104 protein-coding genes, 1 tRNA gene, 1 pseudogene and 1 riboswitch (2 of these 107 only partly in view) are annotated in these 113,215 nt (G+C 65.1%); of the genes and pseudogenes, 50 read left to right on the top strand and 56 right to left on the bottom strand.

The window, feature by feature from the left end:
• Together putA and FJV43_RS23745 are read left to right on the top strand one after the other, a co-directional pair.
• A protein-coding gene (putA, locus tag FJV43_RS23750; protein ID WP_239621532.1) for a bifunctional proline dehydrogenase/L-glutamate gamma-semialdehyde dehydrogenase PutA crosses the window boundary here: on the top strand, positions 1–1,481 show its 3' end. 1,519 nt of this gene lie to the left of the window's left edge; the window shows 1,481 of its 3,000 coding nt (coding positions 1,520–3,000); the start codon falls outside the window, past its left edge; it ends in the stop codon at positions 1,479–1,481.
• 317 nt (positions 1,482–1,798) lie between these two features.
• A complete protein-coding gene (locus FJV43_RS23745) occupies positions 1,799–3,004 on the top strand; it encodes a CoA transferase (RefSeq protein WP_239621531.1) in 1,206 nt (401 codons plus the stop codon).
• 15 nt (positions 3,005–3,019) lie between these two features.
• On the opposite strand, the gene FJV43_RS23740 is transcribed toward FJV43_RS23745, so the two are convergent.
• Complete coding sequence (locus tag FJV43_RS23740; RefSeq protein ID WP_239621530.1) at positions 3,020–3,628, bottom strand: TetR family transcriptional regulator; 609 nt, start codon at positions 3,626–3,628, stop codon at positions 3,020–3,022.
• A 90-nt stretch (positions 3,629–3,718) separates the two neighbouring features.
• Between FJV43_RS23740 and FJV43_RS23735 the strand changes: the two genes are divergently transcribed.
• Positions 3,719–4,366: a glutathione S-transferase family protein gene (locus tag FJV43_RS23735; RefSeq protein WP_239621529.1), complete on the top strand. Its 648-nt coding sequence runs from the start codon at positions 3,719–3,721 to the stop codon at positions 4,364–4,366.
• Between the two features lie 125 nt (positions 4,367–4,491).
• Here the strand turns inward: FJV43_RS23735 and FJV43_RS23730 are convergent, their stop codons facing one another.
• The 6 genes from FJV43_RS23730 to FJV43_RS23705 form a co-directional block, all read right to left on the bottom strand.
• A complete protein-coding gene (locus FJV43_RS23730) occupies positions 4,492–4,656 on the bottom strand; it encodes a hypothetical protein (protein ID WP_165935865.1) in 165 nt (54 codons plus the stop codon).
• A gap of 24 nt (positions 4,657–4,680) precedes the next feature.
• Positions 4,681–6,231: a hypothetical protein gene (locus FJV43_RS23725; RefSeq protein ID WP_239621528.1), complete on the bottom strand. Its 1,551-nt coding sequence runs from the start codon at positions 6,229–6,231 to the stop codon at positions 4,681–4,683.
• A 92-nt stretch (positions 6,232–6,323) separates the two neighbouring features.
• The gene (locus FJV43_RS23720; RefSeq protein ID WP_239629567.1) at positions 6,324–7,286 is read right to left on the bottom strand and encodes a hypothetical protein; all 963 of its coding nucleotides are present in this window, start codon (positions 7,284–7,286) and stop codon (positions 6,324–6,326) included.
• 325 nt (positions 7,287–7,611) lie between these two features.
• Positions 7,612–8,109 (bottom strand): TPM domain-containing protein, encoded by a 498-nt coding sequence (locus tag FJV43_RS23715; RefSeq protein WP_239621527.1) that lies wholly within the window; start codon positions 8,107–8,109, stop codon positions 7,612–7,614.
• Between the two features lie 5 nt (positions 8,110–8,114).
• Positions 8,115–9,029, bottom strand: coding sequence for a YgcG family protein (locus tag FJV43_RS23710; protein ID WP_239621526.1), 915 nt, complete (start codon positions 9,027–9,029; stop codon positions 8,115–8,117).
• Positions 9,030–9,159: 130 nt separating this feature from the next.
• Complete coding sequence (locus FJV43_RS23705) at positions 9,160–9,768, bottom strand: LemA family protein (RefSeq protein WP_061028633.1); 609 nt, start codon at positions 9,766–9,768, stop codon at positions 9,160–9,162.
• Between the two features lie 270 nt (positions 9,769–10,038).
• Here FJV43_RS23705 and FJV43_RS23700 point away from each other — a divergent pair, with 270 nt between their 5' ends.
• From FJV43_RS23700 to FJV43_RS23690, 3 genes are read left to right on the top strand one after another with little or no spacing between them, the layout of a single operon-like run.
• Positions 10,039–10,893, top strand: coding sequence for an enoyl-CoA hydratase (locus tag FJV43_RS23700; RefSeq protein ID WP_239621525.1), 855 nt, complete (start codon positions 10,039–10,041; stop codon positions 10,891–10,893).
• A 5-nt stretch (positions 10,894–10,898) separates the two neighbouring features.
• Positions 10,899–12,047 carry an acyl-CoA dehydrogenase gene (locus tag FJV43_RS23695; RefSeq protein WP_239621524.1) on the top strand — a complete coding sequence of 383 codons (1,149 nt, stop codon included), beginning with the start codon at positions 10,899–10,901 and terminating at the stop codon, positions 12,045–12,047.
• Between the two features lie 15 nt (positions 12,048–12,062).
• Positions 12,063–13,259 (top strand): acyl-CoA dehydrogenase family protein, encoded by a 1,197-nt coding sequence (locus FJV43_RS23690; protein WP_239621523.1) that lies wholly within the window; start codon positions 12,063–12,065, stop codon positions 13,257–13,259.
• 104 nt (positions 13,260–13,363) lie between these two features.
• On the opposite strand, the gene FJV43_RS23685 is transcribed toward FJV43_RS23690, so the two are convergent.
• The 3 genes from FJV43_RS23685 to FJV43_RS23675 all read right to left on the bottom strand — a co-directional run bounded on the left by FJV43_RS23685 (position 13,364) and on the right by FJV43_RS23675 (position 17,952).
• Complete coding sequence (locus FJV43_RS23685; RefSeq protein WP_239621522.1) at positions 13,364–15,688, bottom strand: xanthine dehydrogenase family protein molybdopterin-binding subunit; 2,325 nt, start codon at positions 15,686–15,688, stop codon at positions 13,364–13,366.
• A 125-nt stretch (positions 15,689–15,813) separates the two neighbouring features.
• On the bottom strand, positions 15,814–16,905 hold the full coding sequence (locus tag FJV43_RS23680) for a trypsin-like peptidase domain-containing protein (protein ID WP_239629565.1): 1,092 nt from the start codon (positions 16,903–16,905) through the stop codon (positions 15,814–15,816).
• Positions 16,906–17,076: 171 nt separating this feature from the next.
• Positions 17,077–17,952: a dihydrodipicolinate synthase family protein gene (locus FJV43_RS23675; RefSeq protein WP_239621521.1), complete on the bottom strand. Its 876-nt coding sequence runs from the start codon at positions 17,950–17,952 to the stop codon at positions 17,077–17,079.
• 174 nt (positions 17,953–18,126) lie between these two features.
• Between FJV43_RS23675 and FJV43_RS23670 the strand changes: the two genes are divergently transcribed.
• Positions 18,127–19,263 carry a diguanylate cyclase gene (locus tag FJV43_RS23670; RefSeq protein ID WP_239621520.1) on the top strand — a complete coding sequence of 379 codons (1,137 nt, stop codon included), beginning with the start codon at positions 18,127–18,129 and terminating at the stop codon, positions 19,261–19,263.
• Positions 19,264–19,278: 15 nt separating this feature from the next.
• Here the strand turns inward: FJV43_RS23670 and FJV43_RS23665 are convergent, their stop codons facing one another.
• Positions 19,279–20,244, bottom strand: coding sequence for a VOC family protein (locus FJV43_RS23665; protein WP_239621519.1), 966 nt, complete (start codon positions 20,242–20,244; stop codon positions 19,279–19,281).
• A gap of 183 nt (positions 20,245–20,427) precedes the next feature.
• Here FJV43_RS23665 and FJV43_RS23660 point away from each other — a divergent pair, with 183 nt between their 5' ends.
• Positions 20,428–21,294: a S1C family serine protease gene (locus FJV43_RS23660; protein WP_239621518.1), complete on the top strand. Its 867-nt coding sequence runs from the start codon at positions 20,428–20,430 to the stop codon at positions 21,292–21,294.
• A complete protein-coding gene (locus FJV43_RS23655) occupies positions 21,291–21,662 on the top strand; it encodes a helix-turn-helix transcriptional regulator (RefSeq protein ID WP_239621517.1) in 372 nt (123 codons plus the stop codon). Before FJV43_RS23660 ends, FJV43_RS23655 begins: the two co-directional genes overlap by 4 nt.
• A gap of 12 nt (positions 21,663–21,674) precedes the next feature.
• Here the strand turns inward: FJV43_RS23655 and FJV43_RS23650 are convergent, their stop codons facing one another.
• The 4 genes from FJV43_RS23650 to FJV43_RS23635 all read right to left on the bottom strand — a co-directional run bounded on the left by FJV43_RS23650 (position 21,675) and on the right by FJV43_RS23635 (position 26,537).
• Entirely contained in the window at positions 21,675–22,751 is a 1,077-nt protein-coding gene (locus FJV43_RS23650; protein ID WP_239621516.1) for a HAMP domain-containing sensor histidine kinase, read from the bottom strand.
• On the bottom strand, positions 22,738–23,430 hold the full coding sequence (locus FJV43_RS23645; RefSeq protein ID WP_239621515.1) for a response regulator transcription factor: 693 nt from the start codon (positions 23,428–23,430) through the stop codon (positions 22,738–22,740). Before FJV43_RS23645 ends, FJV43_RS23650 begins: the two co-directional genes overlap by 14 nt.
• 100 nt (positions 23,431–23,530) lie before the next feature.
• Positions 23,531–24,007, bottom strand: a complete 477-nt coding sequence (locus FJV43_RS23640) for a hypothetical protein (protein WP_239621514.1) — start codon at positions 24,005–24,007, stop codon at positions 23,531–23,533.
• Between the two features lie 193 nt (positions 24,008–24,200).
• Positions 24,201–26,537 carry a Tex family protein gene (locus FJV43_RS23635; protein WP_239621513.1) on the bottom strand — a complete coding sequence of 779 codons (2,337 nt, stop codon included), beginning with the start codon at positions 26,535–26,537 and terminating at the stop codon, positions 24,201–24,203.
• A 282-nt stretch (positions 26,538–26,819) separates the two neighbouring features.
• On the opposite strand from FJV43_RS23635, the gene FJV43_RS23630 reads away from it, so the two are divergent.
• Positions 26,820–27,932, top strand: a complete 1,113-nt coding sequence (locus FJV43_RS23630; protein ID WP_239621512.1) for a ring-opening amidohydrolase — start codon at positions 26,820–26,822, stop codon at positions 27,930–27,932.
• A 130-nt stretch (positions 27,933–28,062) separates the two neighbouring features.
• Complete coding sequence (locus tag FJV43_RS23625; protein WP_239621511.1) at positions 28,063–29,532, top strand: amidase; 1,470 nt, start codon at positions 28,063–28,065, stop codon at positions 29,530–29,532.
• A gap of 40 nt (positions 29,533–29,572) precedes the next feature.
• Here FJV43_RS23625 and FJV43_RS23620 read toward each other — a convergent pair whose 3' ends face one another.
• On the bottom strand, positions 29,573–29,893 hold the full coding sequence (locus tag FJV43_RS23620; RefSeq protein ID WP_028179329.1) for a hypothetical protein: 321 nt from the start codon (positions 29,891–29,893) through the stop codon (positions 29,573–29,575).
• 134 nt (positions 29,894–30,027) lie between these two features.
• Between FJV43_RS23620 and FJV43_RS23615 the strand changes: the two genes are divergently transcribed.
• Positions 30,028–30,936 carry a PaaI family thioesterase gene (locus FJV43_RS23615; protein WP_239621510.1) on the top strand — a complete coding sequence of 303 codons (909 nt, stop codon included), beginning with the start codon at positions 30,028–30,030 and terminating at the stop codon, positions 30,934–30,936.
• Positions 30,937–31,003: 67 nt separating this feature from the next.
• On the top strand, positions 31,004–31,369 hold the full coding sequence (locus tag FJV43_RS23610; RefSeq protein WP_239621509.1) for a hypothetical protein: 366 nt from the start codon (positions 31,004–31,006) through the stop codon (positions 31,367–31,369).
• A 65-nt stretch (positions 31,370–31,434) separates the two neighbouring features.
• Here FJV43_RS23610 and poxB read toward each other — a convergent pair whose 3' ends face one another.
• From poxB to FJV43_RS23595, 3 genes are all read right to left on the bottom strand, one after another.
• Positions 31,435–33,171, bottom strand: coding sequence for a ubiquinone-dependent pyruvate dehydrogenase (poxB, locus tag FJV43_RS23605; protein WP_239621508.1), 1,737 nt, complete (start codon positions 33,169–33,171; stop codon positions 31,435–31,437).
• 107 nt (positions 33,172–33,278) lie between these two features.
• Complete coding sequence (locus FJV43_RS23600) at positions 33,279–33,911, bottom strand: 2-dehydro-3-deoxy-6-phosphogalactonate aldolase (protein ID WP_239621507.1); 633 nt, start codon at positions 33,909–33,911, stop codon at positions 33,279–33,281.
• Position 33,912: 1 nt separating this feature from the next.
• Positions 33,913–34,839 (bottom strand): 2-dehydro-3-deoxygalactonokinase, encoded by a 927-nt coding sequence (locus tag FJV43_RS23595; protein WP_239621506.1) that lies wholly within the window; start codon positions 34,837–34,839, stop codon positions 33,913–33,915.
• Positions 34,840–35,056: 217 nt separating this feature from the next.
• Here FJV43_RS23595 and FJV43_RS23590 point away from each other — a divergent pair, with 217 nt between their 5' ends.
• Both FJV43_RS23590 and FJV43_RS23585 read left to right on the top strand, forming a co-directional pair.
• Positions 35,057–36,154, top strand: a complete 1,098-nt coding sequence (locus FJV43_RS23590; protein WP_028178458.1) for an LLM class flavin-dependent oxidoreductase — start codon at positions 35,057–35,059, stop codon at positions 36,152–36,154.
• 57 nt (positions 36,155–36,211) lie between these two features.
• The gene (locus FJV43_RS23585; RefSeq protein WP_239621505.1) at positions 36,212–36,766 is read left to right on the top strand and encodes a flavin reductase family protein; all 555 of its coding nucleotides are present in this window, start codon (positions 36,212–36,214) and stop codon (positions 36,764–36,766) included.
• 31 nt (positions 36,767–36,797) lie between these two features.
• On the opposite strand, the gene FJV43_RS23580 is transcribed toward FJV43_RS23585, so the two are convergent.
• The 7 genes from FJV43_RS23580 to FJV43_RS23550 all read right to left on the bottom strand — a co-directional run bounded on the left by FJV43_RS23580 (position 36,798) and on the right by FJV43_RS23550 (position 48,093).
• Positions 36,798–38,222 (bottom strand): FAD-binding protein, encoded by a 1,425-nt coding sequence (locus tag FJV43_RS23580; RefSeq protein WP_239621504.1) that lies wholly within the window; start codon positions 38,220–38,222, stop codon positions 36,798–36,800.
• 129 nt (positions 38,223–38,351) lie between these two features.
• Positions 38,352–39,239 (bottom strand): LysR family transcriptional regulator, encoded by an 888-nt coding sequence (locus tag FJV43_RS23575; RefSeq protein ID WP_239621503.1) that lies wholly within the window; start codon positions 39,237–39,239, stop codon positions 38,352–38,354.
• 131 nt (positions 39,240–39,370) lie between these two features.
• On the bottom strand, positions 39,371–41,230 hold the full coding sequence (locus tag FJV43_RS23570; RefSeq protein WP_239621502.1) for a sigma-54-dependent Fis family transcriptional regulator: 1,860 nt from the start codon (positions 41,228–41,230) through the stop codon (positions 39,371–39,373).
• A gap of 246 nt (positions 41,231–41,476) precedes the next feature.
• Complete coding sequence (locus FJV43_RS23565; protein WP_239621501.1) at positions 41,477–44,782, bottom strand: carboxyl transferase domain-containing protein; 3,306 nt, start codon at positions 44,780–44,782, stop codon at positions 41,477–41,479.
• A gap of 12 nt (positions 44,783–44,794) precedes the next feature.
• Positions 44,795–46,516, bottom strand: a complete 1,722-nt coding sequence (locus FJV43_RS23560) for an AMP-binding protein (protein WP_239621500.1) — start codon at positions 46,514–46,516, stop codon at positions 44,795–44,797.
• Between the two features lie 148 nt (positions 46,517–46,664).
• Entirely contained in the window at positions 46,665–47,321 is a 657-nt protein-coding gene (locus FJV43_RS23555) for an aspartate/glutamate racemase family protein (protein WP_239621499.1), read from the bottom strand.
• Between the two features lies 1 nt (position 47,322).
• On the bottom strand, positions 47,323–48,093 hold the full coding sequence (locus tag FJV43_RS23550) for a GntR family transcriptional regulator (protein ID WP_239621498.1): 771 nt from the start codon (positions 48,091–48,093) through the stop codon (positions 47,323–47,325).
• Between the two features lie 212 nt (positions 48,094–48,305).
• Between FJV43_RS23550 and FJV43_RS23545 the strand changes: the two genes are divergently transcribed.
• From FJV43_RS23545 to FJV43_RS23510, 8 genes are all read left to right on the top strand, one after another.
• On the top strand, positions 48,306–49,415 hold the full coding sequence (locus FJV43_RS23545; RefSeq protein ID WP_239621497.1) for an ABC transporter ATP-binding protein: 1,110 nt from the start codon (positions 48,306–48,308) through the stop codon (positions 49,413–49,415).
• A 1-nt stretch (position 49,416) separates the two neighbouring features.
• Positions 49,417–50,466, top strand: coding sequence for an ABC transporter substrate-binding protein (locus FJV43_RS23540; protein WP_239621496.1), 1,050 nt, complete (start codon positions 49,417–49,419; stop codon positions 50,464–50,466).
• Positions 50,467–51,324: an ABC transporter permease gene (locus FJV43_RS23535; protein ID WP_239621495.1), complete on the top strand. Its 858-nt coding sequence runs from the start codon at positions 50,467–50,469 to the stop codon at positions 51,322–51,324.
• Positions 51,314–52,123 (top strand): ABC transporter permease, encoded by an 810-nt coding sequence (locus tag FJV43_RS23530; protein ID WP_239621494.1) that lies wholly within the window; start codon positions 51,314–51,316, stop codon positions 52,121–52,123. The genes FJV43_RS23535 and FJV43_RS23530 overlap by 11 nt, the downstream gene beginning before the upstream one ends.
• A gap of 2 nt (positions 52,124–52,125) precedes the next feature.
• Positions 52,126–53,025, top strand: coding sequence for a polysaccharide deacetylase family protein (locus tag FJV43_RS23525; RefSeq protein WP_239621493.1), 900 nt, complete (start codon positions 52,126–52,128; stop codon positions 53,023–53,025).
• Between the two features lie 317 nt (positions 53,026–53,342).
• Positions 53,343–53,843 carry a hypothetical protein gene (locus tag FJV43_RS23520; protein ID WP_239621492.1) on the top strand — a complete coding sequence of 167 codons (501 nt, stop codon included), beginning with the start codon at positions 53,343–53,345 and terminating at the stop codon, positions 53,841–53,843.
• A 15-nt stretch (positions 53,844–53,858) separates the two neighbouring features.
• A complete protein-coding gene (locus FJV43_RS23515) occupies positions 53,859–54,329 on the top strand; it encodes a hypothetical protein (RefSeq protein ID WP_239621484.1) in 471 nt (156 codons plus the stop codon).
• 281 nt (positions 54,330–54,610) lie between these two features.
• Entirely contained in the window at positions 54,611–54,760 is a 150-nt protein-coding gene (locus FJV43_RS23510; protein WP_239621482.1) for a hypothetical protein, read from the top strand.
• 47 nt (positions 54,761–54,807) lie between these two features.
• Here the strand turns inward: FJV43_RS23510 and FJV43_RS23505 are convergent, their stop codons facing one another.
• Both FJV43_RS23505 and FJV43_RS23500 read right to left on the bottom strand, forming a co-directional pair.
• Complete coding sequence (locus FJV43_RS23505; protein ID WP_239621480.1) at positions 54,808–55,737, bottom strand: GTP-binding protein; 930 nt, start codon at positions 55,735–55,737, stop codon at positions 54,808–54,810.
• 3 nt (positions 55,738–55,740) lie between these two features.
• Positions 55,741–57,231 carry an amidohydrolase family protein gene (locus FJV43_RS23500; RefSeq protein WP_239621479.1) on the bottom strand — a complete coding sequence of 497 codons (1,491 nt, stop codon included), beginning with the start codon at positions 57,229–57,231 and terminating at the stop codon, positions 55,741–55,743.
• Between the two features lie 947 nt (positions 57,232–58,178).
• Positions 58,179–58,374: riboswitch (cobalamin riboswitch) on the top strand.
• Positions 58,375–58,480: 106 nt separating this feature from the next.
• On the opposite strand from FJV43_RS23500, the gene FJV43_RS23495 reads away from it, so the two are divergent.
• From FJV43_RS23495 to FJV43_RS23475, 5 genes are all read left to right on the top strand, one after another.
• A complete protein-coding gene (locus tag FJV43_RS23495; RefSeq protein WP_239621477.1) occupies positions 58,481–60,757 on the top strand; it encodes a TonB-dependent siderophore receptor in 2,277 nt (758 codons plus the stop codon).
• A gap of 2 nt (positions 60,758–60,759) precedes the next feature.
• Positions 60,760–62,205 (top strand): PepSY domain-containing protein, encoded by a 1,446-nt coding sequence (locus tag FJV43_RS23490; RefSeq protein WP_239621475.1) that lies wholly within the window; start codon positions 60,760–60,762, stop codon positions 62,203–62,205.
• 193 nt (positions 62,206–62,398) lie between these two features.
• Entirely contained in the window at positions 62,399–63,424 is a 1,026-nt protein-coding gene (locus FJV43_RS23485) for an alpha/beta hydrolase (RefSeq protein ID WP_239621474.1), read from the top strand.
• Positions 63,425–64,303: 879 nt separating this feature from the next.
• Positions 64,304–65,023: a response regulator gene (locus FJV43_RS23480; protein ID WP_131869289.1), complete on the top strand. Its 720-nt coding sequence runs from the start codon at positions 64,304–64,306 to the stop codon at positions 65,021–65,023.
• A complete protein-coding gene (locus tag FJV43_RS23475) occupies positions 65,020–66,528 on the top strand; it encodes a HAMP domain-containing sensor histidine kinase (protein WP_239621472.1) in 1,509 nt (502 codons plus the stop codon). The genes FJV43_RS23480 and FJV43_RS23475 overlap by 4 nt, the downstream gene beginning before the upstream one ends.
• A 243-nt stretch (positions 66,529–66,771) precedes the next feature.
• Here FJV43_RS23475 and FJV43_RS37185 read toward each other — a convergent pair whose 3' ends face one another.
• Entirely contained in the window at positions 66,772–70,830 is a 4,059-nt protein-coding gene (locus FJV43_RS37185) for an autotransporter domain-containing protein (protein ID WP_256456213.1), read from the bottom strand.
• A gap of 654 nt (positions 70,831–71,484) precedes the next feature.
• Positions 71,485–72,180 (bottom strand): VIT family protein, encoded by a 696-nt coding sequence (locus FJV43_RS23465; protein ID WP_239621470.1) that lies wholly within the window; start codon positions 72,178–72,180, stop codon positions 71,485–71,487.
• Between the two features lie 276 nt (positions 72,181–72,456).
• Here FJV43_RS23465 and FJV43_RS23460 point away from each other — a divergent pair, with 276 nt between their 5' ends.
• Entirely contained in the window at positions 72,457–73,320 is an 864-nt protein-coding gene (locus FJV43_RS23460; protein WP_239621468.1) for a transglutaminase family protein, read from the top strand.
• 126 nt (positions 73,321–73,446) lie between these two features.
• Here the strand turns inward: FJV43_RS23460 and FJV43_RS23455 are convergent, their stop codons facing one another.
• Positions 73,447–73,629, bottom strand: a complete 183-nt coding sequence (locus tag FJV43_RS23455; protein ID WP_239621466.1) for a hypothetical protein — start codon at positions 73,627–73,629, stop codon at positions 73,447–73,449.
• Between the two features lie 258 nt (positions 73,630–73,887).
• Between FJV43_RS23455 and FJV43_RS23450 the strand changes: the two genes are divergently transcribed.
• The 4 genes from FJV43_RS23450 (at position 73,888) to FJV43_RS23435 (ending at position 75,653) form a co-directional block, all read left to right on the top strand.
• Complete coding sequence (locus tag FJV43_RS23450) at positions 73,888–74,304, top strand: BA14K family protein (RefSeq protein WP_239621464.1); 417 nt, start codon at positions 73,888–73,890, stop codon at positions 74,302–74,304.
• A 192-nt stretch (positions 74,305–74,496) separates the two neighbouring features.
• On the top strand, positions 74,497–74,748 hold the full coding sequence (locus FJV43_RS23445) for a hypothetical protein (protein ID WP_239621463.1): 252 nt from the start codon (positions 74,497–74,499) through the stop codon (positions 74,746–74,748).
• A gap of 188 nt (positions 74,749–74,936) precedes the next feature.
• The gene (locus tag FJV43_RS23440; protein WP_239621461.1) at positions 74,937–75,293 is read left to right on the top strand and encodes a hypothetical protein; all 357 of its coding nucleotides are present in this window, start codon (positions 74,937–74,939) and stop codon (positions 75,291–75,293) included.
• A 159-nt stretch (positions 75,294–75,452) separates the two neighbouring features.
• Complete coding sequence (locus FJV43_RS23435; RefSeq protein ID WP_239621453.1) at positions 75,453–75,653, top strand: CsbD family protein; 201 nt, start codon at positions 75,453–75,455, stop codon at positions 75,651–75,653.
• Between the two features lie 25 nt (positions 75,654–75,678).
• Here FJV43_RS23435 and FJV43_RS23430 read toward each other — a convergent pair.
• Both FJV43_RS23430 and FJV43_RS23425 read right to left on the bottom strand, forming a co-directional pair.
• Positions 75,679–75,753: transfer RNA gene (locus tag FJV43_RS23430), tRNA-Glu, on the bottom strand.
• A gap of 57 nt (positions 75,754–75,810) precedes the next feature.
• Positions 75,811–76,155 (bottom strand): hypothetical protein, encoded by a 345-nt coding sequence (locus tag FJV43_RS23425; protein WP_061880466.1) that lies wholly within the window; start codon positions 76,153–76,155, stop codon positions 75,811–75,813.
• Between FJV43_RS23425 and FJV43_RS23420 the strand changes: the two genes are divergently transcribed.
• Together FJV43_RS23420 and rpoH are read left to right on the top strand one after the other, a co-directional pair.
• Positions 76,154–77,161: an RluA family pseudouridine synthase gene (locus FJV43_RS23420; protein ID WP_239621451.1), complete on the top strand. Its 1,008-nt coding sequence runs from the start codon at positions 76,154–76,156 to the stop codon at positions 77,159–77,161. The two genes, FJV43_RS23425 and FJV43_RS23420, sit on opposite strands and share 2 nt — an antisense overlap.
• 219 nt (positions 77,162–77,380) lie before the next feature.
• On the top strand, positions 77,381–78,280 hold the full coding sequence (gene rpoH / locus FJV43_RS23415) for an RNA polymerase sigma factor RpoH (RefSeq protein WP_061880464.1): 900 nt from the start codon (positions 77,381–77,383) through the stop codon (positions 78,278–78,280).
• Between the two features lie 256 nt (positions 78,281–78,536).
• On the opposite strand, the gene FJV43_RS23410 is transcribed toward rpoH, so the two are convergent.
• The 4 genes from FJV43_RS23410 to FJV43_RS23395 all read right to left on the bottom strand — a co-directional run bounded on the left by FJV43_RS23410 (position 78,537) and on the right by FJV43_RS23395 (position 82,205).
• Positions 78,537–79,163 (bottom strand): N-acetylmuramoyl-L-alanine amidase, encoded by a 627-nt coding sequence (locus FJV43_RS23410; RefSeq protein WP_239621449.1) that lies wholly within the window; start codon positions 79,161–79,163, stop codon positions 78,537–78,539.
• A 136-nt stretch (positions 79,164–79,299) separates the two neighbouring features.
• On the bottom strand, positions 79,300–80,502 hold the full coding sequence (locus tag FJV43_RS23405) for a GGDEF domain-containing protein (protein WP_239621447.1): 1,203 nt from the start codon (positions 80,500–80,502) through the stop codon (positions 79,300–79,302).
• A gap of 660 nt (positions 80,503–81,162) precedes the next feature.
• A complete protein-coding gene (locus FJV43_RS23400; RefSeq protein WP_239621445.1) occupies positions 81,163–81,774 on the bottom strand; it encodes a LysE family translocator in 612 nt (203 codons plus the stop codon).
• Between the two features lie 56 nt (positions 81,775–81,830).
• Positions 81,831–82,205: a response regulator gene (locus FJV43_RS23395; RefSeq protein WP_239621443.1), complete on the bottom strand. Its 375-nt coding sequence runs from the start codon at positions 82,203–82,205 to the stop codon at positions 81,831–81,833.
• A gap of 121 nt (positions 82,206–82,326) precedes the next feature.
• Here FJV43_RS23395 and FJV43_RS23390 point away from each other — a divergent pair, with 121 nt between their 5' ends.
• On the top strand, positions 82,327–83,157 hold the full coding sequence (locus FJV43_RS23390) for an SDR family NAD(P)-dependent oxidoreductase (protein WP_239621441.1): 831 nt from the start codon (positions 82,327–82,329) through the stop codon (positions 83,155–83,157).
• Between the two features lie 182 nt (positions 83,158–83,339).
• Here the strand turns inward: FJV43_RS23390 and FJV43_RS23385 are convergent, their stop codons facing one another.
• Entirely contained in the window at positions 83,340–84,146 is an 807-nt protein-coding gene (locus tag FJV43_RS23385) for a lytic murein transglycosylase (protein ID WP_239621435.1), read from the bottom strand.
• Between the two features lie 158 nt (positions 84,147–84,304).
• On the opposite strand from FJV43_RS23385, the gene FJV43_RS23380 reads away from it, so the two are divergent.
• From FJV43_RS23380 to FJV43_RS23370, 3 genes are all read left to right on the top strand, one after another.
• A complete protein-coding gene (locus FJV43_RS23380) occupies positions 84,305–84,829 on the top strand; it encodes a hypothetical protein (protein WP_239621433.1) in 525 nt (174 codons plus the stop codon).
• Between the two features lie 117 nt (positions 84,830–84,946).
• Complete coding sequence (locus FJV43_RS23375; RefSeq protein ID WP_239629561.1) at positions 84,947–85,285, top strand: hypothetical protein; 339 nt, start codon at positions 84,947–84,949, stop codon at positions 85,283–85,285.
• Between the two features lie 500 nt (positions 85,286–85,785).
• On the top strand, positions 85,786–86,022 hold the full coding sequence (locus FJV43_RS23370) for a hypothetical protein (protein ID WP_239621431.1): 237 nt from the start codon (positions 85,786–85,788) through the stop codon (positions 86,020–86,022).
• Between the two features lie 18 nt (positions 86,023–86,040).
• On the opposite strand, the pseudogene FJV43_RS23365 reads toward FJV43_RS23370, so the two are convergent.
• The 5 genes and pseudogenes from FJV43_RS23365 to dnaG form a co-directional block, all read right to left on the bottom strand.
• Positions 86,041–86,415, bottom strand: a pseudogene (locus FJV43_RS23365) (DCC1-like thiol-disulfide oxidoreductase family protein).
• Positions 86,415–86,999, bottom strand: a complete 585-nt coding sequence (locus FJV43_RS23360) for a HEPN domain-containing protein (RefSeq protein ID WP_239621429.1) — start codon at positions 86,997–86,999, stop codon at positions 86,415–86,417. The pseudogene FJV43_RS23365 and the gene FJV43_RS23360 overlap by 1 nt, the downstream one beginning before the upstream one ends.
• Positions 87,000–87,011: 12 nt before the next feature.
• Positions 87,012–88,193, bottom strand: a complete 1,182-nt coding sequence (locus FJV43_RS23355) for a DUF262 domain-containing protein (RefSeq protein ID WP_239621427.1) — start codon at positions 88,191–88,193, stop codon at positions 87,012–87,014.
• Positions 88,194–88,312: 119 nt separating this feature from the next.
• The gene (gene rpoD / locus FJV43_RS23350) at positions 88,313–90,457 is read right to left on the bottom strand and encodes an RNA polymerase sigma factor RpoD (RefSeq protein WP_239621425.1); all 2,145 of its coding nucleotides are present in this window, start codon (positions 90,455–90,457) and stop codon (positions 88,313–88,315) included.
• 371 nt (positions 90,458–90,828) lie between these two features.
• Positions 90,829–92,850, bottom strand: coding sequence for a DNA primase (gene dnaG / locus FJV43_RS23345; protein WP_239621418.1), 2,022 nt, complete (start codon positions 92,848–92,850; stop codon positions 90,829–90,831).
• Between the two features lie 263 nt (positions 92,851–93,113).
• On the opposite strand from dnaG, the gene FJV43_RS23340 reads away from it, so the two are divergent.
• On the top strand, positions 93,114–93,677 hold the full coding sequence (locus tag FJV43_RS23340) for a chlorite dismutase family protein (RefSeq protein ID WP_239621416.1): 564 nt from the start codon (positions 93,114–93,116) through the stop codon (positions 93,675–93,677).
• A 75-nt stretch (positions 93,678–93,752) separates the two neighbouring features.
• Here the strand turns inward: FJV43_RS23340 and FJV43_RS23335 are convergent, their stop codons facing one another.
• A complete protein-coding gene (locus FJV43_RS23335) occupies positions 93,753–94,151 on the bottom strand; it encodes a gamma-glutamylcyclotransferase family protein (RefSeq protein WP_239621415.1) in 399 nt (132 codons plus the stop codon).
• A 76-nt stretch (positions 94,152–94,227) separates the two neighbouring features.
• On the opposite strand from FJV43_RS23335, the gene FJV43_RS23330 reads away from it, so the two are divergent.
• A complete protein-coding gene (locus FJV43_RS23330; RefSeq protein ID WP_239621413.1) occupies positions 94,228–95,031 on the top strand; it encodes an N-formylglutamate amidohydrolase in 804 nt (267 codons plus the stop codon).
• 3 nt (positions 95,032–95,034) lie between these two features.
• Here the strand turns inward: FJV43_RS23330 and FJV43_RS23325 are convergent, their stop codons facing one another.
• A complete protein-coding gene (locus FJV43_RS23325) occupies positions 95,035–95,655 on the bottom strand; it encodes a LysE family translocator (protein ID WP_239621412.1) in 621 nt (206 codons plus the stop codon).
• Between the two features lie 132 nt (positions 95,656–95,787).
• Here FJV43_RS23325 and FJV43_RS23320 point away from each other — a divergent pair, with 132 nt between their 5' ends.
• The 3 genes from FJV43_RS23320 to FJV43_RS23310 all read left to right on the top strand — a co-directional run bounded on the left by FJV43_RS23320 (position 95,788) and on the right by FJV43_RS23310 (position 98,020).
• Positions 95,788–96,102 carry a helix-turn-helix domain-containing protein gene (locus tag FJV43_RS23320; protein ID WP_239629559.1) on the top strand — a complete coding sequence of 105 codons (315 nt, stop codon included), beginning with the start codon at positions 95,788–95,790 and terminating at the stop codon, positions 96,100–96,102.
• Between the two features lie 27 nt (positions 96,103–96,129).
• Positions 96,130–96,642 (top strand): SRPBCC family protein, encoded by a 513-nt coding sequence (locus tag FJV43_RS23315; RefSeq protein ID WP_239621410.1) that lies wholly within the window; start codon positions 96,130–96,132, stop codon positions 96,640–96,642.
• A 571-nt stretch (positions 96,643–97,213) separates the two neighbouring features.
• Entirely contained in the window at positions 97,214–98,020 is an 807-nt protein-coding gene (locus FJV43_RS23310; RefSeq protein ID WP_239621408.1) for a transglutaminase family protein, read from the top strand.
• A 99-nt stretch (positions 98,021–98,119) separates the two neighbouring features.
• Here FJV43_RS23310 and FJV43_RS23305 read toward each other — a convergent pair whose 3' ends face one another.
• Positions 98,120–98,893 (bottom strand): DUF2189 domain-containing protein, encoded by a 774-nt coding sequence (locus FJV43_RS23305; RefSeq protein WP_239621407.1) that lies wholly within the window; start codon positions 98,891–98,893, stop codon positions 98,120–98,122.
• A gap of 239 nt (positions 98,894–99,132) precedes the next feature.
• Between FJV43_RS23305 and FJV43_RS23300 the strand changes: the two genes are divergently transcribed.
• A complete protein-coding gene (locus tag FJV43_RS23300) occupies positions 99,133–101,364 on the top strand; it encodes an ATP-binding protein (RefSeq protein ID WP_239621406.1) in 2,232 nt (743 codons plus the stop codon).
• Between the two features lies 1 nt (position 101,365).
• Here FJV43_RS23300 and FJV43_RS23295 read toward each other — a convergent pair whose 3' ends face one another.
• The 7 genes from FJV43_RS23295 to FJV43_RS23265 form a co-directional block, all read right to left on the bottom strand.
• Positions 101,366–101,809: a hypothetical protein gene (locus FJV43_RS23295; RefSeq protein WP_239621404.1), complete on the bottom strand. Its 444-nt coding sequence runs from the start codon at positions 101,807–101,809 to the stop codon at positions 101,366–101,368.
• Between the two features lie 2 nt (positions 101,810–101,811).
• Positions 101,812–102,180 (bottom strand): nuclear transport factor 2 family protein, encoded by a 369-nt coding sequence (locus FJV43_RS23290; RefSeq protein WP_239621402.1) that lies wholly within the window; start codon positions 102,178–102,180, stop codon positions 101,812–101,814.
• A gap of 74 nt (positions 102,181–102,254) precedes the next feature.
• Positions 102,255–102,722, bottom strand: coding sequence for a MarR family transcriptional regulator (locus FJV43_RS23285; protein WP_061880439.1), 468 nt, complete (start codon positions 102,720–102,722; stop codon positions 102,255–102,257).
• 9 nt (positions 102,723–102,731) lie between these two features.
• Entirely contained in the window at positions 102,732–104,342 is a 1,611-nt protein-coding gene (locus FJV43_RS23280; RefSeq protein ID WP_239621401.1) for an acyl-CoA synthetase, read from the bottom strand.
• Positions 104,343–104,586: 244 nt separating this feature from the next.
• On the bottom strand, positions 104,587–105,723 hold the full coding sequence (locus FJV43_RS23275; protein ID WP_239621399.1) for an epoxide hydrolase family protein: 1,137 nt from the start codon (positions 105,721–105,723) through the stop codon (positions 104,587–104,589).
• A gap of 128 nt (positions 105,724–105,851) precedes the next feature.
• Entirely contained in the window at positions 105,852–106,307 is a 456-nt protein-coding gene (locus tag FJV43_RS23270; protein ID WP_239621397.1) for a GatB/YqeY domain-containing protein, read from the bottom strand.
• Between the two features lie 33 nt (positions 106,308–106,340).
• Entirely contained in the window at positions 106,341–107,069 is a 729-nt protein-coding gene (locus tag FJV43_RS23265; RefSeq protein WP_239621396.1) for an alpha/beta fold hydrolase, read from the bottom strand.
• Between the two features lie 146 nt (positions 107,070–107,215).
• Here FJV43_RS23265 and carA point away from each other — a divergent pair, with 146 nt between their 5' ends.
• Complete coding sequence (gene carA, locus FJV43_RS23260) at positions 107,216–108,406, top strand: glutamine-hydrolyzing carbamoyl-phosphate synthase small subunit (RefSeq protein ID WP_239621394.1); 1,191 nt, start codon at positions 107,216–107,218, stop codon at positions 108,404–108,406.
• A 46-nt stretch (positions 108,407–108,452) separates the two neighbouring features.
• Here carA and FJV43_RS23255 read toward each other — a convergent pair whose 3' ends face one another.
• Positions 108,453–108,668: a hypothetical protein gene (locus tag FJV43_RS23255; protein WP_028178734.1), complete on the bottom strand. Its 216-nt coding sequence runs from the start codon at positions 108,666–108,668 to the stop codon at positions 108,453–108,455.
• Positions 108,669–108,813: 145 nt separating this feature from the next.
• On the opposite strand from FJV43_RS23255, the gene FJV43_RS23250 reads away from it, so the two are divergent.
• The gene (locus FJV43_RS23250) at positions 108,814–109,335 is read left to right on the top strand and encodes a hypothetical protein (RefSeq protein ID WP_239621393.1); all 522 of its coding nucleotides are present in this window, start codon (positions 108,814–108,816) and stop codon (positions 109,333–109,335) included.
• Positions 109,336–109,461: 126 nt separating this feature from the next.
• Here FJV43_RS23250 and FJV43_RS23245 read toward each other — a convergent pair whose 3' ends face one another.
• Positions 109,462–109,983, bottom strand: coding sequence for a DNA starvation/stationary phase protection protein (locus FJV43_RS23245; protein ID WP_239621392.1), 522 nt, complete (start codon positions 109,981–109,983; stop codon positions 109,462–109,464).
• 114 nt (positions 109,984–110,097) lie between these two features.
• On the opposite strand from FJV43_RS23245, the gene FJV43_RS23240 reads away from it, so the two are divergent.
• Positions 110,098–110,799: a class I SAM-dependent methyltransferase gene (locus FJV43_RS23240; protein ID WP_239621390.1), complete on the top strand. Its 702-nt coding sequence runs from the start codon at positions 110,098–110,100 to the stop codon at positions 110,797–110,799.
• A 234-nt stretch (positions 110,800–111,033) separates the two neighbouring features.
• On the opposite strand, the gene FJV43_RS23235 is transcribed toward FJV43_RS23240, so the two are convergent.
• The gene (locus FJV43_RS23235; protein ID WP_239621389.1) at positions 111,034–111,405 is read right to left on the bottom strand and encodes a helix-turn-helix transcriptional regulator; all 372 of its coding nucleotides are present in this window, start codon (positions 111,403–111,405) and stop codon (positions 111,034–111,036) included.
• Between the two features lie 108 nt (positions 111,406–111,513).
• On the opposite strand from FJV43_RS23235, the gene FJV43_RS23230 reads away from it, so the two are divergent.
• Positions 111,514–112,683 (top strand): MFS transporter, encoded by a 1,170-nt coding sequence (locus tag FJV43_RS23230; protein ID WP_239621387.1) that lies wholly within the window; start codon positions 111,514–111,516, stop codon positions 112,681–112,683.
• Positions 112,684–112,825: 142 nt separating this feature from the next.
• A protein-coding gene (gene carB / locus FJV43_RS23225) for a carbamoyl-phosphate synthase large subunit (protein WP_239621386.1) crosses the window boundary here: on the top strand, positions 112,826–113,215 show its start. 3,075 nt of this gene lie beyond the right edge of the window; 390 of the gene's 3,465 nt are visible here — the first part of the coding sequence; its start codon is at positions 112,826–112,828; its stop codon lies off the right edge, out of view.

Below are 113,215 nucleotides of genomic sequence, written 5' to 3'. Positions count from 1 at the left end.
TCGCGCCGGACCGGCGCAATTCGCGCGGCATCGAATTCGGCGAACGTGCCGCGCTCGAACGGTTGCTGACCGACGTCAGGGCCGAGACGGCCCGCCTCGAGGCGATCGCCGATGCCTCGCCGGATCAGGCCAATGCGGCGGTCGCCGCGGCAGGCGCCGGCTTTGCCGCCTGGAGCCGCACACCGGCAGGTGCGCGCGCGGCGGCGTTGGAGCAGGCCGCGCATCTGCTGGAGAGCCGCGGCGCTCACTTCATCGCGCTGCTGCAAGCCGAGGGCGGCAAGACGCTTGACGACGCGCTATCGGAGCTGCGCGAGGCCGCCGACTTCTGCCGCTACTATGCCGCGCAGGGCCGCAAGCTGTTCGGGGTCGAGGCTGCCATGCCGGGCCCGACCGGCGAGAGCAACACGCTTAGCATGCGCGGCCGCGGCGTGTTCGTCGCGATCTCGCCCTGGAATTTTCCGCTGGCGATCTTCCTGGGACAGGTGACGGCCGCGCTGATGGCCGGCAACAGCGTCGTCGCAAAGCCCGCCGAGCAGACGCCGCGCATCGCGCGCGAGGCCGTGGCCCTGCTGCACGAGGCGGGCATCCCCAAGAGCGCGCTGCACCTCGTCACCGGCGATGGCCGCATCGGGGCCGTGCTGACCGCGCACGCTGACATTGCGGGCGTGGTCTTCACCGGCTCGACCGAGGTGGCACGCTTGATCAACCGGACTCTCGCCGCCAAGGACGGGCCGATCGTGCCGTTGATCGCGGAGACCGGCGGCATCAACGCGATGATCGCGGATGCCACCGCGCTGCCCGAGCAGGTCGCCGACGACGTCGTGACCTCGGCCTTCCGTTCAGCCGGCCAACGCTGCTCGGCGCTGCGGCTCTTGTTCGTGCAGGAGGACGTCGCCGACCGCATGATCGAGATGATCGCTGGTGCCGCGCGCGAGTTGAAGATCGGCGATCCCTCGGACATCGCAACCCATGTCGGTCCGGTGATCGACGAGGAGGCCAAGCAGCGCCTCGACGCGCACATCGCGCGGATGAAGCGCGAGGCGCGGCTGCACTTTGCAGGCCACGCGCCGGACGGCTGCTTCGTCGCGCCGCACATCTTCGAGCTCAGGGAGCCCGGCCAGCTCACCGAGGAGGTGTTTGGCCCGATCCTCCATGTCGTGCGCTATCGCGCCGAGAACCTCGAACGCGTCCTGCAGGCGATCGAGCGCACCGGCTACGGGCTCACCCTCGGCGTCCATTCCCGCATCGACGACACGATCGAGGCGATCATCGACCGCGCCCAGGTCGGCAACATCTACGTTAACCGCAACATGATCGGCGCCGTGGTCGGCGTGCAGCCCTTCGGCGGCAACGGCCTGTCCGGAACCGGCCCGAAGGCCGGCGGCCCGCACTATTTGTCGCGCTTCGCGACCGAGCAGACCGTGACGATCAACACCGCCGCGGCCGGCGGCAATGCTGCGTTGCTTGCGGGTGAGGAGTGAGACGGCGTCCGAGCCCTCTTATCAACGCACGATAGCAGTTCCGTCATCCTGAGGTGCGAGTGACGCGATGCCACGCATCGCGCCGGGAGCCTCGAAGGATGTATGGCCGAGATACAGCCCTTCGAGGGCCGCTGAAGAAGCGGCCGCCTCAGGGTGACGGGGATGAATTCGGGCTACCGGACGCGCGCCGACCACCGCAATGGGCCCTGCGCCGGGCGCCGTTGCATCCCGCGGAAACATCGGTCTAATGCTCCCATGATGAGCCCGCGCCAATTCCAGCGTGCGGGAAACGACAAGAGCGAGGGAGCAACGCCGCGATGGACAAGGGCATTTTTGCGGGGCTGAAGGTTCTGGACTGCGCGAGCTTCATCGCAGCGCCCGCGGCCGCGACCGTGCTGTCGGATTTCGGCGCCGACATCATCAAGATCGAGCCGCCCGGCACCGGAGACCCCTACCGCAATCTGCCGAACCTGCCGGGCTATCCGACCGGAGAACACAATTTCGCCTGGCTACTGGAGGCCCGCAACAAGAAGAGCATCGCGCTCGACCTCTCCAAGAGCGAAGCGCAGGCCGTGCTCTACAAGCTGGTGGCGGAGGCCGACGTCTTCATCACCAACATGCCGCCGCCGGTGCGCGCCAAGCTCGGCATCACCTACGACCATCTCGCCCATCTGAACGACCGGCTGATCTACGCCTCCTTCACCGGCTATGGCGAGAAGGGCGAGGAAGCCAACAAGCCCGGCTTCGACAGCAATGCCTATTGGGCGCGGTCGGGCCTGATGGACCTCGTGCGCGCCGACACCGACACCACCCCGGCGCGTTCGGTCGCCGGCATGGGCGATCATCCCTGCGCCATGGCGTTCTACGGCGCCATCGTCACCGCGCTCTATCAGCGCGAGAAGACCGGCAAGGGCTCGCACGTCGCCTCCAATTTGATGGCGAACGGGGTGTGGGCGGCGAGCGTGCTGGCACAGGCAAAGCTCTGCGGCTCCAAGTTCGGCGAGCGGCGGCCGCGCGAGCGCGCGCTGAACGCGGTCGCCAACCATTATCAGTGCAAGGACGGCCGCTGGCTGATCCTGTCGCTGCTGAGCGAGGAGAAGCAGTTTCCGACGCTGGCCCGCTGCCTCGGACGCGAGGATTTGATCAATGATCCCCGCTTCGCCACCAAGGCCGACCGTCACGCCCGCTCGGTCGAGCTGATCAAGATTCTGGACGACACTTTCGCCACCAGGGATCTCGCCGAATGGCGGCAGATCCTCGACGGCAACGGCCTCGTGTTCGGCGTCGTTGCCATTCTCGACGACATCCCGAACGACAAGCAGATGCTCGACAACGAGGTGCTGGTGCCGTTCGAGAACGACACCATGCTGACCATCAGCAGCCCGATCTGGATCGATGGCGCCAGGAAGGTGCAGCCGCGCAAGCCGCCCGCCGTCGGCGAGCACAGTGACGAGATCTTGCGCGGCGCGGGGTACGACGAGGCGGCGATCAAGCAGCTGCGGTCGAAGGGGGCGGTGGGATAGGCCGGCGCGCCGGCGTTACTTCCGCGCGATCAAGCCGCCCACCAAGTCCAGCAGCTCCGCCTTCGCCTCACGTCGGAAGCCGGCTCTGGGCGTGGCGAGTTGGCGAAAGAGCAAGCCAATCAGCGCCGAGACGAACAACTCGGCGTGGCGGCGTGGGTTTGGTGACTTCGCAGCTTTCAGCGCAAGCTCCGCACTCTGCCGCCACGTGTCAAACCACTCGGCGACCACGGGCCGATAGTGCTCTTGCCTCGCGGCGGCCAGGAAGGCCTCATAGCAGGCGATATGCGTCTCGGCTTCCGTGCTGATCTCGCGGACGTAGAAATCGACCAGCGCGTCGATCCAGGCCTCCACCTCGAACGCCTTGTCCTGAAGGCTGAGAGCCAACGCACGCAGCCTGCCGATTTCGCGCGCCAGAGCGAACTGCAGCGCGGCCTCAATCAGCGCATCACGGGTTCCGAAATGATGCGTGACCGCACCGAGCGAGACCCCGGCCTCGGCCGCGACCGCCCGGTGGGTCACGCCGTCGAGTCCATGTCGCCCGATGATGCGCAGCGTTGCCTGCATCAGGGGGCGCTCGCGCTCGCCCGACTCTGCTTTTGAATCCCTGCTCATCCGGCCCAGCATCCAGCTCTTGACCGATGACAGAACAAATGTTCTGTTATGCGGATCATATGTAATATCGTTGTCCAGGCCCCCGAAGGCAAGGAGCGTTCAATGCCCCGCTACCGCCTCCACTATTTCCCCGAGTCAGGCAACAGCTACAAGCTGGCACTGATGCTGACGCTCTGCGGCGAGACGTTCGAGCCGGTGTGGACCGATTTCGGCGGCGGCGTCACGCGCACGGCGGAGTGGCGCAGCGCCGTGAACGAGATGGGCGAGATTCCCGTGCTCGAGATCGACGGCGCGAAGATGACGCAGACGGCGCCTCTCCTGCTCAAGCTTGCCGATCAGTACGGCCGTTTCGGCGCCGAATCGGACGACGAGAAATTCGAGCTGCTGCGCTGGCTGTTCTGGGACAACCACAAGCTCACCGGCTACATGGCGACCTACCGCTTCATGCGCGCCTTCACCGAGAAAAGCGATCGGCAGGTGCTGAAACATTTTCGCCGGCGGCTCGACGACTTCCTCGGCATCCTCGACGGGCATCTCCAGCACAACGACTTCGCGATCGGGGCGAGGCCAACGGTCGCCGACATCTCGATGATGGCCTATCTGCACTATCCGAGCGACGAGCACGGCTTCGATTTCGCGGCGAGCCATCCCGCCATCCACGCCTGGCTCGGCCGCATGGCCGCGTTGCCCGGCTGGAAGCCGGCCTATGAGCTGCTGCCGGGCAAGCGGATGACGAATTACGCGAAGTGAGAGCGCTAGCGCCAAAGCCTTAGCGCCGTCATGGCCGGGCTTGTCCCGGCCATCCACGATCTTGAGCGTGGATACGAGAACGTGGACGCCCGGGACAAGCCCGGGCATGACGAAAGAGAGCGAAGCTACCGCAGCGACAGCCAGCCGAGCGTGAACAGGATCCCGCCGATGATGACGGCCGCCGCGACAGCCCAGGTGCTGACGCGGACGCTGCCGGTGACCTGCTTGGCTTCCTCATTGCGCGCGATCTCGCGATTGCGCTCCTTGGTGGACTCGCTGGTATCCGTCATGGGTCATCCAAATCGCTTGTTGGTTTAACGCGTCTTGATGAAGCACATGCCGATGCGGCGCGAGGCCGCGGCAGCCTGACAGGCGAGACCGTTAGCACAGCTCCATGACGTAAAACTCCTGTCCGGCGTTCCCGATCCCGCATCCTGCAGGGAACAATGCGCGCCCCAGCCGTCCTGATATTCGGTGCCGGCGAGTTCCCGGCTGCCGCGGGTCTGCGGCCGGCTGGCAAATCCGCGCGAGAAATCAGGCCGTTTGCCGGAGGCGAACGCGGTCAGAATGTCGCGGCGGCGGAGCTGGTCGCCAAAAAAATGCGGCGAAGCCGGCACGATGGCGGAATTGGACGGGTTGTCCGCGAGCCAGTCGACGCCAGGGAAATGGAAGCCGCCGATGCCGCGGGTCTGGTGGCAGCCGGCGCAGGTGACGTCGTTGAGACGGCGCTGGAAACCGGCGACCGAGCGGACGTTCTGCATGTCGGCGCCGCGTGCCGCCGCCTGCTTCAGCGCGCTGACCACGTCACCATCAGTGAAGACGGGATCGCCTTTGCCTTCCGCTTGTCCCTCTCCTTGCATCATGCCGAACTCGGGCTGCAGCGCCGAGGCATCGAGGCCGGCGGGGGTCGGCACCACCGCGGCCCTGGCGAGGAATTTCTCCGGGATCAGCACGGTGCCGCGATCGAACTCGCGAAGATGATCGGGAGCGAGCAGCCAGGCCTTGAAGTCGCGCCGGAGCACATCGTCGGCGAGGATCCTGTCGCGGTCGATCTGGTTCTCCAGCGCCGATTCCTCGAACGTCTTGGTGGCAGCGTCGTACTTGAACACCTTGAGCAGATAGTCGGAGCGGAAATCGTGCAGCGCCGATTTCGGCGCCACCGAGACCTGGATGTTGGTCTCGATGCGGTCGAGCATGGTGTCGTAAGGGGGAATACGACTGCCGATCAACCCTTGCCAGTCGCCGTTGTCGAGCCAGCGCCGGGCGACCTCGGCGCAGGTGACCGGCCTGCCGTTCGCATCCGTCTGGCGCGGATCGCGCGCCTTCATCACGAGGTTGAGCGTCATCGGCAAGCGCGTTGCGGTCTTGCCGCCATCCGGCCTGCCGTCGAAACGCGCGAGACGGTAGATCAGCCGGATCTCGCCGCAGGACTCATCCGACACATAGGCACGGTCCATGCGGTTCACGATCCCGGCCAGCACGAACCGCGTGTCGCGAGATTTCAGGTTGGCGAGGTCGAACAATTGCACGTCGAAGCCCTCGCCGACGCCGATGGTCTCGGTCGGATATGTGGCCTTGTACCGCGCGATGTAGCGGTCGAATTCCGCATCGATCGCCGGCGGAATCCCTTTCAGCTGCGGCAGCGACGCGAACATCAGGTCGGTCGTGAGCGGGACGTCCGCGTTCCGCTCCGGCGAGAGCAGACGCGAGATCGTCAACGTATTGTTCTGGTCGAGCTTGCGCAGGAGATCGGGATCGGTGATCGCGGTGCCGCGCGTCAGCGCAGTGTTCTCCGCCGCGAATAGCGAAACGACGCCGCCCAACAATGCGGCGACAGCAAAGAGAATTCGCAACGCGCGGCTCATGCCTCAGGTAACACCGCGCGGGGACGCCTATTCAAGTAAAAAGGCGCCTCACATGGTGGTGAAGCGCCTTTTCGAAAGTCGATAGCGAACGCTCAGCGCGACACGATCAGGCCCCTGCTGGTGACGACGACCCAGCGGCCGTCCTGACGACGGATCGCATCGACGCGGCCAACGCCGGGGATGGGATCGCCGGGATAGACCTCGTAGAGCCCGTCGCGGCCCTCGATCAGCGCACCGCCATTACTGGCATTGCGCAGCCTCCAGCCTTCGATCGTGGGCAGACGCCCGACCTCGGTCTTGGGCGCGGCAGGCGCCGGTGCCGCTGCGGCGGTCGCAACCTGGGTCGGCGCGATCGAGCCGGTGGTCTCCCTGGCGGGAGCTGCTGCAGCCTGCGGGGTCGCTGCGGGCGGCGTGGCGCGGAGCTTGTCGACGGTCTCGGATAGTTTTGCGATCTTGGCCAGCGGCTCGGCCTGCGCCTTCTCGAGCTTGTCGAGGCGGTCGTTGGTCCGGTTGAACTGGCTGACGCCGGTTTTCGAGCTCTGCTCGACATTGGCCTTCAGCGCGACAAGGTCGGCATCGATCCGGGCGACCGAAGCATCCAGCGCGCTGGTGTCGGCGACCTGTACCGGCGCCTGGGCCGGGGCGGCGAAACGCATCATGCTGGCGGTCGCAAGCGCGCCGCTGATCGCGCCGACGCAGGCGGCGATCGCCACCACCGCGGCCATCGCAGACAAGCGGCGCTTGCCGCCGGTCTCGCGCGGCTCGTCCGCCTTCACATGAGGGGCGAAGTCCTCGCGGTCCCAGGACCGGTCCGAGGGCGCCATGACGATCAGCTTGCCCGGCTTTGGCTCGGGCTTGGGTTCGGCTTTCGCTTCGAATTTCGGCACGTCGATCCGCGGGGGCTCGACTTTGGGAGCATCCGCCTTGACCGGATCCGGCTTGGGCGGCGCCTCGTGGTCGGGGGCGATCGAGGGGGCGTCGATACCGGCGGCAGCTGCGAGGGCCTGCGGCGCTGCGTCGGCAGCACCGGAATCCTGGGCAGCCTGGTCGGGCATTGGTTCGCTCACGGCTCAAATACTCCAGTCTGGATTGACCTTTTGGTAACTTTCATTGCTTGCGAAATCCTTACCTTCGGACCCGCTTACCGAAACTTTAGGAATTGATCCGGGGCCGAATTGGGCCGGGAAAATGGAACCGGCGTGGCGGGTGTGAAACAATTTGTAACCGGGGGAAAATGAACGGCGGCGCAATGCCCGGGCCGTTGCTCTTCGACCTTCGTCGCGCTCGAATCTCAGGGTAACCGCGATGAAGCAAGTGCCCGCCGCCTCCACATCGTCACTACGACGGAGCAGCGGCACCTGCCGCCCACATCACAGTCCGTCACATCACCACCGGCGCATCCGGCAGCTCGTTCGATTGCGGGCCCCGCGGCGGGAAATGCCGCGCCAGCTCGCGCGACACCGCCTCGATGCCGCCGATCACGCCGCGCTCGAACCGGCCCGACCTGAACTCGGCCTCCATTGCGCGGCAGATGCTCTCCCACCCTTCGGCACCGACCTTCGCATCGATGCCGCGATCGGCGACGATCTCGACGTCGCGGTCGGCGAGCAGCAGATAGATCAGGACGCCGTTGTTGTGCGCGGTGTCCCAGATGCGCAAATGCGAGAACACGTCGAGTGCCCGCTCGCGCGCCGGCTGGTTACGGAACAGCGGCGCGCCGTCAAGCGCGCCTTCGACGACGAAGCGGACCTGACCGGAATGAGTCGCCTCGCCGCGCTTGATCGCCTGCTCGATGCGCTCGAGCACGGCTTGCGGGAAGATCTGCTTCGCCCGCCAATGATGCTGCACGAGATGCCTGGCAATGCGCTTGATGCTCATGATCGCTACCAGCTCCCCGAGGCGCCGCCGCCGCCGAAACTGCCCCCGCCGCCGCTGAAGCCGCCGCTACTCGACGATCCGCTGCTCCAGCCGCCTCCCGACGAGCCGCTCGACCAGGAGCCGCCGCGCGAGCGCCCGGTGCCCGGCGCCATCGCCGAAAACAGGTCGGCGACGAAGCCGATGACGACGCCGAGAGCGCCGAGCGCCATGGCGAGTGCGAAGGAGCCGAGAATGAGCCAGGTCAGCGCCGCGATGATGCCGCCGACCGCCAGCGAGCCGAGCAGCCGTCCGAACACGGCCCGGAAGAACCCGCCAACCCCGATCGAGGCGAACAGCGTCACGATGAATAGCGGCGCGAGATCGTCCAGATTGTGGGCGAAGTTGACGCTGCGCGAGGGCGCCGGCAGCGGCTCGCCGTCGATCACCCGGATCATGCGATCGACGCCCTCGGAGATGCCGCCGGCAAAATCGCCGGTCCGGAATTTCGGCGTGATGACCTCGTCGATGATGCGCCTTGACGTGACGTCGGTCAGCGCACCCTCGAGGCCATAGCCGACCTCGATGCGCAAGTGCCGGTCGCTTTTGGCAACGATGAGGATCGCGCCGTCGTCGACCTTCTTGCGGCCGATCTTCCAGGCCTCCGCGACCCGGATCGAGAATTGCTCTATCGTCTCCGGCTGCGTGGTCGGCACGATCAGGACGGCGATCTGACTGCCCTTGCGGTTCTCGAAGTCACGCAGCTTCTGCGACAGCGCGGCGATGTCGCTGCTGGAGAGCGTGCCGGTCTGATCGACGACGCGGCCGGTGAGTTCGGGTACGGCGACGTCGGCGAAGGCGGGGAACGCAAGGGCGAGGAAGAGTGCAATGGCGAGGACAAGCGCGGTGAAGGCCGAATAAGCCCGCCACAACCTCGCTGTCATCGCCCGGCTCGACCGGGCGATCCAGTATTCCAGAGACACCAGCGGACTATGGAGAAGCCGCGGCGTACTGGATTCCCCGCTTTCGCGGGGAATGACAGTGGTGGGTGGGATGCACACGGGGCGAGCGCGCTTACTTCGATGGCGCCGGGGCCGGGTTGAAGTCCACCTTCGGCGCGGTCGAGATCGCCTTCTCGTTCTCGACCGTAAAGTTCGGCTTCTCCTTGTAGCCGAACATCATGGCGGTGAGGTTGCTCGGGAACGAGCGGATGGTGACGTTATAGTCCTGCACCGACTTGATGTAGCGGTTGCGCGCCACCGTGATGCGGTTCTCCGTCCCCTCGAGCTGCGACATCAGGTCCTTGAACAAGGCATCGGACTTCAGCTGCGGATAGTTCTCGGTGACGACCAGCAGTCGCGACAGCGCGCTGGAGAGTTCGCCCTGCGCGGCCTGGAATTTCTGGAAGGCGGCGGGATCGTTCAGCACCTCGGGGGTCGCCTGGATGCTGCCGACCTTGGCCCGGGCGTTGGTGACGCCGAGCAGCACGTCCTTCTCCTGCTGGGCAAAACCCTTCACCGAGTTGACGAGATTGGGCACGAGATCGGCGCGGCGCTGATACTGGTTCACGACCTCGGACCAGGCGGCCTTGATCTGCTCGTCCTCGCTCTGAATCGCATTGTAGCCGCAATTGGTCAGGCTCAGCGAGGCCAGGGCGGCCAGCACGGTCAGGATCTTGCGCATCAAATTTCTCCCGGTGGAATCCTGTGACTCAATATCAGATAGCGATCCCACGGTGCCAGCTTTCCGGCGTCATTGCCGGGGGCGAAGCGAACCATGGTGCGCCATTGCGCACCTGGGAATCTCGCGATTCCGGGTTTGGTCCTTCGAATGATGCCGGAATGTCTACGCTGGACGATTGCACGCCAGCCGGCTGACGCAAGCCTCTTGCCTATCCGAGGCCGACATAGTCAACTCCGGCAAAACAAAAGCGGAAACGCCGGAGGAGACGCCATGTCCTCGTTCGAGACCATCCTCGTGGAGAGGCCGGATCCGGCGATCATCCGGGTCGTGATGAACCGGCCCGAAGCGCGCAATGCGCAGAACCTGCAAATGACCTACGACCTCAATGCCGCTTTCGACGCGGCGGTGCAGGACGATGCGGTCAAGGTGATCATCCTCGCCGGCAATGGGCCGCACTTCTCGTCCGGCCATGACCTGCGCGCGGGCGGCAAGAATGCCGCAGGCGTCGATTTTCCACCGATCGGACATTGGGGCGGTTTCGCCGAAGCCGGCGCCCATGGCCGCTTCGCCCGCGAGCAGGAAATATATCTCCAGATCACCCGGCGCTGGCGCAACCTTGCCAAGCCTGTCATCGCCGAGGTGCATGGCAAGTGCATCGCCGGCGGGCTGATGCTGGCCTGGGCCTGCGACCTCATCATCGCCAGCGACGATGCGCAGTTCTGCGACCCCGTCGTCACCATGGGCGTCTGCGGCGTCGAATGGTTCGTGCACCCCTGGGAGCTCGGCCCGCGCAAGGCCAAGGAATTCCTGTTCACGGCCGACAGCTGGAGTGCGCAGGAGGCGCACCAGCTTGGCATGGTCAACCAGGTCGTGCCGCGCGCGGAATTGTCTTCGCGCGTGCTCGAACTGGCGCGCCGGATCGCGGCAAAACCGTCCTTCGCGCTGAAGCTGACCAAGGAAGCGGTGAATCGTTCGGTCGACGTGATGGGCCAGCCGGCGGCGATCGACCAGGCTTTCGCACTGCACCAGCTCTGCCACGCCCATAATCTCCAGGAGTTCGGCGTGATCGTCGATCCCTCCGGACTGCATCCCTCCGTGCGCAAGCCGCCGGCGGCCGCGGAGTAGACGCGATGGACCTCAATCTGAGTGACGAGCAAAGATTGCTGCGCGAAAGCGCGGACCGCTTCGTGGCCGGGAGCTACGATGCCGATCACCGCCGCAAGATGGCGAACGACCCGCTCGGCTTCAGCCCGTCGGTGTGGAAGCAATTCGCCGAGCTCGGCTGGCTGGCGCTGCCGCTTCCCGAAGAGTTCGGCGGACTCGGCGGTGGCGCGGTCGAGATCGGCATCTTGATGGAAGCCTTCGGTCGCGGGCTGGTGTCGGAGCCCTATGTCGCAACCGCGGTGCTAGGCGCAGCGCTGATCGCGAGATGCGGCACCATCGAGCAGAAACAGGCGAGCCTGCCCAAGGTGGCGGACGGATCACTGAAGCTTGCCTTTGCGCATTCCGAGCGCGCGGCGCGGTTCGATCTTGCCAAGGTCACGACCAGCGCCAACAAGACAGCGCAAGGCTGGCGCCTCGCCGGCAGCAAGGTCGCCGTGCTCGACGGACACGCCGCCGACCAGATCATCGTCTCCGCGCATATCCATGACCATCGGGGACCGTCGGGGCGGATCGGCCTGTTCCTCGTGCAGGCGACGACGCCGGGCCTCGTCATCAGCGACTATCCGCGTCTTGGCGGCGGACGTGCCTGCAACATCGAGCTGTTCGACGTGCATCTGCCGGAAGACGTGCTGCTCGGTGACGGCGGCGATGCTCTACCGGCGATCGAATGGGCCGTCGACCGCGCCATGGCAGCATTGGGTGCGGAAGCCGTCGGCATCATGCAGACGCTGCTGGACACGACGCTGGAATACACCAAGATCCGAAAGCAATTCGGCCGGCCGCTTTCCGCCAACCAGGTGATCCGCCACCGCCTCGCCGACATGGCGATGCAGGTCGACGAGGCCCGCTCGATGGCGCTGCGGGCCGCATTGAAGGTGGATGCTGCGCCGATCGAGCGTGCCCGGGCGGCGTCGGGCGCGAAAGCAAAAATCGGCAGATGCGCGCGCTTCGTCGGCGAGCAGTCGATCCAGCTCCATGGCGGCATGGGCGTCACCGAGGAGCTCGAGGTCGGCGCCTATTTCAAGCGGCTCGTCGCCTTCGACACGCTGTTCGGCGGCAGCGCCCATCACTACGGCCGCCACGCCGAGCTGAGCCGCAGGGCCGTCCCGGCCTGACACAAGGAGCGCATCATGGATCTCTCGTTCGATGCCGAGGAGCGTGCCTTCCAGGACGAGGTGCGCGGCTTCATTGCCAAGAACCTCACCGAGGAGATGAAGCGCGCGACGGCGCTGACGCCGTCGGTGTTCTCCGACCCTGACATCGGCATGGCCTGGCAGCGCGCGTTGCACCGCCAGGGCTGGGGCGCGCCCGGCTGGCCGGTCGAACATGGCGGGCCGGACTGGACGCCGGCACAGCGCTGGATTTTCGAGACCGAATGCGCGCGCGCCGGCGTGCCCAATGTCAACGTGATGGGCGTGAAGATGGTCGGGCCCGTCATCATCGGCTTCGGCAGCCCCGAGCAGAAGAACTTCTACCTGCCTCGCATCCTCTCGGGCGAGGACTATTGGTGCCAGGGCTATTCCGAGCCGGGCTCCGGCTCCGATCTCGCCTCGCTGAAGACCCGCGCGGTGCGCGACGGCGACGACTACATCATCAACGGCACCAAGATCTGGACCACGCATGCCCACCACGCCAACCGCATGTTCGCGCTGGTGCGCACCAGCGACGGCCCGCGACAGCAGGACGGCATCAGCTTCATCCTGATCGACATGAAGAGGCCGGGCATCACCACGCGCCCGATCCTCACCATCGGCGGCGACCACGAGGTCAACCAGGTGTTCTTCGACGACGTGCGCGTGCCGGTCGCCAACCGCGTCGGCGAGGAAGGCAAGGGCTGGACCTACGGCAAATATCTGCTCGAATTCGAGCGCGGCTCGGGGATTGCGTCGGCCAAGCTGCGCGAGGGATTGAAGGCGATCGCCGATCTTGCCGAGTCCGACCTCACGGGCCGCGCGATCGACAGCCCGGATATCGCAACGCGAATCTCCGAAGTCGAGGTCGACATCGACGCGCTGGAAATGACCGAGCTGCGCGTGCTCTCGGCGCTGCAGACCGGGCAGAATCCCGGCGCGGTGTCGTCGATCCTGAAGCTGCGCAATAGCGAGATCCGCCAGGCCGTGACGCGGCTGGGCGCCGACGTGATCGGCCACGACGCGCTCGCCGTCGAGCCGATGCGCCCGCTCTACAAGCTCAACCACGAGCCGGCGACGCCCGAGGAGATGCTGACGGTGATGCCGGAATATCTCAACGGCCGCGCCTACACCATCTTCGGCGGCACGTCGGAGATCCAGCGCGACATCATCGCGAAGATGATGCTGGGGATTTGAGGGGCACAACACGTACCACACGCTCGATGTCGTCCCGGACAAGCGCAGCGCAGATCCGGGACGACGGCGGAGTGTGTGGCAGCAGCCAGCGCGATAACTCGACGCTAACCCGCCGCCTTCGCGTTCCGGATCGCCTGCCAGATCTTCTGCGGCGTCAGCGGCGTGTTCAGCTGGGTGATGCCGAGCTCGGCGAGCGCGTCCATGACGCCGTTGGTGACGCAGGGCGGCCCGCCGATAGCGCCGGATTCGCCGCAGCCCTTGGCACCGAGCGGATTGGTGCGGCAGGGCGCGGAGCCGTCCAGCGTCACCTCGATCGGCGGAACGTCGTCGGCGCGCGGGATGCAGTAGTCCTGGTAGCTCGCGGTGAGGAGCTGGCCGTCGGCATCGTAGGACACGCCTTCGTACAACGCCTGGCCGATGCCCTGCGCCACGCCGCCATGGATCTGCCCCGTCACCAGCATCGGGTTCACGGCGACGCCGACATCGTCGACCGTGGTGTAGCGCACCACCTTGGACACACCGGTCTCGGGGTCGATCTCGACCTCGCAGATATGCGTGCCGTTCGGCCAGCTCGGACCATCGACCTCACCTTCGGAATCGACGCTGAGCCTGGCGCCGTTTTCCTTCTCGGCGAGATCGAACAGGCTGATGCGACGGTCGGTGCCGACCACGGTGAGCATGCCACCCTGATACTCGATGTCCTCGACCGAGGTCTCCAGCACGTTGGCCGCCTTCTCGCGCGCCTTCTGGATCAGATCATTGGAGGAGACCGCGACCGCCGTGCCGCCGACGAACAGCGAGCGCGAGCCGACGCTACCGAAGCCCATGGCGAGATCGGTGTCGCCCTGGACCACGTCGATCTTGTCCATGGGAACGCCGAGCGTGTCGGAGATCATCTGGGTGTAGGTGGTCTGCAGCCCCTGCCCCATCGCCATGGTGCCGGAATGCAGCACGACGCGCCCTTGCGAGGTCGCGTGCAGGCTGACCTTCTCGGTGTGCGCGCGGCCGCCGGTCCACTCGATGTAAGAGGTGAGTCCACGGCCGTAGAGCAGGCCCTTCTTCCTCGCCGCCTTCTTGCGCGCGGCAAAGCCGTCCCAGTCGGCAAGCTTCACGGCCCGATCGAGCATGTGGGCGAAGGCGCCGGAGTCGTAAACCTGGCCCGCCGCATTCGTGTACGGCAGCTGCGCCGGCTTGATGTAATTGGCCTTGCGGATCGCGCGCGGATCCATGCCGATCTTTCGCGCGGCCGCGTCGAACAGACGCTCGACGATGAAGACAGCCTCGGGGCGGCCCGCGCCGCGATAGGCGCCGACCGGGGCAGTGTGCGTCATCACCGACTTCACCTCGAAATGCACCAGCGGCAGATCGTAGACGCCGGTCTGCACGAAGGGCCCGAGCACCAGCGGGATGATGTTCGCCGCACCCGAGGAGTACGCGCCGGTGCAGCCGATCGACTTGACGCGATAGGCCAGCACCTTGCCCTTCTCGTCAAGCGCGAAAGCCGCCGTCGAGGTGAGATCGCGGCCGTGGGTGCCGCCGACGAATTCGTCGGTGCGGTCGCCGCGCCAGCGGATCTTCTTGTTCAGCTTGGTCGCGGCATAGGCGACGATGCCGTCCTCCGGATAGACGTTTGTCTTCTGGCCGAAGCCGCCGCCGATGTCGCCGACCAGCACGCGGACGCTGTCCTTCGGACGCTTCAGCACGGCTTCCGCCAGCACGTCGCGGGTCGAAGCAGGGGTCTGCGACTGCACATGCAGCAGGAGACGGCCGGACTTCTTGTCGATCTCGGCAATGGTCGAACGCGGCTCCATCGCGGAAGGCACGAGGCGCTGGCTGACGAGATCGAGCTCGACGGTGTGCGCGGCCTTGGCGAAGGCCTCGTCGACCTTGGCCGCATCGCCATAGCTCATGGCGCCGACGATGTTGTCGGGCGCCTCCGGCCACACCACGGGCGCCCCGGGCTTCACGGCCTCGACGGGATCGACCACCGCGGGCTGAACGTCGTACTCGACGACGATCGCTTCGGCGGCGCTCTGCGCCTCCACGCGCGATGAAGCCACCACTGCGGCCACGGCCTCGCCAGCGTAGCGCACGATCTCGTGGGCCAGCAGCCGGCGCGGCGGCACGGTCATCGGCTTGCCGTCGGGTCGCTTGAAGATGTTGAGCGTCGGGATGCTGCCGATGTCGTCCTTGACGAGGTCGGCGCCGGTGTAGATTGCGGTGACACCGGGCATTCCGGCCGCGGCGCCGGTGTCGATCGAGACGATCTTCGCGTGGGCGTGCGGCGAGCGCAGCACGTGCAACCACAGCGCGCCGTCCTCCGGCTTGTCGTCGATGAACTGTCCCTTCCCGGTGAGCAGCCTCTGGTCTTCCAAACGCTTGACGGGCTGGCCCGCTCCGAAACGCAAATTGCCGGGAAGAATGTTCATTCCGCTATGTCCTCGAAATCCGGAAAACGACCGCGGCGGTTTTAACCGATTTTGCGGGCCAGACAACCGAGCCGCGGCACAGCTGCAATGCGTGCCGCGCCCCCTTTAGCCGGGCAAATCGCGGGTCAGGAACGCTCGATGTCGATGATGCCCACATTCACGTCACGGGTGTCCGAGCCCCGCTTGACGGTGAGGCGGACGGTCTTCCCGGCGCCGGCCTGCTCGAGCGCATCGGTCAGGTCGGAGAGGCGCCGCACCGGCTTGCCTTCGACAGCGGTGATGATGTCTCCGACCGCTCCAGTCGAAAAATTGACACCGCGGATCCCCGCCCGCTCGGCAGGGCTGCCGGGGGCCGTCCGCACCACGATCACCCCCTCGACGCCAAGCCGGGTCGAAACATCCTCGCCGGCGGCCACGATGCCGATGCCGGGTGTCGGCACGCGACCGTTGCGAATGAGCTCGGGCACAATCCGGTTCACGACATCCACAGGCACCGCGAAGCCAATGCCGGCATTCGAACCGGACGGGGATATGATCGCCGTCGTGACGCCGATCAGCCGGCCGGCAGAGTCCAGCAACGGTCCGCCCGAATTGCCGGGGTTGATCGCGGCATCCGTCTGGATGACGTTGGCAATCTCCCGGCCGCCATGGGTCGGAAGCCTGCGCTTGAGCGCGCTGATAATGCCGCTCGTCATCGATTGATCCAGTCCGAAGGGATTGCCGATCGCGAAGGCGGACTGCCCGACCTTCAGGTCGCTCGAACTGCCGAGAGCCACCGGCGGCGGAAGCTCACGCACGCTGCGGATCCGCAGCACCGCAAGATCGTAATTGGGGGCCGTGCCGACGAGATCGACCTGGGCCACCTCTCCCGAGGCAAAGCGCACGGCGATTTCGCCGCCATTGGCGACGACGTGATTGTTCGTCACGAGATGCCCGTCGCGATCCCAGACGAATCCCGTACCGGACGAGCCGCCCTGGCCTTCCTCACCCATGAGAGGATTGGCCGCGGATTTCACCGCCACCTGGACGACCGAAGGAGACACGCGCTCGAAGATTTCGATGGTCGCCTTCTCGCCATCGGACAGCGGACCGCGCTGCTCGACCGCGCGTGCGGAGGGCGCCGCCCATGGGACAGGGACATGCAGGACTTTTGCGGCGGTGACGGCAAGCAGCAGGGCGGCGAAGGCTGCCGCGGCAATCGCATAGCGACGATTCATCGGTGACCACCGTCTCCAGTGCTGAATACGGCCTTGGGATGCATATGCATGGGGTGACAGATCCGGCTTACGCAGCAACGTCGCAAACGAACGGAAGTTTCCCGGTTGGGCAGGTAAGGGCTTTTCTGGCTCATGCACGGGTGCCGGGGCATATTGCCGCGCGCCAAACAGCTAGGTCAGCTCGCGCAGTGCCATTTCCACGACCTTCCGCGCCTCGGCCGTGAGCGGCGCCTGCGGCGGGACGGGGTCGCCGACGTCGTAGCCCTGGATCGAAAGCCCCGCCTTGATGCAAGCGGCGAGGTTGAAGCGGGCGAAGGCTTCGTTGATGCGCCACAGCCGGCGCTGCAGCGCCATGGCCTCGTCCCAGCGGCCGGCCTTGCAGAGGTCGTACAGCGCGACGCTCTGGCGCGGGATGATGCAGGCCGGGCCCGCCATCCAGCCGCGGCCGCCGATCAGCATCACTGCGGCGGGGATATGAGCCGATGCCGAGAAGACCTGCAAGGCATCACCGCAGCGGTTCATGATCGAGAGCAGCCGGCCGGTGTTGGTCGAAGCATCCTTGATGTAGCCGATGCGCGGATGTTCGGCGAGGCGCGCAATGACGTCGAGGGTGAGATCGGAACGCTGAAATTGCGGATTGGTGTAGATGACGACGGGGATGTCCACGGCATCGGCGATGGCGCGGAAGTAGGATTCGACCTGGGCATCGGCGAGCGGGAAATAGGCTTCCAGGATCGCCAGGATGCCAGCGGCGCCAAGCCGCTCGTAGGCTTTCGCCTGCGCTACCGCATCCGCCGTCGAGGTGGACGCAACGCCTGCGATGACCGGCACGCGGCCCTGCGCAGCCTCGATCGTGGTCTGCACGATCGCCGTGCGTTGCTCGGCGTTGAGATAGGCGAATTCGCCGGTCGAGCCCAGCGGCGTCAGGCCGTGCACGCCGGCGCCGATCAGGTCGTCGCAGAGCTTTGCGAGCACGTTGGTCCGCACCGTGCCGTCGGCATCGATGGGCGAGACGAGATAGGGAAAGACACCGTGGAATTCGGACATGTCAGGTGCATTCGGGACATCAGGCCGCCATGGCGCCCCTCAACCGCTGCTAACACGAGGCAAAATCGCCAGCAAGCCTGTGCATTGACGACTTTTTAAGGACGTTGCGCAGCAACGATCATCTCGTGTCCCTTCCCTACCCCTTATTAGGAACAAGCAGAGATGGTGCCGGCCATGTCTCTGACAATGTTGTCCAGATTCCTGCATCCCGATCCGCGCATCCGGCGCGAACTCGTGGATCTCCTGTACACGTCGCTCCCGCAGGTGTCCGCCATTGGCGTCACGTCGGTGACCGGTGCAGCCGCGCTGACGCTCATGAGCGGCGATACCGGCTATGCCGTAATCTCTGTCTTCATCTTCATCACGGCCGCAGCCCGCATCGCTTCCCTGTTCCGCTACAAGTCGCGCGCCGCGCAATTCTCCGATGCCGACGTGATCCGCTGGGAAGGGCTCTACGGCGCCGGCGCGTCCGCCTTCGGCCTTGCGCTCGGCATGTTGTCTTTCCGCGCGCTCCAGCTCGACGACGGACCCGGCGCCTGGATCGCGTTCGGGCTTTCGATGTCCTTCTGCGTTGGCATGGTCTCGCGCGCTGCGATCCGACCCTGGATCATCCTGACCACCGCCGCGGTGCTGTTGATGCCGACCATCCTGGCCGGCCTGCTCCGCCCCGAGTTCGCCTACAAGCTCGGCGCAATCATGCTGGTGTTCTTCTGGCTCACATTGCGCGAGGCGTCCAAACATCTCAGCGCCGCCTTCGTCGAGCGGCTCGAAGCAAAGCACCGGCTGGCGCGCCAGGCGACCCATGATTTCCTGACGGGACTGCCTAACCGCGCCGCGTTCTTCCAGGCGCTGGCGGAGACGCGCGGAAACTTCGCGATTATCGCCATCGACCTCGACGGCTTCAAGCCGGTCAACGACCGCCACGGCCATCACGTCGGCGACGATCTGTTGCGCCAGGTGGCGGAGCGGCTGTCGGTCTGCATCGGCGGGACCGGACTTGCCGCGCGCTTCGGCGGCGACGAGTTCATGATACTCAAGCCGGTTGCCGGCAGCGAGGACGGCCGCGAGGAAGCACTCGCCCTGGCGCGCCGGGCCATTCTCGATCTTTCGATCCCGTTCCTGCTGACCGACATTCCGGTCCGCATCGGCGCGAGCGCAGGAATTCTCGTCAGCGCCGGCGCTGCAACCGCCGGTGCGACGGCGCAGCTTCTCGAGCAGGTCGACCGCGCCCTCTACGCAGCCAAACGTGCCGGAGGCAGCCGCTGCGCATGGGCGGATGAGGACATCCGCCTCGAACGCGCAGCAGGCTGAAGCTGCCGCCTTCGATCAGGCCTTGAGCAGCCGCACCCGCGTGCCCCATGGATCGATCGCCTCCACACCATTCCCAAGCGCGGTGAGCTGCGCACCGCTCTTGCGCAGGCGTTCCTCCTGTGCGGCGAGAATGTCCTGCTTCGCCGTCACCAGCGAGAACCATGCAAGGCCCGTGGTGGCATCGTCGCGCCGGCCGGCGCCCTGGCTCTGCCAGACATTCATGCCGAGGTGATGGTGATAACGGCCCGACGACAGGAACGCGGCGCCGCTGCGCTTGCGCGTCGGATCAAGGCCGATCGTGCCGTGATAGAAGCTCTCGGCCTGCGCGAGATCGCCGACGCGCAGATGCATGTGGCCGACGCGCAAGCCGTCCGGCGCCCTGGCATAGTCGGCGACGCGTGTATTGGTCAGCGACAGCAGGTCGGGGATGTTGAGCTCGTCGGTCGCCATCTTGACGCTGCCCTCGCTCCATTGCCATTGCGAGGGATCGCGGTCGGCATAGACCTCGATGCCGTTGCCCTCGGGGTCGTCGAGATAGACGGACTCGCTGACGAGGTGATCGGCAAAACCCGACAGCGGCACGCGATGCGAGGCGGCATGCACCAGCCAGCGCGCGAGGTCTTTTCGGGTCGGCATCAGGAAGGCGGTGTGGTAGAGGCCGGCGGCATTGCGCGGCTCGATTTCCGCATCGGGACGGGCCTCCAGCACCAGCAGCGCTATGCCGGCCGTGCCGAGCTTCGCGGCGGTCGCCGAACGCTCCATCACGGCAAGCCCGATCACGTCGCGGTAGTAGTCCGCAACCTTGTCGAGATTCTTCACCCGCAGCGTCACCATGCCGACCCGCATCGGCGTGCGGCTGGCAAAGGTCGGCCCGCCGCCTTGAGGAACGCCCTCGGCGCGCGCCGCGGCTGCAGCCGCCATCGCGAGCGAGGTTGCACCGGCGAGTTGCAGCAGGGTGCGGCGGGTGAGATCGATGGTCATCGGTCAGGGCTCGTTCGAAATGGTTGAGGCCATGCGGCGCAATGTCGGCCGATTGCTACACGTTCCCGTGAGCGGGTCCCAATCACATGTTCGTCGGCCGCGCGGAGGAAAGTCCTGGCCACCCGGCCAGTTTCGCACGCGCCCGCGATATCCCAGATTGAGGACAGCTTACAGGAGCCTGCCATGACCGCCCCTACTCCCCTGTCTTCCCTGTCGTCCGCCCTCGCGGACATGGTGGCGAGCACGGCGCCGTCCGTCGTCTCCGTGCATTCGCACCGCTCCCGCGCCACCGGCTTCGCCTGGAAACCCGGCCTGATCGTCACTGCCGACGAGGCACTGGCGGACGAGGGCGCGGTCGAGATCGGCCTTGCCGACGGAAGCACCGCGGCCGCCACGATCGCCGGCCGCGACCATACGACCGACATCGCGCTGCTGCGCGTCGATGCCGCCGTCGCGCCGGTCAAGTTCGCCGCGACGGTCCCGCCGCTGGGCGCCTTGTCGGTGGTGGTCGCCACCCATCGCGAGACGCCGAGCGCCGCGCTCGGGATGGTGTCGGCATCCGGCAAGAGCTGGCGCTCCTTGCGCGGCGGCGACATCGATGCGCGGATCGAGCTCGACGTCCGTCTGCGCGGCAGCCAGCAGGGCGGCCTCGCGCTCGATGCATCGGGCGAAGCTTTCGGCATGGCCGTGCTCGGACCGCGGCGCGTCCTGGTGATCCCGACGGCCACGATCGAGCGCGTCGCGGCGCAATTGGAGGCGCGCGGCCGCATCGCGCGGGGATATCTCGGCCTCGGGCTCCAGCCGGTGCGGCTCGACGACGGCATCGGCGCCATGGTGATGAACGTCGACAAGGCCGGCCCCTCGGCCGCGGCCGGCATCCGTCAGGGCGACGTGATCGTCGCGGTCAACGACCAGAAGCTGTCCGGCGTGCGGGCGCTGGCGCAGACGCTGGGACCTTCGAGCGTCGGCACGGTGGTCGATGTCGCGGTGCGCCGCGGCGGCGAGCCGGCCAGCTTCAGGGTCACGGTCGCCGAGAGGCCGGAGGCGTGAGCGAGGACAAGACGGCCGAGATCGTGCTCGCGCTGGAGATCGACGACCCCGCCCTCGCCGATCGCCTGACGGCGCTGCTCGGCAGTATCCCCGGGCTTCGTCTCGCTGTTCCCGGCGAGCAGGCAGCCGCAGCGATCGTCGCGCGCGATCCGCGCATCATGCCCGAGGACATCGCGCTGACGCAGCGCGAGCTCGACGTGCTGGCGCTGATGGCGGAAGGTGCCTCGAACAAGGTGATCGCGCGTCAGCTCGGCATCTCCGTGCACACCGTGAAATTCCATGTCGGCTCGCTGCTGGACAAGCTGGATGCCACCGGCCGCACCGATGCGGTGGCGCACGCCGCGCGTCGCGGCGTGATCGAGCTTTGACACCGCCAGGCCTCACGGCACTGACGCCGCCGGGAAGCGGAGCTCGACCGTCAGGCCCGGCGCATTGTCATGCAGCGCAATCTCGGCGCCATGAAGGTGCGCGACCGCGGCGACGAGGCTGAGGCCGAGGCCATTGCCCGGCGTGTAGCGGCTCCGTTCGAGCCGGTAGAAGCGCTTGAAGACGTGATCGCGCTGCTCGGCGGGAATGCCCGGACCGTCGTCGGCGATCGTGATCACCGCAGCGCCATCGGCTCTGCGGCAGGTCACGGTCACCTGCCCGCCCTTACAGCCGTGCTTGATCGCGTTGTCGACGAGATTGGCAATGGCGTCGAACAGCAGGTCGCGGTCGCCCGTGATCGCCGCGTCGCGCTCTCCGGCAAGGCTGAGCTTTGTAGCAACCTGCTCGGCGGCGGCATCGTAGAGCTCGACGACCTCTCCGGCGATCTCGGCGAGATCAAGCGCGCGGAAGGCGCCGGTGCGGGCGCGGGTCTCGATCTCCGAGATCCGGGTGATGGAGGCGAACATGCCGAGCACGGCATCGAGATCGGCGATGGTGTCCCCGATCAGCGCGGAATCGGTCTCGCTGTTGCGCGGGGCGTGATAGGCCTTTTCTAGCCGGCCGCGCATGCGCGTCAGCGGCGTCCGCAGATCATGCGCGACGTTGTCGCTGACCTGCTTGACCTCGCCCATCAGCGTCTCGATGCGGTCGAGCATCTGGTTGAGGTTTTCGGCGACGCGGTCCCACTCGTCGTTGCTGCCGCGCAGGGGGATACGCTGGTCTAGGCCGGAGAGCATGATGGCGCGGCTGGTGGCGTTGATCTGTTCGATCCGTCCGACCGTGCGCCGCGTCACCAGCACGGCCGCGAGCCCGGCGAGCACCAGCAGCAGCATGGCGACCGCGACCATCGCGAGCTCGATCATGCCGGTGAAGCCGTCATGATCGACGGCCGCGCCGAGCCGGCGCTCTACGTAAGCGAGCGTCCCGAAATAGACATAGGCCATGATCGCCGCGACGATCAACCCGAACGCCGCGATCGCGATCAGCGCGAGGCGGAAGGTCGAGGAGCGAAGGGTCTTAGCCAGGAGCACGGAGGCAATATCCGATGCCGCGGATGGTATGGATCAGCGGATAGGCCTGGGCATCGTCGACCTTGCGACGAACGCGCCCCACATAGACGTCAATGATATTGGTCGACGGATCGAAATGCAGGTCCCAGACGTGCTGAAGCAGCATCGCGCGAGATACGACGCGGCCCTCGTTGCGGACGAGATATTCGAGTAGCTGGAATTCGCGCGGCAGCAGCGGAATCTTGCGGCCGCGGCGGCTTGCGCTGCGTGCGATCAGGTCGATCGAAAGATCGCCGACGCGCAGAAGCGTCTCCTTGGCGATGGTCTCGCTGCGGCGGCCGAGTGCTTCGAGCCGCGCCAGCAATTCGGTGAAGGAGAACGGCTTGACGAGATAGTCGTCGCCGCCGGCGCGCAGTCCGCGCACGCGGTCGTCGACCTCGCCGAGCGCGGAGATGATCAGGAACGGCGCGGCGACGCCATCGTCGCGCAACTGGCGCATCACGCTGATGCCGTCGATATCGGGCAGCATGCGGTCGATGGTGATCACGGCATAGTCACGCGCGGCGCCGTGGCTCAGGGCTTCGCGGCCATTGGCTGCGAGGTCGACGTCATAGCCCGAAACCGTCAGCTCCTCGACGAGCTGACCTGCGGTTTCCGGATCGTCCTCGACGACCAGGATGCGACGGTGACCTCCGCTCATGACAAGCTCCGCGCGACGATCGCCACCAGACTATCCCGTTCCGGGGCTGAGCGGAACCGCCCGGTGGCGATCGCGACAATGGTGCGGTACGGCGATGCGACTACCAGTAGTCTCCGCACACATTGACCCACTGCCACCCATAGGGCGTCCAGCTCCTGCTCCAGCAGCCGTCATTGTAGCCGGCGTAGAAATAGGGCGCGCCGAAGACGGCGAAACGACGGAAATGATGGTGATGGAAGCCGCGGTGGCCGTGCCAGCCTGCGCCGGCGAAGCGCGGCCCGATCGCCGCATGCGAGAAACGCGAGCCGCCGAAGGCGGGCCCGCCGACGTGAGCGAAACGTCCGCCGCCCATGCCGCCGAAACCACCGGCGCGCATGCCGCCGCCGAAGCCGCCCGCATGCATCCCGCCGCCACCGAAATGGCCGCCACCGCCAAAGCCGCCATGGCCGCCACCGCCGAGGCCACCACCGCCATGGCCTCCGCCACCGCCGCCGCCACGAGCGAGCACCGGTGAAGCGAGCGCCATCGCGGCGGCGACCGTCACCGCGGTGAAGCCTTTGAGAAGCCTGTTGTTCATCGAAGCATCCTCCTTGCAGTGCGGCGATCACCGCGCCGCACGAGGATGGTCAGATGAAAGGAAGGCACCGGTACCTTCAACTTACAAACACGCCAGATTCTGACGCAGGTGTCAGGAAGGCACCGCTCTCCCCACGACGTGGATAGAGCTTGATCTGATCTCTCCCCGCAATGGACGGGGAGAGATCGACGGCTCACACCCGCTTGCCGCCGCTCTTCTCGGCCGCACGTCGCAGCGCCTCCGCAAGCGCACCGCCGCCGGAAGACTCCTGCTTGCGCGGAGCCGACGAGGTCATGCGGGCGGGATTGCGTGAGCTGTTGTCGCGCTGCATGCCAGGAGCATCCTTCTTCGCGCCGACCTCGTCGTCGAGGCGCAGCGTCAGCGAGATGCGCTTGCGGGCGACCTCGAAGTCCAGCACCTTCACCTTGACGATATCGCCCGGCTTCACCACCTCGCGCGGATCCTTGATATAGGTCTTGGACATCGCCGAGATGTGTACGAGACCGTCCTGATGCACCCCGATGTCGACGAAGGCGCCGAAGGCGGCGACGTTGGTGACGGTGCCCTCGAGGATCATGCCCTTCTTGAGATCCTTGATCTCCTCGACGCCCTCCTTGAAGACCGCGGCCTTGAACGCGGGGCGCGGGTCGCGGCCCGGCTTTTCCAGCTCGCGCAGGATGTCGGTGACGGTCGGCAGGCCAAAGGTCTCGTCGACGAAATCCTTCGGCTTGAGGGTGCGCACGATCTCGCTGCTGCCGATCAGCGCCTTGATATCGCTCTTGGTCGCCGCAAGAATTCGGCGCACCACCGGATAGGCTTCCGGATGCACGCCGGAGGCGTCGAGCGGGTCCTCGCCGCCGAGGATGCGCAAGAAGCCCGCGCACTGCTCGAACGCCTTGGGCCCGAGCCGCGGCACGTCCTTCAGCGCCTTGCGCGACTTGAACGGGCCGTTGGCGTCGCGATGCGCCACGATGCTCTGCGCAAGGCCTGCGCCGACGCCCGACACGCGGGCAAGCAGCGGCGCGGAGGCAGTGTTGACGTCGACGCCGACGGCGTTCACGCAGTCTTCCACCACCGCATCGAGCGATTTTGCGAGCTTGGCCTGGCCGAGGTCGTGCTGATACTGGCCGACGCCGATCGCCTTGGGCTCGATCTTGACGAGCTCGGCCAGCGGGTCCTGGAGCCGCCGCGCGATCGAGACGGCGCCGCGCAGAGTGACGTCGAGGCCGGGCAATTCCTCCGAGGCGAAAGCCGAGGCCGAATAGACCGACGCGCCGGCTTCCGACACGACGATCTTCGTCATCTTCAATTCGGGCAGGCCCTTGACGAGATCCGCGGCGAGCTTGTCGGTCTCGCGCGAGGCGGTGCCGTTGCCGATCGCGATCAGCTCGACACGATGCTTCAGCGCGAGCCTGCCGAGGGTCGCCAGCGACTCGTTCCACTGCCGCTGCGGCTCGTGCGGATAGATCGCGGTGGTGTCGACCACCTTGCCGGTCGCGTCGACGACCGCGACCTTGACGCCGGTGCGGTAGCCGGGATCGAGCCCCATGGTGACGCGGGTGCCTGCTGGGGCGGCCAGCAGGAGGTCGCGCAGGTTCGAGGCGAACACGCGCACGGCCTCGGTCTCGGCCGAATTCCACAGCCGCATGCGCAGGTCGATGTTGAGATGCACCTGGATCTTGGTGCGCCAGGCCCAGCGCACGGTGTCGACCAGCCAGCGGTCGCCGGGTCGCTTGAGGTCGGCGATGCCGAACCGCTTCATGATCTTCAGTTCATAGGCGCTCGGCACGCCCGGCGGCGGCGCCTCCGCCTCGGCCTGGATCTGAAGATCGAGGATCTCTTCCTTCTCGCCACGGAACATCGCGAGAATACGGTGCGATGGCAGCTTGGTCAGCGGCTCGGAGAAATCGAAATAGTCGGCGAACTTCTCGCCCTCGGTCTTCTTGCCGTCGCGCACCTTGGAGGCCATGCGCGCGTTGGTCCACATCTCCTCGCGCAATGCGCCGATGAGGTCGGCGTCCTCGTCGAAGCGCTCGACCAGGATGGCGCGGGCGCCGTCGAGCGCGGCGGCGGCATCCGCAACGCCCTTCTCGGCGTTGACGAAGCCCTCTGCCACGACCTTCGGATCGTTGCCGGGCTCCACCAGCAGCTGATTGGCGAGCGGCTCGAGGCCCGCTTCCTTGGCAACTTCCGCCTTGGTGCGGCGCTTCGGCTTGAACGGGAGATAAATGTCCTCGAGGCGAGCCTTGCTGTCGGCGGCCATGATCGTGGCTTCGAGGGCTGCATCGAGCTTGCCCTGCTCGCGGACCGATTCGAGGATGGCCTTGCGGCGGTCCTCGAGCTCGCGCAGGTAAACCAGACGCTCCTCCAGGGTGCGCAATTGCGCGTCGTCGAGCGCACCGGTCGCTTCCTTGCGGTAGCGGGCGATGAAGGGAACCGTGGCGCCGCCGTCGAGCAGCGTCACCGCCGCCTCGACCTGCTCGGCGCGAACCCCAAGCTCCTGCGCAATTTTGTGGTTGATGTTTGCCACGCGAGATTCCCTCTATCAAAGCACGCGACGCAGGGCGAAAACCACTGGCCGCGGGACGCCGCTTATGGACCAACCGAGGTTGATTCATCAAGGTGGGGCGCGCAACCGTCGACAGAGGATTTTTTCGTCGGATCGATGCGATCTCGCCACATTCGTGGGGACGCGCGGCTTCCCTCTTGCGTCGCGGCAGACCAGGATAGCCGACCCGCCATCCTGCTTGACAGGAGCCGCCGTTCAGCGGCTGTTTGCGCCGCCGGGCCCCTGAACTCCACAAGGACAGTCATGCGTACAACATCGGTCGGCGTCTTCAGAATCGCCACCACGGGCCCCGGCGATGTCTCCGGTCTGATGGCCATGATCGGTTCGGGCACGATCGACCCGCGCGAGATCCTGGCGGTCCTCGGCAAGACCGAGGGCAATGGCGGCGTCAACGATTTCACGCGCGAATACGCCGTCAGCGCCCTGTGCGCGGCGCTGGCACCCCACCTCGACCTGCCGCCGCACGAGGTCGAGCAGCGCATCGCCTTCGTGATGTCCGGCGGCACCGAGGGCGTGCTCAGCCCGCACATCACGGTGTTCACGCGCCGAACCGTCGACGCCCCTCCGGCAGGCCCCTCCGGCAAGCGGCTGAGCATCGGCATGGCGCAGACGCGGGATTTCCTGCCCGAGGAGCTCGGCCGCTCGGCGCAGATCACGGAGACGGCGACCGCCGTGAAGGCCGCCATGGCGGATGCCGGCATCAGCGATCCCGCCGACATCCATTTCGTGCAGATCAAGTGCCCGCTGCTCACCAGCGATCGCGTCGAGGCGGCGGCGGCGCGCGGCTGCAAGACAGCGACGACCAGCGCCTACGCCTCGATGGCCTATTCGCGCGGCGCCTCCGCGCTGGGCGTCGCCGTCGCGCTCGGCGAGATTGCAGCCGATCTCCGCGATGAGGACGTGCTGCGGCGCTATGATCTGTTCTCGTCCGTGGCCTCCACCTCATCAGGCATCGAGCTGATGCACAACGTCGTCATCGTGCTCGGCAACTCGGCGGCATCAGCAAGCGAATTCGAGATCGGTCATGCCGTGATGAGCGACGCCATCGACGCCGCCGCGGTGACCGCGGCGCTGGAAAGCGTCGGACTCCGCATCGCGCCGCCGGCAACGAAGGGCCGCGAGCTCGTCAACATCTTCGCCAAGGCGGAGGCCTCTCCTGATGGCAGCGTGCGCGGCTTTCGCCACACCATGCTGGAAGACACCGACATCAGCTCGACACGCCACGCCCGCGCAGCGGTCGGCGGCCTGATCGCTGGCCTTGCCGGCACCGGGGCGGTCTACGTGTCCGGCGGCGCCGAGCACCAGGGTCCGCCGGGCGGCGGGCCGGTTGCAGCGATTGCACGACTGTCGGATTGATACGACCCGGCATCTTCCGGGGCTTGCGACCTGTCCGCCCCACGCAACCCTGCCCTTCGCGCCGGCTCGGTTGATTCGGACCGTTCCTTGCGAAAGGAAGATAGCCTCTATCCAAGAGGATTTTGACGTCATGACTTTGCCGATGAGCTGGAATGAATGGGCGCAGCACGACGGAGTCGCGCTGGCAGGGCGCGTCCGCAAGGGCGAGCTGACGGCGAAGGAATTGGCGCGGCAGGCCGCGGCGGGCGTTGCCAAGGTCGATCCGGCGCTGTCGGGCGTGGTCGAGCTGTTCGAGGACGTGATCGCCGACCCCGCCAAGGATGGCGCCAACCTCTCCGGCCCGTTCGCCGGCCTGCCCTTCCTGATGAAGGATCTTGGCCCGACCATGAAGGGCCGGCTCCAGGAGATGGGCTCGCTGTTGATGCGCGGCAATCGCGCCAGCGCCGACACGTTCCTGACCGGAAAATTCCGCCAGGCCGGCCTCAACCTGATCGGCCGCACCACGACGCCGGAGTTCGGCGTGTGCAGCTCGGCCGATAATCCCGCCGTCTACGTCACGCGCAATCCCTGGAATACCGACTACACCACCTGCGGCTCGTCCGCAGGCAGCGCCGCGATGGTCGCCGCGGGCGTGGTGCCGATCGCACACGCCACCGACGGCGGCGGCTCGATCCGCATTCCCGCCGGCGTCAACGGCAATATCGGGCTGAAGGTCTCGCGCGGCGTGTTCTCGCTCGCCCCGCACATGTCCGATCTCACCGGCCTCGTCTCGATCCAGGGCTGCCAGTCGCGCTCGGTGCGCGACACCGCCGCCTTCGTCGACCACGCAAGGGGACCCGCGCCCGGCGAGTTCATGCCGTTCTGGACCACGGCGCAGCCCTATTCCGAGATGATCAAGCGCGATCCCGGCAAGCTCCGCATTGCGCTCTCGCACACATGGGGCGATTACACCGCGACGCCGGAGATCGCCGCCGAGCTGGAGAAGGCCGGCCGCTTCCTCGAAGGGCTCGGCCATCATGTCGACTATGCGCTGCCGGAGATCGATTTCCGTGCCGCGTTCGCGGCGCAGACCACCTGCTACATCTCGAATTTCGCGGTAGTGATCTCCAATATGCTCGCTGCGCGCGGGCTGGAAAAGCCGCCGGAAGATCTGATCGAACCCATGAACATTCGCATCTGGGAAGCCGGCCGGCACACGAGCTTCGCCGAGCGGGCGAAGATGCAGGGCGTGTTCAACACGACCTCGCGCGGCTTCGGCGCCTTCTTCGAGCAGTGGGACGTGATCCTGACGCCGATCACGGCGCTGCCGACGCCGAAGGTCGGCACCAAGGAATACCTCACCATCTCCGACAATCCCGACGTGCTCGACTGGTTCGGCAATCTCTGGCGCAACTTCGCCTTCACGCCGCTCGCCAATCTCTGCGGCATGCCGGCGATTTCGATGCCGATGGCAACCCAGGACCACGGCCTGCCGCTCGGCATCCAGGCCATCGCCAAGCAGGCCAATGACGGCCTCTTGCTGCAACTCGCCGCCCAGATCGAGCGCGCGCTCGACGGCAAGTGGAACGGCGGCAGGAAGCCGAAGGTGCATGTGAGCTGACGGGTGCGCGATCGCACCGACATGCGATCGCGCTCCTGCCTCAGTTCTTTACTGTCGGAATTTCCTCCGGGCGCGGCTGCTGCTGGCCCTGCTGGTACATCGCCAGTGCCTTGTCGAGCGCTTCGCGCAGCGCCAGCGCCGCGGCCACGCTGCAACGCAGGTGCGCGGTCTGGACCACGTCGACCCTGACGGCGGCGCCGACCGGCATCAGGAGGTTTGCGGCGAGCTCGATCTGGATCGCGCCGTTGTGGTGACCGAAGCAGGATGCGCCGTCGAAATAGATGATCGGCGCCCGCTCCGAGCTCGAGGTGGAAATCGTGACGGGCCCCTGATTGGTGCCGGGTGTCTCGGGGTCGGTCATGGGCGCTCCTTGCGGGCATTGGACGAACGAAGCGCCCACCATCGTTGCTTTGGCACGCCCTGTCGAGGCCAAACCGCCCCCGGCAGGCGTCCCGGGGTTTTGCGCGGCGCGCGGCACTGGTTTAGAACATCGCCATGTCCACTGTACCTGTCACGCTCCCGTTCGAGGAACTCGCCGAAGCCATCAAGGGCCGCCGCTCCGATTACGGCCACATCAGCGGGCTCCAGCTCGACCGCTTCGCGCCCGCCGAGGCCTGGTCCAGCCTGCCCTACCGGCCCGTCTTCGTCGGCGACACCGAGACCGGCGTGCTGCACGGCGGCGTCGTCACGGCGATGCTGGACGAGAGCTGCGGCATGGCCGTGCAACTCGCGCTCGACGGCACGCGCGCGATCGCAACCCTGGACCTGCGCATCGACTACCAGAAGCCGGCGACGCCGGGCCTCGACATCAAGGCGCATTCGGTCTGCTACCGCACCACACGCTCGATCGCCTTTGTACGCTCCACCGCCTATCAGGAATCCGAGGACGATCCGGTCGCGACCGCGACGGCCTGCTTCATGATCGGCGCCAACCGCACCAACATGCTCGCCGACCGCAGGATGGATTCGCGCAGCATTCCGACGCTGGAGGCGCCGGAGGATCCAAGCGGTCCGTTCGCGAACAGCCCGTTCGCGCGCTGCCTCGGCATTCGCGTCAACGACGACGGCACGCTGACGATGCCGTTCTCGCCGAAGATCATCGGCAATCCGATCCTGCCCGCGATCCATGGCGGCATGACCGGTGCCTTCCTGGAGACCACCGCGATCGTCGGCGTGGCGCGCGAGCTCGGCGCTGCCGCGCCGCCCAAGCCGATCGGCCTCACCGTTAACTATCTGCGCTCCGGCCGTGCCCTCGACACGTTTGCCGACGTCTCGATCGTGAAGCAGGGCCGGCGCATCGTTGCCTTCGAGGCGCGGGCCTGGCAGGACGATGCCACCAAGCCGATCGCCACCGCTTTCGGTCACTTCATGCTGCGCCCGACGCCGGGAAGTGATGAGGAATAAGCGCATTTTGACTTGACGGCTGAAGTTCCGCCCACAACGATAGCGCGTCCCCGCGAGAGGTATTGGATTGCGGCATCCACTCGACATCGTCGCCATGTTCGCCGCGCTCTGGCTGCTGGCATCGATGGTGCTCGACGCGCTGACGCCGAAGGAGCTGACGGCGATCATGATCGCGGTCGCCATCGGTCCCGCCATCGTCATCACCGCCGTGCTCTATTACCTGCGCTGCCCGCGCACGGACTTTGCGGTCATATTCGCAGCGCTGTGGCTGATCTCGGACATTGCGATTGCCTTCGTCTCAGCGAAGGCGCTGCCGCATTTCCTGATCGCGCTCGGCTTTGTGCCGGCGCTGCTGGTCGGCATCGCGCTGCACTGGCAGCGCTTCCAGCGTCGCCATGAGCAGATGCCCGTGCCATCGGTGAAGCGGGGTTGAGGCCCGCGCAGTCCGTGGTTCACCTCGCCCGTTGGGAGAGGTGAACCGAACCGCCTCGGCCGAAATCAGCGCGGCAAGAGATTGGTCTTGGCGAGGTCCAGCACCTCGTCGCCGCGGCCGTTCATCACCGCGCGCAGGACCCAGAGGCTGAAACCCTTGACCTGCTCGGCCGTGATGGTCGGCGGCATCGACAGCTCTTGCTTGGCGGTGACGACGTCGAGCAACGCCGGCCCATTGTGCGCCAGCATCTCCTTCATCGCGCCCGGGAGCTCGCCGGGATCCTCGACGCGTTTCGCGAAGATACCCATCGCGCGCGCCATCGCGGCGAAATCGGGGTTCTCCAGATCGACACCGGTGTCGACGAAGCCCGCCGCCTTCATTTCCAGCGCGACGAAGCCCAGCACGCCGTTGTTGAACACGACGACCTTCACCGGCAGCTTCATCTGCGTCAGCGTGATGAGGTCGCCCATCAGCATGGTGAAGCCGCCGTCGCCGGAGAGCGAGATGACCTGGCGGCCGCGCTGCGCGGCCTGCGCGCCGATCGCCTGCGGCATCGCATTGGCCATCGAGCCGTGCACGAAGGAGCCGATCAGCCGGCGGCGGCCGTTCATGTCGAGATAGCGCGCGGCCCACACGGTCGGCGTGCCGACATCGGCGGTGAATACGGCATCCTCGGACGCATGGTCGCTGATGACCTTGGCGAGATATTGCGGATGGATCGGCTTGCTTCCCGGCGTGCCCCTGGCGAGCGAATCGAGCCCTTCGCGAGCCTTCTTGTAGTGCGCGACAGCATCGTCGAGATGCTTGCGCTGCGTCTTGGTCTCGAGCAGCGGCAGCAGGGCCTCGATGGTGAGCTTGACGTCGCCGACGAGGCCGAGATCGATCTTGCAACGCCGGCCGAGATTTTCCGGGCGGATGTCGATCTGCGCGATCTGGCAATTGGTCGGGAAGAACTGCTTGTAGGGAAAATCGGTGCCGAGCATCACCAGCGCGTCGCAGGCGTGCATGGCGGCATAGCCCGAGGAGAAGCCGATGAATCCGGTCATGCCGACGTCGTAAGGGTTGTCGTACTCGACATGCTCCTTGCCGCCGAGCGCATGCACGATCGGGCTCTTCAGAGCTTCCGCCAGCTGCATCAGCGGCGCATGCGCGCCGGCGCAGCCTCGGCCGCAGAACAGGGTGATGCGCTCGGCGGCGTTCAGGAGGTCCGCCAGCGCCTTCAGCTCATCGGCCTGCGGCACGACCTTCGGCGCCGACAAGGCAAGGCCGCGCGCCGTCGACAGCTCACGCTTCGGAGGACTACGGAAGGCGACGTCGCCGGGCATGGCAACGACGGCAACGCCGCGCAGGCCGACGGCGGCGCGAATCGCGTTCTCCAGCACGTAGGGAAGCTGGCTCGAATCCGAGACAAGCTCGCAATAATGACTGCATTCGCGGAACAGGTTCTGCGGATGGGTCTCCTGGAAGTAGCCGCCGCCGATCTCGGCGGTGGGGATCTGCGCCGCAATCGCCAGCACCGGAACGCGGCTGCGGTGAGCATCGAACAACCCGTTGATCAGATGCAGGTTGCCCGGGCCGCAGGAGCCGGCGCAGACTGCGAGGCTCCCGGTCATCTCCGCTTCGCCGGCCGCTGCAAACGCTGCAACCTCCTCGTGCCGGACGTGGATCCACTCGATGGTGCCGCGACGGCGCAGCGCTTCGGTCAGCGCATTCAGACTGTCGCCGACGATGCCGTAGATGCGCTTGACGCCCGCTTGCTCGAGCGTTGCCACGAAAAGATCGGCTACGTTGTTGATCGCCATGTCGGTCTCCTGCTTCAGCCAGTCGCATCTGTACGATGCGCAAACATCGGTTGCGACACCGCAATCGACAATAAGCTATGACACGATCATAGCTTGTCTGTTCCGGCTCAACTTTTCGCAATCGCCCGATCGTAGGCCGCGATTGTCACCCTCGCGCGAGCTGCGACATCCGCCGCCGTCATGCCGGGCTTGTAGAGGCTGGAGCCGAGCCCGAACGCCGTCACGCCGCCCTTGATGTACTCCGCAAAGTTCTGGTCCGAGACGCCGCCGACGGCGGCGATCATCACGCCGGCCGGCAGCACGGCCCTGATCGCGGCGATGCCGGAGGCGCCGAGCACGCTCGCCGGGAAGAATTTCAGGCTCGACGCACCCGCGCGCGCGGCAAGCAGCGCCTCGGTCGGCGAAAACACGCCGGGCATCGTCACCATGCCGTGCTGATGCGCGCGCGCGAGCACCTCGGCATCGACATTGGGCGAGACCATGAGCTTGCCGCCGACTTCGTCGAGACGATCGACATCTGCCGCGGTCAGCACCGTGCCGGCGCCGATCAGCACGCCGGCCGGCGCCTGCTTCACCGCCATCGCGATGGAGCGGAACGGATCGGGCGAGTTCAAGGGAATCTCGATCGCGGTCATGCCGGCTTCGATCAGCACGCCGACAATGGCCTCGGTCTCCTCGGGCTTGACGCCGCGCAGGATCGCGACCAGCGGCCGCTTCATCGGCGGAAAGGCAACGCTCATCTCAAGAATCCTTCTGTTTCGTCCAGATCGCGGCAGCCGCCATCGACAAACCGCGGCGGACGGCTTGATCCGCATCGACCGGCCTTGCGGTCACCGACAGCGCCTCGAAAGCCAGCCGGTACAACACCGCGAGCCGTCCCGAAGCAATCAGCACGACACCCGCTTGCGGCACGGTGCCGGAGAGCCCTGCCGCCAGTTCGACACCGATCAACGTGCCCGATAGCGTCTCGCGCGCCGCGGCCGGCGTGCCGCCGAAGAGAAGCTGCCGCGATCGCGCGCCGAACAGGAGATTGGCCGCGAAGGCCGGCGCCTCGTACGCGGCCTTCACTGCCGCCCTGAAGCTTGCGACATCCTCGGCGTCGTCTGCGCCGGCGACCGCGAGCGACAGGATCGTCTCGCGCGAGACAGCACTGAACAGCTCGCCGGTCATGAAGGTCGAGAAATGCGCGACCGTGCCGTCCTTCACGCGAACCCATTTCGAATGCGTGCCGGGCATGCAGACCAGCGTCTCTCCCGCAGCATCGAGGCCGAGTGCGCCGAGCAGTTGCGTCTCCTCGCCACGCATGACGTCCGGCGCCTTCGGGTCGCGCTGCGCGATGCCCGGCAGGATCCGGATATCGCGCGCCTCGCCTGGCACACGCACGGCCTGCTTCAGAACGGCAGAGAGCGGAGCCGGCGTGTCGACATAGCCGGCCTCGACCCAGCCGGTGCGGGCACCGGCCATGCCGCAAACGAGCACCGGCAGATGATCCGGTGCCTCGACCGCCGCGAGATGCGATCGCAGCACCGCCGGGAACCCGGCCTTCGCCGCGGCCAGCATGCCCTCGCCGCTGCGGCGCTCGGCCAGCACCTGGCCGGCGCCATCGATCAGCCAGAGCCGGAAGCTGCTGGTGCCCCAGTCCACCGCGACATAAGCGGGTTCGGTCATGTCAGGTCTCGTCCTCGTCTCGCGGCTGAGACGCCGTCTCGCGACAAATGAGACGATGTCTTGCAGGCTCCCGTCGAGATACCGGCTATTGCGCGGGCAAACCAGCGCTTTCTCTTCGATTTGGGGCTCCGCCGCGCTGGCACACCGCTTGCTGAAGGCTGGTCGTTCAACGCCGTCAACGCGCGACAAGACGCGTCAACATCAGATGAGGAAACCCATGGAGATCGGCTATTTCACGATGCCTTCGCATCCGCCGGAGTGCGGGTTGAAGGAAGGACACGATTGGGATCTGCAGGTCCTGCGCTGGCTCGACGAGCTCGGCTATCAGGAAGCCTGGATCGGCGAGCATCACACCGCGCCCTGGGAACCCAATCCCACGCCGGACCTGCTGATCGCGCAGGCGCTGATGCAGACCAAAAAACTTCGCATCGGACCGGGCGGCTTCCTGCTGCCCTATCACCACCCGGCCGAGCTCGCCAACCGCGTCGCCATGCTGGACCATCTCTCCGAGGGCCGGCTCAATTTCGGCGTCGCGGCTTCGGGACTCCCGAGCGACTGGGCGATGTTCAACGTCGACGGCATGAGCGGGCAGAACCGCGACATGACCCGCGAGGCGCTGGAGATCATCCTGAAGATGTGGAGCGATCCCGCGCCCTGGACCTACAAAGGCAAGTTCTGGACGGTCTCCAAGCCGGACACGATGTTCGATTTCCTCAAGCCGCACATCAAGCCGCTGCAGGCGCCGCATCCGCCGATCGGCGTCGCTGGCCTGTCGAAGAACTCGGACACGCTGAAGCTCGCCGGCGAGCGCGGCTTCATCCCGATGAGCCTCAACCTCAACCCAGCCTATGTCGGCAGCCACTGGGACTCGGTCGAGATCGGGGCCGCCAAGACCGGGCGCAAGCCGAACCGGCAGGACTGGCGGCTGGTGCGCGAGGTGTTCGTTGCCGACACCGATGAAGAGGCCTGGAAGCTCTCGACCGGCGACATGATGGGCCGGATGATGGGTGAGTACTTCCTGCCGCTGCTCGGCCATTTCGGCTTCAAGGACTATCTGAAGCACGCGCCCGACGTGCCCGACAGCGATGTCACGGTCGAGTATTGTGCCAAGCGGAACTGGATCGTCGGTTCGCCCGCGACGGTCGCCGAGAAGATCGAGAAGATCTACGACGAGGTCGGCGGCTTCGGCGTGCTCTGCGTGTTCGGCTTCGACTACAAGCACAAGCCGGAAGCCTGGCACCACTCGCTCTCGTTGCTCAAGAACGAGGTGATGCCGCGTCTTGCGCATCTCGGCTCGGCGAAGAAGGCGGCTTGACCGCCTGCGGGTGCGGCGCGATCGTGCCGCACCCGCATTCATTTCGGAGATTTCTGCGTGACGGTCGATGCCAAGGACTTCAAGCAGGCGATGCGCCAATGCGCCGGTGCCGTCGCTTTGGTGACGGTGGGCGCCGAGCACGGCAAGCGCACGGGCCTGACAGTGACCTCGGCCTGCTCGCTGTCGGACACGCCGCCCTCGCTGATCGTCTGCGTCAACCGCAACGCCAGCGCCCACGGGCGCATCCGCGAGGAAGGCGCGTTTGCGATCAACTTCCTGCACGAGGATCATGCGCTCCTCGCGCTCACCTTCAGCGGCCAGAAGGGCGTCAACGGCGACGACCGTTTCGCCTTCGGGCAGTGGAGGCGTGGGGTAACCGGCGCGCCGGTGCTGACGGACGCGGTCGCCGCGTTCGACTGCGTGCTGGCGCAGGAGTTCGAGACCAGCACGCATTCGATCTTCGTGGGCGAGGTGCGTGACGTCTCGCATTCGGCCATGGCGACGCCGCTCGTGTACTTGCGCAGCAACTTCCATACGCCGCGGGAGATGCGCGAGGGCGTGACGATCGGCGACCTCGACGCGCGGCATCTGAGCTGGACGGATTTCTCCTGACGATGCCGTGGCCGATGCCGGATCAGGCGATCTAGAACAGCTCATAGCCCGGAGTGAGATGGCTGCCGGGGTCATGCCTCCCCTTGGCTTCGCGCAAGAGCGACCATCGCACACCGAAATGATCCGCCCAATCGCTGGACGACATCGGCAACGCGCTCACTGGATACAACACCCCACCTGCGCTGCGAATGCGCTCATAGAGCTCGCGGTTTCGCATGACCAGCCGCTCCGCATTCACTCTGTCCGCCGACGCCGGGATACGGATGAGATTGAACGGAAACACAACGCGTTCGTCAGGAAGCCGAAGCAGGGGCGTGCGGCATCCGTCGGTGAACATCGGATAGTAGGTGATGCGCCCGAACGGGCCCAGATCATCGCTGTTCAGCTCGGCAATGACATCGCTCGCGATCTTCACTGCGTTGCTGCCCGGCAGATAGGTCAGGAGCCAGGGATGCGGATTGAGCCATTGGCCATTCGCCCGCAGGATCTTCTCGAGCTTGGCGAATGCGTTCGCGTCCTCGCCGAAAGTCAGATCGGAGACGGTCTCGCGCTTGTCCGCCAGGCCCGCGAGCAAGGCCCCGTCGTCAGGAGGCATCTTGCCGTCGTAGAAGACACCCGCCTCCAGTTGATAGCGCCAGCCACCGGTGCCGTCGGGCACGACAGCCCCCTGCAACTGATCGAAGCGCGCCTCTTCCAGAACGCGCCGCTGATCTGCCGTGAGCGAGGCAAGATCGGGATAGGACAGCTGAAATCGGCGAACCCGCCCGGGTGCGCGCATCAAGCGGAGCGTCGCTCTCACGATGATCGCGCATTGCGCAAGGCCGGCTCGAACCGCATCGAAGAGCTCGGAATGCGAGGTGGGCGAACAGGTGAGTTCCACGCCTTCGCCGGTGACGACGTCGAGTTCCAGGACCTGATCGGTCTGGAGACCGTGCCGGGATGAGGATCCCCCGATGCCCCCGACGGCAAGCGTGCCGCCGACGGACAATTCGAGGTAGTTGGTCAAGACCAGCGGAACGAGCCCTTTGGCCAAAGTCGCGTCCACCACCTTGTGCCAGGTCGCACCGGCATCGACCACGACACGATCCGGCTCGACCCGATGGATCGTGGCCAGCATGCCAAGATCCATCACGATGCCGTCTTCGGCCATGGCCCGGCCGTAGGTTGCGTGACCCTGCCCACGCGCCGCAACCTTCAGCCCCTGGTCTTTTGCCCAGCGCATGATGTCAGCGACCTCGCCGCTTGTCGCAGGCTTGCAGACGGCCCGAGGCCGTCTATCCACGATGTGGCCGAAATCCTGCGCAGCTGCCGCGCGAGATTCTGCGTCGTTCGCGAGCAAGGGCTCGGGCGATTGCGAATCGTGCGCGCCGGACGACTGTCCGGCAAAAGTAGCGGAGGCCAGCGTCGCGGTGACGCCGACGCCCGCATGGAGGAGTGTCCGTCGATTGGGAGTCATGGCGCAGTCCTTCTCGCGGGGCGAAAGTGCCCTTGCGCTTCAAGCTGCGATGGCCCCTGCGCCGGGACAACGGGCGGGGCACGAGATAGACATTCCCGCCAGCCGGTAGAATGAGTTCCCGGACGTCGCTCAAAGCCGCTCGAGCTTCAGCCTCTCCGCCAGGAGATCGACGAAGAGATGCGTCTTGGCCGGCGGTATCGCGCTGGGTGGAAACACTGCACGCACGGGCGTTCGCGGTGCCTCGAAATCCTCGAGCACGATCTCGAGAGTCTCCTGGTCGACGAGATCGCGGATCTGCCAGAACGGACCATATCCGACGCCGATGCCATGACGAGCGGCAGCATGCGCCGCCGTCGTGCTGTCGGTGCGAAAGCGGCCATTCACCTGCACGGTGGTCAAGCGGCCGTCGATCCGAAACCGCCATGCATCGGCTTCGCCCTGGGCCGTCCTGCGCAGGATGCATTGATGATCGGCGAGATCACTGGGCTGACGCGGGCGGCCGTGGCGCTTGAAATAATCGGGCGCGCCGTAGACAACCGTGCGCAACTCTCCCAGCCGCCGAGTCTTGAGCGAGGAGTCCGGCAATTCCCTGATCCGGACGGCGAGATCGAAGCCGTCACCGACGACGTCGACGGGCCGGTCGGACATGTTGACGTCGGCCTCGATCTGCGGAAAGCGCGCCATGAACTCGGCAATGGCCGGCACGACATGGGTGGCCCCGAACAGGATTGGCGCAGCGACCCTGAGCAGTCCGGAGGGCTCGACGCGCCGGTTTGCCGCCTCGAGGCGCGCTTCACTGATTTCGGCAAAGGCTGGCTTGACGCGACAATAGAACGCAAGCCCCGCCTCCGTCGCCACCGACTGCCGCGTGGTCCGCCGCACCAGCTCGACCCCGACGTTACGTTCCAGCGCAGACAGCGCCCGGTTGACCGACTGGAGCGAGCGCCCCAACCGCCGCGCAGCCGCGGTCTGGCTGCCGGCTTCGACGACAGCCAGAAAGACTTCGATCTCCTCCATCGAGCCTCCTCCTCTCTCGCAATTTGCGGCAATGCCCGTTCGCGGCGGCCCATCCGGCGCAGGGCGTTCCTAGCGCCGCCCACGTTCCGAGCCTGTTTCGGCGGAAGTGGGACGTCGCGCCGGGCCAAGGATCAGACGGACTCGATCTTCAATTGCTTGATCTTCCGATACAGCGTCGCGCGGCTGAGCTTCAGGGCGCGAGCCGCTTCGGCGACGCGGCCACCATGCGCGCGCAGGGCGCCTATGATCGTCCCGCGTTCGGCGGCCGCGAGATCGGCCTCCGCCGCCCGTCCACCGAACGGCGGCAGATCGAGATCGGCATCCGTGATGACACCGTCTTCCGCGGTGCAGCCTGCGAGCCGCAGCACGTGGCGGAGCTGGCGCATGTTGCCGGGGAACGGATAGGCCGCGAGCTGCGACCAGGCCTCGTCCGACAGGCGACAATTCGGCGCCTCCTCGCGCGCGATCTGGCGAATGACATCGGCGCGGTCGGCGCGCTCGCGCAGCGCCGGCAGCCGCACCTCGATGCCGCGCAGGCGGAAATAGAGATCGGCGCGGAAGGCGCCCTGCTCCGCCATGCGGCCGAGGTCGCGATGTGTGGCGCTGATCAGGCGGATGTCGACGGCGACAGGCTTGAGCGCGCCCAGCGGCCAGACCTCGCGGTTTTCCAGAACGCGCAGCAGGCGCGTCTGCAAGCCGATCGGCATGTCGCCGATCTCGTCGAGGAACAGCGTGCCGCGATCGGCCTGCACGATCAGGCCCTTCGAACCGTCGCGCCGGGCGCCGGTGAAGGCGCCGGCCTCGTAACCGAACAGTTCGGCGTCGATCAGACTCTCCGGCATCGCCGCGCAATTCAGCGCGACATAGTTGTGACGCGCCCGGTTGCTGGCAGCGTGAATGGCGCGCGCGAACACGTCCTTGCCGACACCGGTCTCGCCATGCAGCAGCACCGGCAGATTGTGATCCCCGATGCGCCTGAGCCGGTTCACGCTCTTGATCAGGCCGGGATCGCGGCCGGCGAGCCGATGCAGCGCATCGAAGCGATCGACTGGCGCATCGCGGCGCGGCGCGAGCGGACGCGCCCTCCTGCGCAGCGGCGGCGCGACATGGCCCTGGCCCAGGGCGCTGCCGTCGGCCCGGCGCAGCCGAACGACATCCTCCGCGCCACCTTCGGCCTGATGGTCGAACTCGATGTAGCGCGACAGATCAATGCCGGAGGCGATCATGCCGTCGGTGAGGCCCAGCAGTGCACGCGCGGAACGGCAGGCGCCGATGATGCGACGGTCGTCGTCATAGGCGATGAGGCCGCTGCCGCCGTCGCCGGGCACGGTGGCGATCCAGGCGTTGTGGAAATGGCCACGGAAGATCGCGCCCTCCATCCGCCGCGTCGCCTCCATGGTCACAGCCAGCGCAAGCTGGTGCGCGGTACGTTCGAGATCCTCCCGGCAGGAAGTGATGTTCACCGCACCTGCGAGACGTCCGGCCTGGTCGAACAGCGGCGCCACGGCACAGGAGAACATGTGCCACTGCGCGCGAAAATGCTCATCGCGATGCACCAGGATCGGCTTTTCCTCCGCGAGCGCGGTCCCCAGCCCATTGGTGCCCTCGAAGGTCTCGGCGAAGTTCGAGCCGGTGTAGATCTTCCAGTCCAGAAACATCTTGGCATCGGCTTCGCCCGGCAGGCGGCTGAACAGCATGGTCGCGTTCGCATCCGCGAGATTGACGCAGTAACCGGCATCGCGCAGCACACGGGCGAGATCGTCGAGCTCGGGCATTGCGAGCCTGATCATCTGCTCCATCGGCTCGGCGGCGTGCCGGATTTCGGCTTCGGTCAGCGTCTGCGGCGGACCCTGGCGGGCCGGATCGAGCTTGTGACTGACCAGGCAGCGTCGCCAGGAACTGGCGATCCGCGACGAGGCATCGACGTCGGCCACGTGATTGGCGACGGACAAGACACGGGCGACATGGTTCGAGGCCGAAAGGCTGGCCATCGCGGACGTCTCCACCCTGTATTATTGTGCAAAGTCTGGCACCACGGGGCGGGATGTCAATCGGGAACCGGGAACGGGAATGGAGGAGGCACACTGCCTCGACGCCGTCGTGGCCGGGCTTCGTCCCGGCCATCCACGTATTGCCGCGACTGCGAAAGAACGTGGATGCCCGGGACAAGCCCGGGCATGACGGTGTCGAAGCAGAATGCCTGGATGCTCAGGCAGAGCCGATTTGCTGCACCGCCCTCACCACGTGTCGATGCACGGCCGCTTCTTTGCCGTTCGCGCTGGCGGCTTCGGCACTGACCGCAGACCGGCCATGATCCAGCGCCGCGTCTCGGCGGGGTCGATGACGTTGTCGATTTCGAACACGGAGGCGATCGAGACCGCCTTGCCGTTGGCATAGAGCTCGGCGACCTTGTTGCGGTAGTAGGTCTCGCGCTCCTCGGGATCGGCGATCGCCTCCATCTCCTTGCGGAAGCCGAGGCGGACATAGCCCTCGAGCCCCATGCCGCCGAACTCGCCGGTCGGCCAGGCCGCGGTGAAGAACGAGGCGTGGAAGCCACCGCCGATCATGGACTGCGCCCCGAGCCCATAGCCCTTGCGCAGCACGATGCCGAACAGCGGCACGGTGAGGCTCGCGCCCGTGACGAACATGCGCGAGACGTGGCGGACGATCGCGGTCTTCTCGGCCTCCGGGCCGACCATGAAGCCGGGCGTGTCACAGAGCGAGACGATCGGCAGATCGAAGGCGTCGCAGAGCTGGAGGAAGCGCGCGGCCTTGTCGCCGGCATCGGCATCGATCGCGCCGCCGAGATGGCGCGGATTGTTGGCGATCAGGCCGAACGGCTTGCCCTCGATGCGGATCAGCGCGGTGATCATGCCGACGCCGTAGTCGCGGCGCAGCTCCAGCACGGAGTCCTTGTCGGCGACGAGGTCGATCACGCTGCGGATATCGTAGACGCGCAGCCGGTTCTCGGGGATGGCGCGGCGGAGCAGGCGCTGGTCGGCCGCTTCCCAAGCCGTAACCGCGCCCTGGAAATAGGACAGGTATTTCTGCGCGACGGACGTCGCTTCCTCCTCGTCCTCGACCAGGACGTCGATGACGCCGTTCGGCGCCTGGAACGAGACCGGGCCGACCTCGGCCGGGTGATAGACGCCGAGCCCGCCGCCCTCGATCATGGCCGGACCGCCCATGCCGATCGAGGCGTTCTTGGTAGCGATGATGACGTCGCAGCAGCCGAGCATCGCGGCATTTCCGGCGAAGCAATAGCCGGAGACCACGCCAACCACCGGCACGAGGCCCGAGAGCCTCGCGAACTGCACGAAGGACGGACCGTCGAGCCCGGTCATGCCGAGCCGGTCGGTATCGCCGGGCCGGCCGCCACCGCCTTCGGCATAGAACACCAGCGGCACGCGCCAGTCTTCCGCCAGCGTCAGCATGCGGTCGATCTTCTTGTGGTTCATGTGGCCCTGCGTGCCCGCGAGCACGGTGTAATCATAGGCCACGACGATGCAGCGACCGCCCTCGGGGCCGAACTTCCCGGCATTCACGGTGGCGACGCCCATGACCAGGCCGTCGGCCGGCGTGTTCTTGATGAGGTCGTCCAGCTTGCGCCGGCGGCGCTGTGCCGCAATCGCAAGGCTGCCGTACTCCATGAACGAGCCGTCGTCGACGAGCTGGGCAACGTTCTCGCGCGCGGTGCGCTGGTTGGTGTTGCGGCGGCGCTCGACCGAGGCCGGACGGTTCTCGTCGAGCGTATTGGCCTGGCGCGCGATCAGCTCGGCGAGATCGGGACGGATGTGGTCGAGATCGACATCGGCTTCCGCCGCCGTGCTGTCAGCCGCAACATCAAGCGGCTCGAGATACAGGATCGGCTCGCCATGCATCAGCGTGGCCCCGTCACCGGCAAGGAGCTTCGTGACCCGGCCGCCCTGCTCGGCCATGACCAGATGCTCCATCTTCATGGACTCGATCACGGCGAGCTGCTGGCCGGGGCGCACGATCTCGCCTTCCTTCACCTGGATGGTGACGATGGTTCCTTGCAGGGGCGCCGCCACCATCACCGCACCTTCAGGCACGGCTTGCGTGACGTGGGACTCCGCGGAGTGCGCGCCGCTTCGCTCGCTCGCCGCGAAGTAGAGCGGCTTTGCCGCGCCTTCGGCCGCCCCGACGAGCTTGCCGATGTTGCGGTCGATGAAATCGGTCGCGAGGCGGTTGATCCTGAAATCGGGATGCGCGAGCACCGCCTGGAGGAAAGCGATGTTGGTGACGACGCCGTCGATCCGGAATTCGCGCAGGGCCCGCGAGGCTTTCGCGACCACGTCATGCCAGGCCTCGCCCGGGGTATGGACGATGACCTTGGCCAGCAGCGAATCGAAGGCGGCGCTGGTCTTGTAGCCGGCATAGCCAAAACTATCGACGCGCACACCTGGGCCCGACGGTGGTTCGAATACGGCAAGCACACCGCCAGTCGGATGGGTCGCCCCCGTCTCGTCCAGCGTCTCCATGTTGACGCGAAGCTGCATGGCATAGCCGCGCGGCTTCGGGATCGATCCCTGCGCAAAGCCGAGCGCGGCCAGCGTGCTGCCCGCAGCGACCGCGAGCTGGGCGCGGACGAGGTCGAGCCCGAGCACCTCTTCGGTCACGGTGTGCTCGACCTGGAGCCGCGGGTTCGCCTCGATGAAGGCAAAGCTGTCCTCGGCGGTGCCGTCGACCAGGAACTCGAAGGTGCCGAGATTGTCGTAAGAAGCCGCCGCCGCAAGCTGCTTCGCCGCTTCGATGATGCGGCCGCGCAAGGCGTCGCTCAGCGAGGGGCTCGGCGCCACCTCGATCAGCTTCTGGTGACGGCGCTGGATGGTGCATTCGCGTTCCCAGAGATGGGAAATAGCGCCGTGACTGTCGCCGATGATCTGCACCTCGATGTGGCGGGCTTGCCGGATCAGCCGCTCGGCATAGACGCCGTCGAAGCCGAACGCCGCCCTGGCCTCGGACTGGCAGCGCGCATAGGCTTCCGCGAGATCGGGCGCGTTCTCCACCACGCGCATGCCGCGACCGCCGCCGCCGGCCATCGCCTTGATCACGATCGCCGCGTTGCTGCCGAGCGACGCGAAAAAGGCCGTGATCTCCTCGAGGCTCGACGGGCCGCTGGTGCCGGCGATGATCGGTACGCCGCAGCGCTTGGCCAGTTGCCGCGCCGCGACCTTGTCGCCAAACAGTTCGAGCGCTGTCGCCTTGGGGCCGACGAAAGTGATCCCTGCGTCGGAGCAGGCCCTTGCGAAGGCCGCGTTCTCGCTGAGAAAGCCATAGCCGGGATGCACGGCATCACAGCCCACCGCCTTGGCCGCCTTCACCACAGCGTCGATGTCGAGATAGGCCCGCGCGCCCCGGCCGGGGATTTCGACCGCCTCGTCCGCAACGCGCACATGCAGCGACAGCGCATCGTCCGCAGGATGGATCGCGACCGTCGCGATGCCGGCATCGGCTGCCGCGCGCGCGATGCGAATGGCAATCTCGCCGCGATTGGCGATCAGGAGCTTCTTGAACGACATGATCTCTCTCACTCAGACAGCAGCAGGCAGGCTTGGATTGAGGTCCTGCTTCTTCACTTTGCCCGTGGCCGTCAGCGGCAGGGCTTCGATGATGCGGATCTCGGGAACCTTGTAGACGGCCATGCGCTCGGCACACCAGCTGCGCAGGTCTTCCGCAGAGACGGTGCCGGCCGCCTCCGGCTTGAGCTGGACAAAGGCAACCGGCACCTGCCCCTTGTCGGGATCGTCGCGGCCGACCACGCCCGAGCCCAGCACCTTCGGATGCTGCCCGAGCAGTGCCTCGATCTCCGGCGGAAACACGCTCATGCCCTTGACCTTCAGCATCTCCTTGCGGCGGCCGAGGAAGTGCAGGAAACCATCCTTGTCGATGGTGCCGATGTCGCCGGTGCGCAACCAGCCATCGATCAGGGACTCCGCGGTCGCCTCAGGCTTGTTCCAGTAGCTCTTGAGCAGCGACGGCGTACGTACGCGGATCTCGCCTTCCGCACCCAGCGGCAACAGCGCACCGGTCTCGAAATCGGTGATCTTGAACTCGGCACCGGGGACCGGCAGCCCGACGAAGATCGGCTGGTTGTTGAGGTCGAAATCGTCGTCCTGGAAGCCGGCCGTGAAGGTGTTGGAGGTATGGGTCTCCGTCATGCCCCAGGCCGCCTCCATCAGGATCGTACCGGTGAGATCCTTCCAGCGCTTGCGATAGTCGGCGTTGAGCTTCTTGACGAAGGAGACCACGCGCACCTGCTTCAAGGACGACAGGTCGAACTCGCTCCAGCGCGGATGGTCCATCAGCTCGACCGCACCGTCGACCGGCATCGCGATGATCGTGACCTTGTACTTGTCGATCGCGGCCATCGCGCCCACGGCATCCCAGCGCGCGAGCAGGACCAGCGTCGCGCCGGAGAACAGCGGGAAGATCAAACCGAAATTCTCGCCCGCGATCCAGAATTCCGGGAAGAACGACAGGAACACGCTGCTCTCGTCCGACAGGACCGAGATGCCGTAATTGGCGGCGGCCGTGTAGACCATGTCGCGATGGGTATGCACGCAGCCCTTGGGCATGCCGGTCGTGCCGCCCGTGTAGTTGAGAGCTGCGACGTCATCGAGGCCGGGCGGCGGCAGCGGCACAGGTGTCGGCAGCGCAGCGAGCGCCGGCAGCAGATCGGTCGCGCCCGGGATCGCGACGCGCGGCGCGCGGATCGAGTCCGGCGCCGGAAATGCCGGCGTTGGCGGCACGACATCGGCAAAGCTGGTGACGATGATCTCGCGCAGCCGCACCTCGCCCCTGACCTGCCCGACGACCGGCATGAGCTGGTCCAACGCGACGATCACTTCGGCCTGGGTATCGTTCAGCTCGTAGGACAGCTCGAACGCGCGCGACAGCGGGCTGACGGGAACGTGGACCGCGCCGAGCTTCAGGATACCGAAAAACACGATGTGGAATTGCGGGCAGTTCGGCAGGAAGACGGCGACGCGGTCGCCCTTGCGCACGCCTTTGGCCAGCAACAACGCCGCAAAGCGGTCGCTCTGCCGGTCGAGGTCAGCGTAGGTGGTGACGTGACCGTAGAAGATCACCGCTGGACGCTCCGGACTCCGCTTCGCCCAGGCGCGCAGATATTCCGTCAGGGGAACTTCACCGTGCAGATAATTCGGCGAGCGCGGCATGCCCTTCGGCCAGGCCTTGTCCCACAACCCGCGCAAGGCGGCGAGATAGTCCTTTTCGTCGAGGCCTGCACTCATGGCGTCTTTCCCGTGCTGCTTTTTCTTGTCGCGAGAGACGCAACGTGCCGTCACGCGACCGCGTTACACGTCGAGCACGGCAGAGTTCATGTCAAGGAAAACAGTTTTCCGCAGCACGGCCGATGCCGCGGCGCGGAAAAACCAGACGTTACGCCCCGACGAGGCGAATGATCCGCCGCACGGCTGACGGGATCGGCGCGATGACGGGCACGGTGAAAATCGGCTGAAGCGCGCCTGCTGCTTCACCGAGCGGACCGCCGCCGATGATCACCGCCTCCGCGCCGTCCTGCGCAATGCAAGCCTCGACCGCGCCGGCCAGAGCGATGCGCAACAGCGATGGATCACGCATCAACACATGCGGATCGCCTTCGGTAAAGCGTGTGCCGGTGTAGTGCGATCGCAATCCCAGCGCGTCCGGCAGCGCATCGATCTTCGCCTTCAGCAGCGGCGTCGTGGTCGCCACGCCGAAGCGTCGGCCGTTCTCCGCGGCCTCCAGCATCGAGGACTCGCCGATGCCGACGGCGGGAAATTTCGTCGTCGCCTTGATCCCGGCAAGACCGGGATCGCCGAATGCCGCGACGATCATGCCGTCGCACTCGCCGCTGCGGGCACGCGCGATCTCCTCGACCTCCGGCGCTGCTGCCTCCAGTTCATCCCCCGAGACGATCATCGTGGGCGCACGCGTTGCCGTGGTACCGGCAATGTCGAAGCCATCCGCGGCTGCAGACTTGGCAATCGCCACCATCATCGCGGTGGTCGCCTCGAGGCTGTTCGGATTGATCAGGAGGATACGGCGGCCGGCCATGCTAGCCGCCAGCCCGCGCCCGCGCGCCGATCTCCTGGAAGATCGCGGTGAGCTCGTCGACCTCGTCCTCGCCTTCCTTCGGCCGGATCCGCTGCTCCATCTCCTCGATGTGATGACGCATGGCATGGACCGCGCCGGCCTTGTCGCGGGCGAGGATCAACGCGCCGATGTCGGGATGGGCATCGGGCGAGCAATCCGGCTCTCCCGGCTGCTCGAAGGTCGCAATCGCCAGCGACGTTCGCAGCATCAGCTCGCGCGACATTTCCAGCAACACGCGGTTGCCGGCGAGCTTGGCGACCAGGATGTGGAACTCGGCCGTCAACGACAACGAGGCCCAGCGGTCATTGCGATCGTGACGCGCCTCGCGCTCCATATGCGCCTTCAGCTCCGCCTTGCCGGCTTTGTCCAGACGGTCCACCGCGGCGCTGACCGCTGCGGTCTCGATGATCCGGCGCGCGGCAAAGATGTCCTGCGCCTCCGCCCAGCTCGGCCGGTACACGAAGGCGCCGCGGTTGGGGATCTGCATCACCACCTTGCGCGAGGCGAGATGGGACAACGCCTGGCGGATGTGAATCCGCGTGGTACCGAAGGCCGCGGCGAGCTTGTCCTCGCCGAGCTTGGCGCCCGGCTTGAGCCGCTTCTGGCTGATCGCGGTCAGGATGCCCTGGACCACCGGATCGTCGTCGATGCTGCGCGGATCCAAGGCCTCCGGCTCCCTGAGTTTCGGCTCGGAGCGCTTCGGCTTGCGCTTGAGGGGACGGGTTCGCTTCATGCGTCGCTTTTACAGGATTCTGGAGTGCTGCCGGAGCCCATTTTTTATACAAACCGGTGACAATACTGTTTACAATATAGTCAATAAATTGGCGCCAATATTTGGCGCCTAAAAACTATCGCAACGCTGGCAAGGCCTTAGCGAACGAGGCCCGCTGGCACGGCGATTGCTAACTCCCCTCGCGCAGGACAACGCGAAGGATGGAGCTGGCGTTGAGCGATGTACGCGGACTCTCGCTGGATTTGAAAGGCATCGGCCACGCCTTCGGCGCGACCGTTGCGCTGGACGACATCGATCTCACCGTTGCAGCCGGTGAGTTGATCGCCCTCCTCGGTCCGTCCGGCTGCGGCAAGACCACGATGCTGCAGATCATCGCGGGCTTCCTGCGCCCGTCCCGGGGCGAGGTGCGCTTCGACGGCGCGCGGGTCGAGCATATTCCGGCCAATCGCCGCCGCATCGGCATGGTGTTTCAGAACTATGCGCTGTTTCCGCATCTGACCGTGTTCGAAAACGTCGCCTACGGCCTGCGGGCGCGCAAGACGGCGAAGGACGTGGTGGCGGCGAAGGTCGAACAGATGCTCGGCCTCGCCCAGATGGCATCGTTCGCGCGAAGGCTGCCCGGAGAGCTCTCCGGCGGACAGCAGCAGCGCGTCGCGCTGGCACGGGCGCTTGCGATCGATCCGGGCCTTGTCCTGCTCGACGAACCGTTCTCGGCGCTCGACAAGAATCTGCGCCTCGACATGCAGATCGAGATCAAGAGCCTGCTGAAGACCTTTGGCGTCACCTCCATCATCGTCACGCACGACCAGGAGGAGGCGCTGTCGATGGCCGACCGCATCGTCGTACTGAACAAGGGACGCATCGAGCAGATCGACAGCCCGGACGCGCTCTACGACCGCCCGGCGAGCCTGTTCATCTCGAGCTTCATCGGCCACACCAATCTCCTGCGCGGCACCGTCACCGACGCCGATCGCGTGCAGCTGGATGCCGGGCCCGAGATCGATCTCGGCCGTTCGGCTCAGCGCAGGCGCGGCACGCCGGTGACGATCTCGGTCCGGCCTGAAAACATCACGTTCGGCGCCGAACGGCCCGGCGCCATCCCCGTCACGATCCGCGCCACCGTGCCGCTCGGCGCCGTCAGCGTCACTGAGGGCGTCACCGCGAGCGGCGAAGCCGTGAAGGTCAGCCAGGCCCGCGCCGCTGGCCTCGCGAAAGCGCAGGCCGGGGAGACGGCCTGGCTCGCGATCTCCGATGTCTCGCGCGTCAGCATTTTCAGCACGCCAATCGACGACGTTTCCAAGCATCAGCAAAGGAGTGTTTGACATGAGCCTATCCCGGAGATCGCTGCTCACCACAGGTTCGGCCGCGCTTGCGGCAGCTGGTCTCGGATGGCCGACATCATCACGCGCGGCCCCCTCGATCGTGGCGACGACCTATCCCGGCAGTTTCGACGAAGCCTTCCGCGCGGTGGTCGGGCCGGCCTTCAAGAAGTCTAGCGACGGCGGTGTCACCTTTACGCCCCTGCTCGGCGTCGACCAGATCGGCAAGATCCAGGCATCGCGCAACACGCCCCCCTTCGACGTCGTGCTGTTCGACGAGGGGCCGCTGATCCCGGCGATCGCGAGCGGCGTGCTGGAGAAATTTCCGGTCGAGCAGTCGAAGTCATATGCCGACATCCCCAGCGTATTCCGCCATCCCGACGGCTACGCCCCTGTCATCACAGCGCAATTGATCGGCATCGCCTACAATCCGAAGAAGATCACGACGCCGCCGACCTCGTGGGAGGATCTCTGGAGACCGGAATACAAGGGCCGCGTCGGCATCACCGGTCTGGGGTCGAGCCTCGGCACCGCCTTCATGGTCGAGATCGCGAAGCTCAATGGCGGTTCCGAGACCAATATCGAGCCGGGCTTCGAGGCCATGAAGAAGCTGCTGCCCAACGTCGGTGCGATCGCGGCGTCGCCCGGCGCGCTGGCTGCGCTGTTCCAGCAGGGTGAGATCGATATCGCCTTCAATTTCTGGAACAACGTGGCGCTGCTCGCCGCCAAGGGCGTCGACATCGCCTTTGCCAAGCCGAAATCCGGCGCAGTCGTGATCCGCACCAGCGCTCAGATCGTCAAGAACAACCAGGATCCGAAGGCGGTGCTGGACTATCTCGACACGGTGATGTCGGTCGAAACGCAGAAAGGCCTCGAGGCGGCGCCCTGGATGATGATGCCGACCAACGGCAAGGTGGCGCTGACCGGCGCCAATCTCACCGTCGCCAAGAGCCTCGACGACCTCATTGCCAACAATGTGCTGCTCGACTGGACCAAGTTCCAGCCGCTGCGCGGCGAATGGATTACCCGCTTCAGCAAGGAGGTGAAGATCTAAATGACGCCGGCAAGCACGACTGCATCACGACAAATGCTGCCGGCGATCCCACTGGCGGCGTTGTTCCTGGCCGCCTTCGTGCTGCCACTGATTGCGCTTGTCGCGATCAGCCTGTTCCGCACACCACAGTTCGCAGAACTGTCGCTGGCGCAATATCTGCGCTTCTTCTCGGACCCGTTCAGCATCAAGGTGCTGACGGACACGCTTTGGCTGGGGACGGAGGTCGCACTGGCGACGCTGATCCTCGCCTACCCCCTCGCACTTGCTTACGCCGCGAGCGGCCAGCTCATGCGTACCTTGATCACGTTCCTGATCATGCTGCCGCTCCTGACCAGCACGGTGGTGCGCACCTTCGCCTGGATCGTTCTCCTCGGCCGCGACGGCATCGTCAACACGACGATGCTGTCGCTCGGGCTGTGGCAGGCCCCGGCTCGCTTGCTCTACACCTGGGAGGGCATGGTTCTGGCGCTGACCCAGATCCAGCTCCCTCTGATGGCGTTGCCTGTCATCAACAGCCTGCTGCGGCTCGACGGCAATCTGACGCGTGCGGCTGAAGGTTTGGGCGCAAGCCGCGCCCGCATCTTCATCACCATCATCCTGCCGCTGACGCTGCCGGGCGCCATCGCCGGCTGGCTGCTCGTCTTCGCTGCCGCTGCGACCGCCTTCATCACCCAGACGCTGGTCGGTGGCGGGCGCATTATCCTGATGCCATCCTATATTTACCAACAGGCGGTCGGTGTGCAGGACTGGCCGTTCTCGGCGGCACTGTCGCTGATTTTCACGCTGGCCGTGACCGGCATCGTCTTTGCCGTCGGCGCGCTGTCGCGCCGCTATGTGCGAGGCGTCGATGCAGCGTAGCCTCATTGATCGCGTCTATTCCGGCATCATGGGTGCCATCACCGGCTTCGGGATGCTGCTGCTGCTGGCACCGACGCTGGTCGTGCTGATCATTTCCTTCACCGGCGGCATCACGCTGAAATTCCCGCCGCCGAGCTGGTCACTGCGCTGGTATGCCGAGCTGCTGCAATCGCAGGAAATCGTCGAGCCCGCGTTGACGAGTCTCAAGGTCGCAGCGGCGGCGACAGTCCTCTCCGCAGTCCTGGGCGGCGCGGCGGCACTCGGACTGGCACGAAGCCGGTTGAAGATCGCACGCGTCCTTGACGCCTTGTTCATGTCACCGATGGTCCTGCCGGCGATGGCCCTCGGCCTGTCGCTGCTGCTGGTTTTCAACCTGCTCGGCATCCGCCTGTCGGCGGCGACGCTGGTGCTCGGCCACACCATCATCTGCGTGCCTTTCGTCATCCGGATGGTCGGCGCCTCGGTGCAGCAGCTCAATCCGGTGCTGATCACCTGCTCGCTCAGCCTGGGTGCCAGCCGCTGGTACACCTTCCGGCGCGTCACGCTGCCGCTGATCCGCCGCGGCATCGTCGCGAGCTGCTTCGTCGCGTTCCTCACCTCCTTCGACAATGTTCCGGTGTCGCTGTTTCTCGCCGATGCGCGCACCGAGGTCCTGCCGATCAAGCTCTGGGCGATCCTCGAAGGCAGCCTCGACGTGCGCGTCGCCGCGGTCTCCGGCGTGATCGTGCTGCTGACCCTCGCCGGCCTCGTCTGCGCCGAGATCTTCGGCGGCGTCAGCCGCCAGATCGGGAGCCGCTGATCATGCCGATCGAACGCGATCTTCGCGGATATGGCCGGGCCCGGCCCGATATCGTCTGGCCCAACGGCGCCCGCGTCGCGGTGTCGCTGGTGGTGAATTTCGAGGAGGGCGCCGAGCTCGCGATCGAGCAAGGCGATGCGGAGACGGAGCATTACGGCGAAGTCGCCTCGACATCGCCGCCGGGCCTGCGCGATCTCGTGCAGGAACAGGTGTTCGACTATGGCATGCGCGCAGGCCTGTGGCGATTCCTCGACGCCTTCACCGAGGCCGGAATCCGTTCCACCTTCATGATGTGCGGCCGCGCCGTCGAGCGTGTGCCGGACCTTGCCCGCGCCGTGGTCGAGGCCGGCCACGAACCGGCGGTGCATGGCTGGCGCTGGCTGCCGCACGCGCTCTATGGGCATGCCGAGACGGAACGCCGTGACATTGAGAAGACGCGCGACGTTATCGCCCGCGCGACCGGTCTCACGCCGGTCGGCTTCATGTCGCGCGGCAGTCAGAGCGCATGGACGCGCGATATCCTGATGGGGCTCGGCTTCGCATACGATTCCAACGCACTCGACGACGATTTGCCCTATTGGAGCCCGTCGCCGCAGGGAGCGATGCTGGTCCTGCCCTATGGCTTCGACACCAACGACATGAAGTTCTTCCACCCGAATGGCTTTGTGCAGCCGGAGGATTTTTCAAACTATGTCAGCGCCGCACTCACCACGCTGGTCGAGGAGGCAGAGCGTGGCCGCTCCGCGATGCTGTCGGTCGGATTCCATCTGCGCATTTGCGGCCGCCCGGCGCGCTTCCGCGCCGTGAAGACCATTCTGGCCGAGCTGGCGCGGCTGGAGGGCCGGGTCTGGGTCACAACACGCGCCGACATCGCGGCGCACTTTCGCAAAGTCGCGCGCTAGGCGGCCCGCACGCCCGCAGCGAGGGTGCTGACGTTGTCCTGCGCAGCTTCTTCGTCAGCCGGCCGCTCGATTGCAGCTTCGAGGCGAGGCAGCCTGGCCCGGTCTCTGCGGCCGCGTCGGTGACGCCGGAGATGTTTTGCCCCGCAATTCCGCAGAAGATCTGCCTGCACGCTCCTTCCGAGATACGAGTGCTTCCAATCTAGAACACCTCGACATCGCCTCTCCGAGCGTTGACTTGGAAGGGTCTCTGGCGGAACGATCGGCGCAGATCATCCGCGCCAGCTCTGCCGCGCGCGCAGCCAAAGGCCAGAGGCTCAATGCATCAATCGACACATACCAGGCCGCTCGATCTTCCTGCGCTGAGCGCAGCGGAGCGGCTCTTCATCTGGGGTTTCAGGGCGAAAGCACGCCGCGGAGGCGCGGTTCCGACCGCGGCCGACATCAAGGAGGTGTACGACCACTTCCGCGTGGGCGACGCCGTGCCCTCGCTGGAGTCCATCATCGAGATCTTCGCCTGCACGGCTCATACGGCCATCGAAGTGCATTGCCCGACTTGTCCACGCATGTCGGACAGCGAGCACGGACTTCTGCGTGCCATCGCCGCTGCGCAGCAGGAACGGATCGAGGTCGCCCGCGAGCAGTTCGAGTGCTGGCTCCCGCCCGTCGGCGCCGATTGGGCGCTTGCGCCGGTCCAGGGGCTTGCAACGATCTTCCGCATGGCCGGTCTCATCCTGCCCGACCGGCACGTGCGGTCTTTCGACCAAGACCGGATGATGGCGATGAAGACCTGGCTGGTCGGTAGCCCCACGCTGCACTGAACGGGAATATTCACGATGCAGGACGCATGCGATTCCCTTGCAGTCCCGGACGCCGGCCGGTCGCAGCTCTGTCCGCTTCAGGCTGCGCTTGCGGCGCCACGAAGCGTCGAAGGCTACGATGACTTCTGCCGCATCGCGCTGTCGCTGTGCCGGTTCATCGGAGCGGCCTACGCCACCGGCGCGTCCGATTGCTGGGAAGCGGCCTATCGCTTCGCGGACGAGGCACCCGGCGTTGCCGACAGCCCGCTGCTGGTCGCACGGGCTGCCGCACTCGTCAGAGTCCTGCGCAGCCGCCGGCCGTGCGAGCTGTGCTTCATGCCGCCATCCTGCCGGCGCCTCTCCAAGGACGAGGCAGAGTTGATGCGGCTGCTGGCGGTCGCACGCCGCAAGCAGCCAGGCGAGCTCGAATCCGTCGTCTGCCAGTTCGTCGGCAATGAGAACGAGATTGCGACCACGCGGGCGGTCAACGCGCTGGCGTTCTGCTGATGCTTTGACGGGTTCCAGTCGCATCTGGAGCGGCCTTGCGCTATCATGTCGCCATGGAGGTGCAGTGCTCGATGCCCTCCATGAAACCTCCAGACGATCCCAGCGCAACCACCGCTGGGATCGTCGTTCTGGATGGCCCCGCACGATCGGGGCGGTCCCCTCTTGAGAATCGTGAAGGCGCAAGCGCTGCGATGGCTGCGCGGTGAAGCATCCGTCATGCGCTTCGACCTGCCAACGCGCGGAGCTTTGCCACCGCATTCTGCAGGATCTGCGGCAGCCCGATGCCGCACCTCACGCGCAGCGGGCGCGAGGCGATCATCCATGCCGGCGCGTTCGACGAGAAGCTGGACGCGACACCCGACCGGCATGTGCACTGGACCTCCCGTGCGGATTGGTATGCGCACGGGGACGCGCTGCCGGTCGAGGATTAAAGGGGCGCACGATTTGAGCCGATACGCGTGCGATCGGGGCGGACGCGCTACTCGCCCGCAACGCACGCTTCCATGATGCCGTCGAGCTCCGCCTTCGAGAGCACGCCAAGCTCGGCGATGAAGACGATCCGCGTCCGTGCCGCGCCCGCTGCGGGCGCTTCGCCCGGTGCGAGCGTAGCGCGGCCGCCGGCGAACTGGAAGACCATCATGCGACCGGGCTGCTCGATGCTCTCGAACAGTCCCTTGGCGCGCGCCAGCTTCGGCGCCAAGCGGTTGATGGCCTGCTGCAAGCGGGGCAGCGAGACCGGCTTGTCCGAGGTCCAGCTCAGCGTCTCGAAGCGCTCCTCTGCCGGTCGCCGCGGGCCCACTTCACGCGGCGCGGGCGGGCGATCGACGTCCGCGGGAAACAGCAACGCGGCAGGAATCTCGCCATGCTGCGCATCGACCACGACGGCGGGAACACGCAGCGCGCGGATGGCCGCGCGCATGCGCGCTCCCGCGCCAGCGTCGGCCAGATCCAGCTTGCTGAGCGCCACGATATCGGCGACGCGCAACTGCGAACGCTGGAGCGCGTCGTCGAGGGCGGCGGGCGGGGCCGTCGCGTCCATCACGCAGAGCACCGTCTCCAGCCGCACCTCGCGCAGGATCACCGGATCCATCAGATTGCGGACGATGTCGGCGGGATCGGCCACGCCGCTGGTCTCGATGACGATATAGTCGGGCCTGGAGTCACGCCGCAGCAGCGTCGAGAGCGTGCGCAGCAGATCGCCCTCGAGCGAGCAGCAGATACAGCCATTGGCAAGGCTGACCACGCCGTCGCTGGCGCCCGCGATCAGCTCCGCATCGATGTTGATCGCGCCGAAATCGTTGACCACGGCGGCGATGCGCCGCCCCTCCGCATGCGCCAGCAGATGGTTGACGACCGTGGTCTTGCCCGCCCCCAAAAAGCCCGTCACCAGGAGAATGGGGACCGGCATGGATCAGCCCTCGACCACGGGGCGGCGCACCGGCTTGCCGGGCCGCGCCGCCACGTCCAGCACGCCGTCGGAAATCAGCACCTGGCCACTGACCACGAGATGCCGCACGCCCTCCGAGGGACGGTTCATCGCGGTGAAAGTCGCCCGATCCGAGAGCTTCTCGTAGTCGAACACGACGATGTCGGCATCCGCGTCTTTCGCGAGCCGGCCCTTGGCGCGCATCGCGGGCGTGCTCTGCGACAGGATCTCCGCCGGGATCAGCGCGCATTTGCGCACGCCTTCCAGCAGCGACACGGTCTTGCGCTCGCGCACCCATTCGCGGATGAATTTCGTGAAGCAGCCGGCCGAGCGCGGATGCGAGGTGGCATCATCCGGCAGCGGCCAGGCATCGCCGGTATAGGTGGTGCCGTCGGACAGCGTCCACGGCATCGCATCGGAGGCGATGGCGCCGCCGGGATACAGCACCGACATGTCGAGCAGGTCGCGGTGATGTGCATTGTTCTCGGTGTCGAGGATGTGCCAGAGCACCAGCGATGACGGCTCCTCGGCCTGCGCCTTGAGCAGTTCCTCGCGATCGTGGAAGCGATAGCCGTCGGTGACGCGCTGCACGGAATCGTAGCCGGTGCCGTTGCGCTCGACGAACTCGGGATCACTGAAGAAGGCGGCGGCCAGCACGGTGGAGCCGGTGCCGTAAGGATAGGCCTCGACCGTGATCGGCAGACCCTGCGCCTGCGCCTTCTCGATCAGCAGGCGGCAGCGCTCGACGTCGGTCTTGCTCGACGAGTTGAAATGGCAGATGTGCATGTGCGCGCCGGTGGCGCCGGCATAGCCGATCAGGCGGATATAGGCTTCCGCCGCGCTCTCGGGGTCGATGCGCGACATGAAGGCGACGTGGGTGAAGGTCGGCACGTCCTTGGCCGCAGCCAGCTGGCAGACCGCCGTCAGCTCCTGCACGCCGGCGCCCGGCGCATAGGCGTTCAGGATGCCGACACCGATGCCGCCCTCGTTCAGGCCGCGGGTGAGGCGCTCGAGAATGCCCGATACCTCCGCATCGGTCGCGACGTTGTCCATCCAGCGCCGATCGCGCATGGCATTGCCGAACGCCTCCAGCGAGCTCTCGGCATTGGAGCCCGTCATCGCGCCGATGCGGGCAAAGGCCCAGTTGGTGGCGGCGCCGTAGTTCAGCACGCGGCCTTTCCGCGCCTGGCGCTCGTACCAGGATGCGACCGGCAGCACGCCGGCCTCGAGATCCAGCGTCGTCGTGACGCCGTCGAACGCCTGCATGCGGTCGGCCGGGACCGACTGGCCATGCGCGTGCAGGTCGATGAAGCCGGGCGCCACCACGAGCCCGGTCGCGTCGATCACCCGCTCGGCGCCGCCGAGGCCCGTGCCGACAGCGGCGATCCTGCCACCCACCACCGCCACGTCACCAACGGCATCCATCCCGCTCGCGGGATCCACCACCCGGCCGCCGCTGATCACCAAACCGCTCATATCGTCACTCCGAAAGCTATTGCCAAAACCTCCAAAGGCCCGGCGGCCGCTTCGGAGGCGAAAGACCGGCCGCATCGCGCACCGTGCCGGCGCGCATAGATGCAGATTTTGGCGGACACGACCACCACCACTGATGCCGATCCTGCATGCTTTCATGTGAGGCCGATCAATGTCGAGAATTATTGGGACCGGAGCGCGACAACGCCGTTGCGTCAATTCGTCGGTCCAATCGACACGCGCTCGCATCCTCGCGGCATGATTTGCCCGAGCTGTGCTTCGCTTCGCACCCTTTCAAGGAAAGGGCGCAGGGAAGGCCGGGCACCGGCTGGCACCCATAAGACCCCTGCGCTGAACGAATGCACACGCAATTGCACAGGGGAGACACAGGGCAGCCGAAACCAGGCCTTCCCTGCGCGATGGTTTGACGGCCTATGCCGCGCTCTCCCCGGAGCCGAATTCCTTCTGGCCTCCGTCACCTCCGCGAAATGCACGCTACCCGCGCCGGTTGACGCGAGTGACGCGTTCGCCGAGGCTTGACCGTAGCAACGACGGCCAGGACCACACGGTTTCGCCGTACGCAGGCGATCCTGCGCCGCCAAGAGGCTTCGCAAGACAATGAGCGCCGTTCGTCTTCGCAGGAAGCGACATGCTCACGAGGTTCATCTCGCCCTGCACGCGCAAGCTCCGCCTTTAACGCCGCCCGCGTCCACCGCAACTCCCAGCCCGCGCTCGAAACGACGTACGACCGCCCCTTAGGTGGGTTGGGATGGGCGAGACATACGACAAATCCGAATTTCGGTAAAGTGGAATATTTTCGCGGGAAGGGATTGACAGGGACCCGGGCTGTTTTGCCCGACGACCATCGAGCGATGCGCGCGTCGGCCTGTCACCGTGCAACGCGCTGACCTGCATCGCGAGACAGCCAGTTGACAGCGCTTTGCAAAAAAACCTAGGGTGACTGCGACGGTTCTCCTTCGGGAGATCAATAGGGAATGCGGTGCGGGGATCCCCCAATGCCGTGGCTGCCCCCGCAACTGTAAGCGGTGAGCCTTCGCCAAACGCCACTGAGCCCACCGGCTTGGGAAGGCGGCGACAGGCAACGACCCGCGAGCCAGGAGACCTGCCGTCAGTCGTGGTCACACGCGAGCACATTGGGCGGGGTGTCCTGGTGAGTGTGGAGCTGCCTTTCTTTTGAGGCGGCGACAAGCTGCGTTCGCGGTGACGTGCCACGTTATCGCGAGTCCTGTTGATGACCTCCCAGACGATTTTCGCGCCACGGCATCGCCGTGTGTTGTTCCTTTCAGTTGCATTCTCCTGCTTCGTTTTGTCGACCGATGGCTGGGCACAGTCCGAAAGGCTAGGCCAAACACTCGACCCTGTGGTGGTGCAATCGCCGGCAAGGCCGCCGAACGCTCGCAGCACCCGCCACAGCAGCGATGCAACACGCGCCGCGCGCTCACGCCAGCAACCAACCATATCGGCCGACGCGCGCGCTCCGGCGGTTAACCCGGCAGGTCCCGTGCTCGCCGCACCGACGCTCAACCTGACCGGTGCAAGCACGGCCGGCAGCCGCCTCGGCCTGACGCGGCTGCAGACGCCGGCCAGTGTGGAGGTGATTTCAGCCGAGACCATCGCCGAACGCGGCCAGCAGAACATCCTGGACGCTGTGACGCAAAATGCGACCGGCTTCACGGCGAGCCCGGCACCTGGCAATGGCGGGGTCTCGTTCAACACCCGCGGCTTTACGGGCCTTGGTTCCGTCATGACGCTGTACGACGGCACGCAGCTCTATATCGGCGCCGGGACGGTGACCTTTCCGTTCGACACATGGTCGACCGAGCGCATCGAAGTGCTGCGCGGCCCTGCGTCGGTGATGTATGGCGCGGGCGCGGTCGGCGGCGCCATCAACATCGTTTCGAAACTGCCGCTGTGGGTTCCTCGCAACCAGGCGGAGGTCTCGCTGGACAGCAACATGACGCGGCGAATCGCCGTGGATAGCGGTGGTCCAGTTAGCAAGGACGTCGCCTATCGGATCACCGCCACCGGCAACATGTCGGACGGATGGGTTGATCGTGACAACACCTCGAACGTCGCGCTTCACGCCGTGGTCCAGATCAGGCAGAACGAAGACGTTACCTGGACGCTGTCTACGGACTACGGTGACCGAAATCCCTCACGCTACTTCGGCACGCCGCTGATCAACGGCATGCTCAATGAATCTCTCCGGTTCAAGAACTACAACGTCAGCGACAGCCACATCCGATACCAGGATAGCTGGAACCAGGCGAAGACCGAATGGCAGGTCGCCGATGGCATCTCGATCCAGAACACGCTGTACTATCTGAACTCCAAGCGGCACTGGAAGGACGTCGAAAGCTACGCCTATAATCCTGCCACCGGCCTCATCAACCGAAGCAGCTATATCGAGATTTTTCACGACCAGCAGCAGGTCGGCAATCGCATGGATGCGAAATTTCGTGGACATGTCTTCGGCATGGCCAACGAGTTCCTGGCAGGCTTTGACGTCAACAGCATCAATTTTACCCATACCAACAACTCTCCCTATGGCGGCTCGTCGTCGGTCAACCCTTACAGCTTCGTTCCAGGGGTATTTAGCAGCCCGAACCCGACAGTTCCCGGTTTCGGCAGCGTGACCAACCAATACGCGTTGTTCGCCGAGAACAGGCTGTCGGTCACCGAGCAACTGTCGTTGATTGCCGGTATCCGACAGGATGAACCGACAATCACTCGGACTGACTACGCCACGCCCACAAACAGCTTCGAAAAATCGTTCTCCTCAACAACCTGGCGCGCCGGCGCGGTCTATGCACCCATCAAGGACCTCGCATTCTATGGCCAGTATGCCACTGCGGTCGATCCGGTCGGAGGGCTGATCTCACTGTCCTCCGCAAACAAGAATTTCGATCTGGCTACCGGCCGACAGATCGAGATTGGCGTCAAGCAATCGTTCTGGGGCGGCCGCGGTGAATGGACTCTGGCCGGCTACGAGATCGTGAAAAATAATCTGCTGGCGCGCGATCCCAACATTCCTTCGCTGACCGTCCAGGTCGGCCAGCAATCATCGCGCGGCGTCGAAGCATCGGTCGGATTCCTGCTCGACTATGGCTGGCGAATCGATGCCAACATCGCGTTCCTGCGCGCGAAGTATGACGACTTCGTGCAATCGGTTGGCGGCGTAGCCGTAAACTATGCCGGCAACGTACCGGTCAACGTGCCGCAGACCGTCTCCAACATCTGGGCGACCTGGGCTTTTGCACCGAACTGGTCAGCCAATGCGGGCGTGCAGATCGTCGGCAAGACCTACGCGGACAATGCCAACACGATGACGCGCCCAGCCTACAACATCGTCAATGCCGGTGTGCAGTGGAAGCCCGATCTCAATACCACCGTGTCGTTCCGCGTCTACAATCTGTTCGATGAAGTCTACACCACGTCGGGCGGTACCACCCAGTGGCTGCTCGGCACGCCGCGCACGGTGCAAGTCGCAGTCAACGTGACGTTCTGAGCGTGGCACGCGCCCTGAAACGCACACTCCGGCGGTGGCTCTATGTCGGCCACCGCTGGGTCGGCATCGTCACCTGCCTGTTCTTCGCCATGTGGTTCATGTCCGGCGTGGTAATGATGTACGTCGCTTCTCCCGGCCTTTCCGACAACGAAAGGCTGGCAGCGCTTCCCGACATTCAATGGGAGAAGGTGGTGCTGTCGCCCGACGACGCGATGAAGGCGGCGGGCGCCACCCGTTATCCGCGCGATCTCCGGCTTTCCATGCTGGCCGACGAGCCGGTGTATCGGATCACCGGCTGGGACGGAAAACGGCAGGCGATCTCCGCGGCCGATGGCCGCGTCGTGACCGGCGTTTCCGAACGGCAGGCCCTCGCGGTCGCGCAACGTCATCCCGCGAGCAGATCGCCGCAACTGGAAGACATCGTCGATCGCGACCAATGGAGCGTCACCGCCCGTTACGATCCGCTGCGACCGCTCTACCTCATCGGGCTCGGCGATGATGCCGGCACCAAGCTCTATGTCTCCTCGCGCTCCGGCGAGATCGTGCTCGACACCAACCACACCGAGCGCGTCTGGAACTGGCTCGGCTCGATCCCGCATTGGATCTATCCGACCGTATTGCGCAAGGACGGGCCGTTGTGGCGGCTGGTGGTGCTTTGGATCTCCGGCATCTGCCTCATCGTTGGTGTCACCGGCGTCTGGATCGGCATCCTGCGCGTACGGCTGAAGCGGCGCTATGCGAGCGGCAGGATCACGCCCTATCGCGGCTGGATGGCGTGGCACCACGTCACTGGCCTGATCGCGGGCGTCTTCGTGCTGACCTGGATGTTCTCCGGTTGGCTTTCACTCAATCCCGGCGAACTTTTTGCAGGCCGCAACACCACGCGGGAGACGCTGCAACGCTACGCCGGCCATGATGCGCCGACCATCGCGACTAGGCTGCCGACGCCGCAATCCGCCGCGGTCGAAGCGCGCTTCGTCTGGCTCGATGGCGGCCCGATGATGATCGCCGCATCGCGTGACGGCACGCAGAGGCTGCTGGATGTGACGTCGGGTCGAATCGCGACACTCCCGCAGGATCGGCTTTGGACGGCCGCAGCGAAATTGCTGCCGCAAGCGCGCCTCGCGGAACGGCTCGTCCTCGACGACTACGATTCCTATTGGTATGCGCATCATCACGACCGCGAGTTGCCGGTGCTGCGCGCTGTGTTTGATGATGACGCGAAAACATGGTTTCACATCAGCCCTGTCACGGGCGACATCATTGGCCGCGTGGACAGCAGCCGTCGCACATATCGCTGGCTGTTCAACGCGCTGCACAGTTTCGATTTCCGCTTGCTGCTGATGCATCGCCCGATCTGGGACATCGTGGTCTGGCTGTTGTCGATCCTTGGCACCATCGTCTCGGTGAGCGGCGTCGTCGTCGGCTGGCGTTATCTGCGCCGTTGAAGCAAACCCACTTCGAATGAGTATGAGAGCGACGCGGTCAGATTGACCGGTCGCCGCAAGTTCCGGACGGCGAACGCTGGCACCGTGATCATGCGACAGACCGCGAAGCGGCTCCGCCGTCTTCTCGCCTGCATTGTCATTCAGGGAGTTGGACGGGGCGGCTTACGGTGGGCAAAGTTCCCGAAGGTTCCGTGTGATCGTCCGATATCTTCTGCAACGCGATTCCCGTCATGCCGTTTCGCGCCGCGTCCTCCTCGGCGGACTGGTGTCGGCCGGGAGTGCCCTTGCGCTCGGTGGATGCGCCGGCCTGGGCGCGGCCGGCGCGCGCTTTGACGCATCGTCCCTCTCCGCCGATCCCACCTTGCTTGTCGCCACCACGCGCAAGCCCGTGAATGGGGCTCGCGCCAAACCGTGGTTCGGTCCGGAGCGCGCGACCAGCATGACGGTCGCGCGGGCCAAGCTGGTGGCGCCCGACGAGAGCCGCCTGTCGCTCGCCTCGGTCGGGCTTGGCGGTTGGCGTCTTGATCGGATCGAACCGGTTCCGGCCGACGCCGGCGACCTCGCCGCGCAGGCCGGCGGAGGCGACGTGCTGATCTATGTGCACGGCTTCAAGCAGACGTTCGAGACGGCGGTGCTGGATGGCGCCTATCTCTCCGATGCGATCAAGTTCCGCGGCCGCACCATGGTATTCGCCTGGCCCTCCAAGGCCGGGCTGTTCGACTACGCCTATGACCGCGACAGCGCGATGTGGTCGCGCGACGATTTCGAGCGCGTGCTCTCTGCGCTGGTGTCGGCGCCGGGGACGGGCCGCGTGCACATCGTTGCGCACAGCATGGGAACCATGCTGACGCTCGAAAGCCTGCGCCAACTCCATGCGCGATACGGCGAGACGGTCACGAGCAAGATCGGCGCGGTGGTGTTTGCCGCCCCCGACATCGACATGGACGTGTTCTCGTCCGCGGTCCAGCGCATCGGTCCGCTGGCGGGCAAGATCACCGTGATCGCCGCGACGAACGACCGCGCACTGGCGCTGTCGGGACAGATCGCAGGTGGAATGACCAGGGTCGGCGCCGCCGAGAAAGCCGCCATCGCGCGGCTCGGCGTGCGCGTGATCGATGCCTCAGCGGAAGGCTGGGGCATCGTCAACCACGATCTGTTCCTGTCGAATGGGGAGGTGCAGCAGGTAATCCGGCGGTCGATCGACGGCACGACGGCGTGAGCAGCGCACTATACTGATTTTCGCCATCACGGCGCTCGTGTCGTTCGCTCCGCAGGAATACGATCATGGGTGCACACGTCTTTTCGGACCGAGAGAACGGCTCTTGTGGGCGCTCCGCCTGGGAACCTGACATGCGGCTCGGGAGGAAAACGGTCGCTGTCCGCCACGAGGCGCGAAATGGCCATGCGGCTCGCACCCTGCGTCAAATCAACGAGCGCGGCCGAAGACGAAGTGTTTCGCAGCACGAGAACGAGCAGGCAGGTGATCCGAAATGCGGCCTTGCGAAGAAGCCGTCCCCTCGTGGCGTCGCCATCATCGTTCCCGACCGTCGAGCCTTTCGGGATTGCCGGAACTGCTTCGTGAGAAACGGCGTCCATCGCGCACATGCAGCGCTCCTGCTCGGTTGAACATGCGCACGATGGAATCCGGTTGTCGCAGAACTTTGCCGACGGCTACCGGGAATTGTCGCGATCTGTCTCAGGCATGCTGCATCGCATAGTTCGCGACAACTTGGCCTCTCTACCTGCCGGCTCCTCTCATCTGCCCTTCATCGACCACGTTGCCTTCAGTGCGGCTTTTCGAGATCGCATCAGATTCCGATCGACATGCGAGCTTGCGACAATTTGCGACAGAAACGGGCTGCCGGGACAAAGTTTTGCGACAGCTTGTGGCCAAGATGTTTCGGCCACGCTTGGAAATCGTTGCAGATGAGGGCAGTTCCCCGGAACCACCCGGCCCCCTCGCGATCGCGATTTGACGCCACGTTCCTTTCAGGGATGCCATCCCGCAAGGATGTGATTTCAGCCGATCGTACGTGGCCGGTACATTCTTGATGGGCTGGCTACTGGAATTCATTTTGATGCGGAACGGAGCAATCGGATGGACTCGGCACCGCACATCGCCGTCGTGGACGACCATCGTGACATCCGCGACCTCGTCGGCAAATACTTGATGCAACATGGCTACCGCATCAGCCTCGCAGAGAGCGCTATCGCACTGCGTCGCTTGCTCGAACGAAGTGCTCCGGACCTGATCGTTCTCGACATCATGATGCCGGGCGAGGACGGATTGTCCCTCTGCCGCCATCTGCGCAGCACCACCGAGCTTCCCGTTATCCTTTTGACTGCCATGGCGGAGGAGACCGATCGCATCGTCGGTCTGGAAGTAGGCGCCGACGACTATCTGTCCAAGCCGTTCAATCCCCGCGAGCTGCTCGCCCGCATCAAGGCGGTGCTTCGGCGAGTGCAAAGCCTGCCGCCGCAAAGAGGTCGGCTGGCGAGCAAGATCGTACGCTTCGACCGATGGACCTTTGACGTCAACCGGCGCGAATTGCTGGGAAACGACGGCGTTGCCGTGCCGCTCAGCACGGCCGAGTTTCGTCTCCTGTGCGCATTTCTCGATCATCCGGGCCTGGTACTCAGCCGCAACCAGCTCCTTGACCTGACGGTCGGCCGAGATGCTGATCCGTTCGACCGGAGCATCGACAATCAGGTCAGCCGCTTGCGGAAGAAGATCGAGGCCGACCCGAAAGTACCAGCCTTGATCAAGACTCACTGGGGTGGCGGATACAGCCTCGTCGCGGAGATCGGGCAACCATGACGAGCTTGTGGACGCGCAGCCTTGCGGCCCGTTTCATCTGCTTCACGCTGCTGTCTCTCGTGCTGTCGCAGGCCATCGTATTCTTCATTTCCTGGGACGAGCACGGGCAGTCGATCCGGAAGGCCGCCAAGGGCGAGATACTCAGCAGGTGTGCCTCGCTGGCCCGGGTCCTGGAAGCGACGCCTCAATCGCTGCAGACCGACATCCTCAATGCCAGCAACACGAGCTCGGCGAGATATTGGATATCGACCAACGGCCTGAAGGATGCTTCGGAGTGGCGAGAGGAGGCATGGGAGCGCCTGGCGCAGCCATTGCCGCGCGTCTCCTTTCCCGGTCACAACGTGCCCGCCGAGGTGAGACCGGACTTCACCCGAAACACAGCCAAGAGCAGCGGCGCCACCTCCTCCCAGTGGGTCGACCTGAAACCGGAAGCCTGGCCACTCTCCCGGCCGGCGAAGTTCCTTTATCTCGATGACACCACCGGCATGGGGCTGGCCGTTCAGTTGGCGAATGGGGCGTGGCTGAACACTGCCTTTGCCAAACCCGCACAAGACGGCTTCTGGACCTCCAAATCCACCCTGGCGCTCGGCCTTTCAGCGTTGTCGTTGTCCATTATCGCCGTGTTTGCCGCACGCGGCATTGCGCAGCCCTTGCGCCGCCTCGCCGTAGCGGCCGAGGCGCTCGGCCGTGGCCAGGAGGTCGTGCCGCTGCCGGAAACCGGCCCCGACGACATCCGACGCACCGCCGAGGCATTCAATCGCATGCAGGCGCGCCTGCATCGTTTCGTCGACGACCGCACCAAAATGCTGGCCGCCATCGGTCATGACCTGCGCACACCTCTGACCTCGCTCCGTTTGCGTGCGGAATTCGTCCGCGACGAGGAGGTCCGCGAGAAGATGCTGTCCACCATTGCCGAAATACAGACGATGACAGAGGCGACCCTCGCATTCGCCCGCGAAGATGCGACCGCGGAGACTACGCGAACCCTGGATCTCACGGCTCTCGTGGAAAGTCTCTGCGACGATCTCGCCGAACTCGGTCATGACGTGTCTTTCTCGAACGGACAGAAGATCGGCTACAGCTGCCGGCCAGACGCACTCCGCCGCGCGTGCCGTAACCTGATTGAGAACGCTATCCGTTATGGCGAGCGGGCGCGCGTTACCCTGGAGCGAGGTGCAGACAACATCGAGATCACCGTCTCGGATGATGGACCCGGCATTCCCGACAGCGCCCGCGAGCAGGTTTTTGCGCCATTCTTCCGGATTGAGAATTCGCGAAATCGCGAAACAGGAGGCGTGGGCCTCGGTCTTTCCATCGCCCGGACCATTGTCCGCCACCACGGCGGAGACATCGTCCTGAAAAACGGGCCGAAGGGATTGCACGCGGTCATCAGCCTGCCGGCGCAGGAGGGCGTGCCGCCTCTCGTCAGCCGCCCGACCACGGCCGCAGCAGCGAAGGACGCTATCAACGATCTCGAACCGGCAGCGCGCGGCATTTCTGCTTGAAACCCGGCCCGCGCCGCTCTCGCCACCGGTAACGCGCCATGCCGTTGCCGGAGCGCGCGACATCGGAGAACTCACCCTCGAAGGTCGCGGCGAGCGAGAGGCGCATGGCAAAAACCAGGCGGAATCGCTGGCGACCGCGATGGATCAAACTGCAACAAAGGCGAGCCAAGTGGAGACGCCCGCCTTGCGGCGGAGGGCCGTTCCCGATGAGTTTGCTCGTTGCCCGCTCATTGTTTGCGAGCGTCACCACGCATACCGAAAGGCACCCTTGCCGGCGTAGCTGCGGGTGACGTTGGAGAACTCACCCTCGAAGGTCGCCACCAGCGAAACGCCGTTGAGCCATTTCACCTCGGCGGATGCGGTGGTGAGCGCCGCGTCGTGCGCCTGCGTCGCACCGCTCACCACGAACGACGCGCCCGGCAGCGCCTGGAAGGTCGCCGCGATCGAGCGCTCCGGATTGAAGTCGTGCGCCCACGCCGCGCGTCCCCGCAGCGTCAGAACCGCATCAACAAGCGCGAACGACCTATCGGCGCGCAAGCCGAGCTCCGACCGCGAGGCCGTGACACTCTTGGCGCCGTAGCTCAATGCAAAGGTATTGGCGCCCGACAGCGCCTGCTCGGCGTAGGCCGGCAGATCGAAGGTGACGAACTGGCTGGCCGCATAGGGCGTCAGGCCCATCCACGGCATCGCGACGCGATAGCCGCCCTCGACGCGGCCCGAATACGCATTGGCGTTGAAGCGCGCCTGCAACTGATCTATCCCGGCGATGGTGACGGTGCGGCTCGTGGTGACATCCTGCCAGCCATAGGCCAGCGCTGCGGAGAGATAGGCCGCACCCATGGTGTGCCGCACGAACGCGCCGGCCTGGAACAGATCGGACCGCCCGGTGCCGCCATTGGCGACGCTGAAATTGGTGCCGCCGCCGGCGAGTGCGAAGCCCGCGACGGTGTTCGGCGAGAACCGGTAGTCGGCACCGACGGCCGTGCCGAACAGGCGGCTGGTCGCGGTGTTCGATCCCGTCGTGGCGTTGCCGTCGGTGGTCTGCGTACCGCCATAGCCCGCAGCCCACACGCTCCAGCCTTGCGTGAGGGGACCTGCCGTCACCGGCGCCTTGCGAAAGATCGCAGCATAGGCATCCCGCTCGGAGGTGGAGCTTTTGCCGCCGGTGGAGGCGTAGGCTGCGGCCGCGGCCGCATCGGCGAACTGCGCAGCGCCGGTCGACGCCGGTACGCCGTCGCTCCGACCGAGCACGAACGGATCGGTCATCGCGCCCATGAATTGAGACATCGCGTTGAAGGTCGTCTGCTGCGATCCGCTGGCGGTTTCGCCGGAGAGCTGGCCGAGCGCGCCGGCGAGCGGAGCGCCGGACAGCCCAAACACCGTGACAAAACCGGGGGGCAGCGTGCCTCCACCATTGAAGAAACCGTTGATGGCATTGGCGACGTTCGACGGATTGGTCGCAAGCTCCTGCCGTGCGCCCAGCGCCGCCTTGAGGCTCAGCAACACATCGGTCGTGCCATAGCTCAGGCTGGCCGTGAAATTGACTGGTAGACCGCTTGTCGTAAGCAGATCGAAGGTGGTGCCGCCGAGCCCACCGGCCGCGGACAGGATCGTATAGTTGCGCGCCATATAGCTGCCGGGGGCGAATACCGCGTTCACCGTGCCGGCAAGCGTGGCCGTTCCGGTGATATTGGTGCGGTCCGCGGCGTTCGGCGAAACCTCGACAGCATAGCTCGCGCCCGTGTCGAAGGTCAGGCTGCCGCTCACCGAAATCGTGCCGATGGAATTGCCGGGCGCCAGCGTGCCGCCACCGGCGATGACTGTCGACGACAAGGTGCCGGTGCCGCCGACAGTCCCTCCTGAATTGACGGTCAGCAGGCTGGACGACGCGATCGAGCCATTCACCGCGAGCGTGCCGCCATCGACCGTCGTCGCGCCGGTATAGGTATTGATGCCGGAGAGGATGGTCGTTCCAGTCCCGTTCTGCCGGAACGCACCGCTGCCGGAAATCACGCCGGGAAGCGTCAAAATATCGGAGCGATCGATCGCGAACACGCCGTTGTCGACGACATCGCCGACGAGCGATCCCGTCGTTCCACCATTGCCGAGCCGCAACGTGCCGTCCGCAATGATGGTGCCGCCGCTATAGGTGTTGGTGCCGGTCAGGACGGTCGTGCCGCTCCCATCCTGCCGAAATGTGCCGCTACCAGAAATCGCGCCGGCGAGCGTCAGGGTATCGGAGCGATCAATCGCGAGCACGCCGTTGTCAACGACATTACCGACCAGCGATCCCGTCGCGCCGCCATTGCCGAGCTGCAACGTGCCGCTCGAGATGATGGTACCGCCGGTATAGGTGTTGGTGCCGGTCAGAACGGTGGCGCCGCTCCCATCCTGCCGAAACGTGCCGCTACCAGAAATCGCGCCGGCGAGCGTCAGGGTATCGGAGCGATCAATCGCGAGCACGCCGTTGTCGACGACATCGCCGACGAGCGATCCCGTCGTCCCGCCATTGCCGAGCTGCAACGTGCCGCTCGAGATGATGGTGCCGCCCGTATAGGTGTTGGCGCCTGAGAGCGTGAGCGCGCCGGTCCCGTCATAGGTCAGGCCGCCGGCGCCGATCGCGATCGTGTTGCTGACGAGAATCGCGCCGGCGCCGCCGAACGTCAGGGTCTGGCCGGCGCCGGTGATCGCCCCGGTCAGCGACAACCGGCCGGCATCGGAATCGATGCGCGCGTCGGATCCCAGCGTAATGGCGCCGGCGAAACTGTTGTTGCCGGACATGTTGCGCAGCGCCCCGCCGTTCGCGACGCCGTCGCCTTTGAGCGTCAATGGCGAATTGCCGATCGACAGGCCGCCCTGGAGCTCGAGCGAAGCACCGCTCTCCACGACAGTGCCGCTGAGACCGCCGAGAAGGTCGGCTCCGTTTGAATTGCCAACCAACAGGGCCCCACCATCGATGGCAAGGGCGCCGCCAGAATTCAAAGTCAGGCTGCTTGGCGCGAACAGCACGGTGCCGGTCGCCGTCGCCGAGCCGAAGGTAAGCGTCGTTCCCGTGCCGCCACCGTAGGTGAAGCCGCCGCCGAGTGTCAGCGTGTTGCCCGCGGCGGCACCGATCGTGGCTGAATTACCAACTGCGATATTGATGTCGTTACCGAACGTGCCGCTGAATTGTGCCGCCAGCGTCGAACCGGCGGTCCCGCCGGTAAACTCTATCGTGCCAGTGCCCAGCCCGCTGGCATTGTTGATGACCGTCGTTCCGCTGACCAGATTCGTGGTGCCGGTGAAACCACCGTTCGAACCGTTCAGCGTCAGCGTCCGCGCGCCGGCGTCGATCGAGAGGGTTCCGGAGCCGACAAGGGCCGTGGTGAAAGGAATACCGAAGGTTGCGTCGACGCCGGCGCTTGCCTGGTCGATGGTCAGGCTGGCGCCGGCTTCGATCTTGACATTGCCGTTGATGAAGGAGCCGGACAGCAGTTGCAGAACGTTCGAGCCGCTGAGAAAGTCAATCGCCGCGCGACCGCCGCCATTGCCGCCGGAGATCGTTCCCGCATTCAGGATCGTGAGATTGCTTCCGACGACGGCGGCCCCGGCCTGGGAAGGATCAAAGCCGCTGGTATCGCCGGCGCTGCCGCCGTAAATGGTGCCGAAATTGTTGAGAACACCGCCGGCGGTGAAAATGGCACCGACACCGCCGTCACCGGCGTAACCACCCCGCGCAAGATCGGCAGGCCCGCCGGCACCACCGGAACCTCCGGAGATCGTCCCGTAATTGGTGAGCGTGAGAAACGTGGTTTCGACAACGCCATAGCCGCCGCTTCCGCCGCCTCCGCCGCCGCCACCGCCAAGCCCGGAGGACGTTGCGACCCCGGCCTGCCCCTGGCCGCCCGCGCCGCCACTGATCGTTGATCCCGCTGACACGGACGTAATGTCGGTGGCACCATTCGTGCCACCGATGCCTCCGGCGCCGCCGGAGGCCGAACCGCTGCCGTCGAGTCCACCAGCCCCGCCCGCGCCGCCGCCGGCGGCACCACCGCCACCACCGCCGCCGCCGAAATCACCGGTGCCACTCTGACCGGCATTGCCCGTTTCGCCGCTATATCCGGTGGCGCCTGATCCGCCGTCGCCGCCGGTCCCGGTCCCGAGGAAGCTTCCGCTTCCTTCAGCGCCGGCGCCGCCCGCCGCGAGCGCCGGACTGGATGGCTCGAGCGCAAGGACAAAAACCACCGAGGACAACGCGGTGCCGCTCAACAAGCCGATGCCCAGTTTCGAACCTCGCCTGACGCCCGCGCGCAACTTTGCCATGAATCCCAACGCCCTCGCGCCCTGCGCGCTTCATGCGATCGATGTCTTCGCCAAGCACTAGCAGGCCGGCCGACCGGGCAATGTGCCGAGCGTCTCAGGTGCAGATTCCGAAGGGTACTGATGCGCGCACGACACATAACTCCAGATTCCGGCCCAACGTCCGACCTCACGTCGGGCCCCCAACATCGTCGCGAGGGAAACGCCCGTGCACGGCTGACGTCGATCATATTGCCACGTGCCATGCTGACGCCGCGGCTGGCGCATCCAGATTCGGCGACGGCGTCATTTCTGCCGAGCGAGCCGAGCACCGCCTGCATCTTGCGACGATCAAGCGCCACATCGCAGCCAATCTCGAGAGCCGCTCGCTCAACGCCCAGGCTCTCGCCGCCTAAGGGGTGAGCCGATCTTCAATGGGACAAGCACGCCGGCTGGAAGGACATTGGGCCAAGAGAAAGAGAAAGCGAGTGGCCTCAAGTGCCGTCATGCAGCCGAGACCGGCGTGACAGCCTGCCGATAGACCCCGTCCCCCGCGTCGGCTGCGTCCATCGACCACCTCTCCGGTCCAAATGGCCAGCACGGAAGGAAACTACGAGGGCGCATGTGCCAGGAAGGCCGAGACACTGCACGACGTGGCGTCGCAAGCGCGACCAGCGCTCACACAACCCTGCCAACAACTGCGCCAATTCCGGCCGTCAGTCCCATCGCGCAGGCCCCCCAAAATGTCACTCGTATGGTTGGCTTCAACAGGCCGGCGCCTCCTGCCTTGGCGCCGATTGCGCCGAGCAGCGACAGGAAGAGCAGCGATCCTGCAGCGACGACCGGGATCAACACATTGGATGGCGAGACCAGGACAAGCGCAAGCGGCGCTGCCGCTCCGGCGGAGAAGGTCGCAGCCGATGCCAACGCTGCCTGCACCGGACGAGCGGTGCTGATCTCCGAAATGCCAAGTTCGTCCCGCGCGTGCGCGCTCAGGGCGTCCTTTGCCATCAATTGCTTCGAAACCTCGCGGGCGAGACCGGCCTCGAGGCCTCGCGCGACGTAGATCTGAGCGAGCTCTTCTCGCTCGAACACCGGGTCGCCTGCCAGTTCGCGCTTCTCACGCGCGAGGTCGGCATGCTCCGTATCGGACTGCGAACTGACTGAAACATATTCGCCAGCCGCCATGGACATGGCTCCGGCAACCAGCCCGGCAATCCCGGTCAAGAGAACATCGCTTCGGGAGACGGCAGCCGACGCCACTCCCAGGATAAGACTTGCGGTCGATATGATCCCATCATTGGCGCCGAGCACGGCCGCTCGCAGCCAGCCGATGCGCGCAACGAGGTGGGTCTCTTTGTGGATGCGACTCATCTGTCCAATACTCTTCCGACCGCCCTTACCTGCCCCGCGGAGGCCGCTTGAAGAGCTCGGCATCACGATCGATGGCTTGATCTCAAGTCTCCGGGACTTGGAGCCTGCCGTCATGATCTAAATCAACGGGATGACGGAGGTCCGTCTAAGCCTCGATCAGGCCGCGCTCATGACAGGACTTGGATCGACATTTGCATGGGCTCGTCAACTCGGCCACACTTCCCGAAGGGGACCGCCGGACAAGGGGCTCGGCCAGAGGCTCGATCGGAGCTTTCGTTGATCACGCTGAAGATTCTTCACACCACGACCTATCGATTCAACGAACACGTGCGCCTGTTGCCGCACCGCATGATGCTTCGTCCGCGCGAAAGCCGCGAGCTTCGTTTGATTTCAAGCAACATCACGGTGACGCCGCCTGCGGCCTTGACCTGGGCCCACGATGTGTTTGGCAATGCAATCGCGACGGCCACGTTTCAGATGACAGCGTCGAACCTGGTGATCGCCAGTGTCGCAGAGCTTCAGCTCGACGCGGTTGCATGGCCGGTGTTCGATATCGCGGCTTCGGCGATATCCTATCCATTCCGCTATTCCGATGACGATTGGACCGATCTCGGCGCCCTCGCTCTCCCCCAGTTCTCGGACACGGCTGGGGTCCTGCGAAGTTGGGCAAGAATGTTCGTTCGAGGAAGTCGGACGGACACGCTGTCGCTGCTCAAGGACCTCAGCGTCGGCGTTTCCGAAGCTGTCCGGTATCAGAGCCGTGAGGACGAGGGCACCCAGACGCCGGTAGAAACCCTGAATCGCGGCTGGGGGTCATGCCGGGATTTCGCGGTGCTCTTCACCGAAGCAGCACGCATGCTCGGGTTCGGAGCCAGAGTCGTCTCCGGCTACCTTCACAATCCAGGACAACAGAGCGTCGGATCGAGCGGCGCGGGTTCAACCCATGCGTGGGCGGAGGTGTTCGTACCGGGAGCCGGCTGGATCGCGTTCGACCCAACTAATCGCAGCCTCGGCGGGTTCAATCTGATCCCGGTCGCGGTGGCGCGCGATATCCGGCAGACGACCCCTGTGTCCGGCAACTTCGTCGGAAGCACCGGCGCCTTCGCCGGGATGTCCGTAGAAGTTCTTGTCACGTCTTAGGCCGACGGGATCTTTGGCGATCGCCGTTGAGCTTCGCATTCCTGACGCGCCTCACGCGCCGGTTCGATCTGCTGCGTGAGCGCCGCATCCTTTCACGCAACACATCGGCGGCGAATTGCCGGTCGGCTATAGCCAATTGATTCCCGCCAGCGGCAACAGCCGTTGAAGGATCGCGGCCAGGCAGACCAGCCCCACCAACAATTTGAGAAGACCCGCCAAACGGGATTCATTGACAAACTTGTCGATGAGCCAGAAACAAATTGCCCCGACGACGCAAATGATCAAGATCCCGATGATGAGTGAAAGCATGGAAGCCCCTTGTTCTGTCGTGGCAGCGACACGCATGCGCCACCGCGGATGAAAGGAGGAGATCAGCGCTCGCTCATGCGTAGGGCGCTGCTTCGCGAATGTCTCCGAAGAGCAAGTTAAGTCTGTCCAATCGATGCACGCTCACGTTGCGCTGGATCAATTCACGTAGGCTTTCCTGGATCATTGTGACGCGTCCCTTCCCGAAGATGGCCGGCTGCGCTGAAGGCAGCCGCTCTGCCAGAACTTAGAGATGCTGTCATGAACAAGACGTCCAAGACTGTGCTTCTTGCGCTCATCGTCGCCACCACACCGTGGGTCGTCGCGCCGGTCACAGCGGCACCGGCAACCTCCGCGCTGATGCTACGCGGCGCGGTGGCGCCATCGGTAGAGACCGTGCAATATCGCCGCGGCTGGCGCGGTGGTTATCGTGGCGGTGTAGGCATTGGAATTGGTGCAGGCATCGCTGGCGCGCTGATCGGCGGGGCAATTGTTGGCGCAACGCAGCCCTACGGCTATTACGGCTACGCTCCCGGCTATTACGGGCCGGCCTATGTCGCTCCGCCACCCTATATTGGTGGCGACGCAGACGGCTATTGCGCGCAACGCTTCAGGTCCTATGACCCGTATTCCGGCACCTATCTCGGCTACGACGGCCTAAGGCATCCCTGCCCGTGAGGAGGGCAACCTAAAATCTCGGCGGCCTGATATTAAGTGGTCATATAGTTCGGCTGCCAACAGGCATTCGCAATCGTCATTGATCCACATCAATCGGTGCGCAAAAAACATATCCGCCATAGCGGGAACGCCTGCCCGCCGCTTCTATTCGTTCATTGTCCGGTTCCGGACGAACTAGAATTGGTGGATTCCATGAAAAGCACCCTATTGGCGACGGTCGCAGTCCTTGCGCTCGCTTCGCCGTTATTCGCGGCCGAGACGGGCAAGACCGTTGGGCAATCGCCCTCATCGTTTTACCTGGCTCAGGATAGCGCGACCATGAGATGTCAGATCGTCGAGAGCCAGCCTGCGACCGACAGCAAGATGAAGGTTGTCGGCGTCGCGCACACGACAAGGACTTCCGCAGAAGCGGCTTTGAAAGCCGACAAGACTTGCGCCAAGTGATCGATCAAGTCGCGGCGCGGGTCTATTGCTTCGCTAGAAGCACGAGACTTTAGACCTGCCACGTGACCTTCAGAGCACTCTGCGTTGAGGCTCTTCGTCAGCAGCTGCAACAAAGGCAATCATCAAGCCGGCCAGTGACACGCAAGCCACTTGCCGCTTGAGATGCTTCAAGTTCGAGAGGTACAGCGATGAATAGGCAGACTAGGACATGCGCGACTGCCGCCGCGCTCTTCGGCGCCGCGATGCTCGGCTCGGTACTTCCTTCAGGGGCAGCTCCGATCTCGCCGAGCGCGCCTCTTCTGACAGAAGGGACGTCCTCGTCCGAAGTGACGGAGGTCGGCTATCGACGCCATTACCGCAGTCGCGGCTATCGGCCTGCTCCCGGGGCGGCCATTGGTCTTGGAGTTCTTGGTGCCGCAGCGGGAGCCGCCGCCTATGGGGCCTACGGCCCCGGCTACTACGGTCCGGGTTACGCGCCGGGCTACGCACCAGGTTACTACGGCGGTCCCTACCCGTATCGCCGCCAATACTACGCCCCCTACTAAGGGCACCTTTAACGCCATTTGGGCGTGGCAAGCTCTGGCGCAGGCCCGCGCCACTGAACGCGCTCTCGAGCGGCCGTCGCTCGAAAACACGATTAACGCTGCGGTTCAGTGACCGCGATGACGCGGCAGCGTATTCAATCTGGAATTTGGAGACACACCATGGACTGGAATCAAATCGAAGGAAACTGGAAGGAGCTCCGAGGCAAGGTGAAGGAGCAATGGGGCAAACTTACCGACGACGATCTCACCGCAATCAACGGCAAACGCGAGCAGCTCGAAGGTCGGCTTCAACAGCGATATGGCTTTGCCAAAGATCAGGTTCGCAAGGACATCGATAGCTGGTTCTCTTCCCTCAAGTAGGTTTCCAACCGAGCCCTTGATATCTTGGCGCTCCCTAGGGGAATCGAACCCCTGTTTCAGCCTTGAGAGGGCCGCGTCCTAACCGCTAGACGAAGGGAGCGTGAGGGCTAGCCAATAACCTCGAAATTTGTCCGCCGCAAGGACCCCGACGGGCCTTTTACGGCTCGTTGGCAAATTTCAGCTTTCCGGCCGGCTTCAGGGTGTGGGCGTCGAAGGTGCGGATCTCGGTGATGCCGCCGACGTCCAGCGTGACCACGAGGCGGTCGCCGGCGACGCCGGTCGAGACGATCCTGGCGCCCTTCGGCAGGGTGGCGATGACGTCGCCCACCGGTTCGGGCGCCCTTCCCTCGGACTTGAAAAGGCGGTAGCCCACCGCGATCAGCACGGCGCAGATCGCCAGCGCCGTGGTCAACCCCGCGATCAGCATCATCCGCCGCACCCGCGCGAACAGCGCGGCCTGCTCGGGGGTCGGTTCGGGAACAGCGGTATCAGACGTCGTCATGGAAAGCTCTGGGTCTGCGCAAAGGTTGGAGGTCGTGGTCGCCGGCGACGAGGGCTCGGCCCGGCTCGACCGCGTGCTGGCGGCGCGCCGGCCGGAGCTGTCGCGATCGAGGCTGAAGGCCCTGATCCTGGCGGGCGCAGTGCACCTGAAGGCCTCCGCGGTCCGCGACCCCGCTTATCACGTCAATCCCGGCGATACGATCATAATCGACGTGCCGGAGGCGGCGCCCGCCGAGCCCAAGGGGGAGGAGATCGCCCTCGATATCGTGTTCGAGGACGACGACATCATCGTCATCAACAAGCCGAAAGGGCTGGTCGTGCATCCGGCGGCAGGCCACGAGACCGGCACCCTGGTGAACGCGCTGATCGCCCATTGCGGCGCCTCGCTGTCGGGCATCGGCGGGGTGCGCCGGCCCGGCATCGTGCACCGGCTCGACAAGGACACGACCGGGCTGATGGTGGTCGCCAAGAACGACCTGGCGCATGCCTCGCTATCGGCCCAATTCGCCGATCACGGCCGCACCGGCGAGATGCGGCGCGGCTACATGGCCTTTGCCTGGGGGGTGCCGAACCGGCATCGCGGCACGGTGGACGCGCCGATCGATCGCCACCCGCATGCGCGCGAGAAGATGGCGGTGCGCCAGGGCGGCCGCGAGGCGGTGACGCATTGGGAGATCCTGGAGAGCTTTGCCGGGCGCGATGGAAAGCCGGTCGCCGCCCTGCTCGCCTGCGAGCTCGAGACCGGCCGCACCCATCAGATCCGCGTCCACCTCGCTCATATCGGCCACCCCCTGATGGGGGATGCCGTCTATGGCCCGCATTTCAAGACCAAGGCCAACCAGCTCGGCCCTGAGGCGCAGGCCGCTTTGGCGACGCTGGGGAGGCAGGCCCTACATGCTTACCTGCTGGTATTGGAGCACCCGAGGACAGGAGAATTACTCCACTGGGAGGCGCCTCTGCCGGAGGATTTGCTTCTCCTCGAACGCGCCCTCAAAGCGGCGCTATGACGCAGGCCGCTTCAGAAAGCCTTTACATTACAAAAAGTTATAGCTGCCACACGGGGACGTGACGTCAGCAATCCTTCCCTTTTCGACCCCCGATGAGGTATATTGCGTCTGCGTTGAAATGACCAACGCGGAACATCGCAGCTACGACCGGCTTTAACACAGCGGTCGTCTGCCTGGCCCGCCGCTATCGGGGGCCTGAACCTTTTTGGAGGGCGCACTATGGCCCGTACCGCTGCTTTGCCGGTCCTCAATGGAGAATCCGGCCTTTCTCGCTACCTCGCCGAGATCCGCAAGTTTCCGATGCTGGAGCCCCAGCAGGAATACATGCTCGCCAAGCGTTGGCGCGAGCATGACGATCGCGACGCGGCGCACCAACTCGTCACCAGCCACCTCCGCCTCGTGGCCAAGATCGCCATGGGCTATCGCGGCTACGGCCTGCCGATCTCCGAGGTCGTCTCGGAAGGCAATGTCGGCCTGATGCAGGCGGTGAAGCGTTTCGAACCCGAGAAGGGGTTCCGTCTCGCCACCTACGCCATGTGGTGGATCAAGGCGTCGATTCAAGAGTACATCCTGCGTTCCTGGTCGCTCGTGAAGATGGGCACCACCGCGAACCAGAAGAAGCTGTTCTTCAACCTGCGCAAGGCGAAGAGCAAGATCAACGCGCTGGACGAGGGCGATCTCCGCCCCGACCAGGTGAAGATGATTGCCAAGCGCCTCGGCGTCACCGATCAGGACGTGATCGACATGAACCGCCGCCTCGGTGGCGACGCGTCGCTCAACGCTCCGATCCGCGACGACGGCGAAGCCGGCGAATGGCAGGACTGGCTGGTCGACAACACGCCCAACCAGGAAGCCATGATGGCGGAGCACGAGGAATATGATCACCGCCGTGACGCGCTGAACGGCGCCATGGGCGTGCTGAACCCGCGCGAACGCCGCATCTTCGAGGCCCGCCGCCTCGCCGATGAGCCGATGACGCTGGAGGACCTTGCCGCCGAATTCGGCGTCTCGCGCGAGCGCGTCCGCCAGATCGAGGTCCGCGCCTTCGAGAAGGTGCAGTCCGCGGTCAAGGGCACGATCGCAAGGCAGGAACAGGCCGCACTGGAAGCCGCGCATTAAGCGGGCTCTCGCCGCGGAGACGGATTGGCGGATCGAAAGAGAGAAAAAGCCGGCGGCAACGCCGGCTTTTTTGTTTGTGTGACGCGCTTTTGTTTGTGTGACGCGCTTGTTCGGCTGGATGGCGCAGGCGGTGCAAGCTCCGCTGTCATTCCGGGGCGCGCGGAGCGCGAGCCCGGAATCCCTGGGTCGCAGAGTTGGCGGATCAATGGATTCCGGGCTCGCGCCAAGAGGCGCGTCCCGGAATGACGGCTGAGACCTACTCCCCCCACTCCCTTGCCATCGTCGCGAGCGAGCAGCCTTCGCAATAGCGGGCGTCCTTGTAGTCGATCCAGTTGTGCGCATAGACGCGGTCGAGCGGGATGTCGTAACGCGCGCGCAGCACCTTCACGAGGATCTTCCACGCCGCGACCTGGGCTTCGGTCGGGCCCGCCGTCACGTCGGGATAATTGCCGGCGAACTCCACGCCGATCGAATTGTCGCGCACCACCTGGCGGTAGGTCGAGCGGTTGTCGATGTATTTGTTGTCGTTGCGGTTGGCGCCGTCGCCATGGGTCGGCACCAGATTCTCGGCGACCGCCCAATAGACCGTGCCGTCGGTCTCGACCCAGACCGTAACGCCGCGCCGTGTCGGGTGCTTCGCCTGCGCTTGCGCGCCGCCGCGCGCCGAGCCCGCCGGTCCCTCGGTCTGGTGCACGATGATGTTGCGCCAGGGCTTTGCGTTGCGGACATCGCCCCACGGCGCCAGCCAGACGATCTTCAAGCCGGGAATGTCGGGCGTGCCGGAGGCGCGCGCGAGCTTTGCGAGCTCGGCATCGGTGGCGGCGGCAGGAGCGATCAGAAGGAGAGCGGCGAAAACGGCCGCGGGCAGGCGAAACATCATCATGCGAGGTCCAATGCGGCCCAAGCCTACAGCATGATGCGAACAAGTGTGCAGCGGTTTTCCGCCAAAGATCATGCTCAAACAAACAAGCCGAAGCGCGATGGCGATTCATCCTGATCGCGTCGCGCCTTGACAGGCTTTACGCGAATTTCCTCAACGCCTCGACCGTCTCCGGCGAAAGCGGCGGGGCGGGATCATGGATCGCGAAATCGTTCTTGCCGTTCTTCTTGGCGGCATAGAGGGCATGGTCGGCATTGGCCATCAGGCGATCCGGGAATTTCCCGATGTCGCGGTCCCACTGCGCGACCCCGATCGAGATCGCGATCGGAATGTCGCTGCCGGTGCAGGTGGCGGCATCCTGACGGCAGACCTCGATCACGCGGCGGGCGATCGCGGCCGCCTCGCGCAAGGACGAGGACGGCAGCACGACGCAGAACTCGTCGCCGCCGGTGCGGGCGAGCATGTCGCCGGGCCGGAGGCGCGTCTGCGCCATCAGGGTGAAGTGCTTCAGGCAGGCATCGCCGGCGGCATGGCCATGGGTGTCGTTGATGGTCTTGAAGCCGTCGAGATCGATCAGCAATAGCGCAAACGGCGCGCCAGAGCGCTCCGAGCGGGCACATTCCTCGGTCAGACGCTGCAGCAGGTGCCGCCGGTTCGCGACGCCGGTGAGATCGTCGAGCAGCGCGAGGTCGGCAACCTCGTTGCGCAAGCGATCGATCGCCATCAGCAGGAAACCGAAATTGAGCGTCATCGACAGGAACAGCAGCACCAGAACCAGGAAGCCATGGACCTGACCGGCGCCCTGCGCCGAGAAGTCGTAGCCGAACAGGTTGCCCGCCGTTCGCACCGCGAACATCCCGATGACGGCGATAATGACGATAGCGGACAGCCGCGCCCCGGGGCTGGCGCGACCTTCAGGCGGCGACAGCAACAAAGGTAACGCCAGCACCAGCGGCACGGCCTGGCCGAGCGTGTAGCTCGCCATGCGCAGCAGCATGTGATCGACGACGAACAGGAACACCACGATGCCGGCGAGGCTCAGCATCGTCGTTGCCGCCATCAGACGCCACGACACCGGCCGGTCGTAGAAGCGCTGGATGCCCATGGCGGCGAGGCAGCAGGCCATGATGATGCCGACGGCGCCGGCCACGGTTGGCACGGCAGAGTCGATGAACAGGCGCAGCAGCGCGGTCGTCGCGCCGGCCGAGCCGACGAAAGCGGATCCCATCCAGAACCGCGCCGCCATGAATTTCGGATAGGAACGCGCTACATAGGCCCAGATTAGCCCGAGCGCGAGAAAGTTGACGATGAACACCGTCCAAAGTGTCGGCACGCTCAGCATGACGGCCGCAGGACGCGCAGCAGCCCGCCCTCTCCGTTTGGCAAAACTCCGTCCATCACCGCCCCCGGGTTCTTGCGGAGGACCATGCGCCCGGCGCGCTTAATGGAGTCTCACCGCAATCGCGTAAACTCGGGCATTGGTTTTGGATTGATGAATCCGCGAACGGATTGCGGCATCGTTAATCAAGCCTTGCCGCGGAGGAGCGGGCTGCGCCGCGGAAGCCCTGTGAGGCGGATTCGCGGCCAAAAATCACCCGAAAATGCATCTGAGCTGTGGATAACGCAATGACGGAGATATGACAGCGCGGGGCAGCCGGCTCCGAATCTGCTGAGTTTGTCATCGAGGATGTTGCGAGGCTGGCCCTCCGCCGAGCATCCCTCGTGTCGCGTTCCACCATTAACCCTTGAGAGGATACTATGGCTAAGAAAGCGAAGAAGGCGGCGAAGAAGAAGGCGAAAAAGGCCAAGAAGGCGAAGAAGAAGTAACGAGGCTTCTGTTTCTTTGCCCGGGTGGAGTCTCGCTCCGCCCGGGCGTCGGGTCGGATCGGGCGGGTTTGAAGGCGGCGGGCGCAAGGCCCGCTTTTTTATTAGGTGGATGTTCGAGGCGCTTTGCCCGGGGAGAAGCCCGGGCATGACCACCTTTCGAGACGTGAAGAAGAACCTACCGCTCCGAAAACGCGAGCCTGGCGCCGAGCGCGGCAAATCCCGCGGCGAAGCTCCGCCGCAGCCAGGCCATGACGCGGGGGCGGGAGATGACGCGCTCGCGCACCGAGGCGGCGCACAGGCCGTAGAGGACGAACACCGCGAACGTCATCGCCATGAAGGCGCCGCTCAATTCCAGCATGCGCGCCAGCACATGGGCCTCGTCCGCCGCAATGAACTGCGGCAGGAAGGCGAGGAAGAAGATCGACAGTTTCGGATTGAGGATGTTGATCAGGAAGCCGGTGACGATGACGCGGCCGCTCGACCGCTCCTTGATCTCGCCGTCAACCGCGAGCGTCCCCGTCTCGCGCAGCGCCTGCCAGGACATATAGAGCAGATAGGCGACGCCGCACCATTTCAGCACGGCGAAGGCGAGCGCGCTGGTGTGGAGCACGGCGGCAAGGCCGAGCATCGCCGCCACCATGTGCGGCACGATGCCGAGCGTGCAGCCGAAGGCGGCCGCCATGCTGGCCCGCGAGCCGCGGGTCAGCGCCGAGGCGAGCGTGTAGAGCACGCCGGTGCCGGGCGATGCGACGACGATGAGCGAGGTGAGCAGGAAGGACAAGGTCATGAGCGGACCTTACCACCGCGGCTCGCGGCGAGAAAGCGAGCCCGCGGGGGGAGCCGTCAGGACAGCTGAGCGATCTCCGCCTCGCGCAGCACGTCGAGCGGCGCCCAGGGTTTGGCCCAGAACTTGGCGCCATCGGGCAAGGGCTGCTTCAAGGGGCGGCCGGAGGTGACGACGACGTCGAGGTTCGGATTGCGGTGCTTGGCGACATGCGCGAGCTCGACGCCGTCCATGCGGCCGGCAAGCTGGACGTCGGTCAGCATCAGACAGAGCGCGCCGGCGCTCTTGTCGAGGACGCGCTCGGCGGCCTCCGCGCTTTCGCACTGGATGACCTGGTAGCCGCTTTCTTCCAGGAGAACGCAAAGCATCTCCCGCTGCATGGCGTCGTCTTCAACGATCAGCGCTGTCGCGCGAAACGGCTCTGCTTGTCCCATCGGCGGCTCCCAATGCATGCCTCCATGACGCATGTTAAAAACCGAGGCCGGCAACGGTTCGGTTTCATTTCAAAAAAAAGTAACTCATAGTTCCACGATCGGGGACTTGACGGGGGAGTTCATGACGACGATTCGGGGGGCGGCCGCCATCACGGGAGCGGCGAGCGGCATCGGCAGGGCGCTGGCCCTCGAGCTGGCGCAGCGCGGCTGCGATCTCGCGCTGGCCGATCGCGACGAGGCCGGATTGAAGGCGCTCGCCGCGGAGATCGGAACAACGCGGAAGGTCAGCGTGCATCGCATCGACGTCGGCGAGCCCGCCGACATCGTGCGGTTCGCGAGCGAGGCGACCACCGCGCATCCCGCCCTCGGCATCGTCGTCAACAATGCCGGCGTGGCGCTCATGGGCTCGTTCGAGGAGATCGACCAGGCGCAGATGAACTGGTTGTTCGACATCAATTTCTGGGGCGTGGTGCACGGCACGCGCGCTTTCCTGCCGCATCTGAAGACGCTGGCAGAGGCGCACATCGTCAATCTCTCCTCGATCTTCGGCATCATCGCGCCGCCGGGGCAAGCGGCCTATGCGGCGGCAAAGTTCGCGGTGCGCGGCTTCTCCGAGAGCCTGCGGCATGAGCTTTCGGCGGCAGGAAGCCCGGTGAAGCTGTCGGTGGTCCATCCCGGCGGCGTCGCCACCGCGATCGCGCGCAACGCGCGCACCGGGGTCGGCGTCACCGACAATGCCCGCCGCGCGCAATCGATCGAGCGGTTCGAGAACGCAGCGAAGACCACGCCGAAGGATGCCGCGCTGCGCATCATCAGGGGCATCGAGAACAACGAGCCGCGCATCCTGATCGGCAACGACGCCCGCTTCATGGACCTGTTGCAGCGCTTCCGCCCGGGAACGTACTGGGCGCCGCTGCAGCGGCGGCTGGAGAAGATGGCGAAGGGGACGTAAGTCAGGGACGTGATGGCGACGCGGCGAGTTCCGCTGACATTCCCCGCGCAGGCGGGGAATCCAGTACGCCGCGGCTCATCGAGTGAACCACGACTGCCTCGGCGTACTGGATCGCCCGGTCAAGCCGGGCGATGGCACCGCGTGTGGTGCGTGAGTGCGCGTTGCTTCTCGAAGTGCTTCCCTCACTGCCCCGCCAGCCGATCGGCGAAATACCCGATCGTCTTGCGATAGACCACCGCCCTGTTCCACTCCCGCATCGCCTCGAAATTCGGCGTGCCTTCATCATAGGGCTGGCCCATCTTGAAGCCGTTGGTGTGCAGGAGGTTCGCGGTCGAGGCGAGCACATCGGGGACGCTGTGGCGGAGATCGACGTGGCCGTCGCCGTCGAAATCGACGCCGTACTTGATGTAGGACGACGGCAGGAACTGGGTCTGGCCGATCTCGCCGGCATAGGCGCCGATGAGGTCGCGCAGCGGCAGGTCGCCGCGCTGCACGATCTTGAGCGCGGCGAGCAGTTCGCCCTGGAACAGGTCGGTGCGGCGGCAATCATGCGCGAGCGTCGCCAGCGTGCGGACCACCGGCAGCTTTCCGGTGTCGCCCTTGCCGAAATCGCTCTCCAGCCCCCAGATCGCGACCAGGATATGGCGGGGCACGCCGAACTGCTGCTCGATGCGGGAGAGCAGCGCAGCGTGACGCTGGAGCATCGCGCGGCCGCCATTGATGCGGCCGGGGCCGACACGGGTCGAGACGTACTGCTCGAAGCTCTTCTTGAAGGTGTAGCGCTGGCGCCGGTCGAAGGCGAGCACGGCAGCGTCCTGGGTCACGCCGCCGAGCGCCGCATTGGTCACGCCCGTCGAGACGCCGGCGGCCTGGGCTTCCTGCGCCATGCTGGCGACGAAACTGTCGAAATCGCCGCCGCAACGGGCGGCCTGCGCCGACCCGCCGGTCAGACAGACGACGACGGCGGCGGCGAGAAGCGGTCTCAGCATGTGCAGCAGTTCCCCAGATTCCTTGCGCGAAGCAGCTGGCGATCATGCCCGGGAACACAGCGAGCGTCAAAGCGCAGGACCTTGAAGCGCAAGGCTTGATCCGCATCAAACCATCTCACGCCGTGCTTTCTAGATTGAGGCAAACAGGAGAACCGCACATGACCGGAATCACCTTGACCGCCGAGCAGATCCGCAATGCCCCCGCCCCGGTGCGGCAATGGATCGAGCAGGAGGTGATCGCCACACTCGGGCTGGCGCCACGGACACCGGAGGCCGCGCCGCCGCCACAGGCGGCCCATCTCGTCGCCTGCAGCGTGGAAGAGATGGCCGGCGTGCTCGAGCACATCCGCGGCGTGCTTCCTGCGGTGAACGTGCTGTTCGAGCTCGGCCGCCCCGGCATCAGCTTCGGCCGTCCCGCGGTGATGACGTTCCGCCTGATGGACATCCTGCATCACACGCGCCTGCAGGACATCGGCCAGGTGATGACGTGCCTTGAGATGATCAACCAGGCGCTGACCGAAGTGAAGAAGGACCCATCGGTTCGGTTCTGCGGCTTCGACAATGAGGGGCACTGCCTGATCGCGCCGCAGACGCAGGTGAGCATCGCAACGCTGTGGCAGACCATGATGGAGCGGCAGCAAGCGGCGCAGGAGTCGGGCAGTCGGATCGCGCCGGCGGCGTGAGGTGGATAGTATCGCCAAGACCACTGCTCGTCATTCCGGGGCGAGAGTTGGCGCTACAATGCCGATGCCTGAGCAACCGTCAGTCACTGCATCAAAGCCAGCATGAAGCGATCATCCATGGCCGACCACCAGCCTCAATCAACCCGCGCCCTCCTCCGCATCCCGCTGTTCCGCCTGCTCGCCATCAACCTCGCGATCGGCGCCTGCGCGGCCGCGCTGCTGGTCGGCGGCCTGCTCTGGCTCAATCCCGGACATCTGCGCGAGCTGATCTTCGCCGACCGTGCGCCCGGCGTGGCGCTTCTCCTGCTGCTCGCCTCCTTCCTCATCACCTTCGGCTCGGCCGCGATGGGCAGCGCGATCATGGCGCAGGGGCGCAAGGAGGACACCGACAAGGGTGGCGGCCACGGGTCGCGACTCGCCCTGCAGGAATTGACGCAGCGCACACACACGCATTGAGATACGCGCCGGGAGGATGGCACCGGCCTTGCTTTGCGATCACAGAGCACGCAAGCGGGAATACGTGCAGGCCAACGCACGTTCCTACAGAGCGCGTTGCTCTCGCAGGGTCGCAACAGCAAGCGAGATGAACAAATGATTTGGCAGCCCAAACCATGTCTCGATGTATGCCCACGTCGCACATCGGAACAAACGCATATCTGATGCGCTCGCTGCGACATCGACACCACCACGATTTGCCTTGCCATCGCAGCGCGCCTTCTATAATCTTCTATTTTAAGTTGTCGCCCTGCCAGCCCCGGGCGACGGTGAGACCAAGATAAACGGCGGGCTTCGGGCCCGCCGTTTATTGGAGGCGAAAGTCTCCCCGAAGGGTCGCAGAAGATCCCTGGCTCCCTCTCCGCATCAGGTCCCTTCACAGCCGCGTCAAGCCTGCCGCGTTCGGTTACGGCGGTGGCGAAGTTATTTGACTGTGGCGCGATGATCGACGACAAGCCGCCATGGCCAAGAAACCCGGAACCAATCCCAAAGGCGAATTCGCCTTCTTCAACGTCGTCTATGAAGACGATTCCCAACGCTCCAATCGCCGCGTGCCCGCCGAACTGCTCGGCGGCCTCGACGGCGACGAACCCGCGCGCGGCTTCATCATGGAGCAGGACCGCGTAATCGCCGAAAAGAGCGGCCGCCCGCCGCTGGAGATCAAGCGGCTCGAGCGGGTCGGGGCGAAGAAGAAGTAGGCGGGCACTGGCAGGCACTCACCACCGTCCGCTCCGCTTGGTCCAGGCAAGCAGCAGATCGGCAAACCGGTCATAGAAGAATCGTGTGAACGGCAGCGGTACGCGATTGCTGAGCAGCGCTGCAAGCCACCCCCTGGCGTCAGTCGCCACAGCACAATCGCGACATCCGCGCCAACGATGAGCCGCCCTGCCTCATCGGGTCGCATGCAGCCGCCGCCTGATGTCGTCCAGCGAGGCGCCAAAGTGCGCCAGCGCGTCCGGCTGCTCGTTGATGTCCTTGAACTCGACCATACCCGCACGCACCAGCGCCAGCAGCTTGTTGCATTGCCAGTCGATACCGGCGGCGCAGACGAGGCAGCGAGTGTTGTACCAGACGGTGAGATTAGCCGGCATTACGCGGCGCCAGAATCCATCTTGGCGTTTTCAGGTAGCCCACCATCGGAACGTAACTTCGCTGAAAAGTCACGCAGCGCCTTTGGGACAAAATCAACAAAGATCATGCCGGAGACGTACAAACCAAATATCTCCTCAGCGGTCTTCTCAAGGAAAAAGCTTCCGTAGTCTTGGTGAACGAGCCTGTTGCGCTCTCGACCGATTTCAATGAAGTCGGCAATTGACTTGGTCAGATTCCGATCCTCACGCAGGAATTTGGCCATATGCGCCTTAAAATCTTCTCCAAACATGTTGAAGAACATGTTTGCATTGCTTGAATTCCAATCAAACCACGTGTGATACTGCCGACTAACAGCTTTATTCTTGACCAAACTAGGAATCATCGTATTCCCGCCAGCAACTTCGGCACAGAACGAAATTACATCGGTCGTGATTCGAAACTCAAAATGGCTTGCTGCGCATAGGAGCAGGGTCTTACGAAAATTCTCGTTCAGCGTATTTCTGAAGGAGACCGCATTGTATTGATCCATCATTCCAACGATAGCAGCGTATTCTCCATAAAGCTTATCGACGATCGTGCCCATCTAGTTGGCTACCTACAATGTACTAATCAGCGATCGCGCCCGCTTGAGACGGGTCGCAACATTAGTAGTACGCGTCGTGCCCTCTAGGGAAGCAGCGACAAACTGCTTATCACGCTCGAGTGCCGAGATCTCGTCGGGATCAATTTCACCTTTTGTCACTCGCCTCTTTTTGAAGGCTGCATCGCAAGTCGCCGTGAAGACCGCTTCGAAAAGCGCGATGTTGAATCGATTGTTTTTCGGATTGATAAATGCATCTCTTGGCAACTCATCCGACGCATCAAGGAAAGAAGTGAATAGTTTGTAGAGGTAGTCGTTCTGCTTATCATCATGCCCCTCAGTCATACGAGAGAATTGATTTAGAAAGCGAACCATTGATGGAGCATATTCATCTCCACTGATAAGCATCGCGAGCCCTCGTAAAAGGATCTCGATATCCTTCATATGCAAATCGGGCTCGGGAGAATTTAGAATCTTACGCCAACGCTCATCTGTGTTTACTCGGTAGAGCATGTCGTAGAATTTCGAATGATACATGCTCGTCCGAATTTCCTGCGGACGAAGATTGATGCCTCCTGTATTCAAACGATTGAATACCTCGTACATCGACGAGTCATCATCAACTGGACTATTCTGCTTTACAATAATGTTGCGTATGGGGCGCAGATCAAATTGCGTCTTGTACTCGCCTAGAGTCGAATAGTTTAGACCGTGAAACTTGTTGGTTTGATTAGGAAGCTTCTCCGAAAGCTTCAGCTTAAAGTCGTCGAAGTATTCATCATTGTGCAAAACTTCGTCTGGAATTCTTCCTTCCTTGTCAAAGATCGCCCGGATTTCAACGCGCTTATCTTTTCGAGGAAACTTTCGCTTGATGAAATAATAGATGGACATCAACCGTTGCTGACCATCAATGACCAGGAAACGATTACGAGCCTGCTCGTACAAGAAGAGCTGAGGGACGGGGATGCCAAGTATGAGCGACTCGATGAGCTTGGATGCCCGCACCTGATCCCAAACAAAGTTGCGCTGAAATCCGGGTATTCGAACCGCGCCCGACTCTATGAAATTGAAAAGCGTAGAGACATTGAAATCATTTGGAGTAGCCGTAATGTCGTATTCGTCGATCTGTAGTTCGTCTTCCTCATCGGCATAGTCTTCGAACCACTCCGCCATCGTTCCTCCGGCAAGCTGCCACAATCATTTGTCGCAACTATAGCGCGCATCGCGGAACGAACAATAGAAAAACGGCGGGCCTTCAGCCCGCCGTTTGCGTTTGAATAGATTGCCCGGGTCAGGCCCGGGCATAACGATCCGAATTAGTTGTCCAGGAACGACCGCAGCTTCCGGCTCCTCGACGGATGCTTCAGCTTGCGCAGCGCCTTCGCTTCGATCTGGCGGATGCGTTCGCGCGTCACCGAGAACTGCTGTCCCACTTCTTCCAGCGTGTGGTCGGTGTTCATGCCGATGCCGAAGCGCATGCGCAGGACGCGTTCTTCGCGCGGCGTCAAGGACGCCAGCACGCGCGTCGTGGTCTCGCGCAGGTTGGACTGGATCGCGGCGTCGATGGGCAGGATCGCGTTCTTGTCCTCGATGAAATCGCCGAGATGCGAATCCTCCTCGTCACCGACGGGCGTCTCCAGCGACAGCGGCTCCTTGGCGATCTTGAGGACCTTGCGGACCTTCTCCAGGGGCATGCCGAGCTTCTCGGCGAGCTCTTCCGGGGTCGGCTCGCGGCCGATCTCGTTGAGCATCTGGCGGGACGTGCGCACGATCTTGTTGATCGTCTCGATCATGTGCACGGGGATGCGGATGGTGCGGGCCTGGTCGGCGATCGAGCGGGTGATCGCCTGCCGGATCCACCACGTCGCGTAGGTCGAGAACTTGTAGCCGCGGCGGTACTCGAACTTGTCGACCGCCTTCATCAGGCCGATGTTGCCTTCCTGGATCAGGTCGAGGAACTGCAGGCCGCGGTTGGTGTACTTCTTGGCGATCGAGATCACGAGACGGAGGTTGGCTTCCACCATCTCCTTCTTGGCCTGACGGGCCTCGCGCTCGCCCTTCTGCACGGAGTGCACGATCTTGCGGAACTCGACGATCTCGAGGCCGGTGAGGGCAGCTAGCTGATGCACCTCGTGGCGAAGGTCCTTGATGCGGTCCTTCTCGTGGTGGACGAAATTCTTCCAGCCTTTTGCGGAAAGTTTCGAGACGCGGTTGAGCCAGCGCGGATCGAGCTCCGAGCCGGTGTAGTTGCGCAAGAAGTCCTCGCGCGCGACGCCGTGGCTGTCGGCAAGGCGCATCAGGCGGCCCTCATGCGAGACGAGGCGCTTGTTGATGTCGTAGAGCTGCTCGACGAGCGAGTCGATGCGGGCCTGGTTGAGGCGCAGCGACTTCACCTCGACGATGATCTCGTCCTTCAGCTTCTTGTACTTGCGCTCCTGGTGCGGCGAGAGCGACTCGTTCTGGAGCTGGTTCTGGATGTCCTGCTCCTGAAGCTTGCGCAGCTTCTTGTAGCTGTCGGCGATCTTGTCGAAGATCTCGACCACCTTCGGCTTGAGCTCGGCCTCGATCGCCGCGAGCGACATCTGGTTCTCGAACTCGTCGTCGTCCATGTCGGCTTCGGCGGCGGCCTCGCCCGGATCCTTCTCCTCGCTCGCCTCGGCGCCAGCGGCGGCAGGCGCGGCACGGAACGGGGTCGGCGCCGGCGGCGCCGCAGGCGGCGCCACATGCGCGGGCGCAGCGGTGGAGACGGCCGCGGCCTCGCCGCCCTCGGCCGAAGCTTCACCGGCCTCGCCGCTCGGACCTGCGATCATCGCGGTGTTCATGCCGCCCTTGGCGTCCGGGCCGGCATAGGTCGCTTCGAGATCGATGATGTCGCGCAGGAAGATCTTGCCTTCGTTGAGCTCGTCGCGCCAGATGATGATGGCCTGGAAGGTCAGCGGGCTTTCGCACAGCCCTGCGATCATCGCCTCGCGGCCGGCCTCGATGCGCTTGGCGATCGCGATTTCGCCTTCGCGGGAGAGCAGCTCGACCGTGCCCATCTCGCGCAGATACATGCGCACCGGATCGTCGGTGCGCTCGCCCGGCTCGCTCTTCTTGACCTCGGTGACGGCCTTCTGGGTGACCTCGACGAGTTCGTTATCGGTCTCGTCGTCGGCCTCGTCCTTCTCCTCCTCGCCTTCGGTGTCGTCGGCTTCGGTGACGTTGATGCCCATGTCCGAGAGCATCGACATGATGTCCTCGATCTGTTCGGGCGAGGTCTGGTCGGACGGCAAGACTTCGTTGAGCTGATCGAAGGTCACGAAGCCGCGCTTCTTGGCCTGCTTGATCATCTTCTTCACGGCGGCGTCGGACAGGTCGAGCAAGGGCGAGGGCGCGTCCTGGGAGTCCTTCTCCGGCGCGTCCGCTGCCTTGTCGTCCTTTTCCTTGTCCTTCGCCTGCAGCGTCTTTGCCTTGGTGGCCATCCATTGCTCCTAAACGCGCTTCATGCGAGACGCCCGCCGCGCCTGCCTGAATTCACTTGAACCTGTTGCTCGACGCTCTCGCTTCGGCAGCTCTCGACACGGAAAGGGCGGCGCACAAACCTCTCGCCACCCCCAACTTTCTCTCGCCGGAATTGCCTAACGCTTCGTCAGCCTCTTTGTCGCGGCGGATGCAGGTGTAGTGCCACAGCGATTGCGCGGATTCATTCCTGACGCGTCTGTTCTGCCTGCGGCCGCCTCTGGGCCAAAGTGCTACAAGACCGTTAAGCCTCGATTAACCCTGTTTCTGCCGCCAAACCTTGGATTTGGCGAGTCTTTTAGCGGTTCCGGCCCCGGCCGTCCGCATGATTCTTTCACACACTCTTCTGAAGCCGGCCCGACAATTCGCCAAAACCCTCAATCAGGGCCTCGGTGCCGTCGACCTCGGCCATCCGGGCCTTGACGTCACGCAGCCACGCCAAATTGGCCTCGCTGGGGTCCTCCCCCAAGGCCAGCTCGGCGTCCTTCAGCTCCCTAAGTAGTGAATGCCATTGCCGATGCAAGACAACGAGCTGGTGCCAGGTCGCAAGAACGTCATCCCGCGCCGCGCCTTCGCGGGCACCCCACACCGCCTGGGTCGTGATGCCGTTCTCAACCCTTTGAAGAGCTTGGGAAAATCCGCCCCGTTCGAGATCGCTGCGCATCTTTTCGGCCAGCTCGCCGGGTTCCGGCAAGTGGTGGTGGTCGTTGGCGAAGGCGGCGATGATGCCGGCCCGGAGCTTATGGGCCTCGGGATGGGCCAGTTCCAGGGCGGCGACCTCCTCGAGGTGCTCATGCAGCAGCCAGGGGTGGTTGATCAGACATTGCAGGATCAGGGCTTCCCGGCGGGACATGGCGCTGCGCTGGCCCTTCATGATCGGGCTTGCCGCCAGCTGGGGGCTCGCCGCCTGGTAGGGACCGGACGGGAGCGGGGTCGGGCCGGGGGCGCCGCGGCGACCGCCGCTAAATCCTTGGCCGCCAAACCCCTGGCCGCCGAATCGATTCGCGCTTCCCCCTGCCCGCGGCTGGAACGGCCGGCCGCCGCCGGAGCGGAAATTGCCCCGGCCGCCAAAGCCGCGCCCACCTTCGGGCGCGAAGGTGCGCTGCAGCCGCTCGACGAACTCGTCGCGATAATAGCGCCGCACCACCTCGTCACGGATGCCGTTCGTGAGCTCCTTGATGCGCGCTTCCAGCGCAGCGCGGCGCTCGGGCGTGGCGAAATTGCCGCCTTCGAGCTCGCGCGACCAGATCATGTCGGCGAGCGGACGGGCAGCTCCGATCACCTCCTCGATCGCGCCGCGCCCGCCGGAGCGCACGAGATCGTCGGGGTCCTGGCCTTCCGGCAGCAGCGCGAAGCGCAGGCTCTTGCCGGGGCTGAGGAACGGCAGCGCGAGGTCGGCGGCACGATAAGCCGCCTTCTGTCCGGCGCGGTCGCCATCGAAGCAGAGGATCGGCTCGTCCGCCATCTTCCAGAGCAGCGCGAGCTGGCTTTCGGTCAGCGCGGTGCCGAGCGGCGCCACCGCACCCGCAAAGCCCGCGGTGACCATGGCGATGACGTCGACATAGCCTTCGACCACGATCAGAGCGCTGCCGTCATGCGTGGCTTTGCGCGCGGTCTGGTGATTGTAGAGATTGTCGCCCTTGTGGAAGAGCGGCGTCTCCGGCGAGTTCAGGTATTTTGCCGGAACGTCCTTCTCCAGCGCGCGTCCGCCGAATGCGATGACGCGGCCGCGCAGATCCGTGATCGGAAACATCACGCGATCGCGGAAGCGGTCGTACGGCACGGGGATGTCGTCACCGCCGATCAACAGGCCGGTCTCGACCATGTCGTCGACGGAGATGCCGAGCTTGCCGAGATGCTCCTTCAGCGCGAAGCGATCGGGCGGGGCATAGCCGAGGCGGAACTGCAATTGCGTCGCCGGCGAGATGGCGCGGTCGGCAAGGTAGCCGCGCGCCTTGGCGCCGAGCCGCGAGGCCAGCGTCTCCGCGAAAAACTTCGCCGCGAGATCCATGACGTCATGCAGCGACTTGCGCCGCTGCTCGTGCCGCGCCGCATCAGGAGTCACCGCCGGCAGCGGCAGGCCCGCCATGTTGGCGAGCCGCTCGACGGCCTCGGCGAACGGCAGGCCGTCGGTCTCCATCACGAAGGTGATGATGTCGCCGTGCTTGCCGGAGGAGAAGTCGTGATAAAAACCCTTCTGGTCGTTGACGTAGAAGGACGGCGTCTTCTCCTGCTGGAACGGCGACAGCCCCTTCCACTCCCGCCCCGCCTTCTTCAGCTTGACGCGCTTGCCCACGACTTCGGAGACCGAAAGCCGGGCACGAAGCTCGTCGAGAAACTGGGGCGTGAAGCGCATGGGCTGTGTCTAGCGCGAAACCGGGTGAGTCGGGCGAAAGATCAGGGATATAGGTGCGGGCTGGCCAGAAGTCAGGTTTGTCGGGCTTATACGCGCTGTTCACAGCCTGCCTTCCTTCCGGTCATTCCGGGGCGCCCGCAGGGCGAACTACGGTGCGCAATTGCGCACCTGAGAATCTCGAGATTCCGGGTTCGATGCTACGCATCGCCCCGGAATGACTGGAAAAGCTTGAATCCGCCCTGGTTCCACGCTTCCATAGCCTCATGTTCAGGACGTTTCGAGGCGGCCACAGCGGGGGCTGGCGCATCACCTCGATTTCGCCAGTGACGGGCGAGCCCCTGCCCTTCGTGCCGGCGCTGTCGGTCACCGACAGCGAGGCCGTGTCGCTGCCGCTGGTGCCCTCGCGCAATGCCTGGCGGCTGGTCGGCGTTGCGAGCAGCCTGCGCTACACCGAGCGGTCCGAGAAGCAGCAGCTCGTCGCCGTGCAGGCCGGCCTCGGCCGCATCGAGGCAACCAGCGCTGCGCTGATTCCGATCCGCAAGTCGCAGGCCTGGTGGGAGCTGACGCAGGAAGAGCGCCGCAGGATCTTCGAGGACAAGTCGCATCACATCGCGAGCAGCCTGCGTTTCCTGCCGGCGATTGCGCGCCAGCTCTATCACTGCCGCGACCTCGGCGGGCCCTTCGACTTTCTCACCTGGTTCGAATTCGCTCCCGCGGACGCCGCACTGTTCGAGGAGCTGGTGGCAATGCTCAGGCAGACCGAGGAGTGGACCTATGTCGAGCGCGAGGTCGACGTGCGCATGGTGAAGGAAGTGCTGTCGGCCTAGAGCAAGATCCGGACCCCAAGGCCGCGTTGGCCGCAAAGCGTGCAGCGGTTCGCCGACAAGATCATGCGCAACATACTAATGCTCGAGGAAGCGGCCCGACTCGATGTGCGGCAGACCGGTGACGGGCCAGTTGTAGACGTAGGTCCAGGCCTTCTCGGTGGCGCCGCCGGCGCGCGTCACATCGACCAACTGGCGCAGATATTCGGTCGGCTCTGGAAACCCCTCGCCGCAGGCTTCGTACATGTCGAGCTCGCGCAGGAGCTCGTCGGGCACGCGCAGGCGGAAGAGCTCGCCATGGACGATGTCCGTCGGCGCGTCGGAGAGCAGCAATCCCGGATAGTGCTTCACCAGGACGAGCCGGCCGCGGCAGGTCGCCTCGCCCAGAAACTCCGCGTGGCCCGCGAGCAGCCGCGCCATCGGATGGTCGAAGCCGCGCATCAGGGTGCCGTAGACGAAGAGGCGATCGGAGCTCATGGTGTTCCAACGTTGCGACGACGGCGCGATACCGTTAATCCGTTTACACACGTTGTTCTTCCATAGGCAAATCAGGATGGCTTTCGACACAGCCGAGGCGACCGACCAACTGCTCGGCGAGGGCGACATTCCGCCCGTGCATGAGGTGAATGCGGCAGGCGCATCTCCCTTCCTGCTCACCGCGGATCATTACGGACGGGTGCTGCCGCGCGCGCTCGGCGATCTCGGCCTCGCGGAAAGCGAGCTTGTCAGGCACATCGCCTGGGACGTCGGCATCGCCGGTGTCGCCGAGCGGCTCGCGCACATGCTGGATGCGCATCTGATCGCGCAGCGCTATTCACGCCTCGTGATCGACTGCAATCGCCCGCCGGGCGCCGCGAGCTCGATCCCTGTGATCTCCGAGGCGACCGTGATCCCCGGCAATGAAAATCTATCGGCTGCCGCCAAGGAGATGCGCCGGCGCGAGATCTTCGATCCCTATCACGGCCGGATCGGCGCGGCGATCGATGCGCGCGGGCGGGCGGGCAAGCCGACGGTGCTGGTGGCGTTGCACAGCTTCACGCCCGTCTATCACGGCGATCCGCGGCCCTGGCACATCGGCACGCTCTATCACCGCGACACCGTGCTGCCGCGGCTGATGCTGCAGCACCTGCGGGGCGAGAGCGGCCTCGTCGTCGGCGACAACCAGCCTTATGCGGTGAGCGACGCCACCGACTACACCATCCCCGTCCACGGCGAGGCGCGCGGGCTGATCAACACCGGCCTCGAAATCCGCCAAGACCTGATCACCGACGAAACCGGCCAGCAGCAATGGGCCGAGCGGCTGGCGCGGATCCTGCGCGAGATCGCAGCAACGCTGCGCGAGGACGGAATGGCGTGATGCTCACTTCGCCCGTGTCAGCGCCAGCCAGATGCCGCCGCCGATCATGAAGCCGCCGGAGACGCGCGACATCATCCGCGTGCGGCGCGCCGAGAAGAATTTTCGGGCGCGCCCGGCGGCGATGGCGTAGAGCGCATCGGTCATCACCGCCGTCACCATGAAGGTGGCGCCCAGCAGCGCGACTTGCGGAAAGTGCGGCTGGTTCATGTCCATGAACTGCGGAATGAAGGCGCCGAAGAACACCAGCACCTTGGGGTTCGACAGCAGCACCAGGAATCCCTGCAGGAAGAAGCCGCCGCGCGGCGGCGGTGGCGGCGCCTCGAGATCGACGCCCTCGACCGGCGCCCAGATCAGCCTGATGCCGAGCCAGATCAGATAGGCGGCGCCGGCAAAGCGCACCCAGTCGAACCAATAGCCCATGGTTGCCATCAGCGAGGTCAGGCCGACCGCGACGATGCCGATCACGATGGCAAGGCCCGCTTGCGCGCCGGCAACGTTGGTGAGCGCCGCGCGCGTGCCGTGGCGCAGGCCGTTGGCGATGACGAGCGTGACGATCGGCCCCGGCAGCAGCGCCAGCGCAATACAGGCGGCGACGAAGGCGAGATAGGCTTGCATGGACATCATGGGAGGACTCGCTGCGGTTTGCGCGCATTAATGCATGGCGGAGGCGGGAACGGAAGCTTGCTCGCAGCCGATCAGGCGCGCCAAGAACGGCATCTTGACATGCAACTATTCGGTTGCCTATCATGCGCAACCATGGATGAAGTCTTCAGAGCGCTCGCCGATGGGTCGCGACGGTCGCTGCTGGACAGGCTTCACGCCAGGAACGGCCAGACACTGAACGAACTCTGCGAGGGCTTCGCGATGACGCGTCAGGCCGTTGCCAAGCACCTTGTCATTCTGGAGAAGGCCAATCTGGTCACGACCATCAGACATGGCCGCGAGAAGCTGCACTACCTCAACCCCGTGCCCATCCATCAGATCGGCGAACGCTGGATCAAGAAATTCGAACGCGGCAAGCTCGCTGCGCTCGGCGAATTGAAACGTCAATTGGAGAAGCGCGAGGAATAGGCCTGCTCAACAAAGGATTGATGCGCGATGGATCTCGACCAGTTCAAGCCGCTCACCGTCTACACAATCTACATCGCCTCGACGCCGGAGAAGGTGTGGCAGGCCCTGACGTCGGCAGAGTTCAGCCGGGAGTACTTTTCCGGGTTCGCGGTGGAGATGGAGCCCAGGCTCGGCGGCACGTTCATCGTGCGCGCGCCGGACGGATCGGAGCACATCTCGGGCAAAGTCTTCGAATACGATCCGCCCAAGAGGCTGACGGTGACCTGGAACGTCAACTGGCCCGGCCTCGTCGAGAAACTCGGCACCACGCTCGTCACCTACGAGATCGAGCCCGCCGGCGAGGCCGTCCGCCTCACCCTGAGCCAGCGTCATGATCGTCAACTCAGCGAAGACATCCTCTCAGGCGGCCGCACCGGTTGGCCCGCGATCCTGTCGGGGCTGAAGAGCCTGCTGGAGACGGGCAAGGCGCCGCAGATCAAGATGTCGCCGCCAGTCAAGATGCTGGAAGCATTGAAGGCGATGGGGATCAAGATACCGTAGCGGCCGGACTCCGCCTGCTCATCGCTTCTTGGTCAGCGGCGGGTGAATCTCGTCGATCTTGCGACGGCAATCCGCTTCCGACTCGTGCGGGCCCGAGACAAAGGTCCCGCTGACCTTGATCGCGTACCAACCGGACTCAACTCCGAGCCGGAGCGCTTCGTCCGTCTTGACCTGCCGTGGAGAGAGAATTTGCATCTGGTGCTTTCGGTTGGCGTTCGACCTCAAATCGAACCGCGGTGACGTTTCAGGCAATGCAGCAGGCGGCCCCGCCGAAACGAGCAATGCACAAAACGACCGCCCCTACGGCGTCGCGATGTGCTCGCTCCACCGGTGCGGGGACTGAGCCATCTCAGGTCGCCCGCGCACGGTCGAGGAGCTGCGTGTTAGCAGAAGCGACAGCCATTCGAACGTTGCTGCACCGTGCGCGCATTCACGGCAATTAGCTATCGATTTCTCGCCCGCACGCGCCTTTGTGCGCCAGATGCATCGCCCGAGCGAAACAATGCCGGCGAAGTCTTGTGCCCGACCGCTTCGTAGCCATGTTAAAGGCGCAGCCAAGGGAACGTACCGCATGAAGCTCCGCGTCGGGTTCGAGATGCTGTACGAGTTCCCGCAGCCGACGCCTATGATCATGGTGTTGGGCACGCATTTCACGCGCGCCTCCGATGTCATCGTGCCCGACTTGCTCACCACCAGCCCCCCGGTGACCATTAGTCCCTATCGCGACCTCTTCGGCAATTGGTGCAGCCGCATCGTGGCTCCGCCGGGCGCCTTCCGCCTTGCCGCCGACGGCGTCATTCGCGACAGCGGCTTGCCCGACCCCGCGTTCCCAGACGCGTTTCAGCATGCCGTCGAAGCGCTGCCGACCGACACGCTCGTCTATCTGCTGGGCAGTCGCTATTGCGACACCGATCACCTGACGGATATCGCATGGAAGTTGTTCGAGAAGACGCCGCCGGGCTGGGCGCGGGTCCAGGCGATCTGCGATTTCGTTCATCGCCACATCACATTCGGCTATGAGCACGCGCGCGCAACCAAGACGGCACGCGAAGCCTACGAGGAAGGCAAGGGCGTTTGCCGCGACTATGCCCATCTCGCCATCACGCTCTGCCGCTGCATGAACATCCCGGCGCGTTACTGCACCGGCTATCTCAGTGACATCGGCACACCGCAGCCATGGCCTCCAGGAGACTTCGCTGCCTGGTTCGAGGCGTTCATCGGAGGAAGCTGGCGCATGTTCGATCCCCGCAACAACACACCGCGAATCGGCCGCGTGCTGATCGCGCAGGGACGCGATGCCGCAGACGTCCCGATCACCCAGACCTTCGGTCCGAATACTCTGGTCAATTTCAAGGTCTGGACCGACGAGGTTCCCTGATGGAGGACGCGCCCGCTGCGCTCTGCTTGGCAGGGACAAGGCGCGCCGGGCGAAATTCCGCAAGCGCGTGAGCGCCTGACCGTTGCAACCGGCTCCCTCTCAGGCGACCGGCGCCACCAGCCGCCGGTAGAGATGCCAGGTCGCATGCCCAAGCACCGGCAGCGTCACGATCAGCCCGAGAAAGTAGGGCAGCGCCGAGACGATCAGCAGCATCACGATCAGCGCGGCCCACGAGATCATCGGCAGCGGGCTCGCGACGACGGCACGTACGCTCGTCACCATGGCCGTGACGAAATCGACGTCGCGATCGAGCAGCAGCGGGAACGACACCACGGTCAGCGAGAACAGGATCAGCGACAGCACGGCACCGACCGCGTTGCCGATGCCGAGGAACAGCAGGCCCTCGTTGGTCGTCAGCACCACCGTCATGAACTCCTGCAAGCTCGAGAACGAGGCATTGAGGCCGAGCAGCAGCGCGATCAGGAGCCGCACCTGGTACATCCAGACCACGAACACGAACAGCGTCACGAAGGCCATCCAGCCGATCTCGCTGCGCGAACGGATCGCCGACCAGATCGCACCGAATGAGACCGGCTCGCCGCGCTCGCGGCGGCGGCTGATTTCGTAGAGGCCAATTGCCACGAACGGTCCGATCAGCGCAAAACCCGCGGCAAGGGGATAGACCAGATAGACCATGCCGAAGGCGGTGAGGCAGAGCATGATGGCGATGCCGCCGGCGGCGTAGAGCGCGCCGAAGCAGACACCGTAAAGAGGCAGCGCCTGGAAGTCGCGCAGGCCTTCGACCAGCGCCTCGGCGATGTCGGTCCCCGCCACGGGACGCACCACCGGATCGACCTTGCCCGAGATGGACATCAGCTTCCTCCGTAAACCGGCGCGATTTTTCGTTGCGCGCTTGCCGCGATATTAGCGCCGCCGCGCGGACGCGCAACTTGATGCCGGCCGGCGCGAAGAGAGCGGCGACGAGACGATGATCGCAATGCGAAATCTTGGCCTTTCGTGCGATATTCGCGGCGATGACTATGGACGGGGCAGATGATCGTGCCTCAAATTGTACCTCCGAGCACCCTCGCCTGAGAGCCGATCGCCCACCGATGAGCCTGCGTACCCGGTTACTGATTCTCGTCATCGCGGCCATGCTGGTGCCGGCGATCCTGGTCGGGCTCCGTTTTGTGCAGAACCGTGCCAGTGAGATCGACGCGGCGCTGGCCAATCTGGTCGCATCCGCCGACGACATCGCGGGCGATTTGGACGAGAAGATCAAGGGCACCGCCCAACTTCACTATGGGCTCGCCCGTGCCCGCGATCTCGACACGCGCGACAAGGCGGCATGCTCGGCATTCCTGTCTGATGTCCGCGAAGAATACCCGCAGTTCACGGGCATCCTGACCATCGATCCCGACGGCAGTCTGTTCTGCGACTCGCTGCGGACCAACCGCACGCTCGACCTGAATGACCGCGGCTATTTCAAGCAGGTGAAGGGTCTTCATGGCGTCGTCGCAGTCGAGCCGGTGTTCGGCCGGCTCACCGGGCTATCGGTGCTGCAGATCGCCTATCCCGTGCGATCGGAGGCGGGTGCGCTGAAATTCGTGCTGCTCGCCTCATTCAACCTCAACAAGTTCGCAGAATTTCACGACAAGCGGCTACTCGCCGAGAAGGACATCCTGCTGATCGACGCCAAGGGTGCAGTGCTGGTCGCCCCCAAGGGCGGCGGCTGGAGCGAGCCCGTCGGCGGATCCATTGCAGGTTCCGACCTGTTCCGCTTTGCGGCAGCGCCCGATCGCGAGCCGTTTCGCGAGGTGAGCGACCGCGAGGGCCGCACACAGATCTGGGCCGTTGCCCGTTCACCTTCGATCCGCAAGGCCGGCCTCTATGTCCTGGTCGGACGATCCAAGGACGGACTGGTGGCGGCGGCCAATCGCCGGCTGCTGGAGGACATGGCAATCCTTGCGGTGGCTTCGCTGCTGTTGCTCGCCGGTGTCTGGATCCTTGCGACCGTGAGCGTCGGGCGCCAGGTCGGACGGCTCGCCGCCATGGCCAAGAGTCTCGGGCGCGGCGATCTCAGCGCGCGCATTCCGGAGCCCCACCCGGGCGGCGAACTCGGCGGATTGATGACCCTGCTCAACAGCACGGCCGAATCGCTCGAGCAGCAGCGCGCCGCCATCGCGGATCTCAGCCACAAGCTCAGCCAGTCCCAGAAGATGGAAGCCATGGGCCAGCTCACCGGCGGCGTGGCGCACGATTTCAACAATCTCCTGACCGTCATTCTCGGCAACTCGGAGCACCTCGCCGACAGGCTTGCGGGCAACAAGGGATTGCAGCGGATCGCCGACGACATTGCGACCGCCGCCGAGCGCGGCTCCGACCTGACGCGGAGCCTGCTCGCCTTCGCACGCAAGCAGCCGCTGCGACCGCGAGAGATCGACATCGCCGAGCAGGTGACCGGCATGAAGCAGCTTCTGCGGCGGACCCTGGGCGAGCACATCGACTGCAGCTTCACGCTCGCGCCGGATCTATGGCTCGCCAGCGTCGATCCCAGCCAATTGGCGACGGCCGTGCTCAACCTCGTGCTCAACGCGCGCGATGCGATGCCCGACGGCGGCAAGCTGATGGTCGAGGTACGAAACATCTCGCTCGGTGAATCCGACCTCGACGTCAACGGCGAGCCGCGGCCGGGCGACTACGTGATGCTGGCCGTGAAGGATACGGGGACCGGCATGAGCAGCGAGGTGTTGGGACGCGCGTTCGAACCGTTCTTCACCACCAAGGAGGTCGGCAAAGGGACCGGCCTCGGCCTCAGCATGGTCTACGGGTTTGCGCGACAATCCGGCGGACTTGTGCAAATGCAATCCGAACCGGGTCAAGGCAGCGTCGTCAGGCTGTTCTTTCCCCGCCTCGCGACGCCGCCGAATGAGGAACCGCTGCCGGCAGAGCAGGTCACCGCACCGGACGGACACGAGACGATTCTCGTCGTTGAGGACGACGACATGGTGCGAGCCTATGTCGAGAACGAGCTGAAGTCGCTCGGCTATCGCGTCATCGCGACATCGAACGGGCCGGCGGCGCTGGATGTGTTGCGCCAGCCCGGAGACATCCAGTTGCTGTTCACTGATGTCGTGATGCCCGGCGGCATGTTCGGACCGGAGCTGGCGAGGCAGGCAACCGGCCTGCGGCCTGGTCTCAAGGTTCTCTTCACCTCCGGCTACAGCCAGAGTCCCGTCAGGACGCCCGACCAGATCGGCGACGCCCGCATTCTGACCAAGCCGTTCCGGCGCAAGGATCTTGCTGCGATGCTGCGGGCGGCCCTCTCGGAGCCGTCGCGGTAGATCAGGAGCCGATCGCGAGCTGGAGCGCCACGCCGAGATTTGCCGCGAACAGGACCGCGTCGATGACGAAGATCCGGAGCATCGGGCCCTTCAACACGGGCCAGTAGGCCACCCCGACGCGGCCTCCGCGCATCAGCACCGGAACGTTATAGGCGAACTGGCTGAAATGGCAGGCGGCGAAGAACAGGAACAGCGCGAGCTGCGCTTCGCTCGGCTGAAAGAACGATGGACGGGCGGCCAGAAGATAGAGCGACAGGAGCCCGATCGGCAGATTCATCCCGCCCAGGAACGCCACGCTGGCCGCCAGGGTCGGCGCGATCGGATTGCTGCGCTCTTCCCGCGGCAGCAGGATCTTCAACGTGTTCGCTTGCGCGATGCTGAACTGGATGAAGGCGCCGACGAACCAGAGCATGTTGAGAAGCAGGACGAAATCAGAAACGTGCATCGTCATTTTCCATAGAAGGCTTCGCTGCGCACGACGCGGCCGGCATCGTCGAAATCCATGAATTCGCTGGCGCGCGTGTCGCCCAGCTGCCACCACACCGTTAGGCGCGCGATCGCCTCGTCCCAGCTCCAGCTCAGGATCTTCAGGTCGGCGCTTTCGACGTGGCCATAGGCCTTCCGCCAGTAGGCGCGGATGTTCTCGGCGCCGGTGACGACAGGAGAACCCGTCAGTGTGAGAGCGAGAGGGCTGCGCATCTGCGCATCGTCGGCGAAATGCGCGACGACCGCGTCGATGTCGACCCTGCACCAATTCGCGCACCACGCCGCGACAAAGCCTTCGGCAGTCGCGCGGCTCATTGCCTGTCCGCTCATGACACGGATCCTCCCTGGCCGGGAAAGTGGCAAAGCCCGCGCCTCATGTCAACCATGTTGACTTGAGAATTCCGTCAGTTGTTGTCGGCGATCGCCTCCATCACGCCGATCCACCCGGCCGCACCCGATGCCCCGACCCGATCGAACGCCTCGCGCAGCACCTTGCGCTCGTGGTCGGAGGCCCGCTGCTCGATGCGCCGCCCCGCTTCCGTCAGGCGCAGCAATTTCGAGCGGTGCTGCTCGGGCGAACGCTTCGACGTCAGGAGCTTCCGCTCCACCAGCAGATTGAGCGGCCGGTTGAGGGCTTGCTTGGAAATGCCGAGGATCTCGATCAGCGCGCCGATCGCGATGTCAGGCCGGCGCGCCACCACGTAGAGGATACGATGGTGCGGACGCGACAGGCCCTGCTTCGCAAGATATGCGTCGGCCTCCAGCGTCATCCCGCGCCAGCCGTAATACATGAGCTCGAGCGCCGCATCCAGATCGTGCAGCTTCGTCAGTGAGGCGCGGTGGAGTCCCGCGGCTTGAGGCGCCTTTGCCATTGCAGGACGCTAGCCTCTCGCCCGCAGCTCGCGCCGCAGCACCTTGCCGGTCGCCGTCATCGGCAGCGTCTCGGCAAACTCGACGAAACGCGGATATTCGTGGGCTGCGAGCTGCACCTTGACGAACTCCTGGATCTCGCGCGCGAGCGCATCGCTGCCGGCAAAGCCGGGCCGCAGCACGATCCAGGCCTTGATCGATTCGGTGCGGATCGGATCGGGGATGCCGACGACGGCGGCCATCGCCACCGACGGATGCTTCATCAGCGTGTGCTCGATCTCGGAGGGGCCGACGCGATAGCCGGCGGTGGTGATGACGTCGTCCTCACGGCTGACGTACCAGAAATAGCCGTCCTCGTCCTGCACGCCGAGATCGCCGGTCAGCAGGAACTCGCCGGCATATTTCTTCGCCGTCGCCTCCGGATTGCGCCAGTATTCGAGCATGGTGACGGGGCATGGCTGGCGCACGCCGATGATGCCGCGCTGCCCGCGCGGCAATTCCTCGCCCCTGTCGTCGACGATGCGGACGTCGAAGCCCGGCGTCGCCTTGCCCATCGAACCGGGGCGGATCGGAAATAGGTTCGAGTTGCTGCCGATCACGAGATTGCACTCGGTCTGGCCGAACACTTCATGCGCGTCGATGCCGAACGTCTCGCGCACCCAGCCGAGCAATTCGCCGCCGAGCGACTCGCCGCCCGTAAAGATGCTGCGCAGCTTGACGCCGGAGTGCTTCACGCCGGCCTGCCGCATCAGCTTCAGCGCGGTCGGCGGCAGGAAGACGTTGCGCACGGAAAGATCGGCCATCATCTGCATCGCCGCCTGCGGCTCGAACTTGCGTGCGCGGTGACCGACGAGGGGAATGCCGTGATACCAGAACGCGAACAGGCCATTGATGAGCCCGCCGATCCAGGCCCAATCCGCCGGCGTCCACATGAGATCGCCGGGGCGCGGCAGGAAGTCGTGACACATCTCCACGTTCGGCAGATGACCGAGCACGACGCGGTGCGCATGCAGCGCGCCCTTGGGATTCCCTGTCGTGCCCGAGGTGTAGATGATCAGCGCGGGATCATCGCACGAGGTGTCGATCCGCGCGAAGTCGGCCGATGCGGCCTTGACCGCATCCCAGAACGACGTCGTTCTCGCCGGCGCGCGCCCGCCGACCACATAGATCGTCTTCAGGTCGGGCAGACGATCGCGAATTTTTGCGAGCTTCTCCCAGCCACCCTCGTCGGTGACGATGGCTTTCGCCTCCGAATTCGACAGGCGGAATTCCAGCGCGTCCTCGCCGAACAGCGCGAACAACGGGATCGAGATCATGCCAGAGCGGAACGCCGCCATATGTGCGATCGGCAATTCCCGGGACTGCGACAGAAACACCGCGACGCGGTCGCCACGGGAAAGCCCGTCCGCCTTCAGCACATTGGCGAAGCGGCGCGACATCTCGGCGATCTCGTCGAAGGAGGTGCGACTCGTTCCGCCGTTCTCGTCGACATAGATCAGCGCGAGGCGACCGGTGCCGTCGGCATGGCGATCGCAGCACGCTTCCGCAATATTGAAGCGCGCGGGGATGTCCCAGCGGAAATTGCGGTAGAGCTCGTCGTAGGTTGCGGCTTCGGTCAGCATGGCTTGGTCGTTTCCGCGCTCTCGTCGTCATGGCCGGACTTGTTCCGGCCATCCACGTTCTTCTTGGGACCAGTCTAAGGCCGTGGATGCCCGGGACAAGCCCGGGCATGACGGTGGGGAGATCTTATCTCTCAGTCATTCCGGGGCGATGCGAAGCATCGAACCCGGAATCCATTGCGCGGCATTTCCGCGGCTCGATGGATTCCGGGTTCGCCCTGCGGGCGCCCCGGAATGACAGTGGGAGCTATCGCACCGTCGCGAAGAACTTCCTGACATCGCGCACGAACAGATCCGGCTGCTCGAAGGCGGCGAAATGGCCGCCCTTCTCCATCTCGCTCCAGTGGGTGATGTCCAGGAAGTTCGGCTCCATCCAGCGCCGCACCGGCGTGATGATCTCCTTGGGAAACACCGCGACGCCCGTCGGCACCTTCACCACGGGCGTGGTGCGGCGCTTGCCAAAACTCTCCCAGTAGAGCCGCGCCGAGGAGGTCGCCGTCTGCGTCGTCCAATACAGCATGACGTTGTCGAGCAGCTCGTCCTTGCTGAAGATGTTCTCAGGGTGCCCGTTGCAGTCGGTCCAGGCCCAGAATTTTTCCAGGATCCAGGCCGCCTGCCCGCTCGGTGAATCCGTGAGGCCATAGCCGAGCGTCTGCGGGCGCGTCGATTGCTGCTTGGAGTAGCCGGAGTCGAGATCGACATAGTGCTTGAGGCCGGCGAGAGCGCGCTTCTCCTCCGCCGTCGGCTCGCCCTCGACCTTGGGCGCCGCATTGAAGGCGAGCGTGATGTGGATGCCGGCGCAATGCTCGGCATCCTGTGCGCCGAGCGAGGTCGTCACCGCCGAACCCCAATCGCCGCCTTGCGCGCCGTAGCGCGCATAGCCGAGCCGGTCCATCAGCTTTGCCCAGGCCGCGGCGATGCGGTCGACGCCCCAGCCGGTGGTCTTCGGCTTGGCCGAGAAGCCGAAGCCCGGCAGCGACGGACAGACCACGTGGAAGGCATCGGCAGGATTGCCGCCATGCGCGGCGGGATCGGTGAGCGGCGCGATCACCTTCTGGAACTCGACGATCGAGCCCGGCCAGCCGTGGGTGATGATCAGCGGCAGCGCGGACCGCTCCTTCGAGCGCACATGGATGAAGTGAATGTCGAGCCCGTCGATCTCGGTGGTGAACTGCTCGAAGCGATTGAGTTTTGCCTCGCGGTCGCGCCAGTCGTAATCGTCGGCCCAATAGGCGCAGATCTCCCGGATCCATTGCAGCGGCGCGCCCTGGCTCCAGTCGTCGACCAGCTCGGCATCCGGCCAGCGCGTGCGGACGAGGCGTGACTTGAGATCGGACAGGATGTCGTCGCTGATGGCGATGCGAAACGGCTCGATGGCGGTCATGGCGGCCTCCCTTGTTCTTGTTGTCATTCCGGGGCGCGCAGGGCGCAAGCCCGGAATCCATTTCGCAATGGGGTTGGCGGCCCAATAGATTCCGGGCTCGACGCTTCGCGTCGCCCCGGAATGACAGGTCAGCCCGACAGCGCCGCCTTCACCAAGCCGCTGGCCTTGCCGAAATCCATCTGGCCGGCGTATTTCGCGCGCAGCACGGCGATCACCTTGCCCATGTCCTTCATGCCGGCGGCGCCGGTCTCGGCGATCGCGTCCGCGATCGCCTTCTTTACGTCATCCTCCGACATCTGCTTCGGCAGGTAGGCCGAGATCACCGCGATCTCCTCGCGCTCCTGCGCGGCGAGTTCGGCGCGACCGCCCTTGTCGTAGAGCTCGACCGCCTCCTGGCGCTGCTTGATCATCTTCTGCAGCACGGCGAGGATGTCGGCGTCCGACAGCGGCGGCTTGCCGCTGCCGCGGGCATCGATGTCGGCATTCTTGATGGTCGAGTTGACCATGCGCAGCGTGGACAGCTTGCGCTCGTCCTTGGCCTTCATGGCCTCCTTGACCGCATTGTTGATGTCGTCGCGCAGCATGATCGTGATCCCTTCGAATATCCGACGCCTGATCTAGGCCGTTCGCGCCCCTGAGACAACCTCGGTTCCGAGCCATTCGGCGAGCGCCCGCACTGTCGCTTGCGGCTGTTCGGCTTGCGGCAGGTGCCCGCAGCGATCGATGATCACGAGCCTGGCGCCGGCGATGCCTTCGGCTATCTCCTTGGAGAAGGCGTTCGGGATGGTGTTGTCGGTATCGCCCGTCAGCACCAGAGTCGGGCATGCGATCGTCGCCAGCGTCGGGCGCGAATCCACCCGCGCGATGATCGCGGTCTGCTGCCGCAGATAGCCTTCGACGCCAACGTCCTCGTCCTGTGCATGCACGAGCGCGAGAATATCTGCATCATCGCGCCGCGACGGATGCACGAGCTCCGGAAAACTCTCCTCGCGGACGGCGCGAAGCTCGCCGCGCTTGGCGCGCTCCATCTGGGCGTGTCGGCGCGCCGTCGCCTCCGGCGTGTCGGGCCGCGCCTGCGTGTTGATCAGCGCGAGCCTGGTCACGCGCTCGCCCGCCTGGCGCATGATCTCGAAGGCGATGTAGCCGCCCATGGAATGGCCGGCGAGGGCGAAGCGCGGCGGCGCCTCGGCGAGGATGCGGCGGGCGATCGCCGCGAGGCTGTCGTCGCGGATGTGGTTGGCGATCATCACGGGGCCAAACCGCCATAGCGGCGGGATCACCGGGGCGTAGATCCGGGCCGAGGAGGCCAGCCCCGGAACCAGCAGAATCGGGGTGGTCTGGTCCATTATTGCCTCGCAAGCCCAGGAAATTGCCGGAAATTGTGCGGCCGAGCTTAAGTGCCCGAGACGGGCTGTCAAATATGCAAAAACGCATGTGAATCAGCCCTTCTCCGCTTTGACGGCGGCGCCTGCGGGGACTATGAAGCGGGCTCATGACACAACATGACAACGATCCCGCTTGGCCGGACCACAAACCGACCGCGCTCCTCGTGCTTGCCGACGGCACGGTGCTCGAGGGCTTCGGTCTCGGCGCCGAAGGCCACGCCGTTGGTGAAGTCTGCTTCAACACCGCGATGACCGGCTATGAAGAGATCCTCACCGATCCTTCCTATGCCGGACAGCTCATCACCTTCACCTTCCCGCATATCGGCAATGTCGGCACCAACGAGGACGACATCGAGACGGTGAACATGGCGGCGACGCCGGGCGCGCGCGGCGTGATCCTGCGCACCGCGATCACCGATCCCTCGAACTACCGCGCCACCAGGCATCTCGACGGCTGGCTGAAGGCGCGCGGCATCATCGGTCTCTCCGGCATCGACACCCGCGCGCTGACCGCCTTGATCCGCTCCAAGGGCATGCCCAACGCCGTGATCGCGCATTCCAGGACCGGCGAGTTCGACCTGCATGGCCTGAAGGAAGAAGCGCGGGAATGGCCGGGCCTCGAGGGCATGGATCTCGTGCCGCTGGTCACCTCCGGCCAGCGCTTCAGCTGGGACGAGACGCCGTGGCTGTGGGACAAAGGCTTTGGCCGCCAGGAGAATCCGGAATTCAACGTCGTCGCCATCGACTACGGCATCAAGCGCAACATCCTGCGCCTGCTCGCCGGCGTCGGCTGCAAGGTGACGGTGGTGCCGGCAACGACCTCAGCCGAGGACATTCTGGCGATGAAGCCGGACGGCGTATTCCTGTCCAATGGTCCGGGCGATCCGGCCGCGACCGGCAAATATGCCGTGCCTGTGATCCGGGACGTGATCAAGTCGGGCACGCCGACCTTCGGGATTTGCCTCGGCCACCAGATGCTGGGCCTCGCCGTCGGCGCCAAGACGAAGAAGATGCACCAGGGCCATCACGGCGCCAATCATCCCGTCAAGGACGAGACCACCGGCAAGGTCGAGATCACCTCGATGAACCACGGTTTTGCCGTCGACGAGACGACGCTGCCGAAGGGCGCGACGCAGACCCACATCTCGCTGTTCGACGGCTCAAATTGCGGCATCCAGCTCGACGGCAAGCCGGTGTTCTCGGTGCAGTACCACCCGGAGGCCTCACCAGGCCCGCGCGACTCGCACTATCTTTTCAAGCGCTTCGCCGACCTGATGCGGCAGAGAAAGAGCGCGTAAGGCCACAAGACCTCCCGGCGGATGAGTCCGCCGGGGTGGGGCTCCGTCACGGACGCATGAACATGAAGTCCGTGTCGGGATCGCAGTTCTCGGCGATGAAGCGCAGCTCCGCCTGGATGTCGGCGACCGACCTCGTCTCCAGATATTTCGAAATCACCAGACCGAGCAACGCCCGGCAGACGGCTTCGTGCCCGAGGCCGGCCGTCTCCGCCTCGTTGACGGCCGCCGAGAAATGACGCTGCGCAACGTCGGATGCGTACATGGCGTTCCCCCTCCTTCGCTTCGATCTGCGTGCCCGCCATTGGCTGCCAGCGCCTTGATCTCGGTCAAGCCGGCGTATGGCGTGTCGTGAGGAACAAGAGGCCCTGCGCCCTCTTGATTCCGGTCCGTTGCCAGTGGGAGCCCCCATGTCCGTCGTCCGCGCCAATGCCGAGCCGCTCGCCATCGTGTTCGAGGATGACGGGCTCGTGCCGAACAACATCCTGCCGTTCCTGGTCTACCAGGGCGCGGTGACGCTCGACCCCGAGCGACCCGAGGAGACCATCGAAGACCTGTTCGAAGGCAACGGCTGGGGCGGGACGTGGCGCAACGGCGTCTACGACTATCTGCATTATCACGCGACGGTGCACGAAGTGCTCGGCGTCGCGCGCGGCAGTGCAAGCGTCCGTTTCGGCGGCGATCATGGCCAGGAGCTTCAGATCAAGGCCGGCGACGTCGCGATCCTGCCGGCCGGCACCGGGCATCAGTGCATCCAGGCTAGCGATGATTTCTGCGTGATCGGCGCTTATCCGCCGGGCGCGAGGATGGAGATCACGCGGGCGACGCCCGAGAACCACGCCAGGGCGCTGACGACGATTCCACAAGTCGCCCTGCCGCCGGCCGATCCCGTGACGGGGACGGATGGCGCGTTGATGCGGTTGTGGCGCTAGCCAAGAGCAAAGGTGCGTAGGGTGGGCAAAGGCGCTCTTACGCGCCGTGCCACCACCGCGCGATGAACGAGCAGTGGTGGGCACGCTTCGCTTTGCCCATACTACAAGAACTATGGCAGCCGGGCCTTACGCTTCGTTCGCACCTTCCTGCCGGGTCGCCTCGAACAGGAACCAGGTGCGGCGCTCGGTCTCATCGATGAAGTTTTCGAGGATGCTGGCGCTGGCGACGTCACCGGCCTCGTCGCAGACCTCGTGCGCCTTGCGCATCGCGGCGGCGACGTGCTTGTTGTCCTGCATCAGCTCGCGCAGCATCTCGCGCGGCGGGACGTAGTCCTCGTTGTTGTCCTTGATGGTCTGGAGCTTTGCGACCTGGCCGATCGACTTCAGCGTGGTACCGCCGATCTTGCGGACGCGCTCGGCGAGCTGGTCGGTGGTGGCGAAGATCTGGTCGGACTGCTCGTCGAGCAGCAGATGGTAGTCCCGGAAATGCCGCCCGCTGATGTGCCAGTGGAAATTCTTGGTTTTGAGGTAAAGCGCGAACGCGTCGGCCAGAAGCACGTTGAGCGCCTCCGAGACCTTCTTGACCCCTTCGGACGACAGATCAGTGGGGGTATCGAGATCGGGCGAGACCTTGCTGGTTTTGCTCACGGGAAACCTTCCTGTTAGGACGCGGACATTGACGGCGCGCCGTCGCACCCCTAACGCAAGGCGGGCAGCGCCGGTTCCTCCATCGGAACCGCTTGGCCGGGATCTTCGAATAGCATGGACGATTGGATCGATTATTACGACTCGACGCATACGATCTATGTCAGCAAGCTGCATCGCGACCTGCACTTCCAGATCATTGCGCGGGACATCATCGGCTACATCCCCTCGCCGGATGCGACGGTGCTGGACTATGCCTGTGGGGAAGCGCTGTCGGCGAGCGAGGTGGCGGCCGCCTGCGGCAAGCTGATCCTGGCCGAGCCCGCGCCGGGCGTGCGTGGGCGGCTGATCGCGCGGTTTGCCCCGAACACCAAGATCCACGTCCGCTCGCTCGATGACATCCGCAAGATGCAGGACCAGTCGATCGACCTCGTGGTGATGAACTCGGTCGCGCAATACATGACGCCGGAGGAGCTCGATGCCGCCCTCCTCAACATCCGCCGCATCCTGAAGCCCTCCGGCAAGCTGGTGCTCGGCGACATTCTCCAGCCCAATGTCGGCATGGGCAGGGACGTGATGGCGCTGCTCGGCTTCGCCCTGCGCCATGGCTTCCTGAAGGACGCGCTGATCGGGCTGATCAGCACCGCGCTGTCGGATTATCGCCAGCTGCGCTCGCGCATCGGGCTCCAGCGCTACAGCGAGGACGAGATCACCGCCAAGCTGAAGGCGGCCGGATTCGCGGTCCAGCGCGCCCACGGCAATATCGGCCACAATCGCTGGCGCATGACCTTCATCGCCCGGCCGCCTCTGGTTCGTTAAGCATAAGAAACAGCCGTGGTAGCTTGTCGCACGCCGATCGGGAATAATCCTGATGGCCCGGTGGCGGAAGTGTCTACGCGGGGGCGGTGCATCGCTCTTCATCCTGGTTCAAATCCAGGCCGGGTCTCCACGCTTCGCCCCTGCGGGGTTACGCGTGGCGCAGCCACGCAAGGGCGAAGCGTGTCCGGCGTAGCTGGAGCGGAGCGAAAGCGAAGACGACTGCCCGCCCAAACCTCAATCCGCCTTGATCACATCGCATCCGGGCAGCAATTGCAGCCGGTCCGCATCCCTGGCTGCGGAGCTGATCACGGCGTCAAGCAGGCCCGGGAAACGCGCGTCCAGATCCTCGCGGCGCAGGCGCATGAACCGGTTGGTTCCCGCCACGCGCGTCTGCATCAGCCCGCATTCGCGCAGCTTGGCGAAGTGATAGGCGAGGTTGGACTTGCCGCCCAGCCCGCTGAAATCGCCACAGCAGAGCTCGCTGCTGACACGTTCTTGCTGGGCGAGCTGGTAGACGATGGCGAGCCGGATCGGATCGCTCAGGCAATCCAGCACCATCGGCAGCTCGATCTGCTCCCGGGTCGGATGAAGAGGTGCACGGCTCATCTCCCGATCATAGCGAAGCAGCCATTATGTTCAATAGTTCTTGAACCAATTGACTCCTGAACCGCGATACCGAATAGTTCAATAAACGTTGAACATGGGACTTTCCCAATGAGCGTGTTCTGGCTGGCCCTCGCAGCCTTTGCGATCGGCACTGAAGGCTTTGTCATTGCGGGGCTTTTGCCGGCAATCGCCACCGACCTTTCGATTTCGGTCTCGGCCGCGGGTCAATTGGTCACCGCCTACGCCCTCACCTATGCCGTGGGCTCGCCAATCCTCGCGGTGGCGCTGAACAACATCGACCGCCGCACCGTGCTGGCCCTGGCGCTGGCGACCTTCATCGCCGGCAACCTCGCGGCGATGGTCGCATCCAGCTACGTCCTGCTGCTGGCCTCGCGGATGCTGATGGCATTGGGCTCGGGGCTGTGCATGCCGACGGCAATGGCTGTGTCCGTGGCGGTCGCCGCGCCTGAGCGCCGCGGCCGCGCCGTGGCGCTGGTCACCTCGGGGATGACGGTCGCGACCGTGATCGGCGTTCCCCTCGGCAATCTCGTCGGCAGCCTGCTCGGTTGGCGCGCGACCTTTGCCATGGTCGCCTTGATCGGCGCGGTCGCGCTCGCCGGCCTGCTGCTCGGCCTGCCCAAAGGCTTGCCCCGCAATACGGCTTCGCTGAGCGAACGGCTGGCGGTGGCGCGCCACAGCCACGTTCTGGTCGCGCTCCTGATCACCATGTTGTGGGCCCTGGGCGGCTTCACCGTGTTCACCTATTTCGCGGTCCCGCTGCGCGGGCTCGGCTTCGATGCCTCGCAAATCAGCCTCGCTCTGCTGGTGTTCGGCGGAGCGGCCGCGATCGGAAACATGCTTGGCGGCGTCCTCGCCGATCGGCTCGGCACGCTCGCCACCGCAGGCCTCGGGCTCGCCGGCATGGCGGGTGCCCTGATCCTGCATTCGCTGGTCCTGAAGCTGATGCCGGGACAGGCGCATTACGCGGTGCTGGGCGCGATCTTCCTCTGGGGCCTCTCGGGATGGGCGTTCTATCCGGCCCAGCTCGCCAGCATCATCCGGATCGAGCCGCAGGCGTCGATGATTGCGCTCTCGCTCAACGCCTCGTCGATGTATCTCGGCTTCGCCATCGGCGGAGCGCTGGGCGGCGCGGTGCTGGCGACCCTCTCATCGACCGACCTCGGCTGGATCGGCGGAACGAGCGTTGCGGCCTCGCTGCTGGTGCACCTCGCCCGTGGCTGGCAGGCCCGGCCAAAACCCGTCAAAATTGCCGGTTGATGGGCATTTTTCGGGGTTTCGCCGCCCCTAAAACTGGTCTAAGACCCACCCGCGCGCGAGGGAGACCACCGCGCTCTCGGCCAAAGGGACGCGCAGCAGCGCGCCCTTTTTTTGTGCCCAAATTCCACTTCGGCGAGAGTTGATGCCCAAACGTACAGACATCACCACCATCCTGATCATCGGCGCCGGTCCCATCGTGATCGGCCAGGCCTGCGAGTTCGACTATTCGGGCACGCAGGCGGTGAAGACGCTGAAGGAAGAGGGCTACCGCATCGTCCTCGTCAATTCCAACCCGGCCACCATCATGACCGATCCGGAATTGGCCGATGCGACCTATATCGAGCCGATCACGCCCGAGATCGTCGCCAAGATCATCGAGAAGGAACGTCACGTCATTCCCGGCGGCTTCGCGCTGCTGCCGACCATGGGCGGACAGACCGCGCTGAACTGCGCGCTGTCGCTGCGCCGCCAGGGCACACTGGAGAAGTTCGACGTCGAGATGATCGGCGCCACCGCCGACGCGATCGACAAG

Source organism: Bradyrhizobium sp. I71, assembly GCF_022354745.1.
In the GTDB taxonomy this organism is placed as follows: domain Bacteria; phylum Pseudomonadota; class Alphaproteobacteria; order Rhizobiales; family Xanthobacteraceae; genus Bradyrhizobium; species Bradyrhizobium liaoningense.
Note: the sequence above shows the minus strand (reverse complement) of the source record. Positions and strands in the feature narration are given on the sequence as shown.

Bases quoted from the DNA above. Each gene is read 5' to 3' on its own strand.
- FJV43_RS23745 (WP_239621531.1), top strand. From the start codon at position 1,799: ATGGACAAGGGCATTTTTGCGGGGCTGAAGGTTCTGGACTGCGCGAGC.
- FJV43_RS23740 (WP_239621530.1), bottom strand. From the start codon at position 3,628: ATGCTGGGCCGGATGAGCAGGGATTCAAAAGCAGAGTCGGGCGAGCGC.
- FJV43_RS23735 (WP_239621529.1), top strand. From the start codon at position 3,719: ATGCCCCGCTACCGCCTCCACTATTTCCCCGAGTCAGGCAACAGCTAC.
- FJV43_RS23730 (WP_165935865.1), bottom strand. From the start codon at position 4,656: ATGACGGATACCAGCGAGTCCACCAAGGAGCGCAATCGCGAGATCGCG.
- FJV43_RS23725 (WP_239621528.1), bottom strand. From the start codon at position 6,231: ATGAGCCGCGCGTTGCGAATTCTCTTTGCTGTCGCCGCATTGTTGGGC.
- FJV43_RS23720 (WP_239629567.1), bottom strand. From the start codon at position 7,286: ATGCCCGACCAGGCTGCCCAGGATTCCGGTGCTGCCGACGCAGCGCCG.
- FJV43_RS23715 (WP_239621527.1), bottom strand. From the start codon at position 8,109: ATGAGCATCAAGCGCATTGCCAGGCATCTCGTGCAGCATCATTGGCGG.
- FJV43_RS23710 (WP_239621526.1), bottom strand. From the start codon at position 9,029: ATGACAGCGAGGTTGTGGCGGGCTTATTCGGCCTTCACCGCGCTTGTC.
- FJV43_RS23705 (WP_061028633.1), bottom strand. From the start codon at position 9,768: ATGCGCAAGATCCTGACCGTGCTGGCCGCCCTGGCCTCGCTGAGCCTG.
- FJV43_RS23700 (WP_239621525.1), top strand. From the start codon at position 10,039: ATGTCCTCGTTCGAGACCATCCTCGTGGAGAGGCCGGATCCGGCGATC.
- FJV43_RS23695 (WP_239621524.1), top strand. From the start codon at position 10,899: ATGGACCTCAATCTGAGTGACGAGCAAAGATTGCTGCGCGAAAGCGCG.
- FJV43_RS23690 (WP_239621523.1), top strand. From the start codon at position 12,063: ATGGATCTCTCGTTCGATGCCGAGGAGCGTGCCTTCCAGGACGAGGTG.
- FJV43_RS23685 (WP_239621522.1), bottom strand. From the start codon at position 15,688: ATGAACATTCTTCCCGGCAATTTGCGTTTCGGAGCGGGCCAGCCCGTC.
- FJV43_RS23680 (WP_239629565.1), bottom strand. From the start codon at position 16,905: ATGAATCGTCGCTATGCGATTGCCGCGGCAGCCTTCGCCGCCCTGCTG.
- FJV43_RS23675 (WP_239621521.1), bottom strand. From the start codon at position 17,952: ATGTCCGAATTCCACGGTGTCTTTCCCTATCTCGTCTCGCCCATCGAT.
- FJV43_RS23670 (WP_239621520.1), top strand. From the start codon at position 18,127: ATGTCTCTGACAATGTTGTCCAGATTCCTGCATCCCGATCCGCGCATC.
- FJV43_RS23665 (WP_239621519.1), bottom strand. From the start codon at position 20,244: ATGACCATCGATCTCACCCGCCGCACCCTGCTGCAACTCGCCGGTGCA.
- FJV43_RS23660 (WP_239621518.1), top strand. From the start codon at position 20,428: ATGACCGCCCCTACTCCCCTGTCTTCCCTGTCGTCCGCCCTCGCGGAC.
- FJV43_RS23645 (WP_239621515.1), bottom strand. From the start codon at position 23,430: ATGAGCGGAGGTCACCGTCGCATCCTGGTCGTCGAGGACGATCCGGAA.
- FJV43_RS23640 (WP_239621514.1), bottom strand. From the start codon at position 24,007: ATGAACAACAGGCTTCTCAAAGGCTTCACCGCGGTGACGGTCGCCGCC.
- FJV43_RS23630 (WP_239621512.1), top strand. From the start codon at position 26,820: ATGCGTACAACATCGGTCGGCGTCTTCAGAATCGCCACCACGGGCCCC.
- FJV43_RS23625 (WP_239621511.1), top strand. From the start codon at position 28,063: ATGACTTTGCCGATGAGCTGGAATGAATGGGCGCAGCACGACGGAGTC.
- FJV43_RS23620 (WP_028179329.1), bottom strand. From the start codon at position 29,893: ATGACCGACCCCGAGACACCCGGCACCAATCAGGGGCCCGTCACGATT.
- FJV43_RS23615 (WP_239621510.1), top strand. From the start codon at position 30,028: ATGTCCACTGTACCTGTCACGCTCCCGTTCGAGGAACTCGCCGAAGCC.
- poxB (WP_239621508.1), bottom strand. From the start codon at position 33,171: ATGGCGATCAACAACGTAGCCGATCTTTTCGTGGCAACGCTCGAGCAA.
- FJV43_RS23600 (WP_239621507.1), bottom strand. From the start codon at position 33,911: ATGAGCGTTGCCTTTCCGCCGATGAAGCGGCCGCTGGTCGCGATCCTG.
- FJV43_RS23595 (WP_239621506.1), bottom strand. From the start codon at position 34,839: ATGACCGAACCCGCTTATGTCGCGGTGGACTGGGGCACCAGCAGCTTC.
- FJV43_RS23590 (WP_028178458.1), top strand. From the start codon at position 35,057: ATGGAGATCGGCTATTTCACGATGCCTTCGCATCCGCCGGAGTGCGGG.
- FJV43_RS23580 (WP_239621504.1), bottom strand. From the start codon at position 38,222: ATGACTCCCAATCGACGGACACTCCTCCATGCGGGCGTCGGCGTCACC.
- FJV43_RS23575 (WP_239621503.1), bottom strand. From the start codon at position 39,239: ATGGAGGAGATCGAAGTCTTTCTGGCTGTCGTCGAAGCCGGCAGCCAG.
- FJV43_RS23570 (WP_239621502.1), bottom strand. From the start codon at position 41,230: ATGGCCAGCCTTTCGGCCTCGAACCATGTCGCCCGTGTCTTGTCCGTC.
- FJV43_RS23565 (WP_239621501.1), bottom strand. From the start codon at position 44,782: ATGTCGTTCAAGAAGCTCCTGATCGCCAATCGCGGCGAGATTGCCATT.
- FJV43_RS23560 (WP_239621500.1), bottom strand. From the start codon at position 46,516: ATGAGTGCAGGCCTCGACGAAAAGGACTATCTCGCCGCCTTGCGCGGG.
- FJV43_RS23555 (WP_239621499.1), bottom strand. From the start codon at position 47,321: ATGGCCGGCCGCCGTATCCTCCTGATCAATCCGAACAGCCTCGAGGCG.
- FJV43_RS23550 (WP_239621498.1), bottom strand. From the start codon at position 48,093: ATGAAGCGAACCCGTCCCCTCAAGCGCAAGCCGAAGCGCTCCGAGCCG.
- FJV43_RS23540 (WP_239621496.1), top strand. From the start codon at position 49,417: ATGAGCCTATCCCGGAGATCGCTGCTCACCACAGGTTCGGCCGCGCTT.
- FJV43_RS23535 (WP_239621495.1), top strand. From the start codon at position 50,467: ATGACGCCGGCAAGCACGACTGCATCACGACAAATGCTGCCGGCGATC.
- FJV43_RS23530 (WP_239621494.1), top strand. From the start codon at position 51,314: ATGCAGCGTAGCCTCATTGATCGCGTCTATTCCGGCATCATGGGTGCC.
- FJV43_RS23525 (WP_239621493.1), top strand. From the start codon at position 52,126: ATGCCGATCGAACGCGATCTTCGCGGATATGGCCGGGCCCGGCCCGAT.
- FJV43_RS23520 (WP_239621492.1), top strand. From the start codon at position 53,343: ATGCATCAATCGACACATACCAGGCCGCTCGATCTTCCTGCGCTGAGC.
- FJV43_RS23515 (WP_239621484.1), top strand. From the start codon at position 53,859: ATGCAGGACGCATGCGATTCCCTTGCAGTCCCGGACGCCGGCCGGTCG.
- FJV43_RS23510 (WP_239621482.1), top strand. From the start codon at position 54,611: ATGCCGCACCTCACGCGCAGCGGGCGCGAGGCGATCATCCATGCCGGC.
- FJV43_RS23505 (WP_239621480.1), bottom strand. From the start codon at position 55,737: ATGCCGGTCCCCATTCTCCTGGTGACGGGCTTTTTGGGGGCGGGCAAG.
- FJV43_RS23500 (WP_239621479.1), bottom strand. From the start codon at position 57,231: ATGAGCGGTTTGGTGATCAGCGGCGGCCGGGTGGTGGATCCCGCGAGC.
- FJV43_RS23495 (WP_239621477.1), top strand. From the start codon at position 58,481: ATGACCTCCCAGACGATTTTCGCGCCACGGCATCGCCGTGTGTTGTTC.
- FJV43_RS23480 (WP_131869289.1), top strand. From the start codon at position 64,304: ATGGACTCGGCACCGCACATCGCCGTCGTGGACGACCATCGTGACATC.
- FJV43_RS23475 (WP_239621472.1), top strand. From the start codon at position 65,020: ATGACGAGCTTGTGGACGCGCAGCCTTGCGGCCCGTTTCATCTGCTTC.
- FJV43_RS37185 (WP_256456213.1), bottom strand. From the start codon at position 70,830: ATGGCAAAGTTGCGCGCGGGCGTCAGGCGAGGTTCGAAACTGGGCATC.
- FJV43_RS23465 (WP_239621470.1), bottom strand. From the start codon at position 72,180: ATGAGTCGCATCCACAAAGAGACCCACCTCGTTGCGCGCATCGGCTGG.
- FJV43_RS23455 (WP_239621466.1), bottom strand. From the start codon at position 73,629: ATGCTTTCACTCATCATCGGGATCTTGATCATTTGCGTCGTCGGGGCA.
- FJV43_RS23450 (WP_239621464.1), top strand. From the start codon at position 73,888: ATGAACAAGACGTCCAAGACTGTGCTTCTTGCGCTCATCGTCGCCACC.
- FJV43_RS23445 (WP_239621463.1), top strand. From the start codon at position 74,497: ATGAAAAGCACCCTATTGGCGACGGTCGCAGTCCTTGCGCTCGCTTCG.
- FJV43_RS23440 (WP_239621461.1), top strand. From the start codon at position 74,937: ATGAATAGGCAGACTAGGACATGCGCGACTGCCGCCGCGCTCTTCGGC.
- FJV43_RS23435 (WP_239621453.1), top strand. From the start codon at position 75,453: ATGGACTGGAATCAAATCGAAGGAAACTGGAAGGAGCTCCGAGGCAAG.
- FJV43_RS23420 (WP_239621451.1), top strand. From the start codon at position 76,154: ATGGAAAGCTCTGGGTCTGCGCAAAGGTTGGAGGTCGTGGTCGCCGGC.
- FJV43_RS23425 (WP_061880466.1), bottom strand. From the start codon at position 76,155: ATGACGACGTCTGATACCGCTGTTCCCGAACCGACCCCCGAGCAGGCC.
- rpoH (WP_061880464.1), top strand. From the start codon at position 77,381: ATGGCCCGTACCGCTGCTTTGCCGGTCCTCAATGGAGAATCCGGCCTT.
- FJV43_RS23410 (WP_239621449.1), bottom strand. From the start codon at position 79,163: ATGATGATGTTTCGCCTGCCCGCGGCCGTTTTCGCCGCTCTCCTTCTG.
- FJV43_RS23405 (WP_239621447.1), bottom strand. From the start codon at position 80,502: ATGCTGAGCGTGCCGACACTTTGGACGGTGTTCATCGTCAACTTTCTC.
- FJV43_RS23400 (WP_239621445.1), bottom strand. From the start codon at position 81,774: ATGACCTTGTCCTTCCTGCTCACCTCGCTCATCGTCGTCGCATCGCCC.
- FJV43_RS23395 (WP_239621443.1), bottom strand. From the start codon at position 82,205: ATGGGACAAGCAGAGCCGTTTCGCGCGACAGCGCTGATCGTTGAAGAC.
- FJV43_RS23390 (WP_239621441.1), top strand. From the start codon at position 82,327: ATGACGACGATTCGGGGGGCGGCCGCCATCACGGGAGCGGCGAGCGGC.
- FJV43_RS23385 (WP_239621435.1), bottom strand. From the start codon at position 84,146: ATGCTGAGACCGCTTCTCGCCGCCGCCGTCGTCGTCTGTCTGACCGGC.
- FJV43_RS23380 (WP_239621433.1), top strand. From the start codon at position 84,305: ATGACCGGAATCACCTTGACCGCCGAGCAGATCCGCAATGCCCCCGCC.
- FJV43_RS23375 (WP_239629561.1), top strand. From the start codon at position 84,947: ATGGCCGACCACCAGCCTCAATCAACCCGCGCCCTCCTCCGCATCCCG.
- FJV43_RS23370 (WP_239621431.1), top strand. From the start codon at position 85,786: ATGGCCAAGAAACCCGGAACCAATCCCAAAGGCGAATTCGCCTTCTTC.
- FJV43_RS23360 (WP_239621429.1), bottom strand. From the start codon at position 86,999: ATGGGCACGATCGTCGATAAGCTTTATGGAGAATACGCTGCTATCGTT.
- rpoD (WP_239621425.1), bottom strand. From the start codon at position 90,457: ATGGCCACCAAGGCAAAGACGCTGCAGGCGAAGGACAAGGAAAAGGAC.
- dnaG (WP_239621418.1), bottom strand. From the start codon at position 92,850: ATGCGCTTCACGCCCCAGTTTCTCGACGAGCTTCGTGCCCGGCTTTCG.
- FJV43_RS23340 (WP_239621416.1), top strand. From the start codon at position 93,114: ATGTTCAGGACGTTTCGAGGCGGCCACAGCGGGGGCTGGCGCATCACC.
- FJV43_RS23335 (WP_239621415.1), bottom strand. From the start codon at position 94,151: ATGAGCTCCGATCGCCTCTTCGTCTACGGCACCCTGATGCGCGGCTTC.
- FJV43_RS23330 (WP_239621413.1), top strand. From the start codon at position 94,228: ATGGCTTTCGACACAGCCGAGGCGACCGACCAACTGCTCGGCGAGGGC.
- FJV43_RS23325 (WP_239621412.1), bottom strand. From the start codon at position 95,655: ATGATGTCCATGCAAGCCTATCTCGCCTTCGTCGCCGCCTGTATTGCG.
- FJV43_RS23320 (WP_239629559.1), top strand. From the start codon at position 95,788: ATGGATGAAGTCTTCAGAGCGCTCGCCGATGGGTCGCGACGGTCGCTG.
- FJV43_RS23315 (WP_239621410.1), top strand. From the start codon at position 96,130: ATGGATCTCGACCAGTTCAAGCCGCTCACCGTCTACACAATCTACATC.
- FJV43_RS23310 (WP_239621408.1), top strand. From the start codon at position 97,214: ATGAAGCTCCGCGTCGGGTTCGAGATGCTGTACGAGTTCCCGCAGCCG.
- FJV43_RS23305 (WP_239621407.1), bottom strand. From the start codon at position 98,893: ATGTCCATCTCGGGCAAGGTCGATCCGGTGGTGCGTCCCGTGGCGGGG.
- FJV43_RS23300 (WP_239621406.1), top strand. From the start codon at position 99,133: ATGAGCCTGCGTACCCGGTTACTGATTCTCGTCATCGCGGCCATGCTG.
- FJV43_RS23295 (WP_239621404.1), bottom strand. From the start codon at position 101,809: ATGCACGTTTCTGATTTCGTCCTGCTTCTCAACATGCTCTGGTTCGTC.
- FJV43_RS23290 (WP_239621402.1), bottom strand. From the start codon at position 102,180: ATGAGCGGACAGGCAATGAGCCGCGCGACTGCCGAAGGCTTTGTCGCG.
- FJV43_RS23285 (WP_061880439.1), bottom strand. From the start codon at position 102,722: ATGGCAAAGGCGCCTCAAGCCGCGGGACTCCACCGCGCCTCACTGACG.
- FJV43_RS23280 (WP_239621401.1), bottom strand. From the start codon at position 104,342: ATGCTGACCGAAGCCGCAACCTACGACGAGCTCTACCGCAATTTCCGC.
- FJV43_RS23275 (WP_239621399.1), bottom strand. From the start codon at position 105,723: ATGACCGCCATCGAGCCGTTTCGCATCGCCATCAGCGACGACATCCTG.
- FJV43_RS23270 (WP_239621397.1), bottom strand. From the start codon at position 106,307: ATGCTGCGCGACGACATCAACAATGCGGTCAAGGAGGCCATGAAGGCC.
- FJV43_RS23265 (WP_239621396.1), bottom strand. From the start codon at position 107,069: ATGGACCAGACCACCCCGATTCTGCTGGTTCCGGGGCTGGCCTCCTCG.
- carA (WP_239621394.1), top strand. From the start codon at position 107,216: ATGACACAACATGACAACGATCCCGCTTGGCCGGACCACAAACCGACC.
- FJV43_RS23255 (WP_028178734.1), bottom strand. From the start codon at position 108,668: ATGTACGCATCCGACGTTGCGCAGCGTCATTTCTCGGCGGCCGTCAAC.
- FJV43_RS23250 (WP_239621393.1), top strand. From the start codon at position 108,814: ATGTCCGTCGTCCGCGCCAATGCCGAGCCGCTCGCCATCGTGTTCGAG.
- FJV43_RS23240 (WP_239621390.1), top strand. From the start codon at position 110,098: ATGGACGATTGGATCGATTATTACGACTCGACGCATACGATCTATGTC.
- FJV43_RS23235 (WP_239621389.1), bottom strand. From the start codon at position 111,405: ATGAGCCGTGCACCTCTTCATCCGACCCGGGAGCAGATCGAGCTGCCG.
- FJV43_RS23230 (WP_239621387.1), top strand. From the start codon at position 111,514: ATGAGCGTGTTCTGGCTGGCCCTCGCAGCCTTTGCGATCGGCACTGAA.